Raw genomic sequence first — 115,343 nt, 5'->3', positions numbered from 1 at the left:
GTTTATTTTTAATAAGCTGAAAGTCGGAACAAAGCATATTATTAGCGGTAAAGTACAATTTTTTGATCATTATTTGCAGATTTCGCATCCTGAATTTATTACGAATCCTAAACGCGCAAAAGAAATAGAGCCGATTTATTCCCTGACATACTTGCTTAGTAACAAGCAGCTATATTCATATATCATAAAAGCAATAGAGATATTTGAAGAGAAGTGTCAAGTGGTGGAAGATAAAGAAGTGAAGGAATATTTGGATGAAGTATTGCAGAGTTTGAAGGTTTTGCATGTAAGCGAGGTTGTCATACCGTGGCTTGACCACGGTATCCAGAAAAACATAAAAAAAGACTGGATCCTGCGATCAAGTCGTGGGATGACACCGGAAAAATCTAGTAGGTATGACACTGAGTCGGTCAAAAAACAACTAGCAGCCAAAGAACTAATCGCCAATCAAATATCTCTTTTTAATGTACGTACGCAAATAAGTAGAAGACAAGGTAATATTTACCTGAAAGCTGTAGCTATTCAAGCAAATATATTAAATGAGTTAGGGTTTGAGTTAACGCCATACCAAAAGCAAGTCATAGAAGAAATAGAGTTTGAGCAAAGCGATAAAGTAGCAATGATGAGATTACTGCAAGGTGATGTTGGCTCCGGTAAAACTTTGGTAGCTTTGCTGACGATGGTAAATGTGGTAAAAGCTGGATTTCAAGCAACGCTTATGGCTCCAACCGATTTGCTTGCCAATCAGCATTATGAGTTTTGTGTTAAAGCTTTAAAAAATACTAATATAAGAATTGCGTTACTTACCGGTAAAATCCTTGGGGCAGCGCGAAAAAATATCATGCAGCAGCTCGAAAACGGCGAGATTGATATATTAGTCGGTACTCATGCTTTATTTCAAGTGAAAGTAAGCTTTAAGAAGCTAGGTTATATAGTGATCGATGAGCAGCATAGATTTGGGGTACAGCAGCGTTTGAACCTGATAAATAAAGGAGTAAATCCCGATGTTTTAGTTATGACCGCAACGCCGATTCCTCGGAGTCTTGCCCTTACTATGTTTGGTGATATGAGTATCTCAAAGCTAATGGGTAAGCCAAAAAATCGTTTGCCTATCGCTACAAATACCATGTCAGTTAATAAGATAGAACATATTATCGAAGCGATAAATAAGAAGCTTATGGCAGGTGAGCGGGTATATTGGATTTGTCCATTGATAGAGCAGAGTCCATCCCATGATGTCATACCGCGGCTTGACCGCGGTATCCAGAAAAAAATTAAAAAAGACTGGATCCCGTGGAGGAGACACGGGATGACAATGGAGGAGAAGCAAGAGGATAGTTTATTAATGGATGTGATGAATCGTTTTAACTCTATCGAAAATATATATCAAGGTTATACCGGTATTATTCACGGTAAGATGAAGAACGAGCAGAAAGACCAAATAATGAAACAGTTTAAGGAAGGTGAAATTAAGATATTAGTTGCAACAACTGTTATTGAAGTCGGAATAGACGTGCCTGAAGCAACCTTGATCATTATTGAAAACGCTGAGAGATTTAGTCTCGCTCAGCTTCATCAGCTTAGAGGTAGAGTAGGGCGAGGCTCTTTGCAGTCATATTGTATATTGCTCTATAATCCTAAAAGGCTTGGAAAAGTTGCACGAGGTAGGTTTGAAATAATGAAACAAACTAATGATGGGTTTTATATCGCTGAGCAGGATTTAAAACTTCGAGGTAGCGGTGAGGTTTTAGGAGTAAAACAAAGCGGTGAAATGGAGTTTTTCTTTGCTGATTTGGCAGAAGATTATGATCTATTACTTAAAGCTCATAAATTTGCGGAAATAGGTTCAAAAGGTAATTTAAATTTTGTTAACTTTCAGATAAAGCTTTTCGCCAAATCGCAAGTAAGTGCGTTGATTTAGGTTTAATGATTTTCGTCATTGCAAGGAAAAATTGAAGATTTTGACAAAGCAATCCAGTAAAAAAATTCTGATTTACAGAATTTTTTTACTTATTTTTCTGGATTACCAATGACGATTTGGCAACGTTCGTACACTAGTGGCTGTACCAAATACTAATACTAACGCTATTAGTATTGTATTATGTTTTTATTCTGTGCTGTTGGTAACAGTATTTTTCCATTTAATTCCATCTCATATGGAGTATCTAGGTTATTAGGATAAAGTATATAATAAGACGAATTCATGTCCTTTAATGATTGAACTCCTATTTTATTAAGATCATGAAGCTTTGCTATTTTATTATAAAGAATTTTTGAAATTTTTTTACTGTCTGCTACTGCAGCAATCTCATAAATTGTATGACCGCTATTATTAGGTATTAAAGGAAATAATTTAAAATCAGTTTCTGCTTTTGCCTTGCTAAAATAATTTTTTAGTAGAGGAGTATTTTGTGATTGAAGTATATTCATTAAAACTGAATTTCCTTCGGTGTCCAATTAAGATTAAGTTGACCCGATGAAAGTAGTAGTTTTACAGTTTTGTAAGAATTATTTTGTAATGAAGTTTTGAAAGCTTCATCTAGAGGTATATTTACAGCATTATAAGCACGTATAGTAGTAGCTAAATCTTATTTATAAGTAAGTTTACTAAAAATACTTTTTGGTGTTGCTGTTAGTACGCGGAGTATTTGGTATAACTTAATCCATTAATATTATTTAAAATTCGTATAGCTTATATATTAAAAATTTTTAATATATAAATAAGTCTTAGTGATATACATATAATGACTTTAAATGTCAATTAATTAGTTTTTATTTTTGCTATTTATAATATTCGGTTAAAATTTATTTACTGATATCCTATTATCCAATTAGTCCTGTGTAATTTCCGCAAGCCTAGTAAACAGAGCGTCAATCATATCCCAGCCTTTTTTTTGCATAGTGAGTAAAGAAGAATCATTAATATTTATTTGTTTTAATAAATCTATTCTCATGTGTTCATGTTCAGGATCAAGATGCATATGTGTTTTGAAATGTTTTACTGACTTATGATTTAAAAATATTGATCCTAGTGTTTCATAGAATATAGTAGCGCAAGACTCTATTACTAAATGGACAAGAACAGCTTGCTCACTATCTCCAAGAATCATCATTTTTAGTGTAAACCAAGAACCTAAGGCTTCAAAAATAGAATCTGTAACTTCTTCACCATTTTCTAGATTTTGGGATAATTCTATATTATGTCTAAATTCATCGGTAAGATGCTCCCATGCAAGTTGTTTAAATTCTTTTGTTTCAGAAAACACTACTCTTGCTAATACCATTTTTTGAAATGCGTCTGAACAAATCCAAAAATGTTTAAGAAATTTATTTTTTCGTAGGGTACTATCTAACTTAATTTTAAATAGTTTATTTTTTCTAAATTGCTCTTTATATTGTGCATTATCCAAAATTAAGCGATCTATTATATTAATATATTTAATTATCAATTTATTTAAATATATTAATATTAACTAAATTACGCTGCCACTAATTATTAATGTTTATCTACCAATTTTTAAAACCATATGTGTATTTATAGATGAATATGAATTGTAAGACTATAATTTGTATACAATATATATATATAACATTACGACTTATCCATTTGAGATTTATTGGTATTTTTTGTGAGTAATAGCTTAAGATCATTAATATGTAAGTAATTGTTAAAAAAGTGAGGTTTAAAATTAAGTCAGTATTTGAAACATTAAAATCACTAAAGGGAATCGCAAGAGTAAAAAGAGTCGAATGCACTAGGGAAGCAAAAATTGCTACAAAACCGCAAAGTTTTAGATTTACCTGCTCATGTTTTGCAATAAATCCAAGTATCATTATAGCAATCACAAGAGTCCCGTAATCAATCAAAGCCCAGCTAATATACCACAATATTACCATTATAACTACATGGCAATAACCGCTATAGAAAAAGCGAGTTAAAGAATTACGAAAATAATAAATATACCATTGCCCTAGATAGATAGAGATTAGAATATGTGTAGTAAGAAACTGTTTAAATAGTACAGTAGTATATATTTGTAGCAAAACTCCACATATTATTATTCTAGTTTTTGGCTTATCATGAAAATTATAACCGGCAAAAAAGCACAATATCGGCATAGCCGTGCGACCTATAATTCGCATAACCGTTAATTCAGGATATAGATATAAACCCACATGATCAATGCTCATGGCTATAATAGCTAAGGTTTTTAGCAAATCCTGATAATTTGATTTATTTTTTGTTATTATCATAATTGACCACTTTTAATAAATATGCTGTGCCGAAAAATGCTCCCATTCCAACTGCGATTGTACTACCTAGCATACAGACCTTAATCAGTAAATATTCCGAATAAAAATATTCTAAATAATAATGTTTTATTAAAGCAATTATAATAGACATTAATGTACAGCATAACAAAATTTTACCGCAAAAAAGTTTTATACCTGCTTCTATATGAAGCTTATTTTGTTTTGTAGTATAGCTATATAATAAACCTAGATTATACCAAGCTGCAATAGATGTACCGACTGCAATACCGATATGTTTCAAAGAATCCATTAATAATAGATTCATACCGGTATTAATTATGATTGAAAATAAGGTTATTTTGAGCGGTATTTTAGTATCTCCGTTAGCATAAAAAATAGGAGTTAAAATTTTTGCCAAAATAAAAGCAGGAAGTCCGAGTGCAAATGCAGAAATAGCCTCGGCTGTATTTGTAGTATCTTGAGGCGTGAATACTCCTCTTTCATAAATTATATTAATAATCGGATTAGATAGAATTATAATACCGAATGTTGCAGGCAGTGATAATAATAGCCCCACTCTAATAGCGTTATTCTGTATTTTTGTTGCAGCTACTATATCATTTGATTTATAGATTTTTGACAGCTCAGGTAGCAATATAGTAGAAAAGCTAGTACCTATTATCGATAAAGGAAATTGATATATCCGGTCGGCATAAGATAATATAGAAATAGCACCTTCAATAAAGCTAGCAATAGATTGGGATATGAAAAGATTTAATTGCTGTACGCCGGAGCTAATAGTTACCGGTCCTATATTAATCAAAAGCTTTTTTACATAGGGATCGCTTGGGTTAAAAATTATTGGAAAGTTTAAATCCGATCTTTTTACACAGACAAACATAAAAGAAACTTGTAATATTCCGGCAATTATTAAAGATAAGCTAATTGAGGTAGTAGACTCTATATAATTATCAAATGTTAAAGTAAAAATTATTACGCATACACTTAAAATAACCGGTGAAAAAGCAAAGGCTGCAAATTTCTTTACAGAGTTTAATATTCCGCCAAGTAGAGCTGTTAATGAAACAAATATTAAATAAGGTATTGTAATTCGGCATAAGAATACCGTAAGCTCAAATTTTTCTTTTTGACCGTGAAATCCAGGAGCAATAAACAACATTAATTGTGGCATGAAGATTTGCATTAATGCTATTATTACTATTAATGTCAGAAGTAGAAGGGTAAATACCTCGCCTGAAAAATTATTAGCGGCTTTCTTAGAAATAAGCATTTTTTCATTATAAATAGGAATGAATACGCTTGATAATGCCCCTTCTGCAAAAATTCTTCTAAATAGATTCGGTAGTTTAAAAGCAACATTAATGCTATCACCCATAGGCGTAGCGCCAAATAATGATGCGATAAATTGTTCACGCACAAGCCCGAATATACGAGAAATTAGTGTAAAAAAAGCTACTACGACTCCTGAACGAAATAATGTCACTGTTTTATTAATATTACTGTTTTTTTATAGATACGTTATTGTAAGGATATATTGTGTGCGTGGATTAGTTCTACCTCTATCATACCATAGCTTGTCTACGGGATCCAGAAAAAATAATCTCAACGTTATTACCGACAGTACATAGTTTGATAGAATAAACATATAAAAATAAATTTTTATATGTTTTACTGGATACCGTGATCAAGCCACGGTATGACAGAACTGCCGTACCTCTAACTAACCCTATCTATTCCTTCATTGATTAAAGCTTCTGCTTTTGCTTTATTTCCCCATCCGTTAACTTTAACCCATTTACCTTTTTCTAAATCTTTATAATGCTCAAAGAAATGCACGATACGTTTCTTTAGCATTTCACATAAATCATCTAGTTCTTTAATATGATCGAAAGTAATATCGAGTTTAGAGGTTGGTACTGCGATAATCTTCTCATCGAGTCCTGATTCGTCTTCCATCATTAATGCGCCGACTGCTCGGCATTTTATAACCGACCCAGGCACTACCGGATGATGAGCTACGACAAGTACGTCTACCGGATCACCGTCATTTGAAAGAGTATGAGGAATAAAGCCGTAATTACACGGATAGCGCATGGTAGTTTGCATAAAGCGATCAACAAAAACCGCTCCTGATTCTTTGTCAAATTCGTATTTGATTGGACCGCTATTCATCGGAATTTCGATAATTACGTTTATTTCGTCATTATTTGCTTTTGCTTTGATTTTATCTATAAACATGTTTTTTGTTTTGTTTTTGTCATGCCGTGGCTTGACCACGGCATCCAGTTAAAAATATAAAAACAACTTGTGTTTTAAGTTGTTTTTATGGATACCGTGGTCAAGCCACGGTACGACACCGAGTGTTTTAACTCGGAGGTCTGTAATTCTCATCATGCTTTGCAAGTAATTGCCTTGCTATAAATTTCCTGTCCGATAATTGCCCTATGGCAATAATTCCTTGTCCTTCACGAAATAGGGCAGGGAGGACTCCTTGATATAATATCTCTAAATCCTTAATATTATCGGTAATAACAAAACTTATCTTATCAGCAGCAATTTTATTTATTGAGCCTATTTTAACAAGCCCGCCTACTCTTAACTCTTTGCCTTCTTCTATTTCATTAATTTTTGACGGCGGCAAAAAAAATACTATATTTTTCTCTAAATTGTAAAGTATTATACTAATTCCGAGAGCAGCTGAGCAGAAACAAATAATTATTGTTATTAATCTATTTCTTACTCTCTTTTGCATTAAAGTTCTGTTTATTTTGCAATGACTTGTAATTTAAAAAACTTACGATTAACAGTATGGCTAAGGTTAAGAAGGTCAATAAATACGCTACCGATATATAATTATTCATTTCTCAAAAACTCCATAATGTCCTTAGGTGAAGAATCTAAATAGAAATGTTTTAGATATTTTCCGTTTGCATCGATTAAATAGGTAAAAGATGAATGATCAATCATATAGTTCGGGTCGTCATCATCACCATTTACACGAGCATAGAAAACCTTGAATTTATCAGTTACATCTTTTATTTGCTGTTCGTTACCGGTAAGACCTATAAATTTCGGATGAAAATGTTTTAAATATTCTTTAAGCACTTCAGGTGTATCACGTTTTGGATCAATAGTGATAAAAATAGGTAGAATATCTATTTTATGTTTATTTAACATTTCTACAATCTCCGTCATTTTATTTAGAGAGGTTGGGCATATATCAGGACAACTAGTAAATCCAAAGTAAATGAGGCTTAAGTTGTCTTTCAACTTGTCACTATTAAATATCTCTCCATTTTGGTCTATTAGTTCAAAATCACCGCCGATTTTTATGTTATCTTCATAGATATTAACTTGACCGGCAAGTGGTTTTTCAGGCGTGCTTAAAGATAACAACAAATATAGTGCTCCTACTCCTATTAATAAGCTAATTACGATAATTATTTTTATAACATTTGATTGCATTTTCATAAAATATTACCCATTTTTTCGTTGTCATCCTAGCTCACTTGTAGGTTTTGTTGGAATGACATAAATGAGCCATGCAACAACGTCAGTTTTTCCTCGCAATGACGTTAAAACTACGACTACCACCAAGTCTACTCTTTTACACCAAACCTAATTTTTTAGGTTTAAAATATTTTACCCAAATATCTATTAACAATTTAGTAATGATAATTGCCGAAAACATTGAAGATATAATCCCGATCGTTAATGCAACGGCAAAACCTTTTATTGCCCCGACTCCGAATATATAAAGTAAAAAAGCAACAATTAAAGTAGTTAAGTTAGAATCAAGGATAGTAGCAAACGCAGATTCAAAACCGGTTCTAATGGCATAAAGATTAGAAACACCTTTATGCAGTTCCTCCTTAATCCTTTCGTAAATCAATACATTAGCATCAACAGCCATCCCCATAGTTAGTATTATTCCTGCAATTCCCGGCAGAGTTAAAGTAGCTTGGAAAAGTGAAAGTAAAGCTAGAATATATAACAATGCAAGGCTTAAGGCTATATTGGCGAATAAACCAAGTACGCCGTAAGACCAAACCATAAATATACAAACTGCTATAAATCCTATAAGCCATGCCTTTTTGCCCGACTCTATAGAGTCAGCACCTAAATTTGGACCTATACTTCTCTCTTCAATAATTTTAAGTGGGGCAGGGAGCGAACCGGCCCGCAATAATAGTGCAAGTTCATTTGCCGACTCAACGGTAAAATTTCCTGTTATTATACCGCTTCCGCCCATAATCGCTCCGTTTATCGTTGGAGCACTTAGTAATTTATTGTCTAAAACTATAGCAAGGCGTTTACCGGTATTATTTTTGGTTATTTCACCGAATATTTTACTACCTAAATTATTGAAAGAAAAGGCAACTACCGCTTGTGAATTTTGGTCAAAAGAAGCTGAAGCGGTTGTAAGCTGATCCCCACCCAAAACAACTTTTTTCTTTATAACTACATAATACTCCCCATGACTTTCGCTATCTCCCTTAACCAGCATTGAACCTACCGGGACATGCCCTTTGACCGCTTCTTCGATATTGGCATTTTCATCAACTAAATGAAAAGTTAGTTTTGCAGTTTTCCCTAATAGATTCTTCAGGTAAAAGGGATTTTCTTCGCCGGGAACTTGCAGTAATATATGCTTATCGCCTTGCTTCTGTAGTGTTGGCTCTTTAGTGCCAGTACTATCCACTCTCATGCGAACGATCTCAATAGATTGGTCTACTACCTTATTAAGTAAGTCATTTAATCTAGATTCGCTGTAGCGAAGCTTTATTTTATTTTTATTTACTTCAGCGATAATTTCCGGATCGATTTTATTAATTATTTTCTTTAAAGGTTTTAATTCCTCAGGTGATCTTACTTCTAATTGAATGTTATTTTGTCTAACTAATAGATTTTTATAGCCGATTTTATCCTCGCGAAAATTTTTGCGTAAAGTATCAGTAAGATTTTCCATTGAATCATTTAAGTAGGTATCAAAATCAACATCGAGTAATAAATGGGCTCCTCCTCTAAGGTCAAGCCCTAAATTTACTGAATCATGAGGCAGAAACTTAGAGTTTACCTGCATAAAATTAGGTAAGGCACAAATAACCGCAAAAACCGTACATATAATTGCAAGAAAAATTTTCCACTTAGGAAGATTTTGCACCGTTTACCTTCTTATCTTTTTTGTTATTTTCTTTTTTTACTGCTACTTCTTTTGTACGACTAGTTATATCGATAATAGCACTTTTTAAAGCTTTAATACGTACGTCTTTAGCTATTTCGATTTCAACCTTATTGTCATTTTTACTTACTTTAGTCAGAATACCGTAAATGCCGCTATTTGTTAGAACTTCTTCGCCTTTTTTAACTTCACTTACTAATTTCTTTATTTCTTTGCGTCGTTTTTCTTGTGGACGTAATAATAAGAAGTAAAATACGGCAAAAATTAAAACCATCGGTATTAAGCTTGTTAACCCCGATTGTAGAGAATTTGTTTCTACAGGCACTACCTCAGTTGCCTTTATCTCTATAGTGTCGTTATTATTTGCCTGATTATCTTGCGTATTTGCTGACATATGTAATTTCCTAATTGTTGCAATGGTAATTTCCTAATTGTTGCAATAAAATAAAAATAGCTACCTAATAGCTTTAATGCAAGGGTAAAATAAATAATGTATAAGTTAATTATAGTTCGTGCTAGTATTAAATAATCAAAAACTAATTATATTGATGACAACTAAAATCGCCGATATAAAAAATTATATAGAAGAAAAAGCGGATTTATTAATTGCTTTGTCTCGTATAGAAAAAGGAGAAGAAGTAATGTCATTAGAAGATATTAAGAAAAAATATGGTTTGAAAGATTGAATTTATGATAAACTTACTGATGTTATTTGCGAAAGAACGTTGTTGCTTGGACTGATTGTCCATCATTGCGAGAAGAATTACGTAGTAATTCAACGAAGCAATCCAGTAAAAAATTCTGATTTACAGAATTTTTTAATCTTTTTCTGGATTGCTGCGCCGCTTCATTCCTCGTAATGACGGTTTTGGTTTCCACGCAACAACGCCACGCAGGAATGACATAAAACGGGCAAAATCACTGGAGCGGGTGAAGGGATTCGAACCCTCGACTTCGACCTTGGCAAGGTAGCGCTCTACCCCTGAGCTACACCCGCTTAAATATGAGGACATCAGTAAATAAATTTTAACCGATAATTTAATTCTTCTTTGCGGCAAATTATAAGATTTTTTTGAAATATTGATAATATCCTTTCAAAAATCTTATGAATTTTCGCTAAAAAAGCTCTTTAATTACTAATTAAAATTTATTTACCGATACCCTCTAATACGGCGTTTTAATGTAAAAAGTTTAAGGGGATCAAAATTAATTACATATAAAATGCCTTAGTGTTTTTTAATCTAAGCGAATCTGAATATAAGTAATTATAAGATAAATTGCAAGTATTAAATTAGAAATTTATTGGCATTGCTAAATAAAGATAGATTATTTAATAAATTAACGCTATTGCAAAGAAATTACAAAGTATATTGACTAAGCAATCTAGTTAAAAATTCTATAAACTAGAATTTTTTATTATTATTTTTTTAGATTGATACGCTCCTTTCAGTCGTTCAGCTCATTAGACATTATTGCGTGGATCGGTAAAATCTACTGTGTCACCTAGTTCGCTTGACCACGGGGTCCATAAAAACAATAAAAAATACTAATAATTTTAGTATTTTTAACTGGATCCCGTGGTCAAGCCACGGTATGACAGAGGTAAAATTGCACCACGCAACAAGCTCAGCTCATTACAATACTGGTCTTTAGTTAGCAATTCTATAAAATCTAATTTTTTAAATTGACTTTTATTTTTATATAAAACAGTATAATTCTTTATTAATTTTAACTAATTTGCAAAAAAGTATGTTAAGTTACGCAAAAGAGCACAAGAGTTTAGCCCGTAATCAAAAAGAAGCAATAGGGCTACTATCGATAGGTACATTTCTTGAATATTTTGATCTCATGCTCTATGTACACATGGAGGTACTTCTTAATTAGCTATTTTTTCCTGAAGCCGATGCACGAGCTGCTTCTCTATATTCTGCCATTGCATATTGTTCAACATATGTATTTAGACCTATCGGTGCTTTAATATTCGGTTGGATAGGAGATACTATAGGTCGTAAGGCAACGGTCATTATTACAACTTTTTTAATGTCGCTTTGTTGTCTTAATAATGGCTAATTTAAAAACTTATGCCGAAATTGGTATTACGGCAACTTTTGTAGTAACTGCGTGTCGTATCGCTTAGGGGATGTCCTCTATGGGGGGGTAGTAGGTGCTGAGCTTTATCTAACCGAAATGACCAAAATTCCTCAACGTTATTGAGTCGTGGCTTCGCTTGTTGTTTTTGTAACTTTAGGTGCAACCGTAGCATTGGCGGTGGGAACACTTGTTACTTCTTTTGGACTTGATTGGTGTATTGTATTTTGGTTTGGAGCAGCTATTGCTATAGTTGGTGCTATTGCAAGGACAAATCTTAGCGAGACTTCGGATTTCATTGATGCAAAAAGACGAATAAAGAAAACTGTAGCACAAGCGGGGATAGATAGTAATAGGCTAAAATCAAGCCCTATTTGGAGTGAAAAAATTAATAAACCAACAGCAATAGCTTTCTTTTTTATACATTGTGGAGCCCCATTATGGTTTTATATTGTTTATATTTATTGCGGTAATATGCTAAAAAATTCATTTAATTACAGTGCTGCTCAGGTAATTCATCAAAATTTTATTGTTTGTGGTACAGAATTAATAAGTACAATAATTATTACTTATTTGGTTTGTAAAATACTCTATTGTAGCTATTATGTCTCCTATCTTACTAAACAATATTTCAAATACTATAGAATTACTTTTATTCCAATTATTTATTGCAGTATTTGCCCCTACTACTGTGTTTCCGGCAGGTGCAGTGTTTTATGCAAGATTTCCGGTATTAAAACGTTTTAGCGGCAGTTTTATATTTGCTTTATCAAGAGCTTTAATGTTTGTAGTTTCTTCTTTTGGCACAATTTACTTAATAGATTATTTTAATCACTGGGGATTATTATTCTTTATTATTCCAATTCTAATTGGTTATACATTAGGAGTAAATCATTTTATAAAGTTAGATGAGGAAGCAGAGAGTTATTATTAGAAAAAGTTTTTTGTCTTTCAGGTTCTATATTAAAAATTTTTAGGCATAATTCAGCAAATTCTCGTTCTAGTTTATAATTTATATTAGCAGCGACCAAAAGAAAATTTATTAAAGTCTCTTTAATAAATGTTCTAGCTTTCTCAGGTGATTTAACTCCAAAAGTTTGCACATTATGAATTCGATCAAATAATTTTATTAATGCCGTATTGTATCTTTTCTCTTTAATGTCCCTATCGGGGATGAGAAATCCCTTCGCCTAAAGGCGAAGGGAAGATATAATGAAGTTACCTTGGCAACTAATTTATAAAGAGATATGAGGAGTTATAGAAAAAGTAGCCATAGCCAGTATGATTTGAAAGTACACATTATATGGATACCAAAGTATAGAAAGAGGGTATTAACGAGAAAGGTAGCGGAGAGAGCTAGAGATTTATTGAGGCGGATTTGTATGGAACATGAAGTACATATAATTTTAGGCAAAGTAGCTTGTGATCATGTTCATATGTTTATCTCGTATAGACCGCAAATAACACTTAGCAAAATTGTGCAGTATTTAAGGGTAGTAGCTCAAGAATATTATTGCAAGAATTTGCTCATTTGTATTCTAAGTGCATATTTTTAAAATGGTTAAAAATTGAATATCGAAAAAATAGTATAATTAAAACTACAATAGTAAAATATATGAAATTAATTTTCTTTCATACAGCCTAAAGAGTTTGTATAATATGATGTTGTCACCAAAAGAAAATATTATATGTCTAATTCAGCTTTTTTAGTTGCATTTTTTACAACGATTATCCGTTATTATGATTATGCTCTATTCGGTTTATCGGCTAGTATTCTTGCACAAAATTTCTTACCTAATATAGAGCAGGATAAACAACTACTTGGTTTTTTTGCCATTCTTAGTGCAGCCGTTATAGTGCGACCTTTAGGGTCTTTAATTTTTGGATTTATCGGAGATAAATATGGGCGTATTAAATCTATTAAGATATCAATGTTTATGAGTAGCATTTCTACCGGATTAATTGCTATTCTTCCTTCCCTGGAGATGATAGGTATTTTTGCTATGGTAATATTAACATTATGTCGAATGTTTTTTTTAGCAAGCCTTGCCGGAGAAGTTGACGGAATAAAAATTTATGTAGCTGAAAAAACAGGAGATAATCGGAAAAATTTAAATATAGGAATAGTTGCATGCTGTAGCCAAATAGGTGCATTACTTGCGGCTATAGCTTATTATTACGCTAGTAATGCTAGTATCTGGTATTTATGGCGTTTAAATTTCTTTATCGGTGCAATATTTGGTTTATTTGCTATTTTGATGAGAAATTTTTTTAAAGAAAGTAGAGAATTTTTATATTATAAAAGTAATATAGAGCTAAATTTAGAAAGATTTAGACAAGATGAATTTAAGGAAGAGTCTGCGAAGTGTATAAAAGTACGTGAGCACAGACGCATTTCGCAAAATTCGCTTGTATTAAGCTTTCTAAATGACGCTCGGCAAATTATAAAAGATAATAAACTATCCTTTATAATAGCATTACTAATAAACGGTGCTATTGGAGGAGTGTATCACTTTTTAGTAATTTTCTTGGGAGTTTTTTTAACAAAAATAGCTTTTGTAAATCATCCTGAAATAAGATTTATGAATATAGCTCTTACTACTACCTATGGAATATCAGCCGTTTTTGCAGGGCTGCTTGCTGATAAAATAAACCCTTTAAAACAGATTACATGGACTGTATTTGCTAGCATTATTGTTGCTTTAGGAATGCAAATAATGTTATATAAACAAATATTTAATATTCTCTGTCCCGTTATATTAATAGGGCTTGCAGCATTTTATGCAGTACCGCTACAAATTATTGTTCAATCTTTGTTTAAGACTAATATTAAAATGAGGCTTTATAGTCTATCCCATTCTTTTGGAGGTATTATTCTATCCTCAACTACTCCTTTCTTTAGTATGTTATTGTGGCAAAATTTTAAGTCACTATCTCTAACTTTAAGCTGGTTCATATTTTTGCTTATAATATTAATGAGTACAGTGTTAGTTTTACGTAAGATGTTATCCTTGCATGAATACTAAATCGTCATTGCGAGCGACTAAAGGTTTTATTGCATGGCTCAATTTCATCGCTGTCATCTCGTGGCTTAACCACAGGATCCAGTTAAAAATACTCAAATTATTAGTATTTTTTATTATTTTTGCTGGATGACATAAATGAGCTATGCAACAGACTCAAAAACAAGAATAACATCAATTTTCTTAGATAACTCTTCCGTCTTTACTGCGACTTGTAGGTTTTATGCTAGGGCTACTTGAAGATTTGGAGCTTTGCTGTGCTTGTGTCCCAATTTGCTTCGCTTCTTTTGCTAAGTTTTCAAATTTGTCTTTTAAGCTTTTTGTATTGCCTTCTTTTATATGTGTATCTTCACTAGCTTCTATATAACTCTTAGTTTGCCTTTTAGGTGCATTATCTTTAGATTGAGCTTGCTTAGAATGTTCTATTGCAAATTTTGTACGAGGTCTTATTAGTTCATTCTCTTTCCCTGTACCTTTTTGTTTTTCTTCCTCCCATTTATCCCATTCTTCCGGTGATGTCCAGTATCTTGTTATTTTACTATCAAAGCCTTTTTCAAATTTGTTTATTAAATTTTGGGTGCTATTCTCTTTAATTTCTTTACCTCGATTTTCAAACTCAAAATTTTTCTTAGTAGTTATATAGTCAGATTGAGTATTTTCATGTTGTTTTTCTACAGTCTGTTTCTTTTCTTCTGTCCAGTATTTTTTGATTTTGCTATAAGAGTCTGCTTCAAATTTTGCTATTCTATCTTTTATACCGGTAACTGCTCCTGTAGATATTGTAGGCTGCTCTTGGGTTGATTGCTTAATGTGTTTCAGAGATATATTTTTAGATAATTCATAAGTAAAAGATTCTAAACTAGACAAATTTTTATGAACTTTTTCTATATTGGAATTTAAATATTCTATTTTGGGTCCTTTATATTCTATTATATTTTTTAATGTGGTATTAATTTCTACAAAAGATTCTTTAATCTCTTTATTAAACTTATCATCACTATTACTTATCGTACTACAATTAGTAGAAATTTTTTGAAGCTTATCTAATATATCCTTCATTCTCTCATCTTTTTGAGCAGTCGATACCATACTTGCTAAAAATTCGCTTCTTCCTAAATTTCTAGTAACATTACTTAAATATAGAGGTATGGTAGAAGCTTTAGTGTAATCTTGTGGGAATTTATCTATCTCTTCTTTAAATCTCTTTAAGAACTTTATTGTATCACCGAATATAGGATGAGTATTCCAGGAAAGAGCAGGAGGAGTCGGTATTGCTTCCTGCATTGGAGATGTATCTTTAGCTAATTTATCATTAAACAAGTTACGTATTTTAGGTAATACATTATCAATATTAACATGTTGCGGTGATGTATCTATAGATAGTTTTTCATTTTGTAGCTCAGATATATAATCATCTACTGCTTCTTTTAATTTATCTAAAACGGTACTATTTTGGGAAGGAGGTAGCATTCCGGTGCCATCCCACTCTAAAGCAGTATCAGTAGTTAGCATTCCGGGATCATCCCACTCTAAAGCGATATTATCGCTTCTACGCTCCTCACGAGGATCAGTTAGCTTATAGTGGTTTTTATTTAACAAACGAGGATCACGTGAATTTTCGCTCTTTTCATATTCCTGAATGTCTTCAAATATACCTAGTGTTTTATAAATATTATCTATTTCTTCTTGAGTAAGTCTTTCATTACTTACTTCTTTTTGTTTGATAGATTTTTGTAATTCTTTTGTTGCCGTTAACTTATCTTTTGTTGTATTTGAATTTGATAAAATTTTCGCTTGTGCTAAATCAAGAGCTTCAATTAAATTAGTAGAGCCGCTTTTTCCAAATGTGGTAGATAATGCTTCTTGACTTGAACCGATTCCTGAATCAACAGAAGAAGATCTAGAAACATTATTAGATTTAGGATTAATATTTGCCTGTTGTACATAAGATTTGCCGGCATCTATTAATATTTTATCAGTAAATTGTTCTAGTTCATTGAATGAGTTTTCTAGTTTTACAAAAAGTGCTGTGGAGGAATGTACTATTGCCGGTGATAACTTAGGTATAGAATCTTCAGGTATAGTTTCTAAAGAAGGAGAAGATTTACGTGTTTCTTTCTGTAGTACTGATTCATTTTGCCTTATTAAATTTGATATATTTTTAAATTTATTTGCTAATTCTTCAGATAATATATCAATCTGGTTATTGTTATTACTTCCGGCATATAAGACTAGCGCCTCCTTTATATTTTGCGAGATATTATCTGCATGATCTATTAATAACATCTTATATTGCAAATCTAATTCACTTGAATTATTAGTATTACGGAAGTAATTTTTATTTACTGATATACTTTTGCTGAGTATCTTTTTAGACGCTTCTATCAATTCTTTTTCTCCTTTCTCTTCTTGATTTTTAAACTCTTCAAATAAATTTTGTAAACCGTCTGAAAAATCTCCGGCATTATCAAGGTATAAAAATTTACTTCTTATAATCTCTTGTGCTTTTTGATTGGAAGCTTGTTGCACTTTTTGTTTCTCTTGCATTGCTCTTAGAATGATATTTTTATCTAATGAATTAATCACATCATAAAAATTTTTTATTTCATCTAATTTTTCTTTAGGTTCTTTTATTTTTTGTAATCTTTCTCTTAATTCTTGAAATTTATCCCATTCATGTTGTTTAAGAAAAAATTCTTCTATTTTTGTATTTTTAGTATTAGGGCTTCCTCCGCTACTCAGGATTTTATTTCTAGCTGCCTGTAATCTAGATGGTTGATGAGAGTTGATATTATTAATCAAATCTAAAATTTCTTTTGATGTCTTATTAAATTCTTCATTATTAGTTGGATTTTTGATTGTTTCTTGAACTGCTTCTCTTAACTTTATTATTTCTTCTTTAAGGCTAAGCTCTAGTTTTTGTTGACCACGTGTTATAGCTTGTTCATTTTCTTGCGAGGTAAGTACTTTTTTATCTTGCTGTATATTTAAGCTCTTTTCCCCTACTTTCTGAACAATTGCTTCCATCAATTGCAATAGATTCATATTGCTCTTTATTTCTAGTCCTTGCTCATTAGTGACCGGTAATGCATTACTTAGTCTTAATAATTCTAAAAAATCTGAAGGGGATATTAGGACATCAAGTTGAGCCTTTGTTTTTTTACCTTTTTCATCTTCTTTAAAACCTTCAACTTTACCAATACTAATAGGTAGATTTTTTAAATAAATTTCTTTACTAGCACCTTGTATATTGTTATCATTTGCTACTTTGAAGTTAGCTTGTTGCTGAGAAACATACGGTCCAGGCTTTCTAGGGTCTATTTTATTTATTAGAGCTTCTATAAAATTAGTTATACGTGTTATAGCTAGTTTATCTGTGTCTAAAATATTATTTAAATTAGTATTTTTTATTAAATAAAGATTTCTTATTAGCCGATCTAATTCATTCTTATGTTTCATAATTTCCTTCTATTAATAAAAATACACTAAAATGTAATACCATTTATGTTAAATTAACAATACTAATAATTAGTATTAATTCAATATTGTAAATCTTGTTGCGTTTGTGCTTCAATAATATAATGTTATCATTTATTTTATCGTCTCAATGAGTTTTTTAACTCCCTCAACTGATTTGTCGAATAATGCTTTTTCTTCTTTAGTTAATTGTAGTTCTACTACTTTTATGACACCTTCTTTACCTATAATAATAGGTACTCCGACATATAAATCATTAACCCCATATTCACCTTGTAAATAAGCGGCGCAAGTTAGAATTTGACGTTTATCTTTTAAATATGCTGCAAGCATTTCTATTGCTGAGGCTGCGGGGGCATAATAAGCAGAACCTGTTTTAAGTAATGCAACAATATCGCCGCCGCCGTTTCTAGTACGATCGATTATTTTTTCAATATTTTCATTACTTGATAAGCCCATTTTTATCAAGTCAGGTATCGGTATGCCTGATATTGTAGAATATCTTGCAAGAGGTACCATAGCATTACCATGACCGCCGAGAACTGTGCTATTAACATTGCTAACCGATACTTTAAACTCTTCGGCAAGAAAAAGATTAAATCTTGATGAGTCAAGTACGCCTGCCATACCTATGACTTTATTATGAGGTAATCCGCTTGCTTTAAGCATGACATATACCATAACATCAAGCGGATTGGTAATTACTATTACAAAAGCATCAGGAGCGTATTTTTTAACATTCTCTGCAACATTTTTCATAATACCGGTATTAATGCTAATTAAATCGTCTCTACTCATCCCTGGTTTCCTTGGTAAACCGGCAGTAATAATTATTGCATCAGACCCTTCAATATCTTTATAGTCGTTTGTGCCTTTTATTTTGATATCAGACCCGGCTATTGTACCGGCTTGCATGAGATCCAATGCTTTTCCTTGTGGTACTCCTTCAGCCACATCAAATAATACGATATCACCGAGTTCTCTAAGGCTAATTAAGTGAGCAAGCGTAGCACCTATGTTACCGCTACCTATTAATGAGATTTTTGGATTTGTTGTCATTACTCTCTCTACAAATATTAAATATGCTTATTACTATATTACAAATAGATTCAAGAAAAAAGAATTTTTAAATTATATTGTTAAATGGTTAATTCATAAAAATTAACCATTCACATTGACGTTATTAAAATAGATTAATAGAATGCCGAGTCGAAAATACCATGAAACATGGAATTTTAATAAAATAACTAAAAAACAGAAGATCACTAGGCATAAAATTTCTAAGTTAATAAATGTTTTTAAATCTTGTGTGGGCAAGGGGAGTAATACAACAGAATGTAAAACCGTTCCAGATGTGTTGCACGATTTATGCGTTAGTATTAACAATAGCCTTAATAGTAAGAACAGTAAAGATGTAAGCTTTGATACGGTAGACAGCCCAGAAAACAAAAGTACTCTACATCATGTAACTGACTGAGCAGACCTTAAAGAGTTACTTCAAAAAAATATTGATCCTAATATACAAGATGAGAATGGTTATACTGCTTTAGAGGTTACAGGTAATTTTGAAAAAGCCAAAATGTTACTTGAATAGGGTGCTAAGGTGAATGACTATAAACAGATGGGTGAAGTATTATATTACTGTGGCTGTAACTCAGTAGAAAATAAAATGATTCTTTCACGATTAATGTATAATAATGCTAATACTAATTTTACAAAAGCAAACTTAGTAAGACAATGTAAAGAACCGCATAAAGAGGCAGAGCGGTTAATAAAACGAATTGAAAAATAAAGGGCTTAATATATCAAAGTAAAGAAGTAGAGACGTTAAGAGTATATGTTGACAGATTACAGAACTTTAAAAAATAAATATGAAAAAGCAAAGGATAGTAGCCAAGCTGTTTCAAAAATAATATTCAATTATATTGAAACTCAAGAGAGTGATAGTTTAAAAGCTAAACTTGTTACTACTTGTCAAAATCTAGGGTTAATCGAAGATTATTCGGAAGTAGCTCAAGAAAATGCATTATATAAGTGCTTGGATGAGGCTTTTGATTTACTTGATCAAGGATTAATAGGAGAAGATGCTCAAAATACAGTAGTTTGATCAACTATTACGTGGATCGATTTCACGATTGTCCCTAGTAGTTAAGCTGACCTTGTTGTATGGTTTGATTTCATTCCTGCGTGGATTGGTTTTCTTATCATTGCGAGGAGGCATTGTTGCGTAGACCGGTAAAACCTACTGTGTCACCCCGTGGCTCGACCACGGGGTCCATAAAAACAATAAAAAATACTAATAATTTTAGTATTTTTAACTGTATCCCGTGGTCAAATCACGGGATACAGAGGTAAAACTGATCCATGCAACAACACCGGCTTTACCACGGGGTGATAGAGGTAAAATTAATCTACGCAACAAGACCGCTTGCAATGACGACTTGTCTTGCAGGATGATCCACAAAATTATCAACGTTTTATCATCTTATTATAGTGTTCCGATAAAACTTTCACGCCATATAGCCATAATAGACATATGATAATAAAACTAAACATCAATAAACCGGCTATGTCGTTATGTACAGCGTGCGGGAAAATACTAAAGGATATGAATTGAATAATAGCACCTATTGATTTACCGATTTTAGTACCTATAACATCAACAGCAGCTTTACCTTTAGTCTTCATTTCACTATCGAGCGGAATATATACCATTTCTTTAGTAGCATCGAAAAGTGAATATTTTACGGATTTAGAAAGTACATGCCAAAGTCCGCCGATAAAAACTATAACGACAAGCGGTGCACCATAGCCGAGAGTATTTACGATATTTCCTAGGTGATTTTCAAAAACCGTGAATGAAAAGAACATAACGCCTGCTCCAAACATCATAATCGGTGTTATAATAGCTCCCCAAAACCAGCCGCATATTCTAATTAAACTACTGCCTAAAAACGCACTAACTAACGTGAGTACTCCCGTCCAAAAAAATACTTCACCGTGATAGGATATAAAATCCTTTGTAGCAGGATAGAGTTGTTTTACTTGTGACATCCATAATCCTTCTATGAGGCTAATACTCATAGAATAAGACATTACAAGAAGACAAATAAAACCGAGATATCTAGAAGTTAATATCACTTTTGCACTTTCGATCAAGCTTAATTTTAATATATCCGTTCTTTGGTTTTTAAATTTAATATTTTTGTCTGCTTCTACAACTGATTTATCAATAAGTTTATGAAGAGCTAGACAAATTAATCCGGATATTAAAATAACCGTAATAAATGATTTTAAAAGTATTTCGTTTGTATCGTTTAGATGAGAAAATAAAGGTAATAAGAAATGCTCACTCTTAGCAAAATAAATAATTACGGTTCCTGAGATGAGTAAATTCGTTTGTCCGAATAAAGTAAAAAATGAGTAAAATCTTGGTGCTTCTTCGACTTTAGTAATTTTATTTGCAAGCTGCCAATATAAAAGAGTAAAGACTATAACTGGCCATAATTCTCCCATAATATAAAATAATACTAAACTCCACTGTCCCAAAATTATTAAAAACCATTTTAAGTGAGGAAGAACAGTGATATAGTGCTTAATTAATGCAGGATCAGGATGAAAAAAATCTCTGTACGGAAATAAAATAAAACCAAAAGTTGCGAAGAAAAATAAAAAAGTACCGGTAATGATCCTAAAAACTTGCTCTGTTGTCATAATATTACAGAGTTTAGAATAAAGAATAACAAATAAAATTCCCATCGGCATTTCGCCCCAAAGTTTGATAAAACTCAATACTTCCGAGCTAATTAAGGTAACAACAAAACTATCTTTAATACTACGAACTAAGTTTTGATTAAGTAGAATAAAAAACATTAGTAAAGCCATCGGGATAAACTTGGTTAATTCATACGATCTAATCGGCCATACTATATGCCTAAATTTACTGTTTCTGGCTTTATTCAAAATTGTGAAGTTAGAATCCACGGCATCCATTGGTTTACTATGAGCTTATTTTTTAGTACCGGATAGTTTGTATTATATGTCATTCCTTCTTGCGTGCATGACATAGAGTGAGACTCCTCTTGAGTTGATACCCATGGGAATGACATATTAAGGCTTTAAGTCTTACAAAAACATAACATTTTCAAAAACTGTCTGGCTATATTATTTTTTATGGAGCCTAGACTATAATAAAAACTATGTCAAGATTTTTTATTATAGTCTCATATATTATTGTTAATTACATTTGTTATACTTAATCGCTGCGTTAATAAACTGAATAAATAACGGATGAGCTTCAAAAGGTTTAGATTTAAATTCTGGATGAAATTGTACTGCTACGAACCAACGAAGTACCGGTAGTTCAATTATTTCTACAGTCTCTTCATCTTTTAAAAAACCGCTAAATACTACTCCATTTTTTTCAAAAATATTTTGAAATTCATTATTAAATTTATATCTATGACGATGTCTCTCATTTATTTCAAGGCTTTTATAAGCATTAGCTGCAATGGTACTTGCAACCAAACTACAAGGATAAGAGCCGAGCCTCATAGTCTTTTTTACATTTTCAATTGTTATGTTTGAGTCTTCATAGTTTTTATTTATTTTCTTAATAATTTTTGTACCGGCTACTTTAAATTCTTCCGTTACTGCATCTTTAATACCGATTAAGTTCTGAGCTATTTCGATCGTTGCAAGTTGCATACCGAAACATATTCCAAAAAAAAGGTATGTTATTAGTGCGAGCATATGTTGTTGCTGTAATTTTTCCTTTAGTTGCCCGTTCTCCAAATCCGCCTGGTACTAAAAGCCCGTCTATATTTAACAATTTTTTATTAATATTCTCTTCAGTTAGATTTTCAGCATTTATCCATACTAAATCAATTTTGTATTTGTAATAAATACCTGCATGATCAAGTGCCTCGATTACTGATTTATAAGCATCTTTTAATTTATGATATTTAGCTATTATAGCGATTCTTACTTTTGAATTAGAATCTTTGAGTCTACCAATTATATCATACCATTTATCTAATTTAGACGGTACGACATTAATATTAAAAAATTTTAATACTTTATTGTCAAGACCTGAATTATGATACGCAATCGGTACTAAATATATATTTTTTTGATCTATTGCCGGAATAACATACTCAGATTCTATATTACAAAATAAAGCTATTTTTATCTATTTTGCTTTTTGAAATGTTACGTTCTGCACGACAGACTAGTATATTAGGTGTAATACCTATAGCACGTAATTCTTTAACTGAGTGTTGGGTAGGTTTTGTTTTGAATTCACAAGTGGTTTTAATATAAGGTAATAATGTTAAATGAATAAATAAGCAATGTGCGCTTTTTAATTTGTTACCGATTTGCCTTATAGCTTCAAAAAACGTTAGACCTTCAATATCACCGACTGTACCGCCTATTTCACAAATAATAAAATCAAAACCCTTGGTGTTTAAAAGTATAAATCTTTTATTATATTTGTAACATGCGGGATGATTTGCACGGTAACACCGGTGTAATTTCCTAAACGTTCATCTTTAAGTAATTTTGAGTATATTGTTCCTGTCGTGATGCTATCAAACTTGCACGAGGAAACTCCGGTAAAACGTTCATAATGTCCAAGATCTAGATCGGTTTCTGCTCCGTCATCCGTTACATATACTTCCCCATGTTCGTGAGGATTCATAGTCCCAGGGTCGACGTTAAGATAAGGGTCTAGTTTTCGTATGCAAACTTTAAATCCTTTCGCTTGTAATAGCATAGCAAGAGATGCTGCCATTAGACCTTTACCGAGTGATGAAACAACGACGCCGGTAACAAAAAAATAAAACGTACCATTATTTATTATAAACCTAGTTTACTAATATTTTCGTAAAATTTTACTGCTTTTTTTAAGTCTTCTTCCGTATCTACGGAAATAGGAACATTCTCAACTAAACATGTACCTATAGTCATGCCGTTTTCAAGGAAACGTAGTTGTTCTAAACGTTCTGTTTTTTCTAAAAAAGTTGGCTTCAGAGATACAAATTTTTCTAAAGCGTTTTTGCGAAAACCATACATGCCTACATGATATAAAAATTCTTCTGCACCGTTTGGAATAAGACTACGCGAAAAATACAATGCTTGCCCCGCCGGGTCAACCGCTACGGTAACATTACTAGTAGCTTCCACTGATTCCCTATCTACCTTTACTACCGGTGTAACAATATCGTATTCGCTGTTTTTTAAATATTCTATAATTTTCAAAATAGAGCTAGGTTCAATAAAAGGCATATCTCCCTGTACATTAACTATGTAATTAATGTTTTGATTATTTGGAATTAATTTAAAAGCTTCATAAGTACGGTCAGTACCGGTTGGGATAGCACTATCCGTGAATATTACTTTCCCTCCGACTTTTTTAATAATATTTGCTATCTCTGCCGAGTCGGTCGCAACATATGTATGCTCAAGGTTAGCCTGATTTATTTGTTTGAATACCCGCTCGATTAAAGTTATAGAGCCGATAAGCTGCAGCGGTTTTTGTTTAAGTCTAGTTGAACTTAGCCTTGAGGGGATAATTATAGCAACGTCCTGATGCTGCATAAACTTCCTATATATTAAATATTAAATTAAAAAATAATTGTTGACAGCTTAGCCTTTTTCGGCGATAAAGTAAAACATAATTTTTGAATATATTTTATACTTAAGTGTCATTCCGTGGTCAAGCCACGGAATGACACACACGAAAACATAAATATATTTAAGAGCTCGTAGCTCAGTCGGTAGAGCATTTGACTTTTAATCAAAGGGTCCCGGGTTCGAATCCCGGCGAGCTCACCATGCTTCTACACTGTGGGTTTGTAGCTCAGCTGGTTAGAGCACACGCCTGATAAGCGTGAGGTCGGAAGTTCAAGTCTTCTCAAACCCACCATTCAATCAACTAAAATCTGTATTACATATTTAAAGAAGAATAAGCAACATTAGATTAATCAGTAATTTCTTTGTATCGATAACATTTTTTCTCAATGAGTTTTTTTAGAGGTAGGAAGAGTTTAAAAGGGAGATTATCAAGAGCAAACCACTGCCAGTTTTCTACCTTATAAGGCTCAAGATTCTGTAATTCATGCTCATTTAAACAATGAGCTTAAGGAAAATAGAGACATAATGTTGTTGCTCTTTTTCAAAGGCATCGTTAGTCACCACTAACCGACACGTGGGTGGTTAGTCATATATTCAGTAGCTCCGAATAAATAATAAAGTTGATATACGAAGTTCTATCTATTGACTTATTAATAGCTTACGTTAATTTCCAAATCAAATAAAAAATATTGCTTATTTAAATACCATGAGCTATTTGTAGATTATATTTAATATTTACCTGTAGTTATGAATTCTACCAATCAATCACAAAATAATAGCTTAACTCTCTCATGGCTTAAGCTTGGTATAGTGTCTTTAGGGCTTGCCGGTTTATATTCAATTATTTTGGTGGTACTACGTACCCCGCAATTATCGCGTTTTTTTCCGAATCCACATATTTTCAAATCTGCTTTAATTATTCATGTTAATTTATCGGTATTGATTTGGTTATTGTCTATTACGGCTAGTGTTTGGTCTTTGTCATTACAACAATCCTCTATGTCATTTCTGCAGCCCCTTATGTCATTCCCGCGAAAGCGGGAATCCATGCTTTTTTTTCTCGATTCCCGCTTTCGCGGGAATGATATACTATACAAGCTTGCCTTCTTAGCTACTCTTCTAATCGCTATTTCCTCAATAGCGGGGCATAATCCGGTGATGAATAATTATATACCGATGCTTGAAAATATCGTATTTATTTTAGGGTTAAGCTTATTTGGCGTTACGCTGCTATTATATGCGATAAATATTTTATACTTATTCGATTGGGCCAATTTAAATAGTCTAGTTAATTTTACAATATTATCGACTATTATAATGTTTATGTTAAGTTTCGTTTGCTTTGGGTGGTCTTATAATGGTTTGCAAAACATTATCCAAATTATTCCTATCGAGATAGAATTTTATTATGAATTACTTTTTTGGAGCGGAGGTCATTTATTACAATTTATATATACTCAAATATTAATATTTATTTGGGTTATCTTATTTCAGAAGCTAATAGGCAGAGAATTAAAATTCCAAAAATTTCACCTGTTTTTACTTTATTTAAATTTTATTTCCAGCATTCTTATACTTTTCGGTCATATATCTTATGACATTATCGACGGAGCATTCAAAGAATTCTATACAAATCATATGAAATATCTAGGCGGTATTGCTCCTGTTTTATGTGTGGTCGGTATGGGGGTTGAGTTCTTGTCATTCCGCAGCTTGACCGCGGCATCCAGTAAAATAGATCCCGCGGTCAAGCCGCGGGATGACACGGTTATAATAAATAACAGAGTCATCAAAACCATCTTACTTTGCTCCATTACTTTATTTTTACTTGGCGGGCTTATTGCAATGAACATCACGGGTATAAATGTAGTAATCCCGTCTCATTACCACGGTTCTATAGTAGGGATTAGTATTGCTGGTATGGGGTATAGTTATTTTGGTATCAATGTTATTCCCGCCCCTTATGTCATTCCCGCGAAAGCAGGAATCCAGAAAAAAGTATTCGAAAGAATGGATTCCTGCTTTCGCGGGAATGACATAAGGGGTTACGGGATGACATTTGCCATCTACCTCCTAACATTCGGGCAGATTCTGCACATACTAGGTCTAGCACTCGCCGGCGGTTATGGAGTTATGCGGAAAGATCCAAATAGCGTAATGTCGATGTCAGCTAAGCTATTAATGGGAATGATGAGCGGAGGAGGGCTTATTGCTATAGTAGGCGGCTTGATGTTTGTATATATTTGTGTTAAAGTAATGTTTTTTAAAAGTATAAAACTAGAACATGAGTAAACCAACTAGAGAAGAAGCTACAGAGGCAGTAAGAACGTTACTAAAATTCATTGGTGAAGATCCAACTAGAGAAGGGCTACTTAAAACCCCTGATAGAGTCATTAACAGCTATACGGAAATATTTTCCGGTTATGAAAAGGATGTAGAGGAAATATTAAATACAAAATTTTACGATACTTGTAATTTTCAGGACTTTATCTCACTAGAAGACATAAAATTTACCTCTTTTTGCGAACATCATATGTTACCTTTTAACGGTACGGTACATATAGCTTATATTCCTGATAACTGTATTGTCGGTATAAGCAAGTTAGCACGAATAGTAAATATTTTCGCTAGAAGGCTGCAAATTCAAGAAAAAATGACGGTACAAATAGCAGAAAGCGTACAGGAGAATTTAAAGCCGCTTGGCGTTGCCGTGAAGATTTCTGCCTTGCATAGTTGTACGTCTATGCGTGGAGTGATGCAGGATCATAGCATAATGAATACCATGCATTATACGGGTATATTTGCCGAGCAGCAGAAATATCGCCATGAGTTTTTGAATCTTACCACGAAAAGATAAGTGTATCTTTTGTGTCATTCCCGCGGAAGCGGGAATCCATCTTTTTATTATAAATGTTTTTCTGCATGCCCGCTTCCGCGGGAATGACATAAAAGATACGGAGATGACATAGAAATACCATATTAAACTAAAAATAACTAAAAAAATTCTATGTTATTATCACAATATTTTTTACCTGTTTTAAAAGAAGAACCAAGTGAAGCTCAAGTAACTTCGCATAAATTAATGCTTAGAAGCGGAATGATTAGGCAGCAGGCAGCAGGGATTTATACATGGCTTCCGCTTGGCTTAAAGGTACTTAAGAATATCGAGAACATAGTAAGCTTAAATATGCATAAAGCAGGAGCTTTAGAAGTTCTAATGCCTTGCATTCAACCGGCACATTTATGGATAGAATCGGGACGTTTTGATAATTACGGTAAAGAAATGCTGAAATTCCAAGATCGTCACGATAATACTTTACTATTCGGTCCGACTAATGAAGATATGATTACGGATATTTTTCGTCATAATATTAAGTCATATAAGGATTTGCCTAAAAATCTTTATCATATCCAGTGGAAATTTCGTGATGAGATTAGACCACGTTTTGGGGTTATGAGAGGACGAGAGTTCCTTATGAAAGATGCTTATTCTTTTGATATCAACGAAGAAAATGCCGTTAAGACCTATAATCAAATGTATAAGGCTTATATTAATACTTTCAGGGATTTAGGCGTGTTTGCTATCCCTGTTATTGCCGATAACGGTCCAATCGGCGGCAAGTTAAGTCATGAATTTCATATAATTGCTGAGACCGGTGAAAGCACTATTTATTATGATAAAAGATTTAAGACATTAAAAGATAATCCTGATATCGATGTAGAGGAAATTAAAAGCTGGTACGCAGCGGCTGAAGCAAAGCATGACATAAATAAACTACCGATATCTGAACAAGCAATAACCAGTAGTAAAGGGATAGAAGTCGGGCATATTTTTTATATCGGATCAAAATATTCGGTTAATATGAATGCTCTTATTAATGATGAACACGGTAAGCTAGCTCCTGTAGAAATGAGTTCCTACGGTATAGGTATTTCAAGGCTAGTTGCAGCTATCATAGAAGCAACTTGCGATGAGAAAGGTATCATATGGCCTTCTAGCGTTGCTCCTTTTAAAGTTTCTCTAATTAATTTGAATATTCATGATAGTAAATGTGTAGAGCTTGCGGCAAAAGCTTATAAAGAGCTATCAGATAAAAATATAGAAGTGTTATATGACGATACCGAAGCACGTCCAGGCAGTAAATTCGCAACGCATGACCTTATCGGCTCACCTCATCAAATTATAATCGGTCCTAAAAAAGCTGCAAATAATATCGTTGAATTAAAAGACCGTAAAAGTGGAAATATAGAGGATATTGAGGTAGAAAATCTTATTAATTATATCAAATAATATAGACAGTGATAGTATCATATGATACTATCATAGGTATATTCAATATAATACGTAAAATATATGAATATATCTGCAACTGAGTTAAATAAAAATCATTGATCAAGCATTGAGAGAGCTGATAGTTATTAATAAGCAAGGTAGACCTACTGTTGTTTTAGTAGACTATGAATATTTTACTAAGCTTGAAGATGATTATTGGGGGAAGGCAGCAACAAATATTACAAAACAGCCGGAATGGTTATCAGCAAAAGAATCAGCAAAATTTCTTAAAAGCTAATGAAAGAAATAATTTGAGAAAAAAGGGTAATAAAAATATTAGACCGTTATCCTGAAAAGCATCAGCGTCAAATTAAAAACAAAATTCTAGCTTTAATAAATCCCAATGATAGTAAATTATTAGTAGGCTACCATGATTTCTATAGATGCGATATTGGAGAATATAGAATAATTTATCGTTTTAATGAAACTACAATTTATGTGATATTAGTTGAAAAATGTGATATTAGTTGAAAAACGTAACACTTCTGAAGTGTATAAGTTATTAAAAAACATTTTCTAACAAAATATACTGTAAGAGAAATGAGTGTATGACACAGTTGATTCACAGGAAATTAACATGAAAAATTTTATAAAATATTTGTTTTTTACCGTTTTATATATAGTAGTAACAATAATAGTCGCTTATATGGTTTTGGCTCAAACTATTCCTAATGATGGGCAGTGTCATATGATGGATAGACCGCTTGTTATTCATTACATCTTAGCAGCAATTATTACCGCTTTACCGGCACTAATTTTAATATATAGTAGAAGTAAGAAAAAGAAGAAATAAATTATATGATCGGTAAATTAAGCGGTAAGATTGATGCCCAAGGTGATGATTACATAAAAGCATCAGCGTCAAATTAAAAACAAAATTCTAGCTTTAATAAATCCCAATGATAGTAAATTATTAGTAGGCTACCATGATTTCTATAGATGCGATATTGGAGAATATAGAATAATTTATCGTTTTAATGAAACTACAATTTATGTGATATTAGTTGAAAAATGTGATATTAGTTGAAAAACGTAACACTTCTGAAGTGTATAAGTTATTAAAAAACATTTTCTAACAAAATATACTGTAAGAGAAATGAGTGTATGACACAGTTGATTCACAGGAAATTAACATGAAAAATTTTATAAAATATTTGTTTTTTACCGTTTTATATATAGTAGTAACAATAATAGTCGCTTATATGGTTTTGGCTCAAACTATTCCTAATGATGGGCAGTGTCATATGATGGATAGACCGCTTGTTATTCATTACATCTTAGCAGCAATTATTACCGCTTTACCGGCACTAATTTTAATATATAGTAGAAGTAAGAAAAAGAAGAAATAAATTATATGATCGGTAAATTAAGCGGTAAGATTGATGCCCAAGGTGATGATTACATTATAATTGACGTACACGGGGTAGGATACTTAGTCTATGCTTCGGGTAAAACTTTAGGTAAACTTGCTGAAGGGGAATTTTATAAACTATTTATCGAAACACATGTTAGAGAGGAACATATTCATCTTTACGGCTTTCTAACTATAGAAGAGAAGAATTTTTTTAATTTGCTGCAATCCGTGAATGGTATTGGTACAAGAATGGCTATATCTATTTTATCAAATCTAACTCCTACGGATATTCAAATTGCTATAAATAATGAAGATAAAGATATATTTAAAGCAATATCCGGCGTAGGTGCTAAACTTGCTGAGCGTATAGTGCTAGAGCTGAAAGGTAAAGTAGCGAAAATATCAAGTGGTTCGGCTATTATCAAAGATAGCTTAAATATCAAAAATATTACACCGGTCGCAAGCAATGAAGTAATAAAAGCTCTAGTAAATCTAGGCTTTTCTAGATTTGAAGCTCAAAACGCCGTTCAAGGCATTATTATCCAAAACCCCGAAATCGCTATTGATGAATTAATCAAAACAGCCCTGAAAAATCGAAATGCTGGCCTTTAAATCAAATATTAATTTATTAATACTTTCTTTACTTTTCTTTAATTTTGATATATAATATGTATTCAAAAGAAATATCATTAAAATTAATAGGTAAAATTATGTCAAAATTAAAAATATTTTTAGCAAGTATAAATGCTAATAAATTAATTGAGGAATTAAAAAAAGACCCAGCTACATTAAATATCAACGATGAGGTATTACCCAATCATTTGGCAGATTTAATAGAAATTTTAAAAGGAGATGATACTGTAAAAACGCTAACGATGTGCATAAGGGTACAATTCATAATCACTTAAAATTATATCAAAAGTTAAATAAAGATAATGTTATAGAAGAGTTAGCAAAATTAAAAGTAACTGATGCAAATTCTATTCTAGAAAACGCAGATAAACATATTAATGAGCATTTTTTTTGAGATGGTGGGAATTGCAAAAGAGGTATATGTTGGTGATTTATTTTTGTCTACTGATTAACCAGTTATATTACATCTTTTATTAGGGATTTATCTAATATAAATCAATTAAATTATATAGAATCTTAAAATAATTTATAGCATAAAACTATTTTTTAGCTATTATTAGTCATTATATTCGATTTAAAATAATGACTAATATATTATCACCTGAAAAAAATGACAATGATCAAGAATTGCCTATAAGACCGTCATATTTACAGGAATTTGTTGGTCAACAGCAGATTAAAGAAAATCTTTCGGTATTTATTAAAGCTGCAAAATCTCGGAATGAGCATCTTGATCATACTTTATTTTACGGTCCACCCGGTCTTGGTAAGACTACGCTGGCCAAAATTATTTCCAACGAAATCGGCGGTAATTTCAAATCCACCTCCGGTCCTGCTATACTTAAGGCAGCTGATCTTGCTGCTATTCTTACCAATCTTGAAAAGAACGACGTATTATTTATTGATGAAATCCACCGCTTAAATACTGCGGTTGAAGAGATTTTATATCCTGCTATGGAAGATTTTGAGCTTGATATAATTATCGGTGAAGGACCTGCCGCAAGGTCAGTGAAAATAACCTTGCCGCAATTTACCTTAATCGGGGCTACTACACGCCTTGGGCTGCTTAGTAATCCCTTGCGTGATAGGTTCGGTATTCCTATGCGGCTTAATTTTTATAATACTGAAGAATTGAAAAAAGTTCTAAATAGAGCGAGTAAATTATTTGATATTGATTTGACCGATTCAGGTTCGGAAGAGATAGCAAAAAGAAGTAGAGGAACGCCAAGAATTGCATTAAGATTGCTTCGTCGTATAAGAGATTTTGCAGCAGTTGACGGTAAATCAAGAGTAGATAAAGAAATCTCTGATTTTGGGTTAAATCGTTTGGAGGTTGATCTCATAGGACTTGATAGTAATGATTATCGTTATTTGAAATTCATAGCGGATAATTATAACGGTGGTCCTGTTGGAATTGAAACGATCGCAGCAGCCCTTTCTGAACAGCGTGACGCACTTGAAGAAACCATAGAGCCTTATCTAATACAGATAGGTTTATTACAAAGAACTCCTAGAGGTAGGGTAATCACGATTGCCGCTTTTGAGCATTTGAAAATGCCGATACCTAATCGATCACATAATCAATTTAATATTTTTCACGAGCATGAATAATAATAATTTAAATGATAGTTATACAGCCGCAGATGTTATAAAAAGGCTGATAAAAGATCATATTAAACCTTATGCAAATAAAATATATTTTTCTATATTTTGTATGGTTATTGCAGCACTATGTACGGCAGTGATCGTACATGCGGTTAGACCTATTATTGATAAGATTTTTTTAATGCATGATAAGAAAATGCTGATAATAATGCCTATAGTACTTACTGTAACTTTTTTTATAAAAGGAATTTCAGAGTATTATCAGAATTATCTAATAAAATTTGTTGGGCAGAGGGTACTAAACGATTTGCAGATAAAAATGTATGAGCATTTGTTACTTGCTGATATTTCTTTTATTCAAAACCAATCTTCAGGACGTTTAATATCTCGTTTTACTAATGATATTTCTTTGATGCGTGGGGCTGTTTCTAATTTACTTGTTGGATGTGCTAAACATTTCCTAACTGTAGTATGTTTAATAATAACGATGTTTCATTTAGAACCACTATTATCTTGCGTAGTTTTTCTTGTTTTCCCTTTGGCTGTTTATCCGGTGCAAAGGATGAGCAGAAAGATAAGAAAAATATTTTCACAATCACAAGAGGAGCTTGGACATTATACTTCTAGGCTTGATGAAACATTTCAGTCAATTAAGATTATTAAATCTTTTGTAGGCGAAAAAATAGAAAGTACTAGAGCATCGTTGATTATTAATAATATTTTAGAGTTTTACAAAAAAACATCTAAGCTAGATGCAATGGTTTCACCGATTATGGAGGGTTTAAGCGGTCTTGCAGTCGGAGGGATGGTTTGGTACGGAGGTAATCTAGTTCTTGAGGGTAAAACAACACCAGGTGCATTATTTGCTTTTTTAGCTGCTTTTGCTGCAGCTTATAGACCATTTAAAAGTTTTGTATCATTAAATATTAATTTGCAAGAAGGAATAGCAGCAGCTAAGAGGGTATTTAGTATTTTGGATACCGAACCTCTTATTAAAGATCATGAAGATGCTAAAGAAGTAGATTTATATAATCCACAAATTACTTTTGAAAAACTATCTTTAAGTTTTGAGAGTAAAATAGCTATAAAATATATAAATTTAAAGTTAGAACCTCATAAAATAATTGCGTTTGTCGGGCGTTCCGGTAGCGGTAAGACGTCCCTTAGTAATTTATTAGTGCGTTTTTATGATCCAAATGAAGGAAGAATTTTAGTTAATAATCATGATATTAAAGATATTAAGCTTACTTCACTTAGAGGTCAGATTTCCTTAGTTACTCAAGATACTCATTTATTTGATACAAGCGTTGCCGAAAATATAGCATACGGTCAGGAAAACACTACAAGAGAAGAAATAATTGAAGCAGCAAAATATGCAGATGCTCATGAGTTTATTATGCATCTGCCGAACGGTTACGACACGCAGATAGGAGTGCAGGGGACAACGCTTTCAGGCGGTCAGCGTCAGCGTTTATCTATTGCTAGAGCATTCTTAAAAGACGTACCTATTTTAATTTGGGATGAAGCAACAAGTAGCTTAGATCAAGCTTCCGAACAGAAAATTCTAGAATCTTTAAAGAAATTACGCCAAGGAAAAACCACTTTAATCATTACGCATCATTTAAGCAGTATTACCGACCTTGATAATATTATAGTCATGAAAAACGGTGAGATTTGTGAGCAAGGTACTCACACTCAATTGCTTAAGAATAAGGATGAATATTATAGGTTGTATAATAAGGAGTTAAGGGCAAACAATTGACTTATAAAATAAATATCTTATATATTCCTTAATGTTTATTAACTATTATTGTATGGCTTAAATCGTCATTGCAAGCGACTAAAGGCATTGTTGTATGGATTGATTTTCCGTCATTGCGAGAAGAATTACGTAGTAATTCGACGAAGCAATCCGGTAAAAAATTCTGTATATCAGAATTTTTTTAATTATTTTTCTGGATTGCCGCGTCGCTTCGCTCTCCACGCAATGACGGTTCGGATATCCATGCAACAAGGTCGCGGCTAAATGAGTGTGGCAATCTCAAGACTTTGGCACGAGATTGTTTCGTCAAAATTTTCAATTTTTTCTTGCAATGACGACTTAAATACCCACTCAACAATGCCTATGCATGAATGACATAAACACAAGGAACACCACAATACACAATGCTCATGACCAAGATTTTTCAAGACTATCGATTATTTGAAATATTTATTTTAGGAATAGTTAGCGGTATGCCGCTGGTTATAATTTTTTCTACTCTTTCGGTATGGTTAAAAGAATCCGGAATAGATATCGCTGTTATTACTACTTTTGCGGTTGCAAGATTATCATATTCATTGCAAGTATTTTGGTCGCCGTTAGTCGATAATTTTAAAATACCTTTTTTAAGTAGGTGGGGGCATCGAAAAAGTTGGCTTATATTATGTAGCTCTTTAATTGTAGCTCTTTAATGGCTTTAGTACTAATTGCTATGAGCCTGAAGTTTCTTTAACTTTTTTATATTTTTTGACTATAGTATTAGGATTTTTATCCAGCACGTTCGATATTGCCGTTGATGTGTTGCGTATCGATAAGTTTGATCAGGAAACACAAAGCATCGCTAGTGCAACTGCCGTATTCGGTTATCGAATCGGTATGCTTATTACAGGAGCAGGTGCTTTGTATCTTGCAGAAATAACCGGAAATAATTGGCAACTAACTTTTTTTGTTATAGCTATAATATTTGTCGTTGCAACGATATTGATAATAACCGTAAACGAAAAAGAACTAGTAAGAGAAACAATTAATATTACTTCTATTACTTCATGGATTTCTACAGTAATTAATCCTTTCAAGGATTTTTGCAAAAGAGAATTTGCCGTAACTATTTTACTTGCGGTAATATTTTTAAAATTAGGCGATGCCATGCTTGGAGCGGTTGCTTCACCGTTTTATATAGATCTTGGTTATACAAAAGGTGAAATAGCAATAATAGCTAAACTTTACGGATTAATTGCAACATTAGTCGGCGGTTTTGCCGGTGGTATTGTAATGTATAGAGTGGGGAATTTTAAAGGTTTGATTATTCCAGTATTGCCCAAAGCTTAACGCATTTTGCATTTATTTGGCTTAATCATCAGCCTCCTTCTTTTGAAGCTTTATTAATTGCTATTACTATAGAGAATTTTGCTGCTGCTATGGGGGCTACCGCTTTAGTCGGATATATAGGTAATTTATGTAATAAAAAATATTCTGCAACACAATATGCTTTACTTAGTAGTGCAAGTAGTGTATGTAATAATACTGTCACTATTTATGCCGGAAAACTTGTAAATATGATGGGGTGGGACGGTTTTTCATCTTTACTATAATTTTAGCCTTGCCTGCTTTGTTTATATTAATGTATCTTAATAAAAAGGTTAATGTGTAGTAAGTTTTGTTTTTAACGTCATTGCGAAGAAATTTACAATAGTAATATTGACGAAGTGATCTCAGGAGTTTGTTATTATTTCATGAGATTGCCACGTCGCTTCACTCCTCGCAATGCGAAATATATACTTATTGAGCAATGGTGAAAAATCCCACTTGATTTAATTTGAATAATATTTTATTTATTTAAAATGTTTAGTAAATTTTTATTACCTTATATTTTTATTGCAACATTTTTCTTTGCTCCCATAAGCGAAGCGAAGAAAGCTGTAAAAAATACCCATAAACCTCCTGTTCAAACTAGTTTAGTAATTGATGCAAAAAGCGGTAAAGTGCTGCAGGCTCATAATTCACAAATGCGGGTTTATCCTGCTTCTTTAACTAAGCTAATGACTCTATACTTAATGTTTGAAGCAATCGAAGCCGGTAAGTTATCTTTAGATAAAAAATTACTTGTCTCACAGAAAGCTTCAAAAATGCCGCCCTGTAAGCTTGGTTTAAAGGCAGGAGAGACTATAACCGTTAGAGAGGCAATTAACGGATTAATCATAAAATCTGCTAATGATGCTGCCGTAACTGTTGCTGAAGGGATGAAAGGTTCTGAGAAAGCTTTTGCTCATTTAATGAATGTTAAAGCTAAACAGCTCGGTATGAAAAATACCTATTTTAAAAATGCTTCAGGCTGGCATGACCCATTGCAGCTAACTACCGCGAGAGATATGGCTAAACTTACTATGGCTTTGAAAAAAGATTATCCTAAATATTATCCGCTCTTTTCTAAAACCAGTTTTGTATTTCGTGGAAACATAGTAAACGGACATAATATGGTTACTAAAAATTATCAAGGTGCAGAAGGTATGAAAACAGGTTTTCATACACCGGCAGGTTATAATTTAGTCACTACTGCTTCTAGAAACGGTAAATCATTGATTGCCGTTGTTACAGGAGGCAAAAGTGCTGTATCTCGTGATCAAAAAATGATGGGGCTACTAGATCAGCATTTTAATATTAAGCCTATAGTCCCTAAACCTTCAGTCAAACTTGCCTCTAATAATAAATCTACTACAAAAGCTAAATCAAAAATAATAAAGAAAAAGAATATACGTAGTTGATATGTATCGTCATTGCCCGCGTGGATCAATTTCACCTCTGTCATCCTGTGGCTTGACCACGGGATCCAGTTAAAATACTAAAATTATTAGTATTTGTTTATTATGTTTATGGACCCCCGTGGTCAAGCGAACTAGATGACACAGTGGGTTCTACCGGTCCACTCAACAATGTCTTGCGAGACCACAAAGTAGTCGTGGCAATCTCATGAGGTAATACAAAAACTCCTAGTATTACTTCGTTGAAACTTAAGTTTCCCCTCTCTCTCAATGACGTTAAAAATCGCGTCATGAAACAACGCCTACGACTCCCACAATGCCGATAATATTCACTCATCTGGATTTACGCCAAGCTTATATTTTAGATTTACAAGTTTTATATGACAATTAACACTACATTTAGCGTTTTTTGTAACTTTAATAGATGAAGATTTTTTAGAGTGTTTAGCTAAAGTTTTACTTTGTGGTTTTTTTAGATTAATATTTTTTAGAAATTTCTTAGTTTCATTAGGTAAATATTCTATTTTTACTTTAGTTATACCTTGATGTTTAAATGCTAAAATTTCAGCAGCTTTTCGAGAAACATCTATTATACGATTTTTCTTAAAAGGACCTCTATCATTAACCATTAAAATTACTGATTTATTATTGGCTTTGTTGGTAACTTTAACTAAGCAAGGAAGCGGAAGAGTTTTATGTGCGGCAGTTAATAGATTTCTATTAAATCTATCACCATTAGCTGTTTTTATACCGTGAAAACCATCTTTATGTCCACCGTACCATGAAGCATAACCTGTTTCGGTAAAAGATTTAGGACTGTGAGGTTTGTAAGTCTTTCCTTTTATTTTATAATTTGTGCCAACTTTATAATGTCCTTTATAAGTTAGATTATGAGGATCATCCTTTGATAATTCTTTGTAAGAATATTTGCGGGAATAAGGTAATCTTTTTGAGGTATTACAACCGCTTAGACTAAAAATCAATAAAAAAATTAATACAATAAGTTTATGGCTTCGTATCATCATTATGTTTATTAAAATTATCAATTATTTTAGCGTAACACACAACTTTTTCAACACCTTTTATTTTTGATGCAATAGAAGCAAGCTTTTCTAGCTCTTCCTCTGATCTTGCAACTCCAAATAAATAAACAATATTATCTATAGTTAGAATAGTATAATTAGCAAATTTAATGTCTTTTCTGACTAAGTTTTTAGCTTTAATTTGCGTGGTTATCATACTATCTTTAGTATATTGGGCTAAGTCAAAATGATTACTATTTTTATTTACTTTCAACTCATTAATAACTTCTTGTACTCCTTTTTGATGCCAAGCAATTTCTACGGCTTTTAACGCATCAGATTCGTTTTGAATATTTCCTGTTAATAATACTCTTCTTTGTGATACTTCAACCTTTATTTTAGCACCTAAATCTCTAAAATTATTTTTTACTAAATCAGCTTTAATACCGGCAGAAATCCTTGAATCATTTAATGTTTCAGACATTAGTTGATCTTTTGAGGCAACAATGCCGGTAGTGGTTGCTGCAGTAAAGATAGCAGGTAAACAAGCAGATAAACTAAAAGAAAGAGCTATAAAAATTAGAACTCGTAACATCATAATAATAGTACCATACGATTTTTAAAAAGATTGTATTTGTTTAAGAATTAACTGTTTATTTATGTCATTACCTATAGTACCCGACCTTGTTATATCGACACCGAGTTGTCATTGCAAGCGACTGCAGGAGTGCGGCAATCCAGAAAATAAGTATAAAAATGCTAAAAATTAGCATTTTTATACTTCCTTGCTGCGTCGATTACCCCGAGGTCATTCCCGCGTAGGCGGGAATACAGTGTAATTTTCCAGCCTTGTTGCATGGATCGAAAAACTCACTCACTTTAAAGCCTTTTTAAGCTTTATTTGAAGCAAATCTTAATCTTAAATATTTTTTAAAGCTCGACTTATCTCGCTTTACCCTAGATTCCTGCCTACGCGGGCATGACATAAAGTAAAAATAGTAAGATATTATATCTTACTATCCGGTAATTTATTCTTTAATAAAAGAGGTAATTGCAGTAAAATAAATATAAAAGTAATAGGTATTACACCGAATACTTTGAATTTTACCCATGTTTCATCTGAGAAATTACGCCAAACTATTTCATTAACTACAGCCATAAAAAAGAAAAAAGCCGCTGTTCTATAGCTTAAAGTTATCCAGCTTTCTGCTTTAAGACGTACTATACTTTCTAAAGCATATTTGATAAAAGGATTCTTTCTTATACCGCTCATGAGAAATATTATTCCAAAAATAACATATAATATAGTAGGTTTGATTTTTATATACATTGAATCGCCACTAATTAAAGTAATGCTGCCCGAAACGAATAACACAGTCGTAGAAATAATAGAAAGCTTGGATACTTTCTTATCGATAACATAACAAATGGTAATACAAATAACAGAGGTAATAAGCATATAAAGAGTAGCGTTTTGTATACCGCCCCCATAAAAAAAGCCTGCAAAAAATGCTATTACCGGACCAATTTCTGATAAAAGTTTTAACATATTTAATTTAATTGTTCTCTTTGATAAAATTAATTTGATTCATTTTTTTGTACTGATATTAAGTTATTTTTGGAATATCTTAATTTTATTTGTATGAAAATATTTATCAGTAATATAGTAGTAAAATAGGCAAGTACTTGTAGCCCGTTAGGTCTTGCAATATAACCGGTAACAATATGTAAGATTTTACCTATTATACTTCTATCTGCTACTAACCATGAACTATCCCAAAGTTGATCGGATAAAAACATAACTAGACTGGAAGAGGTTAAAATACCTGCAGCACTTGCTGCAAATCCGCCTGCTATTAGTATTAATAATACAGTAGAGATTTTAAAAATATATTTTTGATTAGCAATCTTAATTAAACCGAAATATATTACTAAACCAAGTAAGAAGCCACTTGTAGCACCTATTATCACTCCTTGTAAGTAAATACTGCTTGATATTGTTTCAACTGAAGATATGCTATATACTAAAATAATAATTTCTGCACCTTCTCGTAATATAGTAGTAGCAACTAAAAAAACTAACATGAAACAACTGGCGTTACCTTCATGAATTTTTACTGATAAGTCGTTTATATGTTGCGTTACTTTTATACCATAACCTTGCATCCATATTATTGTCCAGCTAATCAAAATTGTTATTAGTATCATAATTCCGGAATCGAATAGCTCGTCACCTATTCCGCCAAAAGATAAAGATAATTTACGGGTAAAAAATGCAAAAATTGAAGCAAAGACTACTCCAAGCATTACTCCGGCAATAATATAAAGACGAGATTTTTCTATTTGTTTTGTTACGGCGAGTATTACACCAAGTAATAAGGATATTTCTAAACATTCACGAAACACTACTAAAGCAATTTTAAACATATTTTTTATCTAATCATTAACAATTATAATACCCTGAGCCGTATCTTGATGAAAATCCCCAAAAATTTCATATTTTCCGGGTTTAAGCGGTGCAAGTATAATATTTATTGATTCATTCGGCATAACTATTTTTTCACGATGTAAATCATGACTTTCAAACTCTTCTACTGTATCATCTTCATTATGAACAATTAACCTTATCTTAGTAGATTTTGGTACTTCAACTATATTCGGAACAAATTTATGATCTTTTATAGTTATCTTTACTTCTAATATATTATCATTTGTTTTATTATCATAACTCTTATTTGTAGAGATATAAATAATTACTGCTAAAAATATCAAACCTACTAGTATAATAATATTTTTGTTTTTTTTAATAATTTCCATACTAAACTCCTAGCTTAATTAAAGTTTAAAGTAAGATTCTTATATACTAATTTAATTTGAGTTTTAAATTTATAATAATTACAAAATTTATCCTGCAATTTTTATTAATGCTATAAGATATACAATTATTATCATTATGACAAGGATAGATAATAAAATATAATTTTTTTGTTTTTTATTATCTGATATTTTAGTTTGTTTCATATTTATTTAATTTTGTTTAAAATCATTAAGTTCAAGTAAAAGATATTCATTTATCGGTAATAATTCATGAGAAATAATTTTATTTATATTAGAACCTAAGGATTTAAAAGTTTTGCCTTCTGCAATAACACTGCGTGTTCCAACCGTTACTTTACCTTGCAAGGCGTAAGAAAAAATTAAAGGATATGTAATATCGCCGATTTTCATCTCTATTTGTTGTCCTTTTGCTTTAGAATCATATAGTATTTTACCATTTGATAAGCGAGTAATTTTAGCATTAAAGCTTACTTTTTCACCACATAATAAAGGAACACGATAAGCTATCTCATCATCATAAATTTTTACTTCATTATTTTTGACAAAATTTTGCGGTAATATGGATTTTAAAATTAAATTAACTTTATAATTATAAGCATCATCGAAGATAATATTATTACTATTATTAACGGCATATTTTGCCGGAATAATAGCTTCTCGTGCTTCTCCTACCATCATACCGATTATTACATTATCTAAGCCAAGCATTACAGGAGCAGAGCCTAAAGTAAAAGTTTTAGTATCTTCAGATATTAAAGTATTGTTCATATCTGATATTTGATAAAATACGGTAACTACATGTCCGCAAGACGCGGGACCGATATTACCGCTACCGAGCGTATTAATTTTGAACAGTTTTTTTACTAAATCCTGACGTACTTCAATAGTGTAATCATTAGGATTAATAGGTCCATTTAACGGTTGTAAAATATTTTCAAAAAATGCTTTCCCTGCTTCGGTTTTAAGAGCATTTATTACTATTTTTGAAACCGTACGTTCAAATAAATTACCGTTTAATAAAATAGGTGGTTCATTATTTATACTAGTTTGGTTTTCATCGGTAGATGAATTATTTGAAGCCGTTTGCTCTATAGTGGTAGGATTATTGTTGTCGGGAGATATTTTTAACTTTACTATATTGTAAAGTATTAGGATTACAATGATTAAAGATAAAAATTTCTGCATATATAGTCATTTAATTTGAAAAATTGGCTGTAGCTATTTCAGAAAGCTCAATACAAGCGAATTTTACAGGACTCGCCTTTGCTCACGTATTATTATACGCTCCGCAGGCTCGCCTTGAAATTCATCTGTCTAGAACTTTCTGAAATAAGCTGTATGTCGTATTATAAGAGCTACGGTGCACACGTATTTATATATACGCCCCGCTCCGAGGACTTTATACTCCTTGCTCTTTTCCAAATTAAACTTCGTCTATCTACTCTGCCATTTATCAGGAGTATATGTTTTTAGTACAACAAAGTTTACTATAACAATCAATTACTTAATAATCAAATGAGAATAAAAATAATTTGATTAATAAAAATAATTGATTTAAATTTAGATGCAGAATTTTCTAAATATAGTGGTGAAAAGTGAAAAAATTTATAGTTTGTTTTTTATGTTTATGGACATTAAACATATTGGCTGCTTCTAAAACTTACCCTAATAAGCTTAATCGTTGTCAAATTACTAGAAATATATTTAATGATTATGAACCGAAAGTTTTTGAGACTACTAATAATTTATTACGTAAAACAGGAAGATTATCAAAATTTGACGGTGAAAGGATATTAATTAAAGGAAAAATATTAGATCAAAATTGTGTGCCTGTTGCAGATGCTAAAGTTTATTTATGGCAAGTAGGAAGCGGAGGTAAGTACCCTTATGAACCTTTAAAAACTAGAGTTGATAAAAGAAGATTTACAAGTAAAAGCGATTCAAGCTTTACCGGTTCCGGTATTGCTACTACTAATAATAAAGGAGAATATTATTTCATTAGTATGTTGCCTTATAAATCTTCTTGTTATTTGAGAAGTGCAAACATAAGAATAGAGCATCCCAGTCTTACTACTCTTGAAACACGCTTAGACTTATCTGATAAAAATATGTGTGATAATGAGTGTGGTGAAGTAAATCCGATATTGATCGCACTGCAAGAAAATATGCCGTCTTATTGTTTTGATTTAGTATTACAAGGTACGACGCTTAAGAGGTATTAGAAAAGTAGTATGTAATTTCCTCGCTCTTGTGTCATTCCCGCGAAAGCGGGAATCCCATAATAATTACATACTTGATAAAATAAGCCTATAAAAACAAGTCTTTATAGGCTTGACTGGATTCCTGCTTTCGCAGGAATGACATATATAGGTTTTTGGGGATGACATCATGCGGTGCTTCTAAAGGCTTTTTTATACCACAACTACATAATGTAAGTGCTAATACGAATAAATAAAATGTCTTCATTACTATAAATTATTATATGACCTTAAGAAATTGTAATAAATATCTTATATACATTATAGTGTTTTTATTATCTATAATAATTTTTATTCCTAAAATTCATGCTAAGCTCTATGAGAAGCCTAAGGATAAATTAGAATTTTTAAGAGGTTCAAGCGTTCCTGATAATATAATGTTTTTTGATGAAGAAAAAAATCAATATTCTCTTGATCAGTTTGAAGGCAAGACTATATTGTTAGTATTTTGGGCTACTTGGAGTGCTCCTTGTGTCAAAGAAATGCCTGACCTTGATACGTTACAAAAAGATTTTAGGAAATTACCTTTTTCAGTAATTCCGATTTCAGAAGATTATCAAGACATAAAAGTTGTTAAAGAATATTTTAAAAGTTATCAAATAAGATATTTGCCGATTTATCATGATTATAGAAATGAATTATTTAAAGCCTCAGGGGTTGTTAGTTTACCGACTAGTATATTAATAGACCCAAACGGCAAAATCGTCACTAGCTTTGTCGGCAATACAAATTGGTATGACGAAAAAGTTAGAGATACTATTTTATCTGCCATTCCCGGAAATTATCCTGAACCTAAAAATAGTTATAACGAGCAATCTCTAAATAAACCGGCTAAGCCTTTGCCACCAATAAAAAAGGATATAATTAAAAACGAGTAGAATAATGAATGAAGTAAATAAATCAACTATGGCGAATGCAGAATTTGATCAGATAATAACCAAACGGCAGATAAGTAAATTAGATCAATTATTTGCTTCGGTTTTTGGTGATTCTAAAGAAGTGATTGCCGTGTTACGCCTTAGCGGTGTTATCGGTAAAGTAAGTACTATGCAATCGGGACTTACTTTAGAATCATTAAATGAACTAATAGAAAAAGCTTTTAAAATAAAGAAATTAAAAGCATTATGTTTAATTATTAATTCTCCCGGCGGTTCTCCGGTACAATCTGAACTTATTGCGAAACGTATTCGTGACCTTGCTAAAGAAAATAAAATAAAAATTTATAGTTTTATTGAAGATATGGCGGCTTCAGGCGGATATTGGCTTGCTTGCAGCGGTGACTGGATATATGCTTCTTATAGTTCGGTTATAGGTAGTATTGGAGTAGTGTCAAGCGGATTTGGTTTCCATGAAGCGATTAATAAACTTGGAATAGAGCGTAGAGTTTATACGGAAGGAAAAAATAAAGCAATTTTAGATCCTTTTAAACCTATTAATAAAGAGGACCTTAAAATTATCAAAGATTTGCAAAAGCAGGTTTACGAGCATTTTGTAGAATATGTAAAAACAAGAAGAGTAGGGAAGTTAACACAGCAAGACGAGATTTTATTTAACGGTGAATTTTGGGCAGGACAAACTGCTCTCGATTACGGTTTAATTGACGGCATAGGTGATATGTATAGCATAATGAAAGAAAAATTCGGCGATAATATTAAGTTTCAATATCTGTGTGCTAAACAGCCTTGGCTTAAAAAGAAGCTTGGTATGGGAAGTAAGATATTAACCGATAATCTTGCTAATTCTTTAATTGATGCGGTAGAAAATAAAATTATTAACGATAAATTTGATATAAAATAAATATACTAAGATAGAACTTGAAAAATTGGCGACAATGTCTTTGTAAGTCCTCGGATGCTCACGTACTTTTGTACGCTCCGCTCCTCGGCGTGCAAACTCCTTGCTCTTTTCCAAGTTGATCTTCGTATATCAACTCTTCACTTATGAGAAGTATTATGAATATAACGCAAGTTAAAATTAAGAAATTAGAAAATTTTTTAGGTAGTTTGCCGGAATATGCTACAGAGCATAGTGCGGGGATGGATTTAATAGCCGCAAATGAGCAACCTATAACAATAAAAGTAGGTGAAATACAGCTAATTCCAACCGGCATCGCTATAGCATTACCTGACTCATTTGAAGCACAGATAAGACCTCGTTCGGGTCTTGCCGTTAAACACGGTATTACGGTTGCTAATTCACCCGGTACTATTGATGCAGATTATAGAGGCGAAATAAAGGTGATTCTTATTAATCTTGGTAAAGAAGATTTCGCTATAGAAAAAGGGATGCGAATTGCTCAAATGATAATATCCAAGTACGAACGTATATTATGGGAAGAAAGTAGTAGCCTTACGGCAACGATGCGTGGTAGCGGTGGCTTTGGTTCTACGGGTGTTTAAGGATTCTAAAAACGTTATTGCAAATGGGTATTACCCTAATTGTCATTGCGAGCGACCGTAGAGAGCGTGGCAATCTAGAAAAAGATTTAAAAAATTCTGTAAATTAGAATTTTTAACTGGATTGCTTCGTCGAATTACTACGTAATTCTTCTCGCAATGACGACTCCAGTATCCATGCAACAAATCATACAACTGATGAAAAGCACAATAAAATTATTAACTTCTATATTTTTGTTAGCTTTGAACTGGATCCCGTGGTCAAGCCACGGGATGACAACTGGGGTAAATGCTGATTATGTAGATAATGTTAAGCAAGTTTTGACCTATATCGATCAACAAAATTGGTCACAAGCTGAAGATTTAGCTCTAGAGGTAAATAGTAAAGTTTTAACAAAAATTGTACTGTCTCAGAAATATTTAGATCATAAATATTCAGATAATAGTTTTGAACATGTAATAAGATTTTTACGCAATAACCCGGATTGGCCTCAAAACAAGCTGCTTGAAGAAAGAGCGGAAGAATATCTAAATAATAATACAAATAAAAAAGTAATTTTTGATTGGTTTAGTAAACATCCTCCTATTACAGGCAAAGGTTATAAATTTTATGCGGCAGCTGCAAGTAGTTTAATCGAAGATCAGAAGATATTACTACCTATTATTAAAGAGGCTTGGGTATATGCCAATTTCACTCCTGAAGAAGAAAATGTATATTACAATAAGTGGCATAAATATTTAACTGCAAATGATCATTTAGAGCGGATAGAAGAGCATTTATGGAAAAATAATATTAGGTCTGCCGAGCAATCCCTGAAATATGTAGATCAAGGTTATCGTAATTCTTTTAAAGCACAAATTGCGATTATAGGTAAATCACCAAATGCTGAAAAGCTTTTTAAAAATGTTCCTGAAAAATACTATACTTCCGGTTTGTTATATCGTTATTTAGATTCTAAAAAGACACAAAAACCGACAAGTGGAGATGTTTCTTTATTTAAGAAGGCTAAAAATAACCGTAAACATTTTGCAAAATGGTGTCGCATTCAGTCCTATTATGCTCGTCAATTCATCGATTACAAAGATTTTGTAAATAGTTATAGAATGGCAACGATGCCATTTGCTACTTGTCCTGAAACTATAAGAGAGCAGGAATGGCTTGCGGGTTGGCTTTCTTTAAGCTTTTTAAAAAAGCCTGATCAAGCATTAGTACATTTTAATAAGTTTATTAAAGTTGTTAAAACCCCGATTAGTTTAGCACGTGGATTTTATTGGCTCGGTCGTACTTATGAAGCAAAAGGCGATAAGCAAACGGCTAGAAAATTTTACGAGCAGGCAGCCAAATATTCTTTTACCTTTTACGGACAGGTAGCAAATGTTGAATTAAATAGAACAAAATTAGTTTTACCTCCTATTCCTGTAATAACTTCTGAAGCAAGGAAAAATATCGAGAATAAAGAGATTATCAAAGTGATAAGGTTACTGGTTAAATATAATAAGAATAATTTAGCCATGATATATTCCAAAGCAGCGATTAAAAACACTAAAAATCCTGCAGAAATTCAAATAATTGTGAATATTATTAAAGCAAATAATAATACTAACCATATGGTTGAGGTGGCAAAAATTGCTGCCCAAAATAATGCTTTTATTCTGAATTGTGCTTTTCCAACGCCTTATAATCTAGGAGGTTTGCCTATCCCACCTCATTTAACTTATGGAATAATTAGACAAGAATCGGTCTTTAACCATAGGGCCGTGAGTTATGCAAATGCCATGGGGCTGATGCAGCTTATTAAGGGTACTGCTTGTGATACCGCAAAATCTATAAATATGAAATGTAATGTAGCAGATTTAACTAGGAATCCGGTATATAATATCAAGCTTGGTTCACATTATTTCAAAAAATTATTAGATGATCATAAAGGTTCGTATATTTTATCTATCGCCTCTTATAATGCAGGGAGTCATAAGGTAGTAAAATGGATCGATAGATTCGGTGATCCAAGGGATATAAAAGATACAAGAAAGGTTGTTGACTGGATAGAACTTATACCTTATCGAGAAACAAGAGATTACGTTCAAAGAGTACTTGAAAATGTTCAGATTTATAGGGTAATCTTAAATAAGAATAGTAACTTGTACTTTAAGCGTGACTTACATGCTTGCGATATAAAAAAAACTTAATGTGTCCCTATCGGGGATAAGAAATCCCTTCGCCTAAAGGCGAAGGGAAGATATAATGAAGTTACCTTGGCAACGAATTTATAAAGAGATATGAGGAGTTATAGAAAAAGTAGCCATAGCCAGTATGATTTGAAAGTACACATTATATGGATACCAAAGTATAGAAAGAGGGTATTAACGAGAAAGGTAGCGGAGAGAGCTAGAGATTTATTGAGGCGGATTTGTATGAAACATGAAGTACATATAATTTTAGGCAAAGTAGCTTGTGATCATGTTCATATGTTTATCTCGTATAGACCGCAAATAACACTTAGCAAAATTGTGCAGTATTTAAGGGCAGTAGCTCAAGAATATTATTGCAAGAATTTGCTCATTTGAGCAAGCAGTTTTGGGCTAGAGGTTATATGGCAGTTAGTGCGGGTAATATTACTGATGAAATGATACAGCAGTATATTGATGAGCAAGAAGGTGAGCCTATTAATGATGATCGATTTCTAATCGATTCCACTTTATAACCTCTCAGCTTATAGCTGAGAATTGTTTAGTTTTTATTAGTGTTTTATTTTGACATATAGTAATATATAAGTATGATCGGGAAACTGATGAACAATATGAATTAAGGAGGAGAGTATGAAAAAATTAGAGCAACACTTTAAGAAACAGCGTAATGATACCGATACTCAAGTAAAGAAATATAAAAAAGATCTTGATTTAATAGGCATTAGATATGACCATAAATTTGCACATGTTGAAGTTCCAAATCATGCTACCAGCGGGTTTGAATATTTTAAATGGGATTGGATGACAAGCACTACGGGTAGTCATCCAGAAATAGTACAAATATTTAAGAAAATAGTAAGCACTTTGAAAGAAGCTAAAAATAACCCAGCCCAGTATGAAAACTTAGTATCTAACTTGGATACTAGTACCAAAAATGCACTTGATGTTAATATTAAGAAGCATAATATTACTGTACCGACACCAGACACTAATAAGGTAATATCAGAAATATTATCAGGAATGCAAGCATGGCGAGATACAAAAAGTCATACTGGTAGTGGTTGTGATTCAGCTGAGCAGCTATGGACTAAAATAGGAAATCTTAGAATAAGCGATGATTCAAATAAAGCTACGACCTCTCAGGCTTCATCAGAGAGTATAAATTCTAGTGACTTTAAAGGTAACACGTCAGATGCAGATTACGATGATGATATAGAAGTTATATCACAATTACTAGCATCTAAAGTAACGCTTAATAATGGTAAAACAATTGATGTTAAGAAAATTATAGACGCAATATATAACCCACAAAATTTAGATTTTTATTTAAGGAAGTTAACTCCTGAAATCAATCAGCTTGTGAAAAAAGAAATAGCATTAAAGTTAGCTTACGATTTTTATAATGATTCTAAAGAGTTAAATGAAGTACGTTCTATATCGGAAGTATTAGGTATTAAGGAGGAGTTTAATACTTACAGCAATTTTAGCCTTGAGGAGCTAAAAGATGAAGAAGTTAATATTACTGGTGGAGATTATTCGTATTTAGAATAATTTCTTTCCTCTGTCATGCCGGTTTATCCACGGGTATCTAGCAAAAATAAAATAAAGACTAGATGCCGTGGTCAAGCCACGGCATGACATAGTAGTTTTACCTGTGCATATAACAATACCTATCAATGATATTCATGATTCTTAAAAATTTATCTTTACTAATAATATTATTCTTTTCAATATCAGCTTTTTCTGCTGCTACTAACCTAAAAAATCTCCATATTACTGTTGTTGCTCCGGCAACAGGTACTGATAATGAGACTTTATCGGATTTAAAAAATATTAATGGCTTAAATTTACAAATTCCTTCTAAGTGTTTTTCTAAAGGTAAGCTACCATTTCTTGCAAGTAGCGATGAAGTAAGATTTAATTGCCTGCGGGATGCCTTATTTGATGAGTCTGATAATATAGTATGGAGTTTACGAGGTGGTTATGGCTCTGCTAGAATAATTCCAGGTTTACTAAAGCTATCAAAACCAAATAAAGAGAAACTCTTGATAGGATATAGCGATATAACGGCTTTACATCTTTTTCTATCACAAGAATGGGGATGGAAAACTATTCACGGTAGTAATATAGCTGACTTATTAAAAACTGATAAAGATCAAAGTAATTTTACCAAGCTTGCTGAAATATTAAAAGGTAAGGTAAAGCAGGTTAATATAGAGAACTTAGTACCTCTTAACAATATAGCAAAATCAAGTGATCTTGTTAATGGCAAACTAACAGGCGGTAACTTAACTATGGTGCAAACTAGTATAGGAACGAGTTGGCAAATAAAGACCAAAGGCAAAATTCTTTTCTTAGAAGATGTGAATGTAGCTCCTTTTAGATTAGATCGTGAGCTTTTACACTTAAAGCAAGCAGGGTTACTTGAGGATGTTAAAGCTATAATATTTGGTTCATTTGGTAAAGATCTTGACGCCACAATGTTAGTGCTTCGTAATTTTGCGGATAATTTAAATATTCCGGTATTTAAAACAAATAGATTCGGTCATGAAAAAATTAATGATCCGATTATTTATAATACGGATAGTAAGATTATCATGGGGAAGAATAAAGGATTTAAGTTAGTTATTGGATTGTAAGATTCATTGTGAGCAGTACCTAATCCGTCATTGCGAGCGACCGTAGGGAGTGTGGCAATCTCTGAGGACTTTGGTACGAGATTGCAATGACGGCTGTTATAATTAACTCTGCCTAATCAAATGTAAATAATCATTATATTTTGATAAATTCAAATCATAAGAAAAAGACTTATTTGTAACGTAATATTCAAGTAGTCTTATTAATCCTGCTTTATGTTTATTTAAAGTCTCGATGCTTAAAGCTATTTCCGTTGTTTGCACATAAGGTTCGGTACTTGTTATTTTCACGTAGGCGATACTGATTTCTGGATTCCCCTTGTTGGGTCTTGTTGCATGGCTCACTTCAACCTCTAGCATCCCGCGACTCGATCGCGGGATCCAGTCTTTTTGAATTTTTTTGTGGACCCCGTGGTCAAGCCACGGGGTGACATCGAGGGTTATAAATCCGTTTTCTAGTAACATCAAACTTTCAATAATAAGTTGCGGAGATAGTCCAAGCTCTATTGCTTTCTTAGTCGGAATAGTACCAGTTTTATAATCCATTATAGTTATATTGTTGGATTTACTTATTTCAATTCGGTCAGCTATACCGATTATTTTTATATCTTGACCTGCAATATTTAGTCGTAATTCCCCTTTAGTTTCAAAATAGATTTCTTTACAGTTTTTGCGGCGTTCTATATCAAATAAAATAAAAGCTTTACTGAAAGCCGTGAGTTTTATTTGCCAAGTCTTTTTTGTGTAAGTTGGTAAGATAGTGCCGTATAAAATATGATTACCGATATTTATTAAAGCAGCTTGTTGATCAAGCAAATTTAAATTAACATATTGTTTATCGTAATTTTTAGAATATTCCTCTAAAACTTTATGAATAAAATTACCGAAATCCGATATTTTAGGCTCTTCCCATATATTATCTTTTTGACGTAGTCCAAGGATTTTCTTAGCATAAAAACCGTATGGGTTTCTTATTAATGTTTCTATGTCGGTTACTGATAAGACGCTTGGGAAAGAAGTGCTTTGTGCTGTGGGTCTATTGTCATACCGTGGCTTGACCACGGTATCTATTATTTTGTGGATCCCGCGATCAAGTCGCGGGATGACATAATATGGTATAGGGATGACATTCTGTAACCTCAAAAATAAATTACTCGGCACTGACAACTTACCATCATATTTTTTAGCGTTTAGTATAATTACTTGTTTGTTTTGTAGAAACAAATTGAAATAATCTGAATATAGAGTAGGGGTGATTTCATTGTAATCTATATTTAGTATCTGCAAGGCTTTCTTGCTAAGCCATGGGTGAGCTTTAGCGGTAGGTGTCCAGTTTTCATTATTAAAATGCGGTAATATAATTAAGTCGAATGCACATAATGCTAAATCTTCAGGCCCTCCTATAGTAATACTAGTAGAGTCAGTATTTTTATAATATTTGATATTAGAGAGTAAAAAAGAAAAAATTTTAGGAAAATCCTTTTTATCCGTTGAATTTATATATTTGCTATATGCAGTTAAATTTGTTAAAAACTCAACTAGTTCTGCTCCTCCTGCTTTTTCCCAAATAGTAGGCAAAAGTTTTTCAGCTATTTCTTTAGTTAAGGTTAGAATATCTAGTATATTATGTGGGTTATCGGTAAATAAAATATCTATTAAGTTACGACAATATTCTTTTGTATCCTCGTTATCAAATTGTAATTGCAATAAATATTTAGGTGAGGATATAAAACGGTTTTTATTAGATAGCATTAACTCTAACTTCTGCACAGCATCATTCACAAAGCTTGATATTCTACACTCCGCAGACTTACTCTTAAATTCATCTTGTCTGAAGTTTGCTGAATTGAGCTGTGTAGGATTACTGATTAAAGGATTTTTAAGTAATAAAAATAGGAGTTTTAAATCAAAATTATTACATAATATTTTAATAATGGAAGTTAGTAATTCACCTATATTAGTAAGCCTTAAGTCATTACCTAGTAGATCTTCGTATCTGTCTAAAAAATTGCAATATACTCTTTTAAGTTTATTATTATTTGTAATGATTGCTATTCGTTTATCTTTATTACGGCTACATATATAAGCTATTTGTTTAGCCTCTTCATAAATGTCATTAGGTTCATAATAAGATATACCATCGCTAATCTTCTTGGAGGCTGGATTATAGTGAATTATGTAATTCTTTAATTCTTCTTCAAATCTTTTTAAAAACACATTAGGCTTGAACATTCCGGCGAGTATTATTTGCTTATTCCTATTCTTTATCCTTATTATTTCTTCGTGTAATAGCTTCAATTTATAAGCTGCTTTAGTTTGTTTTTGAGTAAATGATATTTCTTCTTGCCATCTTAAAAAGCAATATTCTAGAAATTTATAAATCTTTTGCCAATAGTTAGAATTGTTATAGACTTCAATTAATTTTATATCGATATTATTGATTATAAGATCATTAAACAATTTTCTTAGAATTTCTGCAGCTTTTAATGATTCATTTTTATTACATTGTAAGTCTTTATATTCTGTAATTATTTTTGATATAATAAGAAGTTCTTCTATTTTAGATACATAATCCGAATCGGTTTTTTTTGAAATAAGAGAATTAAAAGGAATAATGACAGGTAATTTGATTTTATATTTATCGGCCAAAATTGTCTTTAATTCTAGGCATGAGAAATGATTAGGCAATATTATTTGAACTTCTGTACCTTTCTCTAATTTATCAATGATATACTCAGCAAAACTTGTCAAAAAAGAATAATCAGCAGTCATAAATAATGTTTTTACGATAATATAGCAGATCCAAGGTCCGAAACAAATCTTATTTAAAACTATAATATAGTACAATAAATAATATTTGATTATTAGTTTCTTATTGAGTATCTTAAAATATATTAATTTCAATTTTATAAATAAGGTATCATGTGAAAATTTTTATTATATTATTTACTATTATAATCTCTATAACATCATGAGCTTATGCTAATAATTTAAACTCACATATAGCTTATTATGATAACATACAAGTAGAACAACAAGAAGATTTGGTAATACAAAAATTGGTTAAACCATTTGCAGCTGAAATGAATTGTATTATTAGCGGCTGTTTACAACAATGGGATGTGCAAGATAATCGAGTAAAATATTCAATTGCTTGACAAGAACTAATGTGGACCTGTAATTTATGGTCAGTATCAACTGGGAGACAATGGTAGAGGTGCTACTTTCGTATGTGAATGCTCTAAAAATTCCGTATGTTGTTGGCCGCTTGGATATGAATATAATAAAGTGTTTGTAATATGTTCATCTAATTATGTTGAAAACTAATATTTACTTACTAGCTTTTACGAGTTCTTTAAATAATTCTAAATCTACTCCATTATCGTTAAGATATTCAGGATGCCATTGAACGCCGATAACAAATTTATGTTTCGTTGATTCAATGGCTTCAATTATACTGTCTTCTGCTGTTGCAGATATGATAAGATCATTACCAAGTTGTTTAGCAGCCTGGTGATGAGTCGAATTAACCATAGTTTGTAGCTGATTATTAGCTATTTTAGCAAGTTTAGTATTTGCTTCTATACTAATTGCATGTGAAACTATATTTTTAGGTGAAGGTTGTGTATGGTTAATTATAGTTTCAATATAATCAGGAATATGTTTAATAAGCGTACCCTTAAAAATAACGTTTAATAACTGCATACCTCGGCATATTCCTAAAACCGGAATATCTCTCTCTAATGCTTTCTTTAAAACTAATATCTCAAAATTATCACGTTCTTCATTAGAAATTACTGCATCTTCGGCGTATTCCGGCTCATAAAATTTAGGATGTATGTCTTCATCACCGCCTGGAATTACAACACCGTCAACAAATTCCATAAGCTGATTTATTGTATCAGTTTGATAAGGTAATAATAGCGGTACACCACCGGCTGCAATAATTGCATCGGTATAGTTTCTTCGCAAGGCATACCATGGAAAAGCAGCGTAAGTATATTTTTCACAATTTTGAGCTAAATCAGGTGTAACACCTATTATCGGTTTCTTTTTCATTTTGGTATCGTTTTATTATTTTTCTTTCAAGTTATGTCATTAAGTTGTCATTGCAAGCAGTCGTAGACTGCGTGGCAATCTCATGAAATAATAACAAACTCTTGAGATCGCCGCGTCATTGCTAACGCAACTTCTCGCAATGACGATTTGGCATCCACCAAAACCACGATTACCCCTCAATATGCGGTGGTGTTTCAAAAGTATGGAACGGTGGTGGTGAGGTAAGCGTCCACTCAAGCGTATCAGCACCGTCACCCCAAGGATTTGCTGGACAATTTTTGCCGTATTTTAGCGTATAGAAAACGATAAATACAAAATAAAGAGCTGCCGCCATAGAGATACCTGCTCCTATGGATGAAACCATATTCCAGCCGGCGAAAGCTTCAGGGTAGTCCGGTATTCTTCTTGGCATGCCCGCAAGACCTAAGAAATGCTGCGGGAAGAAAGTTAAATTAACACCAATAAATGTAATCCAAAAATGGATTTTGCCTAAAATTTCCGGATATTGTTTACCGGATATTTTTCCAAACCAATAATAAAAGCCTGCAAATGCCGTAAATAAAGCACCGAGCGACATCGTATAATGGAAATGTGCAACAACATAATATGTATCGTGCAGAACTCTATCAAGTGCCGAATTTGATAGGATTATACCGGTTACGCCGCCAATCGTGAATAATATAATAAATCCTATCGAAAATAACATAGGAGTTGGGAATGTAATAGAACCGCCCCACATAGTCGCTATCCAGCTAAATATTTTAATGCCTGTCGGAACTGCTATAATCATCGTTCCGGCAGTGAAATATATAAGTGTATTATAAGAAAGCCCAACAGTAAACATATGGTGAGCCCATACGATAAATCCAACGAAACCGATTATTACCATAGCTCCGACCATACCTTGATAACCGAATATAGGTTTGCGTGAAAAAGTTGAAATCACCTGACTTACTATACCAAAACCTGGAAGTATTACGATATATACTTCAGGATGACCGAAAAACCAAAATAGATGCTGAAATAATACAGGATCACCGCCGCCGTCAGGCTTAAAGAAAGTGGTGCCAAAGTTACGATCGGTAAGGAGCATAGTGATAGCCCCGCCAAGCACCGGCATAGCTAAGATTATCAGAAATGCAGTTACTAAGATAGACCAAACAAATAAAGGCATCTTGAAAAGACCCATGCCTGGAGCTCTCATATTAAAGATAGTAACAATTAAGTTAATTGATCCGAGGATTGACGATAGACCTGTTAAATGTAAGCTGAAAATAGCCATATCGACTGCTGCCCCCGGGTGACCGCTCAAATTACTTAAAGGAGGGTAGAGCGTCCAGCCCGTTCCCGGTCCGTCGTCAACAAAAGCCGAACCCATAAGTAAGAGAAAAGCAGGAACTAGTAGCCAAAAACTGATATTGTTAAGGCGTGGAAATGCCATATCGGGAGCCCCTATTAATAGAGGTACAAAATAGTTACCAAAACCACCAAACAAAGCCGGCATAATCATAAAGAATACCATAATAACCGCATGTGCTGTGATAAGCACGTTATATAGCTGGAAATCATGATTTAAGAAAGTGTCGCCGGGCATTGCAAGTTCTAACCTAAATAGAAGAGAAAATAACCCTCCGACAATTCCGGCAAAAACGGCAAATATGATATACATAATGCCGATATCTTTGTGATTGGTAGAAAAAAGCCATCTCCTCCAACCGTGCGGGATGTGGTGGTCATCGTGATAAATTTCGGTAGTAGTTATATCCATAATTATTATTTTGCCTGTTTTAATTTTTCACTTTGTTTGTTCTTGTATGCAATTATGTTATTGTTGTTTGGTTCTAAAAAAGTGCTATATGTCATTCCTGCAAAAGTAGGAATTCAGGCTTTTCTTTGTCATGCTAAACAAGTTTGCCGTATCTCTCTCTTAATTAGTAGATACTGAAATAAATTCAAGATGACTATAAATTTTTCTGGATTCCCGTTTTCACGGGAATGACATAAAAATATTGTATTATTTTCCTTAAAAATCAGGAATGTTATACTGAATCTTTATCCTTTTAAGGTTATTTAAGTGTAATTTTAGTATTTTCTCGAGTTTAATTTGATCTCTTGGTTTATTTTTAGTTATTACGTAATTTACAAATGTTGATGCTATTAAATGAACATAAGAATATTTTTTTAAAAATGTAATTGCTTTCATACGTAATTTCGGTATTACATCCTGCAAAAGTGATGCAGCATATAGATATTCACATTTTGTTCCCATTCCCATAGAATAACTTACATATTTTCTGATAAAAGGTAACACGTTCTTAAACTTTATTGTTCTGAACCTAAAGACTATATAGGTAAGTCCTTTAAAAGCTGCTATATTTATTTCCTCACTTTCATTTTTTCTAAGAAAATATACATAAACTTCTAAAGCTTCCTGATAATTTAAGGAGTTTTGACAGAAGCTTAAAATAAACGCTTTTTTCTTCTTCATTATTTAAAGAATAGATTAAACCTTTATCAGTAAACTTTTTTAATTTTTTACCAGTAAAAAATCAACTCCATTTTCAACATATGCTAAATAAATTTTTCTTTTTAGTCTTGGTACACAACTCTCAATATCACAGAATAAATCAAGAGTTTCTCCATAAATGCGTTTATTACTGCTTTTCAAGTTTTCAAATAATAATGGTAATATTAAATCCTCTTTAATATTATAAAATCTACGTACTTAAAAAACCTAAAGCTTGAATTGCTGCAGCTTGCGATAATTCTTCCGGATTCCTTAAATTTGTAGCAAGAAAATCTATTGCATCATCATAATCTTCATAACGCCCTACATCTATAAGATAAAAAAGTTTTTTCCTACTCAGGCCAATCAGCTACATCATGATGATTTACTCTTCTTCACTTATTATCATATAATTAGTTAGCCGCCAATTTTGGATGCTCGCCATTCGTGGTCGTCTTGTTCTTGCTTGCAATCCAATTGTCGAAATCCTCTTTGCTTACTACTTCTATAGCAATCGGCATGAAGCCATGATTGATGCCGCATAGTTCGGAGCATTGTCCGTAATATACTCCTTTTTTCGCCACTCTTGTCCAGGTTTCGTTTATTCTGCCTGGGACTGCGTCTATTTTAAAACCAAGTGACGGAACGGCAAAACTATGTATTACATCACCTGCGGTAATGAGAAATCTTACGGTAGCATTTTCAGGGATAATAATTCGATTATCAACATCCAATAATCGTTTCTGGCCAGGTTTTAGATTCTCATCAGAGATCATTACGCTATCAAATTCTAAATTATCATGATCAGGATATATATAATGCCAATACCATTGATAACCTACTACTTTAATAGTTAAATCTGTTTCGGGTATTTTTTCAGCATGACGCAATATTCTAAAAGACGGTACTGCAATAATAACTAAAATTATAATAGGTATTACAGTCCAAATTATTTCTATTAAGACATTATGTGAAAATTTTGCCGGTACAGGGTTATTTTTTGCATTAAATCTGATACATACAAAGCCAAGTAATCCAGCAACAAATAAAACAATAGCTGTTGAGATATAAAGCAGAAAATTATGAAAATGATGTAATTCCTCCATAATCAGACTTGCCGGAGGCTGAAACGTTACTTGCCAAGGTAACGGCTCGGAGGCAAAGCAATTACTACTAACAATCACAAAACAAATTAAAGCAATAGACATCTTCCCAAACTTCGCTTCTAGAGGTAATTTAGACGTCGAGTCTAGACTCGCATCCTCACATATGTCTATGGTGGCAAGAACTTCCGTGTCTCCTTTAAATTCCTCTCTATAAGCTGGTTTGGCAAGATGTCTAATAATATTTTTCATAGCACATATAAAGTTATTTCTATATATAAATATAAATGTATATATAGTTTTATTAAAGTAAAAATCGATAAATTTTTGTAAAAACTACATATTTTTAATAATCTTTGAGCTAGAAAGTGTACCTATATTAGGATGTTGCAGTAAGTCAATAACGTCTATTACTTTCGCATTTATTAATTTTGCTTGAATTTGTTTATTTATTAACTGAGGATCGTGCTTTGTTACAGCGATTACAGAAGGACAAATATTTTGTACTAAGCGGGCGTAATCATTAAAGTCTTTTAGTGTAGGTAATATAAGTACTTTATCAACAAATGTGAAAGAACTTAAAATTTTTGCTCGTTGTAATTGATTATGTATAGGTTGACGTTTTTTATATTTAATAATTGTTTCGTCAGGCTCTAAAGCGACTATTAAGTATTTAGCTTGTTGTTTAGCTTTGCGTAGAAATTCTATATGACTGTAATGTAATAAATCAAAACAACCGCCTACTAGCACTATTTCACTATTGATAGGGCAGTTTTTATTTAAAGAAATATTCTCATAATATTCTATTTTGGGAGGTTTGACAGTATTATGGTTAGATGAACAGGATATAAGATTTATAAAAATTAATAAAATAAGATAAAGTCTAGGCATAATCTTCCTAATATAAGTTAATGAAGATTAACTGATATAAAGAATTTAATTATAAAGCAGAAATAAAACAAAATTTTACAATTGTCTATTGTAATTTGTTTGTATATAATTCATATTATTATTAGTAATGAAAAATTGATTCAAATAATCTTCAGAGCAATTTTAATGAATGATACCGCACTATCTTATGATTTTAATGGCATATTACCGTCATCTTTTATTAGTGCACGTCTTAGGAAAATCCTCATCTCTTCGTCCTTATTATTATTTATAGGATTAGTTTTTTTCGTCTCTTGTGCCGTTAATAATTATGTTAACGACACTTTATCCATAACTTTAGTACAACCTGATAGTGGTGAAGAAGAAACAATTTCATTTAAAGAAGTAGTAGTAAAAAAAGGCGATACTATAAAGTCAATTTTAATAGCACAACATATCCCTAAAAATGAAATAGAAAAAATTGTAAGTTTAATAAAAGAGGGAAAATTATCCTCTGCTCTTAAAATAGGGCAGCAAATTACTTTTGAATATGAAACAAAAATTACTGAAAACGAGCATGAAGATTTAACCTCAGAGGTAACATTCTTAAATAAAATCATTATAATTGTTGATAAGCTCAAGACCATTGAAGTAATAAGAGAAAACGATAATTTCAAAGTTGAAGAAATCATAGTACCTTTAACTAAAAAAATTGCTAAATCATCGGTAAATATTGAATCAAATTTTATGTCAGCTCTTAAAAAATTGGGTTTATCAAATAATAGCATAATAGAGCTGATTAATGCTTATGCCTATCAAATCGATTTTCAACGTCAAATAAAAAGTGGTGATACCGCAACCGTAATAACGGAACAATACGTAACGGAAGACGGTAAATTTTCTCACCACGGTAAAATCCTGTATGTTTCATTAAATCTTTCAGGAAAAGAATATAATATATATCGTTATTCCCATGACAATAATGCAAATAATCATGCATTTTTTTCCGAAGATGGTAAAAGCGTAAAAAGAAGCTTACTTAAAACTCCGCTAAAAGTTATAAAAGTTTCTTCACATTACGGTAATAGAAAACATCCGATACTCGGTTATACTAAAATGCATAAGGGAATTGACTTTGCAGCTCCAACCGGTACGCCTATATATTCCGCAGGAAACGGAGTTATAACGGAGATAGGTTGGAAGTCGGGTTATGGAAAATTTATTCAGGTAAAACATAGTGGTACGTTATCTACTGCTTATGCTCATGCTTCAAATTTTGCAAAAAATTTAAAAGTGGGAAGCATAGTAAAACAGGGGCAGGTTATAGCATATGTTGGGAGTACCGGTAGAGCTAGCGGACCACATTTGCATTATGAAGTTAAAATTGACGGCAAACATGTTAATCCTATGTCGGTTAAAACAACACCTAGTGTAGAATTAAACGGAAGAAATTTAGAGAAATTCAAACAATTGAAAAAAGAAATAAAAATTTTAAATGTTAAGCTTGATAAGGAGTTGTAAACTGATAAAGCAGCAGAGATTTCATTATAGGATAGCCGTCATTGCGAGCGACTGAAGGCGTTGTTGTATGGATAGTTTTATGTCATTCCCGCGTGGCATTGTTGCATGGATCAGTTTTCTATTGTCATTCCGCGACTTGATAGCGGGATCCAAAATACTAAAATTATTAGTATTTTGGATCCCGTGGTCAAGCCACGGTATGACACCGAATGGATTTTTTGGTCCACGTAACAATGCCTACTCGCAATGACGATTTGCATAACTTAGTCCTATACATTTAATATTTCATAAACATCTATGTTCCTACTCCTAAAAAAACTATATCTAACATTTGCTCGTAGTAGTCGTATAATAATAACCTTAGTAATTATTGATCAGTTAAGTAAATGGTGGTTTATTGATAATTTGAGATGGAAACCAGGCTTAATGCTCAAGGTCACTTCTTTCTTAAATATGGTTTATACTTGGAATTACGGTATTAGTTTTGGTCTAATGCGTGAATATTATCAGTATAGTAATGCTATTTTTTTAATAACGAACACGCTTATTATCTGTTATTTATATTATTTGATGATACGTTCAAAAACAATAGGGAGTTTTGCCGGTTATAGTTTTGTCATTGGTGGGGCTGTCGGTAATCTAATTGATAGGTTTTTTAGAGGGGCGGTCTTTGACTTCATTCATTTCTATTATCAGAATTATAGCTTCCCCGTATTTAATTTAGCTGATTGCTTTATTACAATAGGAGTAATTAGCTTAATAGAAGATTATTATAGTACTAAAAAAGTTATTGAAGAAAAGGTTAAAGGGAATTATGATAATGCTCAAATTGAAGCTATGGCTGAAAAAATTCGTAACACCGATAAGGGCGGTAACGATAAAATATAATTTAAATTAAAGGTGTTTAAGTGAAAAAGATTTTTTTATTATTGACTGTTTTATTAATTACTTCTGCTTGTAGTAAAAAGTTAAAAGAAACCGTAGGTATATCAACAGCCGGACCTAATGAGTATCAAGTACAGCGTGCTAAAGCACTGGAAGTGCCTCCCCATTATTATTTACCAGATCCTGGGAATAGTAAAACAACTTACAGTAATGTAAAAGGACAAGGTGAATTTAATGAAGGTGAACAAGCTTTAATGCAGGATATGGATTAAGAATTGTGTTATCCCGTAGCCCATCCACGGGATAACAATTTTTCGCTCACCCTCTCAATTACAAATTCATGAATTCTAATACAAAACAAAAAATAGGTGTTTTTGGGCTTGGTAAAACCGGTATGTCGGTTTATGAAGAGCTGCAAGGTAAATGTGAAGTAATTATTTATGACGATTTAAAAGCAAATAGAGATATATTTGAAAAATTATATAGTAAAATTGCTATTGTTGCTTTATCTGATTTAAGATGGCAAAATTTAGATACAATTGTCTTAAGCCCTGGAATTCCTTTAACACATAAGATAGTAGGTATTGCAAAAAATTTTAATATTCCAATCACTTCCGATATAGATTTATTATTTGAAAAATCAAAAAATTTAAACTTTATCGCCATAACTGGTACAAACGGTAAAAGTACTACTACTGCTTTAATAAGCCATATCTTAAATAGTAGTGGTTTAGATTATACGGTTGCCGGTAATATTGGAGTTCCTGCTTTGCAAGCTAAAGCAAGTAAGGACGGATATGTACTTGAATTGTCTTCTTTTCAGCTAGATCTAGTAAAAATCTTTACAGCTAAAATAGCAGTGCTTCTTAATATAACTCCCGACCATTTAGACAGACATCAGGATATGAACGGCTATATTGCAGCAAAATCGAAGATTTTTGATCGAATGGATAAAGATAGTTATGCAGTAATTAATATTGATAATGATTATTGTCGTGAAATTTTTATAACATTGCAGCAGGAGCAACGTATAAAACTAATTCCTTTTTCGGTTACTAAAATTCTTGAAAATGGCATTTCGGTAGTTGATGATAAAATTAACGATAATTTTTTTGATAATATAAGTTTTGAATGCCAGTATAATTCAGAAAGCTTCAGACAAGATGCATTGCAAGGCGAGCCTGCGGAGCGTATAAAAATACATGAGCACAGGCGAGACCTACAAAATTCGCTTGTATCAAGTTTTCTGAATTATACTGTACCTTTTAATAAAAATTTGCAAGGCACTCATAATTATGAGAATATCGCTGCAAGTTATGCAGTAGCTAAAATAATAGGAGTAGAACCTAAAAAAATACTTGAGTCTATAAGTAGTTTTCAAAGTTTACCTCATAGAATGCAATATATCGGTAGTATAAATAATATAAGTTTTTACAATGATAGTAAAGCGACAAATGCTATATCTGCCGTACAATCAATTAAAGCACTTGATAATATTTACTGGCTTGCGGGAGGAATCCCTAAAGAGGGCGGTATTGAAGGCATAAAGCCGTATTTCAGTAAAATTAAGAAAGCTTATTTTTATGGTCAAGCTAAAGAAATATTTGCAAATACTGCTAAGAATATAGTAGATTTTGTAATATGTGATAATCTTGAGCAGGCTTTCGATCTTGCTTATAAGGATGCAGTAGGTGATAATGCGGAGGTGAAAAATATCTTGTTAGCACCTAGTTGTAGCTCGTATGATCAGTTTAAAAATTTTGCAGAGCGTGGCGAGTTGTTTATAAAGTTGTGTAGTATACTATCACCCGTGGCTTGACTCATAGTACCGGACGGTTGTTAAAAAATTTTCGATGTCATCCCTGCGAAAGCGGGGAGCCAGACTAAAAAATCTTTAATTTTAAAGATTTTTTATTAGATAGTTTTTGCAAATAAAGCTTCTTGAAGCTTGATTTAACTGGATTCCCGCCTCCGCGGGAATGACATAAAACGAAAAATGTCCGGTACTATAGGCTTGATCACGGCATGACATCGAGCATGTTTTCCGATCCATGCAATAACATAAATATAGTCATGAATAACGAAATATCTAATAATTTTATAAAATTATGGTGGCGGAGTACCGATAGGCAAATAATAATTTCTTTAATTATCTTATTTGCTTTTAGTCTAATGCTTGTTACTACCTCAGGTTCGGCAGTAGCAAGTAGAATAGGGCTTGAAGAAAGTTATTTTGCATCTAGACAAATATTTTATTTAGCTGCTGCTTCAGGTCTTATATTATTATTTTCATGTCTTAATAAAAAATGGTTAAGGCGTTTTGCAATAATTGGGTTTATTGCTAGTATAGTTTTATTAATAGCAGTTAAATTTTTTGGCTATGAAGTAAAAGGAGCAGTGCGATGGATTAATATTCTAGGTCTATCTATTCAACCTTCGGAATTTATCAAACCATTTTTTGCAGTTGTTACGGGCTGGATATTGTCGATGAAATTTAATGATGATTTTCCAAGTTTTACAATTTGTGTAATATTTTATTCTATTGTTGCTATTCTCTTAATGATTCAGCCGGATTTTGGAATGCTTGTAATGATCACGGCAGTTTTCGGTATTCAGCTATTTATTGCGGGTATGCCGATATTTTGGATTGTGCTAGCCGGTTTTTTAGGAATGATAGGAGTAACTATTGCTTATTTTTGGTTACCTCACGTAACGCAAAGAATTAATTCATTTTTAGATCCTGATAGTAGCGAGAATTATCAAGTTAGTAAGTCTCTTAAGGCTTTTGAGCATGGCGGTTTATATGGACGCGGTCCAGGAGAGGGAGCAGTAAAGCAGGTACTACCTGACTCACATACAGATTTTATTTTTGCTGTAGCAGGTGAGGAGTTTGGAGCTATTATTTGCCTTATTGTTATAGGTATATTTGCTTTTATAGTATTAAGAAGTCTTATTAAATTATTAAACGAAACAGATAAATTTGTACAATTCGCTGCTAGCGGTATAATTGCACAATTAGGGCTTCAGGCAATAATTAATATGGGCGTAACTTTGCATTTATTACCTACTAAAGGTATGACATTGCCGTTTATTAGTTACGGTGGTTCTGCAACGCTTGCAATAGCTATCGCTACCGGTATGCTTCTTGGCTTTACAAGACACCGAACTCCTTTAAATTCGTACAAAATTCGTAATGTTGAAATATGAAAAAAATAATTTTAGTAGCAGGTGGTACGGGCGGGCATTTTTTTCCGGCTGTTGCTCTTGGGGAAGAATTAGTGAAACGTGGATATGAAGTTCATTTTATTACTGATTTAAGATGCCAAAAATATATAAATCAGAATATGGGGTTAATTTTTCATATCTTAGATTTAAAACGCTCAAGTAATATTTTTTTATTTTTACCAAACTTATCAATTGCGATCTTAAAAGCTATTAAATTATTATATAATATCAGGTCTTCAGCTATTATAGGATTTGGCAGTTATCCTGTTATATCTTCGATGTTTGCGGCAGTTTTTTTAAGAGTACCGATTATAATTCATGAACAAAATTCTTACCTCGGGAAAGTTAATAAATTTTTTGCAAGCTTTGCTAAAAAGATAGCTATTTCTTATGAAGACGTAAAAAATTTACCGGAATTTGCAAAAAGTAAAATAGTAGTTACTGGTGGGATAGTTAGGGAGAATATTAGGGAATTGGAGTCTGTAGTGTACTCAGTGTCACCCCGTGGCTTGATCACAGGGTCCAAAAAAATAAAAAAAAGACTGGATTCCGTGGTCAAGACACGGAATGACAAGCTTTTTACTATATTCATCTTTGGCGGTAGTCAAGGAGCTACGTTATTTTCAGAGCTGATACCTGCAAGTATCCACATTTTGATGCAAAAACAACCAAATCTTAAATTAAATATAATCCAGCAAGCCGCATTAGATGATCAAGTAAAAATAAAAGATATATACTCGAAATTAAACATTAATTATGAATTTGCCGAATTTTTTGATAATATGGCATTGCAATATAAAGAAGCCAATGTAGTGATTGCAAGAGCAGGAGCATCTACTATAGAAGAATTGACCTATATAGGGTTGCCGGCAATCTTTATTCCACTGCCTAGTGCTGCGGATAATCATCAATATTACAATGCAAAATTATTGGAAGATAAAAAAGCAGGATGGTGTTTAGAGCAGAGTGATATTTCTGCAGGCAAATTAGCAGATAAAATACTCGATTTGATAAGTAATCCCAAGATATTAGAAGATGCTTCACAAAATTTATTAAAAAGAAGAAAAGAAGGGCATGTGTTGTTAAGTGATTTAATAGAAGGAGTGATTTGTCACCCCGTGGCTTGACCCCGGGGTCCAGAAAAAAATAAAAAAGACTGGATCCCGTGGTCAAGCCACAGGATGACAGTAAGGCACGCAACAATACCAAAAATATCTCAGAATAACAATAATTTAATTAAGTGCACAGCGGTTCGGTTCTTTATCCTTGCAAACTTGGCTATTATGTGGCATTAATCATAATAAAAATTTTGGAATAATATAAATATATGTTAAAAAAAATTATAATATTATTTTTAGGAATGTTTTTACTTTCAGCTTGTACTGATAATTTTAGAAGCTATTTTCAAAGATCCGCAAATAATAGATTGGTTGATAATAAAGGTGCTAAAGGCGGCAAAAGAAAACCAGTATATAATAATAAATATATTACTTTAGCTAAAAAGAATATTATAGAAGATAATCTTGATTATGATAACGACGATGATGATGACTATGATAGCGATAGTCCTTTAAGAGGAGAGAGAATTGATCCTGTAAAGAGAAATCGTGAAATGTATCTTAAGATGATTAAAAGGGATATAGCAAGGCAAAAAGCAGAATCCGGCTTCGCTGAATCCGATGATGATATGACTTTAAGTAGAGCAAATAAAAAGGCTAGAAAAGATGATAGCGATAAAGAAAAAAAGATGCAAGAGGAATTAAATCAGATAAAAGCAATGCTTAGAGAAACTAAGCGTGATATATCAAAATATACTTGTCCAAATGCTACGGTAAACCAAAATTATGCACCGCCCGTTACAAATTATGAACCTGTAAATTATCCACCAGTAAAAAATAGTAAGCCGTATAATAACAATTCTAAGGTAAAGCAAAAATTTATCCGTGAAGATGATGATGACGTTAGTAATGCTTGTTCGATATAATATATGTCATATATTTATCACTATCAATAGGTTTATTATTTTTTTTAAGTAAGATTATTATTTATTAATAAATAATAATCTTAATAAACATTAATATTTTAATATAGAAATATGTTAAATTTATTAATAGGTATATTATGAAAAGTCAACTCTCAGCAAGTACTTCTAGTCTTACCTCTATAAAAGGTCTTCAAAATCCTATTGTTGCTGAAATAAAAGAATTAACAAAAATTACATTTTAAAGATCAAGAGCTTGAAAAAGCTTACGGGATGGCTGATGATGTTTCTAGCAACAAGGGCGCAGTATTATATGCTTTAAAAGCTGTAGAATCTGTAAAACAACATTTGACAGATAAAACACAAGAATTTTGTAATAAATTAAATGACTACGGCATTTGTGTTGTTTACTCATTATAAAAGAAGCGGTAAGGACATATTAGAATTTGTATCACCTTATTTATTAAAAAACGCATCTGATATGGAATATATTAGGGCATATATTCCTGAAGCATATATAAAAGAGAGTAATAAAAATGATGCTATGGAATTGCTTGGTAAACGAGTAGTAAGAAATTATTTAGAAGAAGAGTCTGCTAAGCTCGCAAGCAAATCTCCTGTACCGTCTAGCCCTCTACAATGGATACATTTAATTATGATAGTGATGAAATTACGGTTGCCTGAGAAGAGAACACGACGTCGAATACTGAACAAGCTTGATAACGCTGTCACCCTATGGCTTGTCCATGGGATCTAGTTAAAATACTAATATTTTTTAGTATTTGTAGTTATTTTTCTAGATATCTTGGTCAAGCCACGGTATGATACTGAACGAGTTTCTCGAGCCATACAACATTAGACTTATGGCATAACTTGTTTCTAAAGGTAATTTGTACGTCAATCCTAGCCCCTCATCCTTATGTACTATAGTGTACGCTGCAGTTCTGTGCTTCGTATTTCCTTCAAATACCTCTTTATGAACTACGTTATGCAAGAAGTCTAATGTTAATCTTTCCAATTTAATTCCGGATAGGTTCTAATTTCAGTTTTATAATTGCTATTTTTGAGCCATTTCTTAGCTGATTCCAAATACAAGAAGATTATCGGCGTAATATAAAGAGTAAGTAGTTGCGATGTGAGTAACCCACCGACTACGGCAAGTCCTAGAGACCTTCTCTCAGCACCAGTAGTTACGACTCCAAGGGCAATAGGAATAGCTCCCATTAATGCGGCTAGGGTAGTCATCATAATCGGTCTGAATCTTATTATACATGCTTCATAAATCGCTTCATGCGAAGATTTATTGCCGGTACGTTCAAGTTCCAAAGCAAAATCGATAATCATGATAGCATTTTTCTTAACGATACCGATTAGCATTATAAGCCCGACAAATACTTACATATCAAGTTCGCTATTAAATATTAGTAGAGTGAGTAATGCTTCAAATATAGCGGTAGAGAGCTCTGAAAGTATGGTTATAGGATGCACAAAACTCTCATATAATATGCCAAGGATAATGTAAATAACTATAACGGCAAGTCCAAGCAATAAGCCAAGATCGGCAAAAGACGACTGAAATGCCTGAGCCGTTCCTTGAAAGCTTCCGGTAATCGTAGCTGGAATTTGTAAGTCTCTTATTGCCTGATTAACTTTTGGAACGGCATCACTAATTGAATACCCGTCTTGTAGGTTCAATGATACTGTAACCGAAGGTAATTGCTCGAAATATAAAATACTAAGCAGATCAACAATATTAACAATTTTAGTGAGGGTAGTTATCGGTACTAAATTGCCGCTTGCAGAGTTAATATTGACTAAAGATAACATTGATGAATCTGTTTGATATTAAAGGTCTAGCTCTAAAATAATGTCATATTGAGCTGTTGGGGTATATCATGTTGAAATCTGCTCAGCACCGTAAGCTGCATATAGAATATTCTTGTATTTGTTTGACTGATATACCATTGCAGCCTTATATCTATCAATCTGCACTAAAGTTTGTGGCTGTGCTATTTGTAAGTCCGAAGTTACGTCAATAAAACTTGGCATCCGTGCAAGATTGTCTTTTAATTTCGGTATAAAGTTAAATAGTTCATCTTGATCGAGTCCTTGCATAGTATATTGATATTGGCTTTTGGTTGCTTTTCCGCCAATCGTAATAGTCGGTACGTTTTGAATATATACTCTTAAACCTACTAGATGATCTAGTTTTGAGCGTAACTGGTCTATAACTGCATCAGCTCCTATTCTTTGATTTCTTGGTTTTAAGCTAATAAAAATCGTACCTTGGTTAACGGGCAGAGTTTCTACCCGAAACACCTGAGGCCGAAAAGAATGAATCTATGTTAGGGTTTTTAAGTAATACATTGCTTACTTGCTGCTGTTCTTTTACCATCGCATCAAAAGCAATAGTTTGGGCGGCTTCGGTAAAAACTAAGATTTGCCCCATATCGGAATCAGGCATAAAGCCTTTACAGATTTTCCCGAATAAATAAGCCGTTGCGATGATGACTAAGAGAAATATAAGCATAGTAGTTTTTGAATGCTCTACTACCGTTTTTAGACTGCTACCATATTTTTGTTTGACATATTCAAAGGCACGTTCGGTTAGTGGTAGACCGTCATTACCCTTCTCATTGTCATACCGCGGCTTGACCGCGGTATCCATATTAAAAGTTTTTTATATTTTCTTGGATCCCGCGGTCAAGTCGCGGGATGACAGACGTAGTCTTTTCCTCTTGGAGTTACGGTTATCGAGATAACTCCCGAAAGTAAAATAGCGGTAGTAATAACAACAGCAAGTTCATGTAGTAATTGCCCTAAAATTCCGCTCATAAATAATGGCGGTATGAATACTGCCATTAGTGATAGCGTCATTGAGACGATAGTAAATCATATTTTTCTTTAGTACCATTAATACATGCTCTATTTTATTCTCGCCTTTTTCCATATGTCGTGTGATATTTTCAAGCACTACTATTGAATCGTCTACTACAAATCCCATTGCAAGCGTTAGAGCCATTAAAGACATATTATCGATGCTATAACCGAATAGATATATAAAGGTAAAAGTACCGACAATCGATCAAGGAAGAGCAATAGTCGGAATAATCACGGATCGTAAATTATGCAGAAAGAGAAATATAGCAATTACTACAAGTATTAAAGCGAGTAGCATCGTAAAATTGGCGTCATGTACCGATGCTCTGATAGAAATTGACCTATCAAACATGAACCTATCAAACATGATATTAATATTAACACCCTCAGAGATTTGTTTGCGGAGTAACGGCAATACTTCTTCTTTTATAGAGTCAACTATTTCAATAGCGTTAGTATCGGGCTGTTTCTGAATAGCAAGTGTTACTCCAGGTTTATCTCTATATCAAGCGGCTATTTTATTGTGAGCTATGCTATCGATGGCTTTACCGATATTTTTAAGAAAAAGCGGATTACCGTTTTTATAAGTTAATATTAAATCATTATATTCTTTAGCATTTTGTAGTTGCCCGGGGCTCTAATGCGCGAGTAGATATCTTTACCGTATAAAGCTCCAGTCGGTAAATTAACGTTAGTAGAGCTGATAATATTCGATACTTGGTCAAGCCCTAGATTATTTCTGCCATCTTAACCGGATCAACTTGTACACGCACTGCATATTGTTATGAGCCGTACACTTGTATCTGTGCAACACCTGGTAACATTGATAAACGTTCAGCCATAATTGTTTCAGCGTAATAGTCCACATAAAGTATATAAAGGGAGCGTATCAGAGGTTAAAGATAAATAAAATATAGGTGCATCGGCAGGATTTACTTTACGATATGAGGGTGGAGTAGGTAAGTCGTGCGGTCGCTACTTGTACGTCTTGTGCCGCTGCGTCTATATCATGATCTAAATTAAACTGCAAAGTAATTTGAGTAGTGCCGTTACTGTTAACCGAACTCATCGAATCAATATCGGATATCGTCGAGAACTGCTTTTCAAGCGGTAATGCAACTGAAGATGCCATAGTGGTTGGGTCAGCTCCAGGCAAGCTTACCGAAACCTGAATAGTCGGAAAATCGATGTCAGGTAAAACGCTTACCGGTAATAGCTTATAGCTGAATGCTCCAAACAGCAAAATAGTCGCCATGAATAAGGTAGCAAGAACCGGACGCTTAATAAATATTTCTGAAATACTCAATTATTCCTCACACCTGTCATTCCGTGGATTGTCCACGGCCTCCAGTAATAAAAGTTACAAATATAGCAAATTTTGTTTTATGTCATTCCCGCGAAAGCGGGAATCCAGTAATTACAAATTGTATACATAGTAAGTTTTTAAAATTAAAAGCTCGCTTTATCTTGGATTCCCGCCTGCACGGGAATGACATAGGAAGTAAGAATAAACTACTCCTCCCTAACACTCACCTCTGCTCCGTTAGATAATCATAGCTGCCCGTTGGTGATTAGCGTTGCACCCTCATCTATACCGCTTTTAATAACAATAAAATCATCATTAGAAAAAACTATATCTATATTCTTGACCACGGCCTTATTGTCTTTATAGACCACAAATACATAAGGCCCTTGATCATTAGTTTGCATTGCCTTAGACGGAACTATTAGAGCATCTTTTTCTGTGTAGATGCGTAATGATACACGTACGAATTGTCCAGGTCACAATATTTCATCTTGGTTAGGTAGAGTTGCTTTGACTTTTATAGTGCCGCTATTTGGATCAATTGCATTGTCAACAAAGATTATCTCACCGTCTTGAATTTCTTGATCGTTTACGGTTCTAACCGTCAAAGCCAAGTCATAAGATTTTTGAGATTTATTAATACGGGCTAGATATTCTTCAGGTACGGAGAAACTGACATAAATAGGTGAGATGGTATTTATAGTGACAAGACTTGCAAAATATGGTGACACTAAATCACCTATATCAACATTACTCTCACTAAGTTTACCGTCAAAAGGAGCTACTATTTTTGAATACTCGATTTGTAAATTAGCATCTGCAATAATTGCTTTATCACGTTCAACAGCAGCCCCAAGCATATTCATATTAGTTAGCATCTGTAAATATTGCTCTTCCGAAACGGCTTTTTCGTCATAAAGCACGATATCTTTCTTCTTCTTTTATAGCATTTTTGAGGTTATAAGTATCACTTAGTAAATTTGCTTGTGCTTGCTGTAATTGATTTTGAAACGGACGAGAATCGATTTTATATAATCAATCACCTGCTTTTATTTCTTGTCCATAATCAAAATTTACACTTAATATTTGTCATGTAACTTGAGGTCTAATATCGGCACTTTGGTCAGTTTTAGCCGTTCCTGCAAGCTATATCACATCAGGTACGTTTTCTGATCACTTTTGTTACTTCAACCGGAGCTGCTATAGTGATTTGTTTACTGCTTTTATGATGATGTTTTATTACCCAAACCACTAATATTACTATTAGCACTAGTAATGTTATCAATATCAAATTCCGCATTATTATTTTAATGTGTTTGTGTTATTTCTGCCCCGCGTAATAAATAAGCCATGCAACAAGGCTTGCAGTCGCTCGCAATGACGTTGCTCGTACTACCCACTCTCTTCCCGAATATTAACCATAGAACTTAGCTGTGAAAGCTTTATAGCCACCCCGTCAATTTCGTTTTGTAGTACGTTTTGTTTAGCGGTAAGCATTGTTAAGTAATCTCTCGTTTATAACGCTGATCAGCAAGCTTAAATATAGATGTTAAAGCTGTTTCATTTTGTTGACAAATATGAAAATTATTACTTGATGTTTGTTCAAACGATAAAGCATCCATAACTTCCCCGAAAGCTGTGCGTATTACTGATTTATATGCGGCCACATATTGCTCTTTAACACTTGTGGCAATTTGTACATTAGCGCTAGTTTTGCCAAAATCAAAAATAGGTCCTGCTATGTTGCCGCCCACCTGCCAAGTCTCAGCTGAGTTAGTAAATAGAGTATTAAATTTATTGCTACCGAATCCTAATAAATCTGTTAAAGAAATTTGCAGAAAATAAGTAGCTTTTATTGCTTTTAAGTTTGCATCTGCTGCTAGTAAATTCTGCTCTGCTGCTTTAATATCCAGTCTTTGCTCTAAAAATTCTGACGGTAATATTTTAGGTAATACCGGTAGAGCAGGGAAATAATCTATCGGTTTGTCATGATAAATTAAGCCGTTTACTATATTTTCAGGAGTTCTACCTACTAAAATTTTAAAGCGGTTTCCTGCTCATGCCTTTGTTGTTTTAAAGGTGGCAATGACAAATTAGTAAGTGCAAGCTCGGAAGCAGCTTCACTAACCGATATGAAATCACCTACGCTAAGATTATATAATTTCTTATTTAATTTATAAATTTCCGTTTGAGTCTCAATTAGTTTTTCAGTTAGATATATTTGTTTGTCTAGTGCTAAAAGATTAAAGTAATTTATAGTGACGTTACTTATAACTGATAAACGTACCGCTCGCTGCCTTGCTATACTCGCTTGCAAGGAAAGTTTTTTTAGCTGACTCGCTAGCATTTGCGGCAGTCCCCCATAAGTCTAATTCATAATGAAGTACGCTTGCTAGCCCGAGATTATGAGCAAATTTCGGCTCATGAGGTACTTTTGTTTCATTGCTATTTTGTGTTCGATTTGCTCCGCCTTGTAAATTGATTTGCGGGAATCTATCAGAATTAACAAAGTTAAGTTGAGCTTGCGCTGCTAGTACATTACTCATTGCCAGCTAAATATCAGAGTTATTGTCTAATGATTCTTTAATTAGCTCATTTAATATTGCGTCGTTAAATTGTAATCACCACTTGGAGGATGTATTATCTTTCTAGTAGGTAATGAGAGACTCGGTATAGTATTATTTTGTTTAGTACTACAACTACATAGAAGAAATGATGAAATCGATAAAACTAGTACGTTATTCTTCATTGTTACCCCGTGTCTTGACCACGGGGTCTAGCTAAAAATGATAAAACAACGTATATAATAAGTTATTTTCTGGATACCGAGTGCTTTTTTTGATCCACGCAGGAATGAGATAAAACTCTTTAGCAGGTTCATTGAAATAAATTCATATTACTTAATATTAATTATGCATCTTTAAACTATTATGTCAATATAGACTATTATTTTTGTCAACTAACTATTTTTGTAACTGCGTAATAATGTTGCTAACTTTTTAGAAACAACTTTAATGTCATAATTTTGTTTGAGAGTAAGGTAGGCGTTTTTAGAAAATTCTTTTGCTTTTAAGGGGTTATCTATTAGATAGACAATTTTTTCTGCTAAATCTTCAGCAGAGCCGGCTTTACAAATAAGACCGTCTTGCATATGCTTTAAGATTTCTGCAGGCCCTTCAGTATCTGTACTAACGAGAGGCACGCTTGCCTCTATTGCTTCAAGTACTATAATTCCAAACGGTTCATGAAGAGACGGTAAACAAAAAATATCTATTTGTTTAAAGAATTTATCTCTATCGTTAACCCATCCCGTAAATGATATTTGACCTTGTAAATTAAGTTTACGTGTTAAAGCAATTAAATTATCTTTTTCCTTACCGTTTCCACCTATAACAGCTTGAATATCATATTTTTTTTCTTTTAAAATTTTTATAGCATTAATAAAAACATCAACACCTTTTTTAGCTACAAATCTTGCTAGTACACCAATTACGATAGGTTTTCTATATGTTTTATTTGGAGTAAAGTCTTTAGAAATATTTATCATATTCGGTAGGATGCATATCCTCGATTCGGCAAAGTTATTTTTTAGTAAAAATTCTTCCATATGATGCGTCAAGGCAATAACAAAATCACATTTACGTAGTCCTTTTAAACTATAATTATGAGCGATACCGATTAATTTTATATTTTGTGATTTAATAAATTTACTAAAATTTATTGCTCTATTACCATGTGCTATAATTATATCGGGCTTAATTTTGTAGATTATATATTTAAGAATAAGTACCGATAACGGATCAATAGGTACTAAGTTAGGTAGTTTAAAACTTGTCTTAAGTAGAAAAGAATTTATTTTTGCTTTGTAAGAAGTGATATTGATAATCTTAATTTTTTGCATTTCAAGAGCTGCATTATAATCTAAAAATGCTTGTTGAATTCCGCCAAGATCACGGCTTAGCATAATATTGAGTACTTTCATTGCACTTTAATTTTTCGATTTTTTCTTCTGTTAAATCGGTAAATTCCATAATTTCATCTAAAGGTCTATCTCAAAGTTTTGTATATACTGCCATTTTCTTATGATTCTCATCCTCTTTGAGTATTTGCCTTGAGTAGGCTTTTGCTGCATAAAGCTGAGCTCTTTTTTTTAAAAGCCCGGATGTTTACTTACTTGCAGCTCTACGATGAATTGAGTACCGTGTTTATCTTCGCACAATACATCTACTATAGATTGTCTATAAGCAGCGATGTTTGGGTCCTAGGTAGTTTTTAAAAACGTAACTGCGGTAATTACTTCCTCTCCCATATAACCTAAAATGTCATTTAGGAAATGAATAAGTATATAATTGTTTTTTCCGTACCGAAAATTTTGTAAAATGCATAGTTATTTTTAGGGTCTAAGAAACGTGAAATTAGCATAATAGTCTATATTGTTATATATAATAACTTCATTATAGCAAATTTGCTATAATTTGCTATAATACAATTTCCTAATATGTAAGACATTATGATTAGTAAAATTAATTTTGTAAAAATGCATGGTCTTGGTAATGATTTTGTTATTGTTAACAAACGAGATTTATTAAGTTCATATGATTTATCGCAGCTAGCAAAAAATATGGCTGATCGTCATACAGGTATCGGTTGCGATCAGTTTATTATTTATAAAGATCATAATGATTTTTATGAAATGATTATCTATAATATAGATGGCTCTAGTGCTAAATTATGCGGTAATGCTACAAGATGTTTAGCCAAGTTAATTTATCTTGATACGGGAAAGAAAGATATTACCGTAATGATAGGCAATAAAAAATTGTTATGTAATGTGGAGGATGAAAATAATATTAGCGTTAATGTAGGCAGTGTTAGTTTTAATGCAGCTTGGATGCCAAGCTGTGATAAAATTTGGGAATTCGCAGAGCGTTATATGATTGATTTAAAGGAAACTATTTGTGTTGATATAGGTAATCCGCATTTGGTTATTTTTAGTAAGTTAGAGCCTCAAGATCAAAAAATTGTCGGTGAGAAATTGCAGGCTAAGGAATTATTCGCAGATGGGGTAAACGTTAATTTTGCTGAAGTAAAGGATAATAAAATCTATTTATCCGTTTGGGAGCGAGGGGTAGGGTTAACACTTGCTTGCGGAAGCGGAGCTTGTGGTAGTTTTGCTGCCGGTTTAAAACTCGGTTTTATCCATGCACCAAGTATAGTAGTATTTAAGCATGGCAGCCTTACTATGAAAGAAGAAAACGGTAATATAATAATGCAAGGGTCTGCTAAATTAGTTGCTCAAGGGGAGTATTATTATGAGCAATAATTTAAGACAAGAAGTAGTAACATTTGGCTGTAGACTTAATATTTACGAAAGTGAGATAATACGAAAAAACTTGGAATTATCGGGTATCGATAATGTGGCAATATTCAATACTTGTGCAGTAACTAAAGCAGCTGAGAAACAAGCAAGACAAGCTATCCGCAAGGCTAAAAAGAATAATCCCGATTTAAAAATTATCGTTACCGGTTGTAGTGCTCAAACAAGTCCGCAAATGTACGTTAATATGCCGGAAGTTAACAAAGTTATAGGTAATGAAGAGAAGTTGTTACCTAATTACTACCAAATTACCGATGAAAAAATAGCAGTTAACGATATAATGTCGGTGAAAGAGACGGCAGGTCATTTAGTAAGTAGCTTTGACGGTAAATCTCGTGCTTTTATTCAGGTACAAAACGGTTGTGATCATTTTTGTACTTTCTGTATTATCCCGTACGGTAGAGGTAAAAGTAGATCAGTACCAATAGGAGCTATAGCAGAGCAGGTAAAGCATTTAGTACTAAACGGTTTTAAAGAAGTAGTTTTTACCGGTGTTGACGTTACGGCTTACGGTTCAGATTTACCCGGAAGTCCAACATTTGCACAAATGATTAAACGAGTTTTAAATTTAGTGCCTGAACTAAAAAGGCTTCGTTTATCTTCAATAGATATTGCAGAAATAGATGATGAACTTTTTAAGCTTATAGCTTATAGTGAGAAGATAATGCCGCATTTTCATATTAGCTTGCAAGCAGGCGATGAGATGATATTAAAACGTATGAAAAGACGGCATAATAGGGCAGAGGTAATAGAGTTTTGCCGGAAGCTGCGGGCAATAAGACCGGAAGTATCTTTTGGTGCGGATATTATAGCTGGTTTCCCGACTGAAACTCCTGCAATGTTTGAAAATACAAGAAAATTAATTTCAGAAGCGGAATTACAATATTTACATGTTTTTCCTTATTCGGAAAGAGAAGGAACGCCTGCAGCACGTATGCCGCAAGTACCGAAAACTATAAGGAAAGAAAGAGCTGCAATTCTAAGACAAGAGGGGCAGAATCAGCTATCTGAGTTCTTTAAGAAGCATATAGGTCAGAAAGTAGAGTTATTGGTAGAGAATAATAATATCGCCCATACCGAAAATTTTATTCCGGTAAAGCTAGACAAACCTTTAGAAATAGGGCAGATATTTAAAGCGAAGTTGATAGGTATAGAAGAGGGATATATGAGGTGTGTGTTGGTTTAATATGTCACCCCGTGGCTTGACCACGGGGTCCAGTTTTTTTTGAAAATTGTCTGGATATCGTGGTCAAGCCACGGGGTGACAAAACAAAATAAAAAAACAAAAAAATCATGGAAAATATAGAAACAATATTAAGGCTTGCTGAGGAAAAAATCTTATTAGTACAAAACTTAAAAGAACTACAAGAATATAAAGTAGAATTTTTAGGTAAAAACGGTATAGTGACCGGTGAGCTTAAAAAACTAGGTAGTTTAAATGAACAGGAACGTAAAGAATTTGGCTTAAAAATCAATAAATTAAAAGATAAAATACAGAATGTAATAAAAGCAAAAGAAGAAATTTTAGAGGAGCAGGAACTAAATTTAAAACTTGCTGCCGATAAAATTGATTTAACAATCCCTGCAAGGAGATATAAACAAGGTTCTATTCATCCAATAACACAATGTAGTGAGGAGTTAATACAAGTATTTTCACAGTTTGGTTTTACTATAGAAAACGGACCGAATATCGAGAATGATTTCTATAATTTTACTGCTCTCAATTTTGAAGATGACCATCCCGCAAGGCAAATGCATGATACTTTTTATTTGAAAGGTCAGGAAAATAATAAACCGCTGTTATTACGTACTCATACTTCAACAGTGCAGATTAGAGCCATGAAAAGCGGCAAACCGCCTTTTAGGTTTATAGCACCTGGTAGGACTTATAGATCAGATTCGGATATGACGCATACGCCGATGTTTCACCAAATAGAAGGACTTGTTATTGATAAAAATATCAATATGGGGCATTTAAAATATGTTATCACGGAATTTATAAAAAACTTTTTTGAAAATTCTAATATTGAATTACGTTTTAGACCCAGCTTTTTCCCATTTACTGAACCTTCTGCTGAAGTTGATATTCGGATGAATAAAAACGATAAATGGCTTGAGGTCCTCGGTTGCGGGATGGTTCATCCAAACGTGCTTAAAAATGTCGGTATCGATAGCAGCGAGTATCAAGGTTTTGCTTTTGGGCTTGGGGTAGAGCGTTTTGCAATGCTAAAATATAATATCAAAGATTTAAGACAATTTTTTGAAGGAGATATGCGTTGGCTTAAACATTATAATTTTGGGAGCTTTGATATACCGAATTTAGCAGTAGGGCTTACGAAATGAAATTTACGTTATCATGGTTAAAGCAATTGTTAGAGACATCGGCTTCAGTTGCTGAAATTGCCGAAGCCCTAACAGCTATTGGTCTTGAAGTAGAAGAGGTGATAGATAAAGCGGCAGAGCTACAAAAATTTGAAGTAGCATATATCGCAAGTACTAAACCTCACCCGTCAGCCGATCAGTTAAAGCTTTGTGATGTTGAGACTAAAAGCGGCATGTTACAAATAGTTTGTGGTGCGAGTAATGCAAGAGCAGGTATAAAAGTAGTACTTGCAAAGATCGGAATAGAAATACCAAATGGTAAGTTTAAGATTAAGGAATCTATTATTAGAGGTGAAAAAAGCTGCGGTATGCTTTGCTCTGAAGAGGAATTACTGCTAGCTTCAGAGTCTGAAGGGATTATAGAGCTATCTGAAGATGCTGTAGTTGGAGAGAATTTTACTAAGTATTACGGTTTGGATGATCCTATATTTGTTATTAACGTTACTCCTAATCGTAGTGATGCACTTGGAGTTTACGGTATCGCAAGAGATTTATCGGCAAAAGGACTCGGAATACTTAAAGAACTAGAAATTCCGGAAATAAAGAGTACATTTACTTCTAAAATGAAGCTTAACGTGCAAGACAAAGAAGCCTGCCCTTTATTTACTTTTAGAGAAATAAGAAATTTAAAAAATAAACCAAGCCCTGATTGGTTACGGAAATTATTAAAAAATGTCGGGGTACAAACTATTTCAAGCTTAGTGGATGTAACAAATTATATTTCTTATAGTTTTGGGCAACCGATGCATGCTTACGATGCGGATAAGATACGGGGGGGGATTGTGGTTGAGAGATATTCCTCTATGTCATTCCCGTGTAGGCGGGAATCCAATAATTCTTATGGTAAAAGCGATGCACTAGATAGTGATAAGGTTATTATGGATTCTCGCCTACACGGGAATGACATAAAGGGCGGCGGGGATGACAACAATGACGCAATTACTTTCCACGCTCTAAATGGCAAAGAATATTTACTTACCGAAAATGATTTAGCTATAAAAGATGAAAGCGGTATTCAAGGTCTTGCCGGTGTCATTGGCGGGGCTAAGAGTAGTTGTACTGATAGTACGACTAATATAATACTGGAAGCTGCATGTTTTAATGCTAAAATGGTTGCAGCTAGCGGGCGAAGATTGCAAATTGATACTGATGCTAGATATCGTAATGAGCGTAATATCGATAGAAATTTTACGGAAAAAGCTTTAGACATAGCTACTAATCTTATTTTGTCAATATGCGGAAATGGTGAAGTATCGGAAGTAGTGAAATGCGGTGAGAAAGAACCGCAAAAAAAAACTTTAGATTTTTCAGCATACTATTTAGAAAAAATTACGGGAATTAAATTAAATATCAAAGAGATAGAAGCTATATTAAATAAACTAGGATTTGTTACGGATGTTAAAGGTGAGATTATAAAGGTAATAGCGCCTTCTTGGCGTCACGATATAACTATTTTAGAAGATATAGCTGAAGAAATCGCTCGTATTTACGACTATGATAAAATAGAAAGCATAAAATTACCTGAATTAGACCAAGATAATAATAAGCTAAGAGAGCATAAAAGAATATCTAGTTTTAAAAGGATATTAGCAAGCAAAGGCTATGATGAGGTAGTAACTAACTCTTTTATGAGTAGTGAAGATGCAAAGTTGTTTGCTGAATTAAAAGAAGAGTTGTTTTTGCTTAATCCTATTAGCATAGGAGACAATTATATGCGTCCTACTATACTGCCGAATTTGTTAAGTATAGTAAGTAAAAATCTAGCACGCTCTATAAAAGATATGGCTTTTTTTGAAGTTGGACCGAGTTTTATAGATTTAAATACGGAAGCAACTTATTTGACGGCAATTATAAGCGGTTCATATAGTAATAAAAATCCTCATTCGCTTGGACGAGGATATGATGTTTTTGATCTTAAAGGTGATTTAGAGCTGGTAGTGGATTATGCAGGACTATCTATAGATAAATGTATAGCAACAAATGGGACAGCATTGCCACAATATTATCATCAAACTAGAGCAGTAAATATAGGGCTTGGTAAAAATTTATTAGGTCATTTTGGACATATACACCCTAAAATCTTGAAATATTACGATATTAATCAGGAAATCTTTGCATTCGAGCTCAATATTACGAATTTGCCGTTGATAAAAGCTAAATTCGGTAAAAGAGACGCATTTGCAGTATCAGATTTCCAAGCTAATTTTAGAGATTATGCATTTATTGTTGATCAAGATCATAGAGTCGGTGAAATAATATCATATATAAATAATTTTAATAAAAAGCTTGTTAAATCAGTTATATTATTTGATATTTATAGCGGTGATAAATTACCTGACGGTAAAAAATCTATAGCAATTAAAATAGAGCTACAAGCAGATGATCGGACGTTGTCTGATACTGATTTAAATTCGTTCAGTAAAGATTTAGTTGCTGCCATCGCGCAAAAATTTCAAGGAACATTAAGAGAATAACAATATGTTAAAATTAATAGTTGAAACAAAAACGTTAGCTCAGTCCCTGGGGTTTGCAAGTTCCGTTGTTGAAAAACGTAATGTAATACCTGAATATGCAAACATTAAATTATCGGCAAAAGACGGCAATCTAGAGCTTAGTTCTACTAATATGGACTTGTACTTAAGTCAAAAAATAGCAGTACAGGTAGTAAGTGAAGGTGAACTTACCGTTTCTACGAAAACTCTAAATGATATAGTCCGCAAACTTCCGGATTCCGAGCTTATATTAACAGATCTCGGTACAACGGGACTTGAAATTAAAGGAAAAAATTGTAAATTTAATTTATTTACTTTGCCGGTTAGTTCTTTTCCTCCAATGGATAGTATTAATCCTGAAGCAAGTTTTAAAATTTCCTGCACGGATTTTGCTAAAATAATCGAATCGACAAAATTTTCGATTTCTTTAGATGAAACTCGTTATAATTTAAACGGTGTTTATTTACACATAAAAGGCAAAGAGTTTTGTTCGGCAAGTACCGATGGGTATAGGCTTTCAATTTCATGGGTAACATTAGAACAACAAATAAAGAATTTTGGAGTTATATTACCGCAAAAAAGTGCAGAAGAAATTTTAAAAATAGTTAAAGATCCTAAAAATATAAATGAAGATATAGAAATTTTATTAAGTAGCAATAAGATTAAATTTATATGTAACGAAAATACTATTATGCTATCAAAGCTTATAGACGGTACTTTCCCTGATTATAGTGCTTTTATTCCAGAAAGCAGCAGCTCAAAATTAGTAATTAATCGAAAAATATTTGCAGATAGTATAGAAAGAATAGCGATCATAACCGTTGAAAAATTTAGAGCGGTAAAATTATCATTATCTCGCGAAACCTTAGAGATTAGTGCTATTGGTGAAGCAAGAGGTAACGCAAAAGAGGTTATTAATGCTTCACAAGATAAGGAAAGTTTTTATGAATATAATAGTGATGAGCCTTTAGCTATAGGCTTTAATCCACAATATTTGGAAAATGTCTTAAAAGCAGTGAAATCGGATTTAGTAGAACTATATTTTTCAGATGTTTCAGCACCAGTACTTATTAAATTTCCTGAGAATCCTAAAGATATTTTTGTCGTCATGCCTGTTAAGGTGTAGAGTAGCTGTATGTTATTCATGCAAGGCATTGTTACGTGGATCAAAAAGCACACTCGATGTCATCCTGTGGCTTGTCCACGGTAAAGTATGAATCATTTTAGTATTGTTAGCTGGATACCGCGATCAAGTCGCGGTATGACAATGAAGGATTCCTGCTTCCGCGGGAATGACATATAGGGGGTATATGAATGACATACAATTAGTTCAAATAATTTTTGACTAATAGCCAAAACTTCTCTATTATTTCTCTCAAGCACCCTAATTAAATATTGGTTATGAAAAAAATTATCGGATTATTTTTTGTAATTATACTTAGTGCAATAAGTACTAGTATCTTAGCGGATGATTATCCAAAAACAGAACGAGAGCAGAAATGGGACGAAGTAGGTTCTATAGCAGGTGAAGAAGGGCTAGTTTTTAGACCTAGTAGGGTCAAAAACGAATCTACTAAAGCTGTAGGAGGTTCAGTTAATAAATATCTTTGGCAAGCAGCATTAGAGACTATAAGTTTTGCTCCTCTTGCATCAGCTGACTCAAACGGCGGCGTGATTATTACGGAATGGTATAGCCCACGTTCTAATCCTAATTTTCGATTTAAAATAAATATATTGATTAAAGACGATGTAATAAGCCCTGATTCAATTGCAGTGAAAGTATTTGAAGAAATGCTTAAAAATAAACAATGGGTACTTAATGAAAACACCTCACATCTTGCTATCACACTTGAAGATAAAATTTTAAGAAAAGCTAGAGAGATATATATTAATAGTGCTAGGTGATTATATTACCTCCATGTCACCCTGTGGCTTGACCACGGTATCTCAGGACACAGTCTGTGACGCAAGACTACGTGGGGTAACAAATAAATTAAAAAGCAGATATGAATCAAGTAGAACAAAAATGGCAGCAAATTTGGTATGACGAGAAAGCTTTTGAGGTATCAAACGAGAGTAGCAAGCCAAAATATTACGTACTTGAAATGCTGCCTTATCCTTCCGGTAAAATCCATGTAGGTCACGTACGCAACTATTCTATAGGTGATGTTATTGCAAGGTTTATGACTATGCAAGGTTTTAATGTGCTTCATCCGATGGGCTGGGATGCTTTTGGGCTACCTGCCGAAAATGCCGCAATAAAAAATAATTCTCATCCGAAAGATTGGACTTATTCTAATATCGAGAATATGAAAAAGCAGCTAAAATCTATGGGTTTTTCTTATGCTTGGTCTAGAGAGATAAATAGTTGTGATCCGCAGTATTATAAACATGAGCAAAAATTCTTTTTAGAGCTTTATGAGAGAAATCTTGCTTATCAAAAAGAATCACTTGTTAATTGGGATCCGGTTGATAATACCGTGCTTGCGAATGAGCAAGTTGTAGACGGGTGTGGTTGGCGTTCAGGTGCAATAGTTGAGAAACGTTATTTAAAGCAATGGTTCTTAAAAATCACTGATGATGCTGAAGAATTATTAAACGAAATTCAGAATTTAAAAGAGTGGCCTGAAGCAGTCCGCTCTATGCAAGAGAAATGGATTGGTAAATCGATAGGTGCCAATTTTCATTTCAAAATTAAGGATAATGAAGATACTACTATAGAAGTATTTTCAACAAAACCCGAAACCATTTTTGGTGCTGGCTTTATAGGAATTGCCTTTAATCATCCGATAATAGAACGATTAGTTTCTAAAACACCTGAAATATCGAATTTTATAGCTAAATGTGCAAATATAACCTGTTCTGTTGAGCTTGATAAAGCTGAAAAGGAAGGTGTATTTACCGGTCTTTATGTTACTCATCCTTTCGATTCAAATATAGTTTTACCGGTTATTATTACTAATTTCGTGTTAATGGATTACGGTACCGGTGCTGTTTTCGGTTGCCCTGCTCATGATGAACGTGACCATGAATTAGCTGTTAAAATGAATTTAACTATTAAGCAAGTAATTGAAACGGATATTGATGTACAAAAGACCCCTTATACGGAAGATGGAATTTTGGTTAACTCAAATTTTCTAAACGGCTTAACTAGTAATGAAGCAAAACAAAAAGTAATCGAGGAGTTTGAAAAATTAGAGATAGGTAAACGCAGCATAAATTATCGTCTAAAAGATTGGGGGATTTCAAGACAGCGTTTTTGGGGTTGTCCGATTCCTATTATTCATTGTGAAGATTGCGGCATAGTTCCCGTACCTTACAAAGACTTACCCGTTACGTTACCTGATGATGTTAGTTTTGACGGTCACGGTAATCCGCTTGCTCATCATCCTAGTTGGAAACATGTTAATTGTCCGAAATGCAATAAGCCGGCTATTCGTGAAACCGATACTTTTGATACATTTTTTGAATCATCTTGGTATTTTACGAGATATTGCAATAGCAATGCTACAGAGATGACCGATAAAAAAGCTTGTGATTATTGGCTTCCTGTAGATAAATATATAGGCGGCATCGAGCACGCCGTTATGCATTTATTATATGCAAGGTTTTTCACAAAAGTAATGAACGCACAGAATTACGTAAGCGTTCGAGAGCCTTTTAAAGGGTTATTTACTCAAGGTATGGTGTTGCATGCTACTTATAAAGATGAACATAATAATTGGTTATATCCTGAAGAAGTAGTTAAAAAGGGTAATGAATTTTTTCATAAGGAAAGCAATAATAGAGTAGTGCAGGGACGCATTGAGAAGATGAGTAAGTCTAAAAAGAATCTCATCGATCTTGAGGCAATGCAAGAGCAATATGGGGCAGATGCTATTAGGCTTTTTGTACTGTCCGATAGTCCACCTGAGAAAGATCTAGAATGGTCTGTAAGCGGTATTGAAGGCTGCTCACGTTTTATTAATAAGCTTGAGCAAATGTTTGAGGCAATAAAATTTTTATATAACGAAGCTAATAAAGAGGAATTTGCAGGAAACACGGAATGCAGCACCGCAGCGTACACTTTAGTACGTGAAGATGCGAGTACCGGATCGACGTACAAGTTACCTTTAGAAGCAAGTTATATTAACAAAGCGCTTAATAGGTTAGTTCATTTTACTATAAAGCATGTCGCAGAAGATATAAAGCATTTTGCCCTAAACAGAGCAATAGCACGTATGCGTGAGCTTTCTAATGCTATATCCTCTGAAATATCCAAAGATAAAATTGATGTAAAAACTGTAAGGCATGGCTTTAATATTTTAGTACAGCTACTAAATCCTTTTATCCCACATATTACAGAAGAAATTTGGCAGAAGCTTGGCAATAAAGAGCGGTTATATAAATCAGCTTTTCCTGCATTTGATGAGTCAATGCTAGAGTTAGATACATATATTATGGCAGTGCAGGTTAACGGCAAACTCCGTGATACCTATGAGTTTAAAACTGCCGCAAGTGAAGATGCAATAAAGCAAATTACCGTCAATTTGCCAAAGGTACAAAAATTCTTAGCAGGAAAAGAACCGAAGAAAATTATTCTCGTGCCTCGTAAAATTGTGAATATTATAGTTAATTGATTTGAACTCACCTACTGCGTTACTCGTCGTTTCGCCTATTATTTATAGGCTTTGCTCCTCGCTCCTTGTATCCGAATCCAACTGAATTGACTATATTGTTTGCATTGTTATTGTGAGAAGAACTACTCGGTGTCACCCCGTGGCTTGACCACGGGGCCCAGTTACAAATACTAAGAATTTTAGTATTTTTAATCGTTTTTATGGATACCGTGGTCAAGCTGCAGTATGACACTAGTATACTTTTATTGTATTACCACCATACTAACCAAAAAAAAGTAGTAGTGTTACCTAAAACTACCTCCTCATGTTTATCGAATGAAGAGTCATAATGCTGCTTCGTCTCATTTATAAAGTTACTGCAATTATTATGGTAAATACCTTTTGAAGCACCCTTAGGACTCTGATAAGATGAAGTTTCATAATGCCCTAGATCTTCCTAAGAATAGAGAACATTATTTGTTATGGCATTAATACTTCTCTATTATATAATTGGCTGCCCACCAAAATGCAGCAAAAACACCGCCATCAATACTTAACGTGTCGTCATCTGTTTCACAAGTTATAACCCTAGGATAACCGAGGTATGTTATAGTATCTAGACTTAGCTTTAGATTTAAATCTTGAATTTGAATCTAGCACGTCTATTTCTTTTTTATTAGTTATAAAGATCCCCTATTTTAGTGATTAATTATGTAGACTAAGTAATGTGAAAAATCAATTAGCTACTAAGAAGGTTAGCTATAGTACTCTAAGACGGTGTCATCCCGTGGTCAAGCCACGGGATGACACCGAGTGCGTTTTCCGAACCACGCAACACCAACTCTTTTGCAGCAAAGACATAGAGTCAAAATCATAGAGTACTACATCGATGCCCTCTTTAAATAGAGTGCAGGATTTTATACTTGAAATCAATTTACTATGTTAATAAGTTAATATCTTTATTAACTTATCTTAATTTAAATTAATGCATAAAAATATCGATTTCATTCCAACCGATAAGGTCTAAATTAGCTCTTGTTGGTAAAAAACGAAAAATATCATGGGCAAGTTCGAGCCTATTTTCTCTAAGTAGCATTTTTTGTAACATATCTTTTAATTGATGCAAATAAAGCACATCTTTTGCTGCATATTCTTTTTGTTCTGAAGATAAATTATCAGCACCCCAATAGGAAGATTGTTGTTGTTTTGAAATATTTATATTAAGCAATTCTCGGCATAAATCCTTAAGACTGTGGCTATCTGTATAGGTTCTAACTAGTTTTGAAGATATTTTAGTACAAAAGATATTTTCTAAATCTATACTTAAATATTTTTTTATAGATGCTAAATCAAATCTAGCAAAATGAAATACCTTGCATCTAGTTTTATCTAGCAATAACGCTTTTAAATTAGGAGCAGTATAATCTTGATTTACAAAATGAACAAGATGGGCTTCACCGTTGCCGTTACTAAATTGTAGCAAACATAGTTTATCTCTATGTAGATTTAACCCCATTGTTTCGGTATCTATAGCGATATCTCCTTCAAGTTCAAAATTATTAGGTAGGTCGTTTTGATAAATTGTTATAGTCATAAATTATATTCAATTCTTTTTTAATCATGTTGTTTGGGATTTTCTTCTCTATTTATTCTATGTCATTCCCGCTTCCGCGGGAATGACATAAGCGTCATGCAACAACACCTTTAGTTGCTCGCAATGACGATACCTACCTTTGACTAGGTGTGTTTTTTATTGTAAACACCTGCTCATTTGGAGCAGCTACTCCTAAAACTTTCTTTGCTTGTTCTTCTAACATATCTTTATTTAGCGATTCCGTGCGGAGTAATTTGACGTTATGTTCAAGTTCTACTCTTTCTGCTCGTAAGCCCTTCAGTTCATTATAAGCTTTTTCAAGCTGCCTATTTACTTTTAAATATGCAATAATCCCTTTATTCCCATATATGCAATGAAAAACAAAATATCCAAGCAGTAAAGCTAAAAAGATATTTAAAATTATTTTTTTAGAATGATTGTTTAAATGTAGTATCATAAATATATATTCATAAAAAATAATACTGGAGCGGTTAAAATAATACTATCAAATCTGTCTAGGACTCCTCCATGACCGGGTATTATATGACCGCTATCTTTAATATTAAATTTTCGCTTAAAATATGAAATAAATAAATCACTTGATTGAGCTATTAATGCTACTATACAACTAATTATAAACAAATAAATTTTATTTGAAAAATAGTAATTTTCAATATGAAAGTTTGGTATAAAACTCACTAATACCGCAACCAAACCTGCTGATAATATTCCTGTAACTAAACCGCTCCAAGTTTTTTTAGGACTGATTTTTGGAGCAAGCTTTGCTCCTTTAAAAGTTTTGCCGCCAATCATTGCAAAAGTGTCTACAGACCAAATAATGCAAAAATAAAGCATAATAAGCCATTTATTAGTATCTTCCAATAATATTAATAGAGCTATAGGAATCGGGATAATAATTAGTCCTAGTACTGAATACGGTATAGAAGAGTAGGTCATATTATACCATTCACTTAACATTCCCACACCCACTAATATCATTAGAATATAAAATAAAGGCTTAAACCATAATGTAGCTATAACAAATAATGGCACTAAAACTATACCGGACAGGATTCTTAAATATATATTTTGTTTATCTTTTGCCAAATGTTCTGTTCCTTTTTGAGTAATCGTTTATAGCTTCTAGTATATCATCTTTATTAAAATCAGGCCAATATTTGAGTGAGAAATATAATTCAGCATAAGCTGCCTGCCAAAGCAAGAAATTACTGATGCGATAAACCCCGCCCGGTCTTATTAATAAATCTACATCCGGCATTTCTGGATCATATAAAGCATGCTGTATATCACTTTCACTTACTTCTTTTTTACCGCTTGCAATAATTTTTGTGCAGGCATCAACTATTTCTTGGCGACTCCCATAACTAAAAGCTATACAAAGTGTTATTTTATTATTATTTTTTGTTAATTCTATAGCATTATTTATTTGTTTTTGCAATGAGCTACTTAATAAATTAAGCCTACCTATTACTTTTATTTTAACGCCGTTTTTATGTAAACTGTTTAATTCATGTTTTAAATAAATACTTAATAATTGTATTAAGAAATCTACTTCCGTGCTTGAGCGTTGCCAATTTTCGGAAGAGAAAGTATATAAAGTTATATAAGGTATATTAAGGTTAATAAACTCAGGCAGTAATTCACGAATTTTATCGGAACCTGCTTTATGTCCTTCAGATTTTGTTAAGTTATGCCGATCTGCCCAACGAGCATTACCATCCATTATTATTGCTAAATGTTTTATGTGAGTCATTATTTTATATTTTAGATGTTGCTGTATGGATCGATTTTTCCGTCATTGCGAGCTGGTACTGTTACGTGGATACTAAAACCATCATTGCGAGGAGCGAAGCGACGTGGCAATCCAGAAAAAATAATAAAAAAATTCTGTAAATCAGAATTTTTTACTGGATTGCTTCGTCGAATTACTACGTAATTCTTTTCGCAATGACGATTTGGTATCTATGCGGGAATGACATCGGCGGTCATATTCTAGGTATTTCAATTCTTACCGATAGCCCACCTAAATCCTTGCTATCTTCTAAATAAATAGAGCCTTTATAATCGTTTATTATTTCTTTAGTAATAGCAAGCCCAAGTCCTACATTACTTGCATTATCAAGTTGCCTTGCTTTATCCGATCTATAAAACGGTTTAAATACAAGATGCTTTTCTGTATCATCTATACCGATACCGTTATCCTCAATAATTATAGCTACGGTAGATGGATTATCTGTCAAAGATATTTTAATTTTAGTTCCATATTTTATAGCGTTACCGATTAAATTAGACAAGGCTCTTTCAAAAGAATTCGGTTTAATGCGTACTTTTGAATTATCTATATTATTAAGTTTTATAAATTCAATATCTACATGTGACCATTTGTTTAAAAAATGTTCTATCCAAGGTAGTAATAAAATTTCTTCAAATTCTTCTGTACTTTCACCTTTAGCAAAATCTAAATAAGAATTTATCATTTGCTGCATAGTTAATATATCTTGTTTTAACCCTTCGATTTCTTCGCTTTCTTCCATTAATTCAAGTTGTAGTTTCATTCTTGTTAAAGGAGTTCTAAGGTCATGAGAAATCATAGCAAGCATAGTGGTTCTTTTAGTAATTTGTTTTTCAATACGAGTTTTCATTTTTAAAAAAGCAAGTCCTGCTTTTCTTATTTCTAAAGCTCCTGAAGGTTTGAAATTTTTGCCTTTTAAAACACCTCGACCAAATTTATCCATGCTATCCGCAAGAGTGAGTATTGATTTAATTTGATTTTTGGAGAAAATAATAGAAACAGAAAGTAATATAACAGTTAAAGATATAATCCATAAAACAAATATATATACCGTAGGATTAAGTAGTAATTTTGCAGGAAAAGTAATATATAATATTCCATCTTGTAATTCTAAAAATACTTCAATTTTATTTTCCTTATTCAGCTTAACTATATTTTTTTCATGGATTTTTGTAGCTAAAATATTTTTAAATATAGTTAGAGGCTCACTTAATTTAGGTTGTTTTATAGATAACTTTTTATTAAGCTGAAATTGATAAGATAAATTAAGATAATTTTCCGATAAATGGGTTATCTCTCTTGAATTATTTCTATGTTCTTTAATCAGTGATTCTATTTCATTGATAATAATAGTACTAGTATAATATGAAACATTATACCAATGACGATCGTAAAACAAGAATATAGCAACGATTTGTCCTATTAAAATCGGAATGATTATAATAAACATAAACCGTACAAATAATGTTCTCGGTAATAATTTAGATATAAAGCTCATATGTAATTTGTATACGTCATTGGCATTGCCTGTAATGGTTCAAGACGCCTGCTCGATGTCATTCCCGCCTACGCGGAAATGACACATAAAGTGATCAAATATAAAGTGCATAGCCCTCATTACGCACGGTTTTTAAATATTTCGGCTCTTTTGGGTTGTCTTCTATTTTGCCTCTTATTCTTGTAATTTGTACATCGATAGAACGCATACTAAGCCCTCCCATTATTTTTGAAAGTTCAAAACGACTAGTAGATTTACCGGAATTTTTTATTAATATCTCAAGTAATTTTTGTTCGGTAGAGCTAAGAGATATGATTTGATTGTTCTTAGTGAATTCCTTTGTATCAAAATTATAGAAATTATTGCCGAATTTAATTATATTCGTTTCTTTTTTAAAGTTATTATAATTATTAATTAAATTATTTATCCGAAGTAATAATTCTCTCGGTTCAAAAGGTTTAGTTATATAATCAGAGGCACCAGCTTCAAGTCCTTTAACACGGTCATCGGCTTCCGATAAAGCAGTAAGCATAACTATAGGAATATTATTACCGACATCCCTTATAGTAGTAGCAAAATCAAGCCCTGTTATTTCAGGTAACATAACATCTAAAATAATTAAATCATAATTAGAATTTTTTAATAGATTTTTAGCTTCTATGACTGAGTTTGCCGTTGATACTAAAAACTCATTTTTATTTAAAAACTGCTTTAAAAGTGCTAATATTCTGCTATCATCATCTACGATTAAAATATGTGCTTTATGTGGTTGCATGTATACTCATTTGTCATCCCGTGGCTTGACCACGGGATCCAGTAAAATTATTAATATCATAAGCTGTTTTTTTGGACCCTGTGGTCAAGCCACGGGGTGACATCTTAAATTATATCTACTTTAATATAAATATAGGTTAATGACAATTATAAAACTAGAGCAAATTTTTTGGCATATTTGGATTAACGGTGATTTAGTTCCTTATCAATTTGCAAGGATTCATGTGTTAACTCATAGCCTGCATTATTCAGGATCGGTATTTGAGGGTGAGAGAGCTTATAACGGCAAAGTTTTTAAACTCAAAGAACATACGGAAAGATTAATAAAATCAGCAGAAGCATTAGGTTTAAAAGTACCTTATAGTGTAGACGAGATAATAAAAGCTCATGAACTTGTAATAAAACAAAATAATATTAAGGATGCATACATAAGACCGCTTATTTGGTGCGGAGACGAATCACTAAATATTACTAACCCTGATTTGTCTACTAATCTTTTGATTGCCGGTATTCCATCAATGCCCAGGTCTTTTGAGAAAGGTATAAATTTACATGTAAGCCGCTGGCGTAAAGCAATGCCTGATAGCACCCCGGTACAATCTAAATCCGCCGCTCAATATAATATGGCAATAATGAGTCAAAAAGAAGCTAAAGCTCTTGGCTATGATGACGCATTATTACTTGATTATGAAGGGTATATTGCTGAATGTACTACAACAAATATTTTCTTTGTTCAAGATAAAACATTATATACTACAATTGCCGATAGATTTTTAAACGGTATAACAAGACAGACTATTATTGAAATTGCAAAAGATTTAGGTCTAGAAGTAAAAGAAGAGCGCTTGAAATTAGAGCAAATAGAGAATTTTACCGGATGTTTTGTTACAGGTACGGCAATTGAGGTGCAAAATATTAGTTCTATAGATCTTGGCAATAAAAAGATTATTTTTGAGGATCATAAAATTGCAGAATTTTTGAAAGAAGAGTATGGGCGTGTTGTTAGGGAGTAGGAAGAAGTGCTAAATCTTTTATCCCGTGGCTTGACCACGTGATCCAGTGAAAAATACTAATATTAGTATTTTTCACTGGATCACGCTATTAAGTCGTGGGGTAACACATTAGGAAGCTGAACCATGAGACCAATACTTCCTCAAAATGACAAATTAATAAAAAAATAAAAAACAATGAATAACATATTTAAAGGTTTAATTACCGCACTTATAACACCTTTTAAAGATAATAAGTTAGACTTATATGCTTTAGAGAGAATTTTAAAACATCAAATAAAGCATGAAGTCGATGCAATATTAATTGCAGGTTCAACCGGAGAAGGTAGTAGTTTGAGTTTTGCAGAATATAAATTATTACTGCAAACTAGCGTAGAAATCGTTAATAAGCGTATTCCTATAATAAGCGGATGTTCATCAAATAATACCGCTTATGCAATAGAACTTGCAGCGGAATCTACAAAAATCAAAGTTGATGGTTTTATGGCTAGTCCACCATCTTATGTAAAACCTACACAACACGGGATTTATAAGCATTTTGAAGCATTACATGAAGCGTGTAATCTACCTATTATATTATATTCAGCTCCAACTAGAAGCGGAGTAGATTTTTCTGATGAGACGATATTGAGGCTTAGCGAGCTACCGCGTATCTTAGCATTAAAAGATTGCGGCGTAGATTTAGAACGTCCATTGCGGATTAGAGCAATAGTTAAAAATGATTTTAATATTTTAACCGGTAATGATGAAGTAGTTTTAGCTTTTAATGCACAAGGCGGGGTAGGGTGGACTTCCGTAGCCTCTAATATTGCTCCCGATATGTGTAAAGAACTATTAGAGAAGTGGTATAAACATGATACTAAAGGAGCATTAGAAATCCATCAGAAATTACTGCCTTTATATAAAACTTTGTTTGTAGAATCTAATCCGATTCCGATAAAATATGCCGCTCATTATTTAGGTTTATGTAAAAATGAAATTAGACTTCCATTAACTGAAGCAAGCGATAGTGCTAAAAAACAAATTGAAAACATTATAACATCACTATCTATAAAAATATGACCGAATATAAGAAAGTTATTACACAAAATAAGAAAGCCCTTTTTAATTATTTTATTGAAGAAAGATTAGAAGCAGGTATTGTATTAAAGGGGAGTGAAGTACAGTCTCTGCGTCAAGGCAAAGCTTCTATAGAGGAAAGCCATGCGGCAGATACCGGACATGAGGTGTTTTTGTATAACTGCTATATTGCAGAATATGAAAAAGCGAATAGATTTAATCATTCTACGCGTAGACCTCGTAAATTATTGTTGCATACTAAAGAGATAAAGAAAATTATCGGTAGAATTAGAATAAAAGGCTATACGCTAGTAGCTCTTTCTATGTATTTGAATAAAAAAAATAAAGTGAAAGTTGAGCTTGGTATTGCTAAAGGTAAGAAATTACATGATAAAAGAGAGTCAATTAAAGAAAAAGACTGGAAAAGAGATCAGAGTAGATTAATAAGACAGAAATAAGCGTCATTGTGAGAAGAATTACATAGTAATGCGACGAAGCAATCCAGTAAAAAATGCTAATTTATAGCATTTTTTTATTATTTTTGCTGGATTGCCACGTCGCTTCGTTCCTCATAATGACGATTCCAAGTAAAAACAATATAAAATTTTTTAAAAAAGGAATTTATGCAGCATATTATAGGTAAAATATTGGTTATATTTGTAGTTGTGATAGGAGTTTTATTTGTTTTCAAAACAATGAAAACTTATTCTACAAATCCGGTTTCCGTTGAGGTTAAACAAAGTGAGGATGCAAAGAAATGTGAAGAGGAAAGAGTCCAAGCAATAATCAAAGATTATTTGCTTAAAACTCCGGAAATAATAATAGAATCAATAGAAGGCTTGCAAAAACGTAAAGTACAGGAAAATGAGACTAAAGTTAATAACTATCTAAAAGATCATAAGTTAGGTATTGAAGATAGTACAAGCTTTCCTGTTATAGGCAATAAAGACGGGGATGTAATAATAATTGCTTTTTATGATTACAATTGTTCTTATTGTAAAAAAGGCGATATTTCTATAAATGAATTATTACAACATGATCCAAAAGTTAAAGTTATATTACGACCGCTCCCTATCCTTGGAGATGCTTCCGAATATCTTGCAAGAATAGTTTTAGCCGTTTATAAGGTTAATCAAAGTAAATTTAAAGCTGTTCATGATGAATTAATAAAAATAAGAGATGTTTCTAAGGAATCCATAAAAGAGTTATTAACCGAGAATGGCTTAAATGCTACGGAAATTGAAGAAACTGCCGATAGCAATGAGATTAAAGATTTCATTACTCAAAATATGAAAATAGCTAGAAGCCTTAGAATCCAAGGAGTACCTGCGTATATAATTGATTCAAAATTAATACCTGGATTAATAGATTTCCCACAATTACTAAATATAGTTAAAGAAATTAGGGATGCTTGGTGAATTTCAAAAATTGGCAGGTGTCGTCTAGCAGGAGCTGCGGTGCTCACTTATTAAGTATATGTTCCGTTCCTCGACTTGCAGACTCCTTGCTCTTTTTGAAATTGACCATATCCTATACGAATGTTTAGGATGTCATGCCCGCGAGGTGTTGTTGCGTGGATCAGTAAAACCCACTATGTCATCCCGTGGCTTGACCACGGGGTCCATCAAAACAATAAAAAATACTAATAATTTTAGTATGTTTAACTGGATCCCGTGGTCAAGCCACGGGGATGACAGAGGCGAAATTGATACGTACAACAAGACCTGCACGCGAAAGTGGAAATATTGAAATTATTTTTCTAGATTCCTACTTTTAGCTAGGAATGATATCGATTGCTGTTGAATAATTTTAGCCTTTATTTAACAAATCAAACATAGTTTTACCGATATCGGCAGGGGATCTAGTGATAGTTACGCCGGCACTTTGTAGAGCTTCAAGCTTATCTTCGGCACTTCCTTGTCCTCCGGCAATAATAGCTCCGGCATGTCCCATTCTTTTACCGGGAGGTGCTGTAATACCTGCAATAAAGCTAATAATAGGCTTCTTGATTTTTGATTGCTTGATAAACTCCGCTGCATCTTCTTCTGCATTACCGCCAATTTCACCAATCATAATAATTGCTTTTGTTTCATCATCTTTCAAAAACATATCAATACAATCAACGAAATTAGTGCCGTTAACAGGATCGCCGCCTATACCGACACATGTAGATTGTCCAAGTCCTACGGCTGTTGTCTGTGCTACTGCTTCATAAGTTAGAGTACCTGATCTTGAAACAATACCTATCGTTCCTCTTTTATGAATATGCCCAGGCATAATACCGATTTTACATTCACCCGGTGTGATAACTCCAGGGCAGTTAGGACCGATTAATCTAGTTTTAGAACCGACTAAAGCACGTTTTACTTTCACCATATCAAGTACCGGAATTCCTTCCGTTATACATACTACTACTTCAATTTCGGCATCGAGTGCTTCTAATATCGAATCAGCGGCAAAGCTGGGCGGAACATATATAACGCTTGCATTTGCACCGGTTTTTGCTTTTGCTTCACGTACGGTATTATATACAGGTAAATCAAGGTGAGTATGACCGCCTTTGCCAGGTGTAACACCGCCAACCATGTTAGTGCCGTAAGCTATCGCTTGTTCAGAGTGAAACGTTCCTTGTGAACCAGTAAAGCCCTGACAGATAACTTTTGTTTTTTTATTTATTAATATTGCCATGTTAAATAATTTTTATTGTTTTTATTTTGTGTAATTGTCATCGTCATTGCGAGCAACTGAAGGCGTTGTTGCATGGATCATTATTATGTCATTCCCGCCTACGCGGGAGTGACATAAAAGCCACGTAAGTACTAAGACTGCCTAGCTCATGACGATTACCTACCTAATAGCCTCGACTATCTTATTTGCCGCATCTGCTAAATCATGTGCCGGTATTACTGCTAAACCGGAATTTGATAAAATTTCTTCGCCTTTTTCAACGTTAGTACCGGCTAAACGGACTACTAATGGCACTTTTATACCTATGTCTTTTGCAGCTGCAATAATCCCTTCCGCTATAATATCACAACGCATAATACCGCCGAAAATATTAACTAAGATCCCTTGCACTTCTTTATCGGATAAAATTATTTTTAAAGCTTCTTTTACACGCTCACGATCAGCTCCGCCGCCAACATCTAAGAAATTTGCAGGTGACGCACCGTAAAGCTTAATAATATCCATAGTAGCCATAGCAAGACCTGCACCGTTAACCATACAACCGATATTACCGTCCATTTTTACATAGCTAAGCCCCGCATTTGCTGCTCTAGTTTCTAAAGGATCTTCCTCATCGTGATCACGCATTGCCGTAATATTTGGATGTTTGAATAAGCCGTTATCGTCAAAAGTGATTTTTGCGTCTAAAGCGAGTAAATTTCCGTCCGTTTGTACAATTAACGGGTTGATTTCAATTTGTGCCGCATCAGTTTCAATAAAAGCATGATAGACTGATTTTACTATTTCTTTCATCTGTTTAGTTTGGTTATCCTTAAAACCTAGCTCATAAGCTATACCACGCATATGAAAATCTTGTAAACCGGTGGCAGGATCAACAGAAAATTTAATAATTTTTTCCGGAGTTTTTTCTGCTACTTCTTCAATATCGACTCCTCCTTCGGTAGAAGCTATGAAAGTAATACAGCTCGCCGATCTATCAAATACTATACTGAAATAATATTCTTTTAAGATATCACAACCTGATTCGATATAAAGACGATTTACTTTTTGTCCTTGAGGTTCTGTTTGATGTGTTACTAAATTAATACCAAACATGTCATGAGCAACTTTTTTTGCTTTTTCTTTACTCTTAACAACCTTAACACCGCCTACTTTACCTCTACCGCCGGCATGTATTTGTGCTTTAACCACATATACTGCCGTATTTAACTTATCTATGGTTTCGTTAATCTTTTCGGTTTTTGTAACAACGAGTCCAGTGGCAGTAGGTACGCCGTATTTTCTTAAAATCTCTTTTGCTTGATATTCATGAATATTCATTTTAAATAATTTATTTAAATAATTAAAGCACAGTATAATAATTAATCTTTAAACTGTAAAGTAGAGAGTTTATGAGGTCATGCCCGCGTAGGCTGAAATCCAGTAAAAATACTAAAAACAAGTTAAGTTATATAAAAATTAGTTTATAATTTACTTAAAAATTCTGGATTCCCGCCTACGTGGGAATGACACGCACTACTCATTCCACATTCTCTTAAGTACGTTATCTTTCCTAATAAAGTGCTGATATAACGCGGCTAGTATATGCAAAATAATTAAAGCAGTAAATAACAAAGCAGTATTTTTATGGACTTTTTTAAAGATTTTGGCAAATTGTAAATCTTGAACAAAAGAATTTATAGTAAACAAACCGTCAAAATCAATATGATGATTTGATAGGATAATCATGAAAAAGCTGCTTATCGGCATTAATAACATTAAAAGATATAGCAAATTTATATTAATTATTAGCGGCTTTTTTCTGCCAATTCGGTAAATCAGCTGGTAATAAAACATTAGCATTATAGAACTTCCATAAAAGACGTATTATTACTAAAGATAAAACAAATATACCGGTTGCTAACTCCCATTACGAAACCGACAACGAGCATTACTATCGCAATGACGCAAGGATATCAATTCCCAATTGCTGTATCTATAATCTTTTCTGCTTCCTTGCCGCTAATTTTTTCTTTATCATTCAGAATGAGATTAGCATTCTTTAAGTCATCTCCTATTGCTTCTGCTCTTCCTTTTAAAATCTTCGCTAAAAACTGTTCGGCAAGAGCGTAATATGAGATTCTGTTACCTGGTTTTGCAAAGCCATGTCCTTCATCTTTGTAAAGTGCATAAACTACCGGTATATGCTTTGCTTTCATGCTGTTTACAATCTGTTCTGATTCTGCCTGTACGACTCTCACATCGTGAGCACCTTGTGCTATAAATAAAGGCTTTTTGATATTATCAACAAAATTAATCGGTGATCTTTGTCTTAAAAACTCTTTTTCTTCTTCAGTATCCCAAGGTCCCATACGTGTTTTATATATACTTAACAATGGTGTCATATAAGGAGCTTTAGATTGCACATGAGTTAATAAATTAGACATACCGACAACATCAACACCGCAAGCAAATATGTCAGGGGTCATGGTAAGACCTACAAGCGTTGCATAACCTCCATAACTTCCGCCCATAATACAAACTTTGTCAAAATCAACTATATTATTCTTAATAGCCCAATTAACACCGTCAATTAAATCGGTGTGCATTTTACCGGCATATTCTAAATTACCGGCGTTTAAGAAATCTTTCCCAAAACCGGTAGAACCACGGTAATTTATACTTAAAACTGCGTAACCACGATTTGCAAGCCATTGATGCTCAGGATTGTATCCCCAGCTATCACGAACCCACGGTCCGCCATGAACATTAATTATTAGCGGTACTTTTTTATCAGGAATATTATTTTCATCAAGCTTTACATCATTCGGAAAAGTGATATAGCTAACTAAATCAAGCCCGTCACGTGACTTGATAATTACCGGTATCATCTTAGCAAGATTATATTGCTCAAGTGCTTTGCGATTAGTAAATAAAAATTCGGCTTTTTTATTTGCCCTATCATATTTATAATATTTCACCGGTGCATTATCAGCCATATAAGCAACGATCCAAGTTTTGTCGTCTAACGTCCTACTATTGATAATTAAAACACCGCGATCAAGAGCCTGCAGATATTTAATATCATCTTCAATCTCTTTATCTAATATTTTATATGAAACTCTATCATAGTATATGGATACTGCTTGCGGAGTTTGTTTGGTAGGATGCATAGCAAACAAACCGATATCGGCTTTTGGATCTTCAGCTAATATTTCTTCATTATCTGTAGCGAGTGTTATCGCCTTAAGGGCTGAAGTATTGCGGTTACGCCCCTCAAGCATATAAAGAATTTCGCCGCTAGCATCAAAACCGAGTATAGAAGTATTGAAAGAATCTTCCATTGAGATTTTAGTATATAATTTAGGTTCTCCGTCTTTTAATTCATAATATTCAACGGCTCCGTCTTTATCTAGTAAATTACCGAATCTTAAATTTAAATTTTCATCGATTACATAATCAGTAAATCTATCATTTTTATAAATGAGTTCTTTTTCTAAAGTATCTAGATTTAATTTATAAATATCAAAATATTCAGGATCACGCTCATTTAAATATATTAATATCTCATTTGGCTTTTTATAGCTCACTCCAGCTATACCGGCTTTAACGCCTCTTTCAGGAGTAAGTAATTTTGTCTCTTTGGTCTCTATGTTATAGCTATAAATTCGGTCATTTTCATCACCGTTAAAATCTTGGGTATATAAAATATTTTTATTATTATAAGCTTTAGCATAAGACCAAATACCACGTCCTTTATCATGGGTTATAGCTTCTGCTTTACTAATATCATCTGATGGGGCTAGCCAAATATTTAAGACATCATCTTTCGGTGCAACATATAGAATATATTTACCGTCGTGGGTTAGAGTAACCCTGGCTTTATCAGGGTTACCGAATAAAACTTTTCTTGGGATTATTTGATTGTTATCCGTTATCGTTTGCTTTTGAAACATAAAAATACCGCCACTTATTATTAATATAGTGCCTATAATATAGCAAATTTTACTCACATTACTCATGGTTTGTTATTTAAATTTAGGTTCTTTTTTATGTCATTCCTGCCTACGCGGGAATGACATAAGGGCACGGGATGACAACAACTACACTCTCTCAATATTGCTTAAAAACCAATCAACTTCTTTAGTATTAGCATTACGTGTAAATGTCCATTCTTCTTTTAAATCTTCAATTTTGTCAACTACATTTTTACCTTGAAATAGTAATTTAATAAAGATGTTATTACCAAACATGTAAATTTCTGAATATTTTGCACTTAAAGCTGATGAGTCAAAAAAATTGCCATAGGATGGTGTTATTTTTTCAAATGCTTCCAAGTATCTTTTATCTATCAGCTCAGATAATTCCTTAGAATCTTTGTTATAAGCAGCTTCTATAATCATTTGAAAAGCAGTTTTAGCATTATTTATGAATTTAACCGGATCAAAAGAGTAAAGGCGTTTATGGACTTGTTCCATTCCATCTACGACCGCAGTTATATTATGTTCCACTATTATATCTTTAAACACTTTAATATCTTGGGCTGTTGGAATATTTTTTTCTTCTTTATTAGATTTGACTGTACTATAAGTTACGTCCTTAATAACCGGTTCGCCAAAATAAGATTTTTGCTTTGTCTGTTCCTCTTCTGAAGTAGCGCCGAGAGTCGTAATTAATTTGTTGATAATGTAAAAAGCAATAACGGCAAAAATTAATAACTCTATTATTTGAGGAGACATTTTCTATTTATTTTTATTATAAAGATTATTCTTATATATTAATATAAAAAAATAATCTTTTAAAGTTATTTAATAAAAATAAGGATTTATTTTTATTTGAGTTATACTTAAAGTTTTAAAAATATTAAAAGATTACTACAATATCTTGATTATTTCAATTATTATAATATATTGTTTTGTAAATGATGTTTAAACTCCATCATTGCAAAACATTTATATCCTTTAGTCCATTTATGCTAGGGAGGCTGTGTTGTACTAGAGCTTAATTTTGAAGCGTTTTTAGTATAACGGATAATTATTGTTTTCAATAATTGAGTTTATCCCCTAGCACTTATATATTTTTTAGCAACTCTTCCACTTTTATAGCATTATCAAATCTGTGATCGTAATGAAATCTTATCTCAGGTGAGAATTTCGTATTTATTTTATTAGTAATAAAATTTCTGATAGCATTTTTAGAATTATTTAATGCATTCATAATTTCATTTATTGTTAGTTTAGTATTAAAAGGCAAGAAATAACAATTAGCTATTTTTAGATCAGCAGTAACTATAACTTTCGTAATAGTGAGAGGACAATCAAAAAGTCTGCTATCCAGCATTTTACCACGTCTTAGAATTTCGATTAATGCTTCATTTATAATGCTTGCTAATTTTTGTTGTCTCTGAGAATTAGTTTTGGTTAATTTTTTCATGAGTTAAAATATATACAATTCTAGAGCATAATAGCATGCTTTTGCCAAACAACCAATACCTAAAAATTTTAGAAATTTTGTTTTAAAAAAACCAGAGAATAAAGAAATACAGCATCCCCAAAAAGGAAAAGCCATTAAGAAAATAATAAATATCTCATATTTATAATATAATTTTGTTAAACTTTTATGTCTTAAGATATTTTGTTCATTTTTGGAAGCATAAAAGATATTTAAAACTATTCTTCCAAAAATATAATTGACTGCATTACCGCTAAGAGCAGCACAAATAGCTACTAACAGCATGATTAAACTATTATAGCCCCCAAACATTTTCATAGAATGAAATATTAATTCATTCTGAAAACCGATAATAAGATTTGAGACAAAACTATCAACGAATAATAAACTATATGCTTCAAATTGATGCATAAATGTAATATATTGAATTTTGATTATGTATGTTGTATTGCTCGATCCTTTTGTTACACCGTGGCTTGACCACGGGATGACAAAATAGCACCATACCACAATCCTTACTATCTAACACTAAAATAAAGTAACCGGCAATGAAAAAGCAAATTATTTATTCTGATTTTATAGCACGAATTTTTTCTACGGCACTTGATTTATCATTATTTGCCTTTATAGCAATCCCAATATCACAATTTTGTTCTTTTAATTTATTATGGTTGTTCTTTAATGATTATTTCCTTAGCAATAACATTAATCTTCATAATCCCAATGAAATGTTTAACTCAGTTATGAGTCAGGAATTTTATGAATATCTTAAAACAGGAAATTTTAATAAATATATTTTGTTTAATATCTCAATTTTTGCTACTAATATATTAGTAATAGGCTCATATTTTGTAACGCTTTGGTATTATAAAGGTGCAACGCTTAGTAAAATGTTCCTACGTATGAAAGTCGTAGATGCCGTAACATTAAAGCGTCCAACTTTAAAGCAGTTAATTAAAAGATTTTTAGGGTATATGACTTTTCCTATAGGTATTTTTTTCATACTTTTTTCTTCTAAAAAACAAGCATTGCATGATAAGATAGCCGGAACAGTTGTTATTAAGTTTTAATATATACTCGCTGAATTTGAAAATTGGCTACGTTATTTTTTGCTTTTAATCCTCACTAGTATGTACGCTGCGGTTAAAAGCTTCAAAACGCCTGGCTCTTTTCCAAATTGATCTTCGTATTGTATACCAACTCTTCATTTATAATGATATATACTCCGACTATGAATAAAACAAATGATAATGAAATAGACCAGCTGATTTATCTTTTTTCCAAATTGCCTGGGCTTGGTAGTAGGTCGGCAAGACGTATAGTGCTTTATCTACTACAAGACAAAGATGTTAGGTTAAAAAGCCTGGTTAATAACCTTGTAGAGATAGATAAGAAAATAGTACAATGCAAGATTTGTGGTAATATGGATACGGAAAATATTTGCTGTATTTGCTCTTCTGAATATAGAGATAAATCGGTTATTGCTGTTGTTGAAACCGTAGCTGAATTATGGGCAATGGAGCGTAGCGGTAATTTTAAAGGTTTATATCATGTACTAGGCCATAATTTATCGGCAGCTAGTAGGCAAAATCCTAGCATACTTCGGTTACCTGAACTACTTAAAAGATGTTTTGCAGAAAATATTAAAGAAGTTATTATTGCTACTAATTCTACTTTAGAAGGTCAAACTACTGCGTATTTTATTACTGAATATTTAAAAGAGCATCCTGCTAAAATTTCTCGCCTTGCTAGCGGTATACCTATCGGAGGTGAACTTGATTATCTAGATGAAGGTACTTTATCTGCCGCTATTACCCTACGCCAACCTTTTGAGTAAAATATTATTGCTTTTACCTATCTAACTACTTAAATATTAATAAAAATTAATTATTTCTTGACTTAGTATTAATTATTAGTATGGCACTGTTAACAAAATAATTTTAAAGTTAATTAAATTATTTTGTTAACAGTGCCATAGTTCAATAATTGAACTTTTTATTAAAAAAATATGAGGTAAATATCATGGCAAATGATAATAATAACGGTATCAGTAACACAAATAGCCCAAACGGTAAATTTATGGCTCCAAGACCGGAAGGAGTAAAGCCTAACTGTGTAGTTATTACTTATTCTGTAAGTGATAATATTAATTCCACTCTTGAAGCCTTACAAGCATGAGGTACAAGTGTTCATTACATAACTGATAAGGATGGAACGCAATATCAAGATCATAACGATTTAACAGATCAAGCTTTTTATGCGGGCAAGAGTAGTTAGAAAGGAGAAGTAGGTGTTAATAAGTTTGGTATTGGGAATATGCTTATTAATGATGCAAAAAGTGATTTTGCTGAAGAGCAAATAGAGCAGTTATGTAAATTCCTTGAGGATATAAAAGTAAGATATCCGGATTTAGATTTAAAACATGATTTAGTAGGTCTTGGTGAAGTAACTGTAAACCGTGAAGGAAATGCTCATATAGCTTCTGGATCAAAATTTCCTTGGAAAGAATTAGCTGAAGCTGGTTTTGGTAGATATTTTGAGACTACGCAAGATCAAAAGAGTAAAGTATTATTAAGTCCTGACAGTACTGGAGAACAAGTTGATACTTTACAAACAAAGTTAAAAGCATATGGTTATGGAGTAGAATCTACAAGCACTTTTGATCAAATTACTCAACAAAGCCGTCAGAGTATTTAATGATCGTTACGATACCGGTTTACCGAATGAAGGGCCGCCTGTAACTTGGACTGAAGCAAGTGAATATGAATTATCAAAATTATTAGGGGCAGAACTAGCTGGGGATATAATATAATTCAATATTATTCTTAATAATCATTCGCCAAATTGCTCTTTAATATTGAATTATTAAAGAGCAATTAAAGCTATAACAAATCTTGATGAAATTCTAGATGATGTTCATCGGCAAATTTTATTACATCATTATGATTTCCTTGATGGTCAAAATTTATCAGTAATTCACCTTGTTCGTTTGAGTACAATATATTTGTGAATAAACGTTGGTCCCCATCAATTTTAATTTCAACTGCTTTTTTACCGATAAATTTAACGCTATTTGGTTTGTCTTGTAACATGAGCAATAATTGCTCTTCAGCTGATGATGAATTTTTGTATTAATATATGCTGACCACAGATTAGTCCGACAACGATATAAAGCTTCTTTTTCTTCACCATCACTTACTAAAGTCGGTGGCTGAGGATTAAGTAGTGTATACTCAAGTATTATTATTACTGCTTCATATTCTTTAGCATTACTTAATATTCCTGCAAAATGAGCTAAGTTCATAAGATTTATAGTTATTGTATTTATTAAATTTTTTATAACTTCAAGTTGTTTTTCAGATTTTATAAATATTACAATATGTTCTAAGAATTGAAGATATTGTAGATAATCTATTGTAGTTTTGAGTAATTTTGAAACTACAGGGGCAGTATTAAGTAGATCTTTGGCTATTTTTTCCATAATTTGAATATTTTTTTCTACTACTGCTATAAAGAAAATATTTTTTTGTGCATTATACTTATAAGTCACAAGATCTAAAGGATTTTGAAATGATATAGGTTCAAATTTAAACTCAATTTCTGATTCATAGCTTTTGTGAGTTATAGGCGTTTTATCTTGATTTATGGCATAATCTTCAAATAATTTGTGGCTTTTTTAAGGTCTTCATAATGATAATTTTTTAATAAACATTTTAGTAATAATTTTTTATGTCTATTACTTGCTATATTTGCTGTTTCTAAAGCTAATTTTTAAATCCTTTACGTTCTCTATAGTTTCTAAATAATTTTCTATTTTAAACTTTCTAACTTCATCTTCGATATATGTTGTTGTTCCTTGTAACATAATATCACCAACAAGCGGTAACCATAAAATATGGTTATTTTTAGAAAAGTTAATAGAAGACTTTTGTGATTTCATATATCATGCCTAGTTATTTTTAACAAGGCGTCATACATTAATTTAATTCTGAGTCAAAAATTATTAATATTTTTTCATAATTATCCACCGAATTGCTCTTTAATAATTCTATCTTCCAGCGTATGGTTTTTATTAAAGAGCAGTTTGATAGGCGTATCCTTAGTAGATTTAACGGTAACATTTGTGATATTATTAAACTCCTGAAAGTCGGCAGTAGCATTTACCGGTCGTTTATTTGTATTAAGTATTTTAAATTTAATCGTAGCAGATGAAAGCAGTAAAGCACCGTGCCATCTACGCGGTCTAAAAGAGCAGATAGGGGTTAGGCATAGCATATTTGATTCAAGCGGTAAAATAGGACCGCCGGCAGATAAATTGTAAGCACTACTTCCAGCAGGCGTTGCAATTAAAGCTCCGTCTGCTACTAATTCGTTCATTCTCTCTATTCCGTTTACGTCTATTCTAAATTTAGCAGCTTGATTAGTTTTACGAAATATAGATACTTCGTTAATAGCAAGTGCGGTATATATTTGACCGCTTATATCTTCAGCTTGCATAAGAAGAGGATTTAGAATAGAAACAGTACTTTCATGTATATTTTGTGATAAATTCTTGGTATCTAAAGGATTCATTAAAAAGCCGAGGTGTCCTAAATTAACTCCATAAAAAGGTATATTAAGATGCATATAGCGGTGAATATTATGTAGTAATGCTCCATCGCCTCCTATTACGATAATTGCTTCTGCTTCCTCTATTTTACAATAATTATAGAGTTTTTTTATTTCCTCTATAACAGCTAGATGTTTGGAATTTTGGTTATAAATCAATGCTATTTTATTTATATTCATTATATGAATTTCTTTTTTAATATATAGACGCTTAACTAATAATAAGTTATAAGAATAAAGTAATAAAATAAATATTAAGTTAAATTATGTCATCATTCAACATCAAAAATCATAAAAATGATCTGCTATTTGTACCGCTAGGAGGATCTAATGAAATAGGTATGAATCTTAATCTTTACCATTATAAAGGTAAATGGTTAATGATTGATTGCGGTAGCGGTTTTGCCGATGACTACTTACCTGGTGTTGATATGATAATTGCCGATAGTAGCTTTATAGAGAAATATAAAAAAGATATAGTAGGTCTGATTTTAACCCATGCTCACGAGGATCATTTAGGCGGTGTACAATATTTATGGAGTAGCCTTAAATGTCCTATTTATACTACTACTTTCACAGCAAATTTTTTAAAAATTCGTTTAAATGAATATGATTTTGCTAAAAATATAAAAATTCATGAAGTGAAACCCGGTAGTAAAATAAGTCTAGATCCTTTTTCCTTAGAGATGGTGCCACTGACTCACTCGGCTCCTGAAATGCAAGCAATTATGATCCGTACGGATGCAGGTAATATTTTACATACGGGAGATTGGAAATTTGATAATGATCCGGTACTTGGTAAAAAAGCCGATGAGGAGCTTCTAAAGTCTTATGGAGATGCAGGGGTTCTTGCACTTGTTTGTGATTCCACTAACGTGTTTAATACAGGAAGATCAGGGTCTGAGGGAGATGTTAGAAAAAGTTTAGTAGATATCATAGCCGGCTGCCCTCAAATGGTAGTAGTTTCAACCTTTGCATCTAATTTAGCACGGCTTGATACAATAATTCATGCTGCAGTACTGGCTGGTAGAAAAGTAGTCTTAACCGGTAGAAGTTTGCATCGTATGATGCTTGTTGCTCAAGAAAGCGGCTATTTCAAAGATATTGCTCCTCTAATTAGTGAACGTGATGTTAGTAGATTTAGAAGAGCAGAATTATTAGTAATTGCTACCGGTTGTCAAGGCGAGCCTATGGCAGCAACTGCAAAACTGGCTAGTAATTCTCATCCGTCAATAAGACTTGCTCCTAAGGATACGATGATTTTTTCTTCAAAAATTATTCCTGGTAATGAAAAGAAAATATTTAGACTATTTAATATATTTGTTAAAGCAGGTGTAGAAGTTATTACCGAACGTGACCATTTTGTGCATGTTTCAGGACATCCATCGATTGACGAGCTGCACAAAATGTATTCTCTAATTAGACCAAATATTTGTATACCTGTTCACGGTGAGCCTATACATATTCATGAACATGTTAAGCTTGCTAAGAAAAACGGTATAAAACAGGCAGTAGAGGTTGAAAACGGTAGCGTAGTATTGCTTGAACCTAATAATGCAACAGTCATTTCAAAGGTTGAAAACGGTTATTTAGCTGTAGACGGTAATTATTTACTCCCTGTAGAATCTCCGATTTTCAAAGCTAGAAGACGTATGCGTGAGTCGGGTATCGTGGTAGCATCAGTAGTAATTAATAAAAAAGGGCTGCTTGCTGCAAACCCAATACTGTCTATGCCTGGTCTGCTTGATCCAAAAGAGGATATGGCGTTGGTTAATCTCATTAAAAACGATATTAAAGAACTTGTTACCATTCAAAATAAACAGGCTAAAAAAGCATTGTCGGATGAACAAGTAATCGAAGCAATAAAAGGAACAATTCGTAAAACCTTAAAACAAGAAATTAATAAGTCACCCGTTATAATAGTAAACCTTGAGAAAGCTGTGGAGTAGTGAAATTGTGATTGTGAGTAGGTATTATTATATGGTTCGAGAAGCCCGTTCTATGTCATTCCCGCATGGTGTTGTTGCGTGGATACCCTAGCCATCATTGCGAGGAGTGAAGCGACGCGGCAATCCAGGAAAATAATTTAAAAAATTCTGATTTACAGAATTTTTTACTTGATTGCTTCGTCGAATTACTATGTAATTCTTCTCGCAATGACAGAAAATTGGTTCACGCGGGCAACGCCACGCAGGAATGACATGAACATAAACTTGCAAGCGACAAAGAAAAAATCAAATGAATAAATTTAAAAATATTGCTGTTTATGGAGGAGGGAGTTTTAGTACTAGTCTTGCTTCTTTAGCAGCACAAAAATGTAGTAATGTTACTTTATTGTTACGTGACGAGGAAATAGCAAAAGAAATTTTACATAAAAAAACTAACATAAAATATTGAGGGGATATTAAATTACCTGCTCATTTACAGGCTACTACAAACTTAAGTGTAATTAAGGATTTTGAGCTAATTATTGTTGCAGTGCCGTCTTATGCTTTTGATGACTCAATAAAATTATTAAAAACTCACGGCATTTCTGAAGATAATACTCTTCTAATCGCAATAAAAGGCTTTGCCCGTCATCCTACTGAACTATTTTCTAATAGATTAAAAACTCTATTACCGCATAGCTCTACAGCGTTTTTTGTAGGTCCGAATTTAGCAAAAGAACTCGCTAAGAATTTACCGGTTTCGGCAAGTATTGCAAGTTTAGATATAGATATAGCAAATAAAAGAGCCAATAACCTAAGTTCAAAAATTTTTACTACTAATATTACAAGCGATATTGTAACATTACAGGTCGCAGGAGCGTTGAAAAATATTTTTGCTATTAAAAGTGGAATTGATTTAGCAAGTGAGCAGGGCGAGAATGCAAGAGCAACGCTTATAGTAGCTGCCTTAAAAGAAATTATTACTTTATCTAAGGTCTTTGGAGGTATGCAAAAAATTCTGATATTTTGCTCGAGGCAGGAGTAGTAGGCGATTTAGTGCTTACTTGTTACTCTTTAGGTTCACGTAATACAAATTTTGGTTATGAGCTTGGAATTAGTAGCGATAAAAAGAAATTTTTACAGGAATATAAACAGCTAGTAGAGGGAAGAGAAGCATTAAAATTAGTATTAGATTTGATAAAAAAATATGATTTACATATGCCTATAATTTCCGAAGTGGCTAGTTATGTTATTCCTGCATAGGTGTGGCGTTGTTGCATGGAACGAAAAATCTACTCTATGTCATTCCCGCCTACGTGGGAATTACATAAAATGCCCCATGCAACAATGCTTCCTAGCAATGACGATTGATTATAGCTACAATAATCTCTTCATCTGTTCTCGCGCTAATTTTTCTTCTTTATCTAGTTTATTAAACATTCTTTATAAAAACTGTTTGTTATATATACAAGTTCTATTTCGGGCTTTAATTCAGAAGATTCAAGTATTACTACATCCTTGAAAGTAACCACTTTATCATTTTCTTCTTCTAAACTATATTTATCTTTTAAAATGTTATAAAACTCTTCAAATTTATTTTTATCTATAGTTAAAATAACGGCTTCTATTACATTAAAATCATTACATATTACTAAAGATTTAGATATAGTTTTTGCATTTGATTCTATATAATAATTATATCCTTGCCAATAATTAGGTTCTGTATTGATGATTGGTAGTTTTATTTAATGCAAGACCAAGCGGCATAGGATTAGAGTAGGTATTTAAACAAAAAAATATAATTAATAAGGGTAATAGATTTTGCATAAATATACTCGTTGAACTTGAAAAATTGGCTGCGTCGTCTTTGTAAGTCCTAGGATGCTCACGTATTAAATATACGCTCCGCTCCTCGGCTTACAGACTCCTTGCTCTTTTCCAAGTTGAACTTCGTATCTCAACTCTTCATTTCACAGGAGTATTATATATAATATTAAATAACAAATCTTAAAGACCATAATATTAATTATATTTCAATTAAAAGTTAATAAAATAAAAATCTTTACAAAATTTAGTGAAAAAAAATAAAACCTCATATACTATCAGTAATTATATCTTTAGCTCATTACATGATAATCTTTAGTATAGTTTTTTTTAAAACCGTTTCAGTATTATTAAGTGTAGTAATAGGATTTTTAGCAGGTAAATATTCAAATGTTGAAAGAGATAGTATCTCTTCGTTACTATTCTATTTTATATCGCCTATAGTATTTTTTACGATACCTGCTAGTACAACCTTAACACTTTCGGCATTAAGCGTTACGGTTATAACATTTGTAATTGCAACACTCTTATCGCTTTTTTCTTATTATTTTTTTGGTAAATTTTGGCAGGATCATACACGTAATATTATAGCTTTGTCTGCAGGTACAGCAAATGGTGGATATTTTATGTTGCCTATAGCTGCAGCACTTTTCGATGATTATACATTAAGTATTTATATGATGGCGGTGATAGGAGTTAATATTTATGAATGTTCCGTCGGCTTTTATATTTGTATGCGCAGTTTTGCTAATACCACCGATAGTATATTAAAAGTAGTAAAATTACCGATTTTAAACGCTTTTTTCTTGGGATGTTTATTTAGTTTTTGCGGTTTTACTTTACCGGCTTTTTTAGATGATTTTATATATAATATGAAAGGTTCTTTTTCAATACTCGGTATGGTAATGGTGGGGCTTGCTCTTTCGTCTCTACAAAAATTTGAAGTTGATATAAAATTTACTCTTGCTACTTTTGCTGCTAAATTTCTATTCTATCCTTTGGGGGTAGGGTTCTTTATCATGTTTGATCATTTTGTAACAAAATGGTATAACAATGATTACTATAATGCTCTAAAACTACTTTCTACGGCACCACTCGCAGCAAATACTATAGTTATAGCGAATTTACAGAAATTTTATCCTGAGAAAGTTGCAGCTACCGTATTTTTATCTTTGCTTTTTGTAGTTATATATATGCCGACAATGGTCAGTATATTTTTAAGTGACTTAAATTAATAACATTTATTCTAAATTGGTATTAATAGGTTCATATGAAAATTAATGCAATAAAAATTGGTCCCTATATTAATTTATGACCTCTTCAATATATACCGAAATATAAAATTTCTTATGTGGAATTCGGTGATCCTAAAAATAAAAATATAATAGTATGTGCTCACGGCTTAACTAGAAATGCTCATGATTTTGATAAAATAGCTAAAGAGTTGAGTAAAAATTATAGAGTCATTTCAATAAATTATCCCGGTCGTAGTGATAGTGAAAATTTTAAAAAAGCTAATCATTATAACTATACGACTTATATTAAAGATACGTTATTTTTTTTAAAAGGCTAAATATCAAAAATCCTATTTGGCTCGGTACTTCAATGGGCGGTATTATAGGTATGGTACTTGCCAGTAAATATAAAATGAATTATGATCCTGTTATAATAAAAGGAATGAAACATGCTAGTCACCAAGAAGATGTTAAACTAGGTCCGTATGGAATAAAATAAAATGTAGAATATTAGTAATGCATGGAATGAAATCGCAAATTTTAACAAAATCTACTGTTAAAAAGATGAAAGAAACAAAAATTTTTGATCTTTATGAAATAAAATATGCCGGTCATGCTCCTTCCCTAATGAATTCTGAAGAAATTAACTATATCAAATTTTGGTTAGAGCAGAAGTCTTGAGGTCATTTATGCGTGGATATCAAATCGTCATTGCAAGGAGCGAAGGGCTTTATTGCAGGGCTCTTATGTCATTCATGCGTAAGCAGGAATCCAGAAACAAAAGATATGAAATACAACAAATTTTTGAAATTAAAAGCTCGATTTATCTTGCTTTATGCTGGATTCCCGCCTACGCTGGAATGACACATGGATCATTTAAATTAATTAACAAATAATAATTATGAAAATTACTACTAAAGTACTAATAATAGGTTCAGGTCCTGCTGGTCTAAGTGCCGCTATTTATACGGCTAGAGCCGCTCTAAAACCAATATTAATTAATGGTATGCAGCCAGGTGGGCAGCTTACAATTACCACCGATGTTGAGAATTATCCCGGATTTGCGGAAACGGTGCAAGGACCTTGGCTTATGGAGCAGATGTCTATGCAGGCTAAAAATGTCGGTACAGAAATTATTAGTGATTATGTAGAAAAAGTGGATTTATCAAAGAGGCCTTTTAAAGTATTTATAGGATCAGGAAATGAATATGAAGCAGAAAGTATAATCATCTGTACTGGTGCGGCAGCAAAATGGCTGGGTATAGCTTCGGAGCAAAAATTTATGGGGGTTGGTGTTTCGGCATGTGCTACTTGCGATGGTTTCTTTTTTAAGAATCAAAAAATAGTTGTAGTAGGGGGAGGCAATAGTGCAGTAGAAGAAGCTTTATACTTAACCAATCATGCTAGCAAAGTTACTATAGTGCATAGAAGAGATAGTTTTAGAGCTGAGAAAATATTACAAGATCGATTATTTAAAAATCCTAAAATATCGGTAATTTGGGATCATGTAGTAGATGAGATTGTAGGTAGCAGTAAGCCAAAATCTGTTACCGGAGTTAAAATTCAAAATGTCCACACCAAAGAGATTAGTTTATTGAATTGTAGCGGTGTATTTATAGCTATCGGGCATGCACCGAATACGGGGTTATTTACTGGACAAATTGCAATGGATGACGATAATTATATCATCACGCAATCAGGTACAACCAAAACTAATGTAGAAGGTGTTTTTGCTGCCGGTGACGTTCAGGATAAAATTTATAGACAAGCAGTAACTGCTGCAGGAACGGGCTGTATGGCAGCTCTTGAGGTTGAAAAATTTTTGAATAAATAATAAATTTCCTAAAAAAAGACATAATCATATAAGAATTTATTAATTTAAATTCTTATATTGAAAATTATAGCAATATACTCTTTCTTTCTAATGTTATAAAATAGAGAGGGATTATGCCTATATAACACTTAACTTCAGCGACAAAATAGGAAATTTTTTTAAAAGCTATAGGAGCAGAGATAGGTGTTACAAAGGTAACTGATAATAAAGTCATTTTTAAAACAACTTCTAAAGACTTAGAACATTTTCGTACATTATTAGCATCCCCTGATGAATTAAAGAAGAATGTGATACATGCTTTATTTAATGATAATAAGGAGAATATAGTAGAATCTGAACTATATATGCGGATACTTCAGATATAGAAATAGTAGAGTTATTTTACAAGCTAGTAGATGGTGACCTTATAACAGAGTATGGTTTGTCTAAAATTTTAGAAACAATAAGATTAGAAGCTGAATTTAATAAAGAATTATTAACTGCTGAAATTCAACTCTCTTGTGGAAATCCAATAAACCATAAAATAGATGCATCCAAACTTGAGAGATTACAAGCCATTATAAGTGATGCAAATAAATTATCAAAAATTTTAACAGGTGAAGCAACATCGGCTACAGATTATACCTATCCACCTACTGAATTTCCTAAATTAATATCACAAATTATTTCTCACAAAGAAAATAATAGCTTAACTTTTACTTTAAATAACGGTGTAGCAATGCAAGCAGTTTAAGCTTATAAAGTTGACGGTACACCACCTATTATCGCTTCTAATTTGGAAGGCGGATTTATCCTTGATAAGCAGTATTTATTAAAATATTTATTTCCGATATTTAGCGGTTTTGTCTGGCAGGAAGACGGTAAATTCCCTATTATGTTTTCTTCTAAAGACCCAGAATATCTAAATACTAATAATAATCATGAAATTACTTTATTAATAGATATTAGCGGTAGTATGAAATATACTTTGAGTGATTATAAAAATAATATACAAAAGATACTAGCTAAGTTAGTTGAGATCCCTAATTGGAAAATTAATATAGTGTCATTTAATGATCAATCTAGAATAGAATCTTTTATGATAAGGGAAACTCTCTTAAAGATATTAAGAAGTATGTAGAAACGTTAAATGCTGATGGATATACAAGATTATATGGTACCATCAAAGATACTTTAGAATTATTGAAAGAAAAAATAGATATACATTCTACTATTATAGTATTTACTGATGGAAAAAACGAAGGAACTGACTGTAATACAACACAACAAGAGGTTATAGATTCTGCAATTGCTGTAATACAAAATCCTCAATTTAATATGTATGCGGTAGGCTTTGGTAAGAACTACAATAAAGAATTTTTTGAAGAAATTGCAATGCGTGGAGGATTTACTCATATTAGTTTAAGAGATCCGAGCGGCATGAAACAGCTTGCGCAATATATTGATAATATTGAGCAAAAGGTGGTTATTTGGAAAATATTGGGAGAACAATTACATTTGATAACACGAGGATTGCTTCGTCGAAACTTACAGTTTTTTCTCGCAATGATGGAGTGGTATCCACGTGGTAACGCTTGTGTTCGCTTGCAATGACGATTTTAGTATCCACACAATAATACCAATATGAAATTTATGCACTTACTTAAAAATATTACGGGAAAGAATTATATAAACGGTGAATTTGTAGAATTTGGGAAACAAATATCCGTTATTAATCCTTCAACTTTAAAAGCAATAGCTACAGTTCCGAATTTAGAATTATCTGAGATTAATTCAGCAATAATACGGTGCAAACTTTTACTGCATGGTCACAAAGTTCGTTTGAAGAAAGAATAGCGATTCTTAGAAAATGGTATAGATTTAGTAATAGAAAATATTGATGAGTTAAGTCATATATTAACACTAGAGCAGGGTAAAGTACTCTCTGAATCCAAACAAGAAATTCTATACGGCGCATCTTTTATTAATTGGTATACATATGTTATACATAATATTCACGGGACTATTAAACCAGGCAGTAGTAAAGCTTATAAAATTGTTACGCAATATGAGCCTGTAGGACCGTCCATACGCGTCAAGTTAAGGAAAGTAAGTAAGCAATTTGCAAGGAATTTGCTAATTGCAACTCTGTTAGCTAGAAAAAATGATATTTAAAAAGGGAAGTGAAGAGTATAAGTATTAGCACTGTAACGCTAAGGGACTTATAATGACAAATATAACAAAACTACCGAATAGAATCAAAGAGTTTTTAACAGCAACAGCTAACAGAGTTGCAATTAGCAGCGGTTTCATCAAGAGGAGAAGAAAATTAACCGGCTGTTCGTTTGTACAAGCATTAGTATTGGGTAATTTGAGTGATGCTGATTGTAGCATAGAAAGAATGTATCAATTATTACATA

The 115,343-nt window shown here is 32.6% G+C and carries 108 protein-coding genes, 3 tRNA genes and 23 pseudogenes (1 of these 134 running past the window's edge); 71 read left to right on the top strand and 63 right to left on the bottom strand.

The annotated features are described in order from the left end of the window. Together ACKTSD_RS05285 and ACKTSD_RS05280 are read left to right on the top strand one after the other, a co-directional pair. Positions 1–136 (top strand): annotated as a pseudogene (locus tag ACKTSD_RS05285) (ATP-dependent DNA helicase RecG); its annotated part reaches 311 nt to the left of the window's first position; the annotation flags it as partial. Positions 137–412: 276 nt separating this feature from the next. Further along, positions 413–1,921, top strand: a pseudogene (locus tag ACKTSD_RS05280) (ATP-dependent DNA helicase RecG); the annotation flags it as partial. Between the two features lie 167 nt (positions 1,922–2,088). Here the strand turns inward: ACKTSD_RS05280 and ACKTSD_RS05275 are convergent. The 9 genes from ACKTSD_RS05275 to yajC form a co-directional block, all read right to left on the bottom strand. Next, entirely contained in the window at positions 2,089–2,430 is a 342-nt protein-coding gene (locus ACKTSD_RS05275) for a hypothetical protein (protein WP_412708292.1), read from the bottom strand. Positions 2,431–2,831: 401 nt separating this feature from the next. After that, on the bottom strand, positions 2,832–3,434 hold the full coding sequence (locus ACKTSD_RS05270) for a hypothetical protein (RefSeq protein WP_412708336.1): 603 nt from the start codon (positions 3,432–3,434) through the stop codon (positions 2,832–2,834). Between the two features lie 73 nt (positions 3,435–3,507). Then, entirely contained in the window at positions 3,508–4,254 is a 747-nt protein-coding gene (locus tag ACKTSD_RS05265; RefSeq protein ID WP_412708291.1) for a TraX family protein, read from the bottom strand. Next, positions 4,235–5,758: a murein biosynthesis integral membrane protein MurJ gene (murJ, locus tag ACKTSD_RS05260; RefSeq protein ID WP_412708290.1), complete on the bottom strand. Its 1,524-nt coding sequence runs from the start codon at positions 5,756–5,758 to the stop codon at positions 4,235–4,237. The genes ACKTSD_RS05265 and murJ overlap by 20 nt, the downstream gene beginning before the upstream one ends. 233 nt (positions 5,759–5,991) lie before the next feature. Then, positions 5,992–6,513 (bottom strand): inorganic diphosphatase, encoded by a 522-nt coding sequence (gene ppa / locus ACKTSD_RS05255; protein WP_412708289.1) that lies wholly within the window; start codon positions 6,511–6,513, stop codon positions 5,992–5,994. A 127-nt stretch (positions 6,514–6,640) separates the two neighbouring features. Further along, positions 6,641–7,027 carry a cytochrome c maturation protein CcmE gene (gene ccmE / locus ACKTSD_RS05250; protein WP_412708288.1) on the bottom strand — a complete coding sequence of 129 codons (387 nt, stop codon included), beginning with the start codon at positions 7,025–7,027 and terminating at the stop codon, positions 6,641–6,643. 101 nt (positions 7,028–7,128) lie between these two features. Then, entirely contained in the window at positions 7,129–7,746 is a 618-nt protein-coding gene (locus ACKTSD_RS05245; RefSeq protein ID WP_412708287.1) for an SCO family protein, read from the bottom strand. 136 nt (positions 7,747–7,882) lie between these two features. Beyond that, entirely contained in the window at positions 7,883–9,439 is a 1,557-nt protein-coding gene (gene secD / locus ACKTSD_RS05240) for a protein translocase subunit SecD (protein WP_412708286.1), read from the bottom strand. Next, complete coding sequence (yajC, locus tag ACKTSD_RS05235; RefSeq protein WP_412708285.1) at positions 9,423–9,851, bottom strand: preprotein translocase subunit YajC; 429 nt, start codon at positions 9,849–9,851, stop codon at positions 9,423–9,425. Before yajC ends, secD begins: the two co-directional genes overlap by 17 nt. 154 nt (positions 9,852–10,005) lie before the next feature. Between yajC and ACKTSD_RS05230 the strand changes: the two genes are divergently transcribed. Further along, positions 10,006–10,143 carry an antitoxin of toxin-antitoxin stability system gene (locus ACKTSD_RS05230; protein ID WP_412708335.1) on the top strand — a complete coding sequence of 46 codons (138 nt, stop codon included), beginning with the start codon at positions 10,006–10,008 and terminating at the stop codon, positions 10,141–10,143. 49 nt (positions 10,144–10,192) lie between these two features. On the opposite strand, the pseudogene ACKTSD_RS05225 reads toward ACKTSD_RS05230, so the two are convergent. Beyond that, a pseudogene (locus ACKTSD_RS05225) lies at positions 10,193–10,286 on the bottom strand (lytic transglycosylase domain-containing protein); the annotation flags it as partial. A 93-nt stretch (positions 10,287–10,379) separates the two neighbouring features. Beyond that, positions 10,380–10,454 (bottom strand) — tRNA-Gly (locus ACKTSD_RS05220). A gap of 515 nt (positions 10,455–10,969) precedes the next feature. Here ACKTSD_RS05220 and ACKTSD_RS05215 point away from each other — a divergent pair. From ACKTSD_RS05215 to ACKTSD_RS05200, 4 genes are all read left to right on the top strand, one after another. After that, positions 10,970–11,110, top strand: a complete 141-nt coding sequence (locus ACKTSD_RS05215; RefSeq protein ID WP_412708338.1) for a hypothetical protein — start codon at positions 10,970–10,972, stop codon at positions 11,108–11,110. Between the two features lie 279 nt (positions 11,111–11,389). Next, entirely contained in the window at positions 11,390–11,527 is a 138-nt protein-coding gene (locus ACKTSD_RS05210; RefSeq protein ID WP_412708334.1) for an MFS transporter, read from the top strand. Positions 11,528–11,674: 147 nt separating this feature from the next. After that, entirely contained in the window at positions 11,675–12,292 is a 618-nt protein-coding gene (locus ACKTSD_RS05205; protein ID WP_412708337.1) for a hypothetical protein, read from the top strand. Continuing rightward, the gene (locus ACKTSD_RS05200) at positions 12,174–12,479 is read left to right on the top strand and encodes a proline/betaine transporter (RefSeq protein WP_412708333.1); all 306 of its coding nucleotides are present in this window, start codon (positions 12,174–12,176) and stop codon (positions 12,477–12,479) included. Before ACKTSD_RS05205 ends, ACKTSD_RS05200 begins: the two co-directional genes overlap by 119 nt. Here the strand turns inward: ACKTSD_RS05200 and ACKTSD_RS05195 are convergent. Then, the gene (locus ACKTSD_RS05195) at positions 12,442–12,648 is read right to left on the bottom strand and encodes a guanosine polyphosphate pyrophosphohydrolase (RefSeq protein ID WP_412708284.1); all 207 of its coding nucleotides are present in this window, start codon (positions 12,646–12,648) and stop codon (positions 12,442–12,444) included. The two genes, ACKTSD_RS05200 and ACKTSD_RS05195, sit on opposite strands and share 38 nt — an antisense overlap. Positions 12,649–12,792: 144 nt before the next feature. Here ACKTSD_RS05195 and tnpA (ACKTSD_RS05190) point away from each other — a divergent pair. Further along, positions 12,793–13,079, top strand: a pseudogene (tnpA, locus tag ACKTSD_RS05190) (IS200/IS605 family transposase); the annotation flags it as partial. A 154-nt stretch (positions 13,080–13,233) separates the two neighbouring features. Then, complete coding sequence (locus tag ACKTSD_RS05185) at positions 13,234–14,571, top strand: MFS transporter (RefSeq protein ID WP_412708282.1); 1,338 nt, start codon at positions 13,234–13,236, stop codon at positions 14,569–14,571. Positions 14,572–14,751: 180 nt separating this feature from the next. Here ACKTSD_RS05185 and ACKTSD_RS05180 read toward each other — a convergent pair whose 3' ends face one another. The 3 genes and pseudogenes from ACKTSD_RS05180 to mdh form a co-directional block, all read right to left on the bottom strand. Continuing rightward, positions 14,752–14,931, bottom strand: a complete 180-nt coding sequence (locus ACKTSD_RS05180; protein WP_412708332.1) for a hypothetical protein — start codon at positions 14,929–14,931, stop codon at positions 14,752–14,754. A 147-nt stretch (positions 14,932–15,078) separates the two neighbouring features. Then, positions 15,079–15,393, bottom strand: a pseudogene (locus tag ACKTSD_RS05175) (hypothetical protein); the annotation flags it as partial. Between the two features lie 2,766 nt (positions 15,394–18,159). Continuing rightward, on the bottom strand, positions 18,160–19,104 hold the full coding sequence (mdh, locus tag ACKTSD_RS05170; RefSeq protein ID WP_412708281.1) for a malate dehydrogenase: 945 nt from the start codon (positions 19,102–19,104) through the stop codon (positions 18,160–18,162). A gap of 142 nt (positions 19,105–19,246) precedes the next feature. Between mdh and ACKTSD_RS05165 the strand changes: the two genes are divergently transcribed. The 3 genes from ACKTSD_RS05165 (at position 19,247) to ACKTSD_RS05155 (ending at position 20,152) form a co-directional block, all read left to right on the top strand. Beyond that, positions 19,247–19,522 (top strand): hypothetical protein, encoded by a 276-nt coding sequence (locus ACKTSD_RS05165; protein WP_412708280.1) that lies wholly within the window; start codon positions 19,247–19,249, stop codon positions 19,520–19,522. Positions 19,523–19,648: 126 nt separating this feature from the next. Next, positions 19,649–19,837, top strand: coding sequence for a hypothetical protein (locus ACKTSD_RS05160; RefSeq protein WP_412708279.1), 189 nt, complete (start codon positions 19,649–19,651; stop codon positions 19,835–19,837). Positions 19,838–19,882: 45 nt separating this feature from the next. Further along, positions 19,883–20,152 (top strand): hypothetical protein, encoded by a 270-nt coding sequence (locus ACKTSD_RS05155; RefSeq protein ID WP_412708278.1) that lies wholly within the window; start codon positions 19,883–19,885, stop codon positions 20,150–20,152. 362 nt (positions 20,153–20,514) lie between these two features. Here the strand turns inward: ACKTSD_RS05155 and tlc2 are convergent, their stop codons facing one another. The 3 genes and pseudogenes from tlc2 to ACKTSD_RS05140 all read right to left on the bottom strand — a co-directional run bounded on the left by tlc2 (position 20,515) and on the right by ACKTSD_RS05140 (position 24,645). Beyond that, a complete protein-coding gene (gene tlc2, locus ACKTSD_RS05150; protein ID WP_412708277.1) occupies positions 20,515–22,038 on the bottom strand; it encodes a nucleotide exchange transporter Tlc2 in 1,524 nt (507 codons plus the stop codon). Between the two features lie 243 nt (positions 22,039–22,281). Continuing rightward, positions 22,282–23,898, bottom strand: a pseudogene (gene pyrG / locus ACKTSD_RS05145) (CTP synthase). Between the two features lie 6 nt (positions 23,899–23,904). Next, on the bottom strand, positions 23,905–24,645 hold the full coding sequence (locus ACKTSD_RS05140; protein ID WP_412708276.1) for a 3-deoxy-manno-octulosonate cytidylyltransferase: 741 nt from the start codon (positions 24,643–24,645) through the stop codon (positions 23,905–23,907). Between the two features lie 161 nt (positions 24,646–24,806). Here ACKTSD_RS05140 and ACKTSD_RS05135 point away from each other — a divergent pair. Together ACKTSD_RS05135 and ACKTSD_RS05130 are read left to right on the top strand one after the other, a co-directional pair. Continuing rightward, positions 24,807–24,882: transfer RNA gene (locus ACKTSD_RS05135), tRNA-Lys, on the top strand. A 14-nt stretch (positions 24,883–24,896) separates the two neighbouring features. Beyond that, a tRNA-Ile gene (locus ACKTSD_RS05130) sits at positions 24,897–24,973 on the top strand. Positions 24,974–25,126: 153 nt separating this feature from the next. On the opposite strand, the pseudogene ACKTSD_RS05125 reads toward ACKTSD_RS05130, so the two are convergent. After that, positions 25,127–25,248, bottom strand: a pseudogene (locus ACKTSD_RS05125) (ADP-ribose pyrophosphatase); the annotation flags it as partial. Between the two features lie 180 nt (positions 25,249–25,428). Between ACKTSD_RS05125 and ACKTSD_RS05120 the strand changes: the two are divergent. The 12 genes from ACKTSD_RS05120 (at position 25,429) to ACKTSD_RS05065 (ending at position 34,368) form a co-directional block, all read left to right on the top strand. Then, positions 25,429–26,973, top strand: a complete 1,545-nt coding sequence (locus ACKTSD_RS05120) for a hypothetical protein (protein WP_412708275.1) — start codon at positions 25,429–25,431, stop codon at positions 26,971–26,973. Then, positions 26,966–27,538, top strand: a complete 573-nt coding sequence (gene folE / locus ACKTSD_RS05115; RefSeq protein ID WP_412708274.1) for a GTP cyclohydrolase I FolE — start codon at positions 26,966–26,968, stop codon at positions 27,536–27,538. Before ACKTSD_RS05120 ends, folE begins: the two co-directional genes overlap by 8 nt. A gap of 150 nt (positions 27,539–27,688) precedes the next feature. Beyond that, the gene (gene proS, locus ACKTSD_RS05110; RefSeq protein WP_412708273.1) at positions 27,689–28,972 is read left to right on the top strand and encodes a proline--tRNA ligase; all 1,284 of its coding nucleotides are present in this window, start codon (positions 27,689–27,691) and stop codon (positions 28,970–28,972) included. A gap of 109 nt (positions 28,973–29,081) precedes the next feature. After that, positions 29,082–29,252 (top strand): type II toxin-antitoxin system Phd/YefM family antitoxin, encoded by a 171-nt coding sequence (locus tag ACKTSD_RS05105; protein ID WP_412708272.1) that lies wholly within the window; start codon positions 29,082–29,084, stop codon positions 29,250–29,252. A gap of 29 nt (positions 29,253–29,281) precedes the next feature. After that, positions 29,282–29,485 (top strand): type II toxin-antitoxin system RelE family toxin, encoded by a 204-nt coding sequence (locus tag ACKTSD_RS05100; RefSeq protein ID WP_412708331.1) that lies wholly within the window; start codon positions 29,282–29,284, stop codon positions 29,483–29,485. Positions 29,486–29,591: 106 nt separating this feature from the next. Continuing rightward, the gene (locus ACKTSD_RS05095; RefSeq protein ID WP_041078059.1) at positions 29,592–29,807 is read left to right on the top strand and encodes a hypothetical protein; all 216 of its coding nucleotides are present in this window, start codon (positions 29,592–29,594) and stop codon (positions 29,805–29,807) included. Between the two features lie 72 nt (positions 29,808–29,879). After that, positions 29,880–30,041: a type II toxin-antitoxin system RelE family toxin gene (locus ACKTSD_RS05090; protein ID WP_412708330.1), complete on the top strand. Its 162-nt coding sequence runs from the start codon at positions 29,880–29,882 to the stop codon at positions 30,039–30,041. 106 nt (positions 30,042–30,147) lie between these two features. After that, the gene (locus ACKTSD_RS05085) at positions 30,148–30,363 is read left to right on the top strand and encodes a hypothetical protein (RefSeq protein WP_041078059.1); all 216 of its coding nucleotides are present in this window, start codon (positions 30,148–30,150) and stop codon (positions 30,361–30,363) included. A gap of 5 nt (positions 30,364–30,368) precedes the next feature. Beyond that, positions 30,369–30,980, top strand: coding sequence for a Holliday junction branch migration protein RuvA (gene ruvA / locus ACKTSD_RS05080; protein WP_412708271.1), 612 nt, complete (start codon positions 30,369–30,371; stop codon positions 30,978–30,980). Positions 30,981–31,078: 98 nt separating this feature from the next. After that, positions 31,079–31,276 carry a hypothetical protein gene (locus ACKTSD_RS05075; protein ID WP_412708270.1) on the top strand — a complete coding sequence of 66 codons (198 nt, stop codon included), beginning with the start codon at positions 31,079–31,081 and terminating at the stop codon, positions 31,274–31,276. Positions 31,277–31,583: 307 nt separating this feature from the next. Further along, positions 31,584–32,612, top strand: coding sequence for a Holliday junction branch migration DNA helicase RuvB (gene ruvB / locus ACKTSD_RS05070; RefSeq protein ID WP_412708269.1), 1,029 nt, complete (start codon positions 31,584–31,586; stop codon positions 32,610–32,612). Continuing rightward, positions 32,605–34,368, top strand: coding sequence for an ABC transporter ATP-binding protein (locus ACKTSD_RS05065; RefSeq protein WP_412708268.1), 1,764 nt, complete (start codon positions 32,605–32,607; stop codon positions 34,366–34,368). Before ruvB ends, ACKTSD_RS05065 begins: the two co-directional genes overlap by 8 nt. A 262-nt stretch (positions 34,369–34,630) precedes the next feature. On the opposite strand, the pseudogene ACKTSD_RS05060 reads toward ACKTSD_RS05065, so the two are convergent. Continuing rightward, positions 34,631–34,726, bottom strand: a pseudogene (locus ACKTSD_RS05060) (zinc ABC transporter substrate-binding protein); the annotation flags it as partial. Positions 34,727–34,772: 46 nt separating this feature from the next. Here ACKTSD_RS05060 and ACKTSD_RS05055 point away from each other — a divergent pair. Continuing rightward, positions 34,773–36,019: pseudogene (locus ACKTSD_RS05055) on the top strand (AmpG family muropeptide MFS transporter). A gap of 190 nt (positions 36,020–36,209) precedes the next feature. Then, positions 36,210–37,130: a D-alanyl-D-alanine carboxypeptidase family protein gene (locus ACKTSD_RS05050; protein WP_412708267.1), complete on the top strand. Its 921-nt coding sequence runs from the start codon at positions 36,210–36,212 to the stop codon at positions 37,128–37,130. Positions 37,131–37,456: 326 nt separating this feature from the next. Here ACKTSD_RS05050 and ACKTSD_RS05045 read toward each other — a convergent pair whose 3' ends face one another. The 6 genes from ACKTSD_RS05045 to ACKTSD_RS05020 form a co-directional block, all read right to left on the bottom strand. Further along, positions 37,457–38,110: a septal ring lytic transglycosylase RlpA family protein gene (locus tag ACKTSD_RS05045; protein ID WP_412708266.1), complete on the bottom strand. Its 654-nt coding sequence runs from the start codon at positions 38,108–38,110 to the stop codon at positions 37,457–37,459. A gap of 22 nt (positions 38,111–38,132) precedes the next feature. Further along, positions 38,133–38,684, bottom strand: a complete 552-nt coding sequence (locus tag ACKTSD_RS05040) for a BON domain-containing protein (protein ID WP_412708329.1) — start codon at positions 38,682–38,684, stop codon at positions 38,133–38,135. Between the two features lie 471 nt (positions 38,685–39,155). Further along, on the bottom strand, positions 39,156–39,698 hold the full coding sequence (locus ACKTSD_RS05035) for a septation protein A (protein WP_412708265.1): 543 nt from the start codon (positions 39,696–39,698) through the stop codon (positions 39,156–39,158). Between the two features lie 29 nt (positions 39,699–39,727). Beyond that, positions 39,728–40,576: an FTR1 family protein gene (locus ACKTSD_RS05030; RefSeq protein WP_412708264.1), complete on the bottom strand. Its 849-nt coding sequence runs from the start codon at positions 40,574–40,576 to the stop codon at positions 39,728–39,730. Between the two features lie 9 nt (positions 40,577–40,585). After that, positions 40,586–40,966, bottom strand: coding sequence for a cupredoxin domain-containing protein (locus tag ACKTSD_RS05025; RefSeq protein WP_412708263.1), 381 nt, complete (start codon positions 40,964–40,966; stop codon positions 40,586–40,588). Between the two features lie 210 nt (positions 40,967–41,176). Then, a complete protein-coding gene (locus ACKTSD_RS05020; RefSeq protein WP_412708262.1) occupies positions 41,177–42,172 on the bottom strand; it encodes an FKBP-type peptidyl-prolyl cis-trans isomerase in 996 nt (331 codons plus the stop codon). A gap of 410 nt (positions 42,173–42,582) precedes the next feature. Between ACKTSD_RS05020 and ACKTSD_RS05015 the strand changes: the two genes are divergently transcribed. The 8 genes and pseudogenes from ACKTSD_RS05015 (at position 42,583) to ACKTSD_RS04975 (ending at position 50,467) form a co-directional block, all read left to right on the top strand. After that, positions 42,583–43,209, top strand: a complete 627-nt coding sequence (locus ACKTSD_RS05015) for a dioxygenase family protein (RefSeq protein WP_412708261.1) — start codon at positions 42,583–42,585, stop codon at positions 43,207–43,209. Positions 43,210–43,469: 260 nt separating this feature from the next. After that, positions 43,470–44,123, top strand: coding sequence for a TlpA disulfide reductase family protein (locus ACKTSD_RS05010; RefSeq protein WP_412708260.1), 654 nt, complete (start codon positions 43,470–43,472; stop codon positions 44,121–44,123). Between the two features lie 4 nt (positions 44,124–44,127). Beyond that, positions 44,128–45,042, top strand: coding sequence for a S49 family peptidase (locus ACKTSD_RS05005; protein WP_412708259.1), 915 nt, complete (start codon positions 44,128–44,130; stop codon positions 45,040–45,042). Positions 45,043–45,197: 155 nt separating this feature from the next. Beyond that, positions 45,198–45,644, top strand: coding sequence for a dUTP diphosphatase (gene dut, locus ACKTSD_RS04995; protein ID WP_412708257.1), 447 nt, complete (start codon positions 45,198–45,200; stop codon positions 45,642–45,644). 195 nt (positions 45,645–45,839) lie between these two features. Next, positions 45,840–47,828: a lytic transglycosylase domain-containing protein gene (locus tag ACKTSD_RS04990; RefSeq protein WP_412708256.1), complete on the top strand. Its 1,989-nt coding sequence runs from the start codon at positions 45,840–45,842 to the stop codon at positions 47,826–47,828. Positions 47,829–47,918: 90 nt separating this feature from the next. Next, positions 47,919–48,232, top strand: a pseudogene (gene tnpA / locus ACKTSD_RS04985) (IS200/IS605 family transposase); the annotation flags it as partial. Between the two features lie 226 nt (positions 48,233–48,458). Then, a complete protein-coding gene (locus tag ACKTSD_RS04980) occupies positions 48,459–49,379 on the top strand; it encodes a hypothetical protein (RefSeq protein WP_412708255.1) in 921 nt (306 codons plus the stop codon). 134 nt (positions 49,380–49,513) lie between these two features. Next, positions 49,514–50,467 (top strand): LD-carboxypeptidase, encoded by a 954-nt coding sequence (locus tag ACKTSD_RS04975; RefSeq protein WP_412708328.1) that lies wholly within the window; start codon positions 49,514–49,516, stop codon positions 50,465–50,467. A 102-nt stretch (positions 50,468–50,569) separates the two neighbouring features. Here the strand turns inward: ACKTSD_RS04975 and ACKTSD_RS04960 are convergent, their stop codons facing one another. From ACKTSD_RS04960 to ACKTSD_RS04935, 6 genes are all read right to left on the bottom strand, one after another. Beyond that, a complete protein-coding gene (locus ACKTSD_RS04960) occupies positions 50,570–53,236 on the bottom strand; it encodes a PD-(D/E)XK nuclease family protein (protein ID WP_456237200.1) in 2,667 nt (888 codons plus the stop codon). Positions 53,237–53,794: 558 nt separating this feature from the next. After that, positions 53,795–54,523 carry a gamma-glutamyl-gamma-aminobutyrate hydrolase family protein gene (locus tag ACKTSD_RS04955; protein WP_412708254.1) on the bottom strand — a complete coding sequence of 243 codons (729 nt, stop codon included), beginning with the start codon at positions 54,521–54,523 and terminating at the stop codon, positions 53,795–53,797. Positions 54,524–54,692: 169 nt separating this feature from the next. Beyond that, positions 54,693–56,291 carry a cytochrome c oxidase subunit I gene (gene ctaD, locus ACKTSD_RS04950; RefSeq protein ID WP_412708253.1) on the bottom strand — a complete coding sequence of 533 codons (1,599 nt, stop codon included), beginning with the start codon at positions 56,289–56,291 and terminating at the stop codon, positions 54,693–54,695. Positions 56,292–56,546: 255 nt separating this feature from the next. Then, positions 56,547–57,011: a hypothetical protein gene (locus tag ACKTSD_RS04945; protein ID WP_412708252.1), complete on the bottom strand. Its 465-nt coding sequence runs from the start codon at positions 57,009–57,011 to the stop codon at positions 56,547–56,549. A gap of 431 nt (positions 57,012–57,442) precedes the next feature. Further along, complete coding sequence (gene coxB / locus ACKTSD_RS04940) at positions 57,443–58,384, bottom strand: cytochrome c oxidase subunit II (RefSeq protein WP_412708251.1); 942 nt, start codon at positions 58,382–58,384, stop codon at positions 57,443–57,445. 84 nt (positions 58,385–58,468) lie between these two features. Next, positions 58,469–58,981, bottom strand: a complete 513-nt coding sequence (locus ACKTSD_RS04935) for an FAD synthase family protein (RefSeq protein WP_412708326.1) — start codon at positions 58,979–58,981, stop codon at positions 58,469–58,471. A gap of 207 nt (positions 58,982–59,188) precedes the next feature. Here ACKTSD_RS04935 and ACKTSD_RS04930 point away from each other — a divergent pair, with 207 nt between their 5' ends. From ACKTSD_RS04930 to ACKTSD_RS04885, 10 genes are all read left to right on the top strand, one after another. Further along, positions 59,189–60,523, top strand: coding sequence for a M23 family metallopeptidase (locus ACKTSD_RS04930; RefSeq protein WP_412708250.1), 1,335 nt, complete (start codon positions 59,189–59,191; stop codon positions 60,521–60,523). 79 nt (positions 60,524–60,602) lie between these two features. After that, complete coding sequence (locus ACKTSD_RS04925) at positions 60,603–60,773, top strand: hypothetical protein (RefSeq protein WP_456237201.1); 171 nt, start codon at positions 60,603–60,605, stop codon at positions 60,771–60,773. 47 nt (positions 60,774–60,820) lie between these two features. Further along, positions 60,821–61,411, top strand: a complete 591-nt coding sequence (lspA, locus tag ACKTSD_RS04920) for a signal peptidase II (protein ID WP_412708248.1) — start codon at positions 60,821–60,823, stop codon at positions 61,409–61,411. A 20-nt stretch (positions 61,412–61,431) separates the two neighbouring features. Further along, positions 61,432–61,680 carry a membrane lipoprotein lipid attachment site-containing protein gene (locus tag ACKTSD_RS04915; RefSeq protein WP_014412820.1) on the top strand — a complete coding sequence of 83 codons (249 nt, stop codon included), beginning with the start codon at positions 61,432–61,434 and terminating at the stop codon, positions 61,678–61,680. Positions 61,681–61,748: 68 nt separating this feature from the next. Further along, on the top strand, positions 61,749–63,227 hold the full coding sequence (murD, locus tag ACKTSD_RS04910; RefSeq protein ID WP_412708247.1) for a UDP-N-acetylmuramoyl-L-alanine--D-glutamate ligase: 1,479 nt from the start codon (positions 61,749–61,751) through the stop codon (positions 63,225–63,227). Between the two features lie 254 nt (positions 63,228–63,481). Next, positions 63,482–64,615 carry a putative lipid II flippase FtsW gene (gene ftsW, locus ACKTSD_RS04905; protein ID WP_412708246.1) on the top strand — a complete coding sequence of 378 codons (1,134 nt, stop codon included), beginning with the start codon at positions 63,482–63,484 and terminating at the stop codon, positions 64,613–64,615. Then, positions 64,612–65,760, top strand: coding sequence for an undecaprenyldiphospho-muramoylpentapeptide beta-N-acetylglucosaminyltransferase (murG, locus tag ACKTSD_RS04900; protein ID WP_412708245.1), 1,149 nt, complete (start codon positions 64,612–64,614; stop codon positions 65,758–65,760). Before ftsW ends, murG begins: the two co-directional genes overlap by 4 nt. A 200-nt stretch (positions 65,761–65,960) precedes the next feature. Then, positions 65,961–66,617 (top strand): hypothetical protein, encoded by a 657-nt coding sequence (locus tag ACKTSD_RS04895; RefSeq protein ID WP_412708244.1) that lies wholly within the window; start codon positions 65,961–65,963, stop codon positions 66,615–66,617. A gap of 270 nt (positions 66,618–66,887) precedes the next feature. Beyond that, a complete protein-coding gene (locus tag ACKTSD_RS04890) occupies positions 66,888–67,034 on the top strand; it encodes a hypothetical protein (protein ID WP_412708243.1) in 147 nt (48 codons plus the stop codon). Further along, positions 67,000–67,371, top strand: coding sequence for a hypothetical protein (locus tag ACKTSD_RS04885; protein WP_412708242.1), 372 nt, complete (start codon positions 67,000–67,002; stop codon positions 67,369–67,371). Before ACKTSD_RS04890 ends, ACKTSD_RS04885 begins: the two co-directional genes overlap by 35 nt. Positions 67,372–67,619: 248 nt before the next feature. Here ACKTSD_RS04885 and ACKTSD_RS04875 read toward each other — a convergent pair. From ACKTSD_RS04875 to ACKTSD_RS04810, 13 genes and pseudogenes are all read right to left on the bottom strand, one after another. Further along, a pseudogene (locus tag ACKTSD_RS04875) lies at positions 67,620–68,981 on the bottom strand (efflux RND transporter permease subunit). After that, a pseudogene (locus tag ACKTSD_RS04870) lies at positions 68,905–69,240 on the bottom strand (efflux RND transporter permease subunit); the annotation flags it as partial. The pseudogenes ACKTSD_RS04870 and ACKTSD_RS04875, both read right to left, overlap by 77 nt. A 77-nt stretch (positions 69,241–69,317) precedes the next feature. Further along, the gene (locus ACKTSD_RS04860; protein ID WP_412708241.1) at positions 69,318–69,491 is read right to left on the bottom strand and encodes an efflux RND transporter permease subunit; all 174 of its coding nucleotides are present in this window, start codon (positions 69,489–69,491) and stop codon (positions 69,318–69,320) included. Next, positions 69,418–69,936: pseudogene (locus ACKTSD_RS04855) on the bottom strand (efflux RND transporter permease subunit). Before ACKTSD_RS04855 ends, ACKTSD_RS04860 begins: the two are co-directional and overlap by 74 nt. A 495-nt stretch (positions 69,937–70,431) precedes the next feature. Continuing rightward, on the bottom strand, positions 70,432–70,800 hold the full coding sequence (locus ACKTSD_RS04850) for an efflux RND transporter permease subunit (protein WP_412708240.1): 369 nt from the start codon (positions 70,798–70,800) through the stop codon (positions 70,432–70,434). 245 nt (positions 70,801–71,045) lie between these two features. After that, positions 71,046–71,204, bottom strand: a complete 159-nt coding sequence (locus ACKTSD_RS04845; RefSeq protein ID WP_412708239.1) for a permuted SH3 domain-containing protein — start codon at positions 71,202–71,204, stop codon at positions 71,046–71,048. A gap of 72 nt (positions 71,205–71,276) precedes the next feature. Further along, positions 71,277–71,723, bottom strand: coding sequence for an efflux RND transporter periplasmic adaptor subunit (locus ACKTSD_RS04840; protein ID WP_412708238.1), 447 nt, complete (start codon positions 71,721–71,723; stop codon positions 71,277–71,279). A 233-nt stretch (positions 71,724–71,956) separates the two neighbouring features. Further along, positions 71,957–72,085, bottom strand: a complete 129-nt coding sequence (locus ACKTSD_RS04835) for a hypothetical protein (RefSeq protein WP_412708237.1) — start codon at positions 72,083–72,085, stop codon at positions 71,957–71,959. 214 nt (positions 72,086–72,299) lie between these two features. Next, a pseudogene (locus ACKTSD_RS04830) lies at positions 72,300–72,680 on the bottom strand (TolC family protein); the annotation flags it as partial. Between the two features lie 152 nt (positions 72,681–72,832). Then, positions 72,833–73,117 (bottom strand): TolC family protein, encoded by a 285-nt coding sequence (locus ACKTSD_RS04825; RefSeq protein WP_412708236.1) that lies wholly within the window; start codon positions 73,115–73,117, stop codon positions 72,833–72,835. Continuing rightward, positions 73,065–73,346 (bottom strand): TolC family protein, encoded by a 282-nt coding sequence (locus tag ACKTSD_RS04820; RefSeq protein ID WP_412708235.1) that lies wholly within the window; start codon positions 73,344–73,346, stop codon positions 73,065–73,067. The genes ACKTSD_RS04825 and ACKTSD_RS04820 overlap by 53 nt, the downstream gene beginning before the upstream one ends. 413 nt (positions 73,347–73,759) lie before the next feature. Next, positions 73,760–74,782 carry a glycosyltransferase family 4 protein gene (locus tag ACKTSD_RS04815; protein WP_412708234.1) on the bottom strand — a complete coding sequence of 341 codons (1,023 nt, stop codon included), beginning with the start codon at positions 74,780–74,782 and terminating at the stop codon, positions 73,760–73,762. A 124-nt stretch (positions 74,783–74,906) separates the two neighbouring features. Next, a pseudogene (locus tag ACKTSD_RS04810) lies at positions 74,907–75,222 on the bottom strand (PD-(D/E)XK nuclease family transposase); the annotation flags it as partial. Positions 75,223–75,310: 88 nt separating this feature from the next. On the opposite strand from ACKTSD_RS04810, the gene dapF reads away from it, so the two are divergent. From dapF to leuS, 7 genes are all read left to right on the top strand, one after another. Then, entirely contained in the window at positions 75,311–76,123 is an 813-nt protein-coding gene (gene dapF / locus ACKTSD_RS04805) for a diaminopimelate epimerase (RefSeq protein WP_412708233.1), read from the top strand. Then, complete coding sequence (gene mtaB, locus ACKTSD_RS04800; RefSeq protein WP_412708232.1) at positions 76,113–77,363, top strand: tRNA (N(6)-L-threonylcarbamoyladenosine(37)-C(2))-methylthiotransferase MtaB; 1,251 nt, start codon at positions 76,113–76,115, stop codon at positions 77,361–77,363. Before dapF ends, mtaB begins: the two co-directional genes overlap by 11 nt. Positions 77,364–77,470: 107 nt before the next feature. Beyond that, positions 77,471–78,520: a phenylalanine--tRNA ligase subunit alpha gene (gene pheS / locus ACKTSD_RS04795; RefSeq protein ID WP_412708231.1), complete on the top strand. Its 1,050-nt coding sequence runs from the start codon at positions 77,471–77,473 to the stop codon at positions 78,518–78,520. Then, entirely contained in the window at positions 78,517–81,033 is a 2,517-nt protein-coding gene (gene pheT / locus ACKTSD_RS04790) for a phenylalanine--tRNA ligase subunit beta (RefSeq protein ID WP_412708230.1), read from the top strand. Before pheS ends, pheT begins: the two co-directional genes overlap by 4 nt. Before the next feature lie 4 nt (positions 81,034–81,037). After that, positions 81,038–82,177 carry a DNA polymerase III subunit beta gene (gene dnaN / locus ACKTSD_RS04785; RefSeq protein WP_412708229.1) on the top strand — a complete coding sequence of 380 codons (1,140 nt, stop codon included), beginning with the start codon at positions 81,038–81,040 and terminating at the stop codon, positions 82,175–82,177. Positions 82,178–82,452: 275 nt separating this feature from the next. Continuing rightward, positions 82,453–82,956 carry a DUF3576 domain-containing protein gene (locus ACKTSD_RS04780; protein ID WP_412708228.1) on the top strand — a complete coding sequence of 168 codons (504 nt, stop codon included), beginning with the start codon at positions 82,453–82,455 and terminating at the stop codon, positions 82,954–82,956. A 101-nt stretch (positions 82,957–83,057) separates the two neighbouring features. Continuing rightward, positions 83,058–85,670: a leucine--tRNA ligase gene (leuS, locus tag ACKTSD_RS04775; RefSeq protein ID WP_412708227.1), complete on the top strand. Its 2,613-nt coding sequence runs from the start codon at positions 83,058–83,060 to the stop codon at positions 85,668–85,670. On the opposite strand, the pseudogene ACKTSD_RS04770 reads toward leuS, so the two are convergent. The 8 genes and pseudogenes from ACKTSD_RS04770 to ACKTSD_RS04735 all read right to left on the bottom strand — a co-directional run. Continuing rightward, positions 85,656–85,767: pseudogene (locus tag ACKTSD_RS04770) on the bottom strand (palindromic element RPE2 domain-containing protein); the annotation flags it as partial. The gene leuS and the pseudogene ACKTSD_RS04770 sit on opposite strands and share 15 nt — an antisense overlap. Positions 85,768–86,137: 370 nt before the next feature. Then, positions 86,138–86,333, bottom strand: a pseudogene (locus tag ACKTSD_RS04765) (hypothetical protein). Between the two features lie 298 nt (positions 86,334–86,631). Then, positions 86,632–87,243 (bottom strand): ribonuclease D, encoded by a 612-nt coding sequence (locus tag ACKTSD_RS04760; protein WP_412708226.1) that lies wholly within the window; start codon positions 87,241–87,243, stop codon positions 86,632–86,634. A gap of 133 nt (positions 87,244–87,376) precedes the next feature. Next, complete coding sequence (locus ACKTSD_RS04755; RefSeq protein ID WP_412708225.1) at positions 87,377–87,700, bottom strand: FtsB family cell division protein; 324 nt, start codon at positions 87,698–87,700, stop codon at positions 87,377–87,379. Continuing rightward, positions 87,697–88,374: a phosphatidate cytidylyltransferase gene (locus tag ACKTSD_RS04750; protein ID WP_412708322.1), complete on the bottom strand. Its 678-nt coding sequence runs from the start codon at positions 88,372–88,374 to the stop codon at positions 87,697–87,699. The genes ACKTSD_RS04755 and ACKTSD_RS04750 overlap by 4 nt, the downstream gene beginning before the upstream one ends. Then, positions 88,337–89,017 (bottom strand): polyprenyl diphosphate synthase, encoded by a 681-nt coding sequence (uppS, locus tag ACKTSD_RS04745; protein WP_412708224.1) that lies wholly within the window; start codon positions 89,015–89,017, stop codon positions 88,337–88,339. Before uppS ends, ACKTSD_RS04750 begins: the two co-directional genes overlap by 38 nt. Positions 89,018–89,249: 232 nt before the next feature. Continuing rightward, positions 89,250–90,554, bottom strand: a complete 1,305-nt coding sequence (locus ACKTSD_RS04740) for a sensor histidine kinase (protein WP_412708223.1) — start codon at positions 90,552–90,554, stop codon at positions 89,250–89,252. Between the two features lie 94 nt (positions 90,555–90,648). After that, positions 90,649–91,329 carry a response regulator transcription factor gene (locus ACKTSD_RS04735; RefSeq protein ID WP_412708222.1) on the bottom strand — a complete coding sequence of 227 codons (681 nt, stop codon included), beginning with the start codon at positions 91,327–91,329 and terminating at the stop codon, positions 90,649–90,651. 139 nt (positions 91,330–91,468) lie between these two features. Here ACKTSD_RS04735 and ACKTSD_RS04720 point away from each other — a divergent pair, with 139 nt between their 5' ends. The 5 genes and pseudogenes from ACKTSD_RS04720 to ACKTSD_RS04700 form a co-directional block, all read left to right on the top strand. Then, on the top strand, positions 91,469–92,341 hold the full coding sequence (locus tag ACKTSD_RS04720) for a branched-chain amino acid transaminase (RefSeq protein ID WP_412708220.1): 873 nt from the start codon (positions 91,469–91,471) through the stop codon (positions 92,339–92,341). A gap of 174 nt (positions 92,342–92,515) precedes the next feature. Then, complete coding sequence (dapA, locus tag ACKTSD_RS04715) at positions 92,516–93,400, top strand: 4-hydroxy-tetrahydrodipicolinate synthase (RefSeq protein ID WP_412708219.1); 885 nt, start codon at positions 92,516–92,518, stop codon at positions 93,398–93,400. Beyond that, the gene (gene smpB, locus ACKTSD_RS04710; protein WP_412708218.1) at positions 93,397–93,855 is read left to right on the top strand and encodes an SsrA-binding protein SmpB; all 459 of its coding nucleotides are present in this window, start codon (positions 93,397–93,399) and stop codon (positions 93,853–93,855) included. Before dapA ends, smpB begins: the two co-directional genes overlap by 4 nt. 165 nt (positions 93,856–94,020) lie before the next feature. After that, positions 94,021–94,815, top strand: a complete 795-nt coding sequence (locus ACKTSD_RS04705; protein ID WP_412708217.1) for a DsbA family protein — start codon at positions 94,021–94,023, stop codon at positions 94,813–94,815. Positions 94,816–94,978: 163 nt separating this feature from the next. Then, a pseudogene (locus ACKTSD_RS04700) lies at positions 94,979–95,086 on the top strand (palindromic element RPE4 domain-containing protein); the annotation flags it as partial. 120 nt (positions 95,087–95,206) lie between these two features. Here the strand turns inward: ACKTSD_RS04700 and sucD are convergent. The 7 genes from sucD to ACKTSD_RS04665 form a co-directional block, all read right to left on the bottom strand. Next, entirely contained in the window at positions 95,207–96,085 is an 879-nt protein-coding gene (gene sucD, locus ACKTSD_RS04695; RefSeq protein WP_412708216.1) for a succinate--CoA ligase subunit alpha, read from the bottom strand. A gap of 159 nt (positions 96,086–96,244) precedes the next feature. Next, positions 96,245–97,405, bottom strand: a complete 1,161-nt coding sequence (gene sucC, locus ACKTSD_RS04690; protein WP_412708215.1) for an ADP-forming succinate--CoA ligase subunit beta — start codon at positions 97,403–97,405, stop codon at positions 96,245–96,247. 195 nt (positions 97,406–97,600) lie between these two features. Then, complete coding sequence (locus ACKTSD_RS04685; protein WP_412708320.1) at positions 97,601–97,843, bottom strand: cytochrome b; 243 nt, start codon at positions 97,841–97,843, stop codon at positions 97,601–97,603. A 197-nt stretch (positions 97,844–98,040) separates the two neighbouring features. Then, on the bottom strand, positions 98,041–100,077 hold the full coding sequence (locus ACKTSD_RS04680; RefSeq protein ID WP_412708214.1) for a S9 family peptidase: 2,037 nt from the start codon (positions 100,075–100,077) through the stop codon (positions 98,041–98,043). 90 nt (positions 100,078–100,167) lie between these two features. Then, the gene (locus ACKTSD_RS04675; RefSeq protein WP_412708213.1) at positions 100,168–100,803 is read right to left on the bottom strand and encodes a Tim44/TimA family putative adaptor protein; all 636 of its coding nucleotides are present in this window, start codon (positions 100,801–100,803) and stop codon (positions 100,168–100,170) included. A 331-nt stretch (positions 100,804–101,134) separates the two neighbouring features. After that, the gene (gene rbfA / locus ACKTSD_RS04670) at positions 101,135–101,497 is read right to left on the bottom strand and encodes a 30S ribosome-binding factor RbfA (protein ID WP_412708212.1); all 363 of its coding nucleotides are present in this window, start codon (positions 101,495–101,497) and stop codon (positions 101,135–101,137) included. A gap of 3 nt (positions 101,498–101,500) precedes the next feature. After that, a complete protein-coding gene (locus ACKTSD_RS04665; RefSeq protein WP_412708319.1) occupies positions 101,501–101,926 on the bottom strand; it encodes a DedA family protein in 426 nt (141 codons plus the stop codon). Between the two features lie 137 nt (positions 101,927–102,063). On the opposite strand from ACKTSD_RS04665, the gene ACKTSD_RS04660 reads away from it, so the two are divergent. The 3 genes and pseudogenes from ACKTSD_RS04660 to ACKTSD_RS04650 all read left to right on the top strand — a co-directional run bounded on the left by ACKTSD_RS04660 (position 102,064) and on the right by ACKTSD_RS04650 (position 104,327). After that, positions 102,064–102,585, top strand: coding sequence for an RDD family protein (locus ACKTSD_RS04660; RefSeq protein ID WP_412708211.1), 522 nt, complete (start codon positions 102,064–102,066; stop codon positions 102,583–102,585). 161 nt (positions 102,586–102,746) lie between these two features. After that, positions 102,747–103,352, top strand: coding sequence for a recombination mediator RecR (gene recR / locus ACKTSD_RS04655; RefSeq protein WP_412708210.1), 606 nt, complete (start codon positions 102,747–102,749; stop codon positions 103,350–103,352). Positions 103,353–103,537: 185 nt separating this feature from the next. Next, positions 103,538–104,327 (top strand): annotated as a pseudogene (locus ACKTSD_RS04650) (N-acetylmuramoyl-L-alanine amidase). A 156-nt stretch (positions 104,328–104,483) separates the two neighbouring features. Here the strand turns inward: ACKTSD_RS04650 and ACKTSD_RS04645 are convergent. The 3 genes from ACKTSD_RS04645 to ACKTSD_RS04635 all read right to left on the bottom strand — a co-directional run bounded on the left by ACKTSD_RS04645 (position 104,484) and on the right by ACKTSD_RS04635 (position 106,303). Beyond that, entirely contained in the window at positions 104,484–105,065 is a 582-nt protein-coding gene (locus tag ACKTSD_RS04645; protein ID WP_412708209.1) for a hypothetical protein, read from the bottom strand. 186 nt (positions 105,066–105,251) lie between these two features. Beyond that, complete coding sequence (locus ACKTSD_RS04640; protein WP_412708208.1) at positions 105,252–105,455, bottom strand: hypothetical protein; 204 nt, start codon at positions 105,453–105,455, stop codon at positions 105,252–105,254. Positions 105,456–105,535: 80 nt separating this feature from the next. Next, a complete protein-coding gene (locus ACKTSD_RS04635) occupies positions 105,536–106,303 on the bottom strand; it encodes an NAD kinase (RefSeq protein ID WP_412708207.1) in 768 nt (255 codons plus the stop codon). A gap of 86 nt (positions 106,304–106,389) precedes the next feature. On the opposite strand from ACKTSD_RS04635, the gene ACKTSD_RS04630 reads away from it, so the two are divergent. The 10 genes and pseudogenes from ACKTSD_RS04630 to ACKTSD_RS04580 form a co-directional block, all read left to right on the top strand. Further along, entirely contained in the window at positions 106,390–108,072 is a 1,683-nt protein-coding gene (locus tag ACKTSD_RS04630) for a ribonuclease J (protein WP_412708206.1), read from the top strand. Positions 108,073–108,361: 289 nt separating this feature from the next. Then, positions 108,362–109,314: pseudogene (locus ACKTSD_RS04625) on the top strand (NAD(P)H-dependent glycerol-3-phosphate dehydrogenase). An 866-nt stretch (positions 109,315–110,180) separates the two neighbouring features. Continuing rightward, a complete protein-coding gene (locus tag ACKTSD_RS04615) occupies positions 110,181–111,110 on the top strand; it encodes an AEC family transporter (protein WP_412708205.1) in 930 nt (309 codons plus the stop codon). Between the two features lie 92 nt (positions 111,111–111,202). After that, positions 111,203–111,791, top strand: a pseudogene (locus ACKTSD_RS04610) (alpha/beta fold hydrolase). A 220-nt stretch (positions 111,792–112,011) separates the two neighbouring features. Next, positions 112,012–112,944 (top strand): thioredoxin-disulfide reductase, encoded by a 933-nt coding sequence (gene trxB, locus ACKTSD_RS04605; protein ID WP_412708204.1) that lies wholly within the window; start codon positions 112,012–112,014, stop codon positions 112,942–112,944. Positions 112,945–113,365: 421 nt separating this feature from the next. After that, positions 113,366–113,677 (top strand): hypothetical protein, encoded by a 312-nt coding sequence (locus ACKTSD_RS04600; RefSeq protein WP_412708203.1) that lies wholly within the window; start codon positions 113,366–113,368, stop codon positions 113,675–113,677. Between the two features lie 42 nt (positions 113,678–113,719). Continuing rightward, entirely contained in the window at positions 113,720–114,064 is a 345-nt protein-coding gene (locus ACKTSD_RS04595; RefSeq protein WP_412708202.1) for a hypothetical protein, read from the top strand. Positions 114,065–114,126: 62 nt separating this feature from the next. Beyond that, on the top strand, positions 114,127–114,537 hold the full coding sequence (locus tag ACKTSD_RS04590; protein ID WP_412708201.1) for a VWA domain-containing protein: 411 nt from the start codon (positions 114,127–114,129) through the stop codon (positions 114,535–114,537). 39 nt (positions 114,538–114,576) lie between these two features. Further along, positions 114,577–115,020 (top strand): annotated as a pseudogene (locus ACKTSD_RS04585) (aldehyde dehydrogenase family protein); the annotation flags it as partial. A gap of 130 nt (positions 115,021–115,150) precedes the next feature. Beyond that, positions 115,151–115,343: pseudogene (locus tag ACKTSD_RS04580) on the top strand (IS4 family transposase); the annotation flags it as partial.

The organism is Candidatus Rickettsia kedanie (assembly GCF_045865205.1).
GTDB classification, from domain to species: Bacteria; Pseudomonadota; Alphaproteobacteria; order Rickettsiales; family Rickettsiaceae; genus Rickettsia; species Rickettsia australis.
Note: the sequence above shows the minus strand (reverse complement) of the source record. Positions and strands in the feature narration are given on the sequence as shown.

Coding starts and splice junctions, on each gene's coding strand:
- ccmE (WP_412708288.1), bottom strand. CDS start 7,027: ATGCAAAAGAGAGTAAGAAATAGATTAATAACAATAATTATTTGTTTC.
- pheT (WP_412708230.1), top strand. CDS start 78,517: ATGAAATTTACGTTATCATGGTTAAAGCAATTGTTAGAGACATCGGCT.
- ACKTSD_RS04705 (WP_412708217.1), top strand. CDS start 94,021: ATGCAGCATATTATAGGTAAAATATTGGTTATATTTGTAGTTGTGATA.
- ACKTSD_RS05230 (WP_412708335.1), top strand. CDS start 10,006: ATGACAACTAAAATCGCCGATATAAAAAATTATATAGAAGAAAAAGCG.
- sucD (WP_412708216.1), bottom strand. CDS start 96,085: ATGGCAATATTAATAAATAAAAAAACAAAAGTTATCTGTCAGGGCTTT.
- ACKTSD_RS05265 (WP_412708291.1), bottom strand. CDS start 4,254: ATGATAATAACAAAAAATAAATCAAATTATCAGGATTTGCTAAAAACC.
- ACKTSD_RS05275 (WP_412708292.1), bottom strand. CDS start 2,430: ATGAATATACTTCAATCACAAAATACTCCTCTACTAAAAAATTATTTT.
- ACKTSD_RS05140 (WP_412708276.1), bottom strand. CDS start 24,645: ATGCAGCATCAGGACGTTGCTATAATTATCCCCTCAAGGCTAAGTTCA.
- ACKTSD_RS04720 (WP_412708220.1), top strand. CDS start 91,469: ATGACAATTATAAAACTAGAGCAAATTTTTTGGCATATTTGGATTAAC.
- ACKTSD_RS05065 (WP_412708268.1), top strand. CDS start 32,605: ATGAATAATAATAATTTAAATGATAGTTATACAGCCGCAGATGTTATA.
- ACKTSD_RS04960 (WP_456237200.1), bottom strand. CDS start 53,236: ATGACTGCTGATTATTCTTTTTTGACAAGTTTTGCTGAGTATATCATT.
- ACKTSD_RS05155 (WP_412708278.1), top strand. CDS start 19,883: ATGTTGACAGATTACAGAACTTTAAAAAATAAATATGAAAAAGCAAAG.
- ACKTSD_RS04780 (WP_412708228.1), top strand. CDS start 82,453: ATGAAAAAAATTATCGGATTATTTTTTGTAATTATACTTAGTGCAATA.
- ACKTSD_RS04630 (WP_412708206.1), top strand. CDS start 106,390: ATGTCATCATTCAACATCAAAAATCATAAAAATGATCTGCTATTTGTA.
- ACKTSD_RS05025 (WP_412708263.1), bottom strand. CDS start 40,966: ATGGAAATTATTAAAAAAAACAAAAATATTATTATACTAGTAGGTTTG.
- dut (WP_412708257.1), top strand. CDS start 45,198: ATGAATATAACGCAAGTTAAAATTAAGAAATTAGAAAATTTTTTAGGT.
- recR (WP_412708210.1), top strand. CDS start 102,747: ATGAATAAAACAAATGATAATGAAATAGACCAGCTGATTTATCTTTTT.
- folE (WP_412708274.1), top strand. CDS start 26,966: ATGAGTAAACCAACTAGAGAAGAAGCTACAGAGGCAGTAAGAACGTTA.
- ACKTSD_RS05030 (WP_412708264.1), bottom strand. CDS start 40,576: ATGTTTAAAATTGCTTTAGTAGTGTTTCGTGAATGTTTAGAAATATCC.
- yajC (WP_412708285.1), bottom strand. CDS start 9,851: ATGTCAGCAAATACGCAAGATAATCAGGCAAATAATAACGACACTATA.
- pheS (WP_412708231.1), top strand. CDS start 77,471: ATGGAAAATATAGAAACAATATTAAGGCTTGCTGAGGAAAAAATCTTA.
- ACKTSD_RS04930 (WP_412708250.1), top strand. CDS start 59,189: ATGAATGATACCGCACTATCTTATGATTTTAATGGCATATTACCGTCA.
- ACKTSD_RS05020 (WP_412708262.1), bottom strand. CDS start 42,172: ATGCAGAAATTTTTATCTTTAATCATTGTAATCCTAATACTTTACAAT.
- dapA (WP_412708219.1), top strand. CDS start 92,516: ATGAATAACATATTTAAAGGTTTAATTACCGCACTTATAACACCTTTT.
- proS (WP_412708273.1), top strand. CDS start 27,689: ATGTTATTATCACAATATTTTTTACCTGTTTTAAAAGAAGAACCAAGT.
- lspA (WP_412708248.1), top strand. CDS start 60,821: ATGTTCCTACTCCTAAAAAAACTATATCTAACATTTGCTCGTAGTAGT.
- ACKTSD_RS05035 (WP_412708265.1), bottom strand. CDS start 39,698: ATGTTAAAACTTTTATCAGAAATTGGTCCGGTAATAGCATTTTTTGCA.
- ruvA (WP_412708271.1), top strand. CDS start 30,369: ATGATCGGTAAATTAAGCGGTAAGATTGATGCCCAAGGTGATGATTAC.
- ACKTSD_RS05120 (WP_412708275.1), top strand. CDS start 25,429: ATGAATTCTACCAATCAATCACAAAATAATAGCTTAACTCTCTCATGG.
- ACKTSD_RS04685 (WP_412708320.1), bottom strand. CDS start 97,843: ATGTTATTAATGCCGATAAGCAGCTTTTTCATGATTATCCTATCAAAT.
- mtaB (WP_412708232.1), top strand. CDS start 76,113: ATGAGCAATAATTTAAGACAAGAAGTAGTAACATTTGGCTGTAGACTT.
- ACKTSD_RS04860 (WP_412708241.1), bottom strand. CDS start 69,491: ATGACGCTATCACTAATGGCAGTATTCATACCGCCATTATTTATGAGC.
- ACKTSD_RS04665 (WP_412708319.1), bottom strand. CDS start 101,926: ATGCATCAATTTGAAGCATATAGTTTATTATTCGTTGATAGTTTTGTC.
- ACKTSD_RS04735 (WP_412708222.1), bottom strand. CDS start 91,329: ATGCAACCACATAAAGCACATATTTTAATCGTAGATGATGATAGCAGA.
- ACKTSD_RS04845 (WP_412708239.1), bottom strand. CDS start 71,204: ATGCAAACTAATGATCAAGGGCCTTATGTATTTGTGGTCTATAAAGAC.
- ACKTSD_RS04760 (WP_412708226.1), bottom strand. CDS start 87,243: ATGACTATAACAATTTATCAAAACGACCTACCTAATAATTTTGAACTT.
- ACKTSD_RS04635 (WP_412708207.1), bottom strand. CDS start 106,303: ATGAATATAAATAAAATAGCATTGATTTATAACCAAAATTCCAAACAT.
- ACKTSD_RS04980 (WP_412708255.1), top strand. CDS start 48,459: ATGAAAAAATTAGAGCAACACTTTAAGAAACAGCGTAATGATACCGAT.
- leuS (WP_412708227.1), top strand. CDS start 83,058: ATGAATCAAGTAGAACAAAAATGGCAGCAAATTTGGTATGACGAGAAA.
- ACKTSD_RS04815 (WP_412708234.1), bottom strand. CDS start 74,782: ATGAAAGTACTCAATATTATGCTAAGCCGTGATCTTGGCGGAATTCAA.
- ACKTSD_RS04755 (WP_412708225.1), bottom strand. CDS start 87,700: ATGATACTACATTTAAACAATCATTCTAAAAAAATAATTTTAAATATC.
- ACKTSD_RS04990 (WP_412708256.1), top strand. CDS start 45,840: ATGAAAAGCACAATAAAATTATTAACTTCTATATTTTTGTTAGCTTTG.
- smpB (WP_412708218.1), top strand. CDS start 93,397: ATGACCGAATATAAGAAAGTTATTACACAAAATAAGAAAGCCCTTTTT.
- ppa (WP_412708289.1), bottom strand. CDS start 6,513: ATGTTTATAGATAAAATCAAAGCAAAAGCAAATAATGACGAAATAAAC.
- ACKTSD_RS04925 (WP_456237201.1), top strand. CDS start 60,603: ATGTCATTCCCGCGTGGCATTGTTGCATGGATCAGTTTTCTATTGTCA.
- ACKTSD_RS05085 (WP_041078059.1), top strand. CDS start 30,148: ATGAAAAATTTTATAAAATATTTGTTTTTTACCGTTTTATATATAGTA.
- mdh (WP_412708281.1), bottom strand. CDS start 19,104: ATGACAACAAATCCAAAAATCTCATTAATAGGTAGCGGTAACATAGGT.
- tlc2 (WP_412708277.1), bottom strand. CDS start 22,038: ATGGATGCCGTGGATTCTAACTTCACAATTTTGAATAAAGCCAGAAAC.
- ctaD (WP_412708253.1), bottom strand. CDS start 56,291: ATGGATATAACTACTACCGAAATTTATCACGATGACCACCACATCCCG.
- ACKTSD_RS04675 (WP_412708213.1), bottom strand. CDS start 100,803: ATGTCTCCTCAAATAATAGAGTTATTAATTTTTGCCGTTATTGCTTTT.
- sucC (WP_412708215.1), bottom strand. CDS start 97,405: ATGAATATTCATGAATATCAAGCAAAAGAGATTTTAAGAAAATACGGC.
- ACKTSD_RS05010 (WP_412708260.1), top strand. CDS start 43,470: ATGACCTTAAGAAATTGTAATAAATATCTTATATACATTATAGTGTTT.
- murG (WP_412708245.1), top strand. CDS start 64,612: ATGAAAAAAATAATTTTAGTAGCAGGTGGTACGGGCGGGCATTTTTTT.
- ruvB (WP_412708269.1), top strand. CDS start 31,584: ATGACTAATATATTATCACCTGAAAAAAATGACAATGATCAAGAATTG.
- ACKTSD_RS05095 (WP_041078059.1), top strand. CDS start 29,592: ATGAAAAATTTTATAAAATATTTGTTTTTTACCGTTTTATATATAGTA.
- murD (WP_412708247.1), top strand. CDS start 61,749: ATGAATTCTAATACAAAACAAAAAATAGGTGTTTTTGGGCTTGGTAAA.
- ACKTSD_RS04885 (WP_412708242.1), top strand. CDS start 67,000: ATGACTACGGCATTTGTGTTGTTTACTCATTATAAAAGAAGCGGTAAG.
- ACKTSD_RS04895 (WP_412708244.1), top strand. CDS start 65,961: ATGTTAAAAAAAATTATAATATTATTTTTAGGAATGTTTTTACTTTCA.
- ACKTSD_RS05050 (WP_412708267.1), top strand. CDS start 36,210: ATGTTTAGTAAATTTTTATTACCTTATATTTTTATTGCAACATTTTTC.
- coxB (WP_412708251.1), bottom strand. CDS start 58,384: ATGAAAAATATTATTAGACATCTTGCCAAACCAGCTTATAGAGAGGAA.
- ftsW (WP_412708246.1), top strand. CDS start 63,482: ATGAATAACGAAATATCTAATAATTTTATAAAATTATGGTGGCGGAGT.
- ACKTSD_RS04955 (WP_412708254.1), bottom strand. CDS start 54,523: ATGAAAAAGAAACCGATAATAGGTGTTACACCTGATTTAGCTCAAAAT.
- dapF (WP_412708233.1), top strand. CDS start 75,311: ATGATTAGTAAAATTAATTTTGTAAAAATGCATGGTCTTGGTAATGAT.
- rbfA (WP_412708212.1), bottom strand. CDS start 101,497: ATGAAAAAATTAACCAAAACTAATTCTCAGAGACAACAAAAATTAGCA.
- ACKTSD_RS04945 (WP_412708252.1), bottom strand. CDS start 57,011: ATGAAGAAGAAAAAAGCGTTTATTTTAAGCTTCTGTCAAAACTCCTTA.
- ACKTSD_RS04615 (WP_412708205.1), top strand. CDS start 110,181: ATGATAATCTTTAGTATAGTTTTTTTTAAAACCGTTTCAGTATTATTA.
- ACKTSD_RS05005 (WP_412708259.1), top strand. CDS start 44,128: ATGAATGAAGTAAATAAATCAACTATGGCGAATGCAGAATTTGATCAG.
- ACKTSD_RS05165 (WP_412708280.1), top strand. CDS start 19,247: ATGCCGAGTCGAAAATACCATGAAACATGGAATTTTAATAAAATAACT.
- ACKTSD_RS04740 (WP_412708223.1), bottom strand. CDS start 90,554: ATGAGCTTTATATCTAAATTATTACCGAGAACATTATTTGTACGGTTT.
- ACKTSD_RS05185 (WP_412708282.1), top strand. CDS start 13,234: ATGTCTAATTCAGCTTTTTTAGTTGCATTTTTTACAACGATTATCCGT.
- trxB (WP_412708204.1), top strand. CDS start 112,012: ATGAAAATTACTACTAAAGTACTAATAATAGGTTCAGGTCCTGCTGGT.
- dnaN (WP_412708229.1), top strand. CDS start 81,038: ATGTTAAAATTAATAGTTGAAACAAAAACGTTAGCTCAGTCCCTGGGG.
- uppS (WP_412708224.1), bottom strand. CDS start 89,017: ATGACTCACATAAAACATTTAGCAATAATAATGGATGGTAATGCTCGT.
- ACKTSD_RS04890 (WP_412708243.1), top strand. CDS start 66,888: ATGGCTGATGATGTTTCTAGCAACAAGGGCGCAGTATTATATGCTTTA.
- ACKTSD_RS04660 (WP_412708211.1), top strand. CDS start 102,064: ATGAAAAAGCAAATTATTTATTCTGATTTTATAGCACGAATTTTTTCT.
- ACKTSD_RS04820 (WP_412708235.1), bottom strand. CDS start 73,346: ATGAGTAATGTACTAGCAGCGCAAGCTCAACTTAACTTTGTTAATTCT.
- ACKTSD_RS05245 (WP_412708287.1), bottom strand. CDS start 7,746: ATGAAAATGCAATCAAATGTTATAAAAATAATTATCGTAATTAGCTTA.
- ACKTSD_RS04640 (WP_412708208.1), bottom strand. CDS start 105,455: ATGAAATCACAAAAGTCTTCTATTAACTTTTCTAAAAATAACCATATT.
- ACKTSD_RS05075 (WP_412708270.1), top strand. CDS start 31,079: ATGTCAAAATTAAAAATATTTTTAGCAAGTATAAATGCTAATAAATTA.
- ACKTSD_RS04975 (WP_412708328.1), top strand. CDS start 49,514: ATGATTCTTAAAAATTTATCTTTACTAATAATATTATTCTTTTCAATA.